Source organism: Zobellia galactanivorans (assembly GCF_000973105.1).
GTDB classification, from domain to species: domain Bacteria; phylum Bacteroidota; class Bacteroidia; order Flavobacteriales; family Flavobacteriaceae; genus Zobellia; species Zobellia galactanivorans.
Genome location: NC_015844.1, coordinates 5090235 through 5205577, shown reverse-complemented (window position 1 = coordinate 5205577; position 115343 = coordinate 5090235). Strand labels below are relative to the sequence as shown.

116 protein-coding genes (2 of these 116 cut by a window edge) are annotated in these 115343 nt (G+C 43.1%); 58 read left to right on the top strand and 58 right to left on the bottom strand.

The window, feature by feature from the left end:
- Both ZOBGAL_RS21170 and ZOBGAL_RS21165 read right to left on the bottom strand, forming a co-directional pair.
- Positions 1-582: the 5' portion of a glycosyltransferase family 2 protein gene (locus ZOBGAL_RS21170; protein ID WP_013995820.1), read on the bottom strand. The gene continues 420 nt to the left of window position 1, outside the view; 582 of the gene's 1002 nt are visible here — the first part of the coding sequence; the start codon lies at positions 580-582; its stop codon lies off the left edge, out of view.
- Between the two features lie 12 nt (positions 583-594).
- Positions 595-1041: a type I restriction enzyme HsdR N-terminal domain-containing protein gene (locus tag ZOBGAL_RS21165; protein ID WP_046287637.1), complete on the bottom strand. Its 447-nt coding sequence runs from the start codon at positions 1039-1041 to the stop codon at positions 595-597.
- Positions 1042-1067: 26 nt separating this feature from the next.
- Here ZOBGAL_RS21165 and holA point away from each other — a divergent pair, with 26 nt between their 5' ends.
- Positions 1068-2069 (top strand): DNA polymerase III subunit delta, encoded by a 1002-nt coding sequence (gene holA / locus ZOBGAL_RS21160; protein ID WP_013995817.1) that lies wholly within the window; start codon positions 1068-1070, stop codon positions 2067-2069.
- A 9-nt stretch (positions 2070-2078) separates the two neighbouring features.
- Here holA and ZOBGAL_RS21155 read toward each other — a convergent pair whose 3' ends face one another.
- From ZOBGAL_RS21155 to ZOBGAL_RS21120, 8 genes are all read right to left on the bottom strand, one after another.
- Positions 2079-2453 (bottom strand): DoxX family protein, encoded by a 375-nt coding sequence (locus ZOBGAL_RS21155; RefSeq protein WP_013995816.1) that lies wholly within the window; start codon positions 2451-2453, stop codon positions 2079-2081.
- A gap of 145 nt (positions 2454-2598) precedes the next feature.
- Positions 2599-5010, bottom strand: coding sequence for an alpha-ketoacid dehydrogenase subunit alpha/beta (locus tag ZOBGAL_RS21150; RefSeq protein WP_013995815.1), 2412 nt, complete (start codon positions 5008-5010; stop codon positions 2599-2601).
- A 162-nt stretch (positions 5011-5172) separates the two neighbouring features.
- A complete protein-coding gene (locus tag ZOBGAL_RS21145) occupies positions 5173-8037 on the bottom strand; it encodes a gluzincin family metallopeptidase (protein ID WP_013995814.1) in 2865 nt (954 codons plus the stop codon).
- Entirely contained in the window at positions 8037-8723 is a 687-nt protein-coding gene (locus ZOBGAL_RS21140; RefSeq protein WP_013995813.1) for an LOG family protein, read from the bottom strand. The genes ZOBGAL_RS21145 and ZOBGAL_RS21140 overlap by 1 nt, the downstream gene beginning before the upstream one ends.
- Before the next feature lie 185 nt (positions 8724-8908).
- On the bottom strand, positions 8909-9457 hold the full coding sequence (locus ZOBGAL_RS21135; RefSeq protein ID WP_013995812.1) for an HNH endonuclease: 549 nt from the start codon (positions 9455-9457) through the stop codon (positions 8909-8911).
- A gap of 42 nt (positions 9458-9499) precedes the next feature.
- Positions 9500-12340 (bottom strand): excinuclease ABC subunit UvrA, encoded by a 2841-nt coding sequence (gene uvrA, locus ZOBGAL_RS21130; RefSeq protein ID WP_013995811.1) that lies wholly within the window; start codon positions 12338-12340, stop codon positions 9500-9502.
- A gap of 191 nt (positions 12341-12531) precedes the next feature.
- Positions 12532-13305 carry a TIGR03915 family putative DNA repair protein gene (locus ZOBGAL_RS21125; RefSeq protein WP_013995810.1) on the bottom strand — a complete coding sequence of 258 codons (774 nt, stop codon included), beginning with the start codon at positions 13303-13305 and terminating at the stop codon, positions 12532-12534.
- 44 nt (positions 13306-13349) lie between these two features.
- Complete coding sequence (locus ZOBGAL_RS21120; RefSeq protein ID WP_046288131.1) at positions 13350-14609, bottom strand: putative DNA modification/repair radical SAM protein; 1260 nt, start codon at positions 14607-14609, stop codon at positions 13350-13352.
- A 173-nt stretch (positions 14610-14782) separates the two neighbouring features.
- Between ZOBGAL_RS21120 and ZOBGAL_RS21115 the strand changes: the two genes are divergently transcribed.
- Positions 14783-15547, top strand: coding sequence for an XRE family transcriptional regulator (locus ZOBGAL_RS21115; protein WP_013995808.1), 765 nt, complete (start codon positions 14783-14785; stop codon positions 15545-15547).
- A 7-nt stretch (positions 15548-15554) separates the two neighbouring features.
- Here the strand turns inward: ZOBGAL_RS21115 and ZOBGAL_RS21110 are convergent, their stop codons facing one another.
- From ZOBGAL_RS21110 to ZOBGAL_RS21060, 11 genes are all read right to left on the bottom strand, one after another.
- The gene (locus ZOBGAL_RS21110) at positions 15555-15989 is read right to left on the bottom strand and encodes a GNAT family N-acetyltransferase (protein ID WP_046288130.1); all 435 of its coding nucleotides are present in this window, start codon (positions 15987-15989) and stop codon (positions 15555-15557) included.
- 101 nt (positions 15990-16090) lie between these two features.
- Positions 16091-16468 carry a nuclear transport factor 2 family protein gene (locus ZOBGAL_RS21105; RefSeq protein WP_013995806.1) on the bottom strand — a complete coding sequence of 126 codons (378 nt, stop codon included), beginning with the start codon at positions 16466-16468 and terminating at the stop codon, positions 16091-16093.
- Positions 16469-16494: 26 nt separating this feature from the next.
- Positions 16495-17115 (bottom strand): MarC family protein, encoded by a 621-nt coding sequence (locus ZOBGAL_RS21100; protein ID WP_013995805.1) that lies wholly within the window; start codon positions 17113-17115, stop codon positions 16495-16497.
- A 189-nt stretch (positions 17116-17304) separates the two neighbouring features.
- The gene (locus ZOBGAL_RS21095) at positions 17305-18795 is read right to left on the bottom strand and encodes an aldehyde dehydrogenase family protein (protein ID WP_197541280.1); all 1491 of its coding nucleotides are present in this window, start codon (positions 18793-18795) and stop codon (positions 17305-17307) included.
- Positions 18796-18820: 25 nt separating this feature from the next.
- Positions 18821-19759, bottom strand: coding sequence for an NADP-dependent oxidoreductase (locus tag ZOBGAL_RS21090; RefSeq protein ID WP_013995802.1), 939 nt, complete (start codon positions 19757-19759; stop codon positions 18821-18823).
- Positions 19760-19778: 19 nt separating this feature from the next.
- Positions 19779-21341: a carboxymuconolactone decarboxylase family protein gene (locus ZOBGAL_RS22970; protein WP_013995801.1), complete on the bottom strand. Its 1563-nt coding sequence runs from the start codon at positions 21339-21341 to the stop codon at positions 19779-19781.
- 7 nt (positions 21342-21348) lie between these two features.
- Positions 21349-22206 carry an acetolactate decarboxylase gene (budA, locus tag ZOBGAL_RS21080; protein WP_013995800.1) on the bottom strand — a complete coding sequence of 286 codons (858 nt, stop codon included), beginning with the start codon at positions 22204-22206 and terminating at the stop codon, positions 21349-21351.
- A 33-nt stretch (positions 22207-22239) separates the two neighbouring features.
- Positions 22240-22863: a putative quinol monooxygenase gene (locus ZOBGAL_RS21075; protein ID WP_013995799.1), complete on the bottom strand. Its 624-nt coding sequence runs from the start codon at positions 22861-22863 to the stop codon at positions 22240-22242.
- Positions 22864-22894: 31 nt separating this feature from the next.
- On the bottom strand, positions 22895-23746 hold the full coding sequence (locus ZOBGAL_RS21070; RefSeq protein WP_013995798.1) for a hypothetical protein: 852 nt from the start codon (positions 23744-23746) through the stop codon (positions 22895-22897).
- A 2-nt stretch (positions 23747-23748) separates the two neighbouring features.
- Positions 23749-24669: an alpha/beta fold hydrolase gene (locus tag ZOBGAL_RS21065; RefSeq protein WP_013995797.1), complete on the bottom strand. Its 921-nt coding sequence runs from the start codon at positions 24667-24669 to the stop codon at positions 23749-23751.
- 23 nt (positions 24670-24692) lie between these two features.
- The gene (locus ZOBGAL_RS21060) at positions 24693-25346 is read right to left on the bottom strand and encodes an oxygen-insensitive NAD(P)H-dependent nitroreductase NfsB (RefSeq protein WP_013995796.1); all 654 of its coding nucleotides are present in this window, start codon (positions 25344-25346) and stop codon (positions 24693-24695) included.
- Between the two features lie 242 nt (positions 25347-25588).
- On the opposite strand from ZOBGAL_RS21060, the gene ZOBGAL_RS21055 reads away from it, so the two are divergent.
- Positions 25589-25972: a winged helix-turn-helix transcriptional regulator gene (locus ZOBGAL_RS21055; protein ID WP_013995795.1), complete on the top strand. Its 384-nt coding sequence runs from the start codon at positions 25589-25591 to the stop codon at positions 25970-25972.
- 47 nt (positions 25973-26019) lie between these two features.
- Here the strand turns inward: ZOBGAL_RS21055 and ZOBGAL_RS21050 are convergent, their stop codons facing one another.
- From ZOBGAL_RS21050 to ZOBGAL_RS21005, 10 genes are all read right to left on the bottom strand, one after another.
- Complete coding sequence (locus tag ZOBGAL_RS21050) at positions 26020-26916, bottom strand: DUF6999 family protein (protein WP_013995794.1); 897 nt, start codon at positions 26914-26916, stop codon at positions 26020-26022.
- A 9-nt stretch (positions 26917-26925) separates the two neighbouring features.
- A complete protein-coding gene (locus tag ZOBGAL_RS21045) occupies positions 26926-28776 on the bottom strand; it encodes a StlD/DarB family beta-ketosynthase (protein WP_013995793.1) in 1851 nt (616 codons plus the stop codon).
- Positions 28777-28779: 3 nt separating this feature from the next.
- A complete protein-coding gene (locus ZOBGAL_RS21040) occupies positions 28780-29499 on the bottom strand; it encodes a sterol desaturase family protein (RefSeq protein ID WP_084724410.1) in 720 nt (239 codons plus the stop codon).
- 325 nt (positions 29500-29824) lie between these two features.
- The gene (locus ZOBGAL_RS21035; protein WP_013995790.1) at positions 29825-30190 is read right to left on the bottom strand and encodes an antibiotic biosynthesis monooxygenase family protein; all 366 of its coding nucleotides are present in this window, start codon (positions 30188-30190) and stop codon (positions 29825-29827) included.
- Positions 30191-30196: 6 nt separating this feature from the next.
- Positions 30197-31060: a nuclear transport factor 2 family protein gene (locus ZOBGAL_RS21030; RefSeq protein ID WP_013995789.1), complete on the bottom strand. Its 864-nt coding sequence runs from the start codon at positions 31058-31060 to the stop codon at positions 30197-30199.
- A gap of 205 nt (positions 31061-31265) precedes the next feature.
- Entirely contained in the window at positions 31266-31763 is a 498-nt protein-coding gene (locus ZOBGAL_RS21025; RefSeq protein WP_013995788.1) for a VOC family protein, read from the bottom strand.
- 171 nt (positions 31764-31934) lie between these two features.
- The gene (locus ZOBGAL_RS21020) at positions 31935-32780 is read right to left on the bottom strand and encodes an SDR family oxidoreductase (RefSeq protein ID WP_013995787.1); all 846 of its coding nucleotides are present in this window, start codon (positions 32778-32780) and stop codon (positions 31935-31937) included.
- A 111-nt stretch (positions 32781-32891) separates the two neighbouring features.
- On the bottom strand, positions 32892-33764 hold the full coding sequence (locus ZOBGAL_RS21015) for an AraC family transcriptional regulator (RefSeq protein ID WP_013995786.1): 873 nt from the start codon (positions 33762-33764) through the stop codon (positions 32892-32894).
- 73 nt (positions 33765-33837) lie between these two features.
- Complete coding sequence (locus ZOBGAL_RS21010) at positions 33838-34245, bottom strand: VOC family protein (RefSeq protein WP_013995785.1); 408 nt, start codon at positions 34243-34245, stop codon at positions 33838-33840.
- A 47-nt stretch (positions 34246-34292) separates the two neighbouring features.
- Positions 34293-35498, bottom strand: coding sequence for a winged helix-turn-helix domain-containing protein (locus tag ZOBGAL_RS21005; protein ID WP_013995784.1), 1206 nt, complete (start codon positions 35496-35498; stop codon positions 34293-34295).
- A gap of 229 nt (positions 35499-35727) precedes the next feature.
- Here ZOBGAL_RS21005 and ZOBGAL_RS21000 point away from each other — a divergent pair, with 229 nt between their 5' ends.
- Positions 35728-37008 carry a serine hydrolase domain-containing protein gene (locus ZOBGAL_RS21000; protein WP_013995783.1) on the top strand — a complete coding sequence of 427 codons (1281 nt, stop codon included), beginning with the start codon at positions 35728-35730 and terminating at the stop codon, positions 37006-37008.
- A gap of 79 nt (positions 37009-37087) precedes the next feature.
- On the opposite strand, the gene ZOBGAL_RS20995 is transcribed toward ZOBGAL_RS21000, so the two are convergent.
- Positions 37088-38086, bottom strand: a complete 999-nt coding sequence (locus tag ZOBGAL_RS20995) for an alpha/beta fold hydrolase (RefSeq protein WP_013995782.1) — start codon at positions 38084-38086, stop codon at positions 37088-37090.
- 299 nt (positions 38087-38385) lie between these two features.
- A complete protein-coding gene (locus ZOBGAL_RS20990; RefSeq protein ID WP_013995781.1) occupies positions 38386-38835 on the bottom strand; it encodes an META domain-containing protein in 450 nt (149 codons plus the stop codon).
- A gap of 447 nt (positions 38836-39282) precedes the next feature.
- Between ZOBGAL_RS20990 and ZOBGAL_RS20985 the strand changes: the two genes are divergently transcribed.
- Both ZOBGAL_RS20985 and ZOBGAL_RS20980 read left to right on the top strand, forming a co-directional pair.
- Positions 39283-39900 carry a hypothetical protein gene (locus tag ZOBGAL_RS20985; RefSeq protein WP_013995780.1) on the top strand — a complete coding sequence of 206 codons (618 nt, stop codon included), beginning with the start codon at positions 39283-39285 and terminating at the stop codon, positions 39898-39900.
- A gap of 287 nt (positions 39901-40187) precedes the next feature.
- Positions 40188-40856 (top strand): hypothetical protein, encoded by a 669-nt coding sequence (locus tag ZOBGAL_RS20980; protein ID WP_013995778.1) that lies wholly within the window; start codon positions 40188-40190, stop codon positions 40854-40856.
- Positions 40857-40941: 85 nt separating this feature from the next.
- Here the strand turns inward: ZOBGAL_RS20980 and ZOBGAL_RS20975 are convergent, their stop codons facing one another.
- From ZOBGAL_RS20975 to ZOBGAL_RS20965, 3 genes are all read right to left on the bottom strand, one after another.
- Positions 40942-41532, bottom strand: coding sequence for a YceI family protein (locus tag ZOBGAL_RS20975; RefSeq protein WP_013995777.1), 591 nt, complete (start codon positions 41530-41532; stop codon positions 40942-40944).
- 106 nt (positions 41533-41638) lie between these two features.
- Positions 41639-42907 carry a hypothetical protein gene (locus tag ZOBGAL_RS20970; RefSeq protein ID WP_013995776.1) on the bottom strand — a complete coding sequence of 423 codons (1269 nt, stop codon included), beginning with the start codon at positions 42905-42907 and terminating at the stop codon, positions 41639-41641.
- Positions 42908-42942: 35 nt separating this feature from the next.
- Positions 42943-43527, bottom strand: a complete 585-nt coding sequence (locus ZOBGAL_RS20965; RefSeq protein ID WP_046287634.1) for a YceI family protein — start codon at positions 43525-43527, stop codon at positions 42943-42945.
- A gap of 650 nt (positions 43528-44177) precedes the next feature.
- Here ZOBGAL_RS20965 and ZOBGAL_RS20960 point away from each other — a divergent pair.
- The 13 genes from ZOBGAL_RS20960 (at position 44178) to ZOBGAL_RS20900 (ending at position 55917) form a co-directional block, all read left to right on the top strand.
- Positions 44178-45170: a bile acid:sodium symporter family protein gene (locus tag ZOBGAL_RS20960; protein ID WP_013995772.1), complete on the top strand. Its 993-nt coding sequence runs from the start codon at positions 44178-44180 to the stop codon at positions 45168-45170.
- 13 nt (positions 45171-45183) lie between these two features.
- Positions 45184-45393: a hypothetical protein gene (locus ZOBGAL_RS20955; protein ID WP_013995771.1), complete on the top strand. Its 210-nt coding sequence runs from the start codon at positions 45184-45186 to the stop codon at positions 45391-45393.
- 452 nt (positions 45394-45845) lie between these two features.
- Complete coding sequence (locus tag ZOBGAL_RS20950; RefSeq protein ID WP_013995769.1) at positions 45846-46082, top strand: thioredoxin family protein; 237 nt, start codon at positions 45846-45848, stop codon at positions 46080-46082.
- A 10-nt stretch (positions 46083-46092) separates the two neighbouring features.
- Complete coding sequence (locus ZOBGAL_RS20945; protein ID WP_013995768.1) at positions 46093-46500, top strand: OsmC family protein; 408 nt, start codon at positions 46093-46095, stop codon at positions 46498-46500.
- Positions 46493-47467 (top strand): permease, encoded by a 975-nt coding sequence (locus ZOBGAL_RS20940; protein WP_013995767.1) that lies wholly within the window; start codon positions 46493-46495, stop codon positions 47465-47467. The genes ZOBGAL_RS20945 and ZOBGAL_RS20940 overlap by 8 nt, the downstream gene beginning before the upstream one ends.
- Positions 47468-47479: 12 nt before the next feature.
- Positions 47480-48796 carry an FmdE family protein gene (locus ZOBGAL_RS22965; RefSeq protein ID WP_013995766.1) on the top strand — a complete coding sequence of 439 codons (1317 nt, stop codon included), beginning with the start codon at positions 47480-47482 and terminating at the stop codon, positions 48794-48796.
- 51 nt (positions 48797-48847) lie between these two features.
- Positions 48848-49885, top strand: coding sequence for a zinc-dependent alcohol dehydrogenase family protein (locus ZOBGAL_RS20930; RefSeq protein WP_013995765.1), 1038 nt, complete (start codon positions 48848-48850; stop codon positions 49883-49885).
- Positions 49886-50315: 430 nt separating this feature from the next.
- Positions 50316-51032, top strand: coding sequence for a peroxiredoxin (locus ZOBGAL_RS20925; RefSeq protein WP_013995764.1), 717 nt, complete (start codon positions 50316-50318; stop codon positions 51030-51032).
- A gap of 279 nt (positions 51033-51311) precedes the next feature.
- Entirely contained in the window at positions 51312-52229 is a 918-nt protein-coding gene (locus ZOBGAL_RS20920; RefSeq protein WP_013995763.1) for an NAD(P)-dependent alcohol dehydrogenase, read from the top strand.
- Between the two features lie 115 nt (positions 52230-52344).
- The gene (locus ZOBGAL_RS20915) at positions 52345-53121 is read left to right on the top strand and encodes a LuxR C-terminal-related transcriptional regulator (RefSeq protein WP_013995762.1); all 777 of its coding nucleotides are present in this window, start codon (positions 52345-52347) and stop codon (positions 53119-53121) included.
- 145 nt (positions 53122-53266) lie between these two features.
- Entirely contained in the window at positions 53267-53818 is a 552-nt protein-coding gene (locus tag ZOBGAL_RS22960) for a hypothetical protein (RefSeq protein WP_013995761.1), read from the top strand.
- 190 nt (positions 53819-54008) lie between these two features.
- On the top strand, positions 54009-54893 hold the full coding sequence (locus ZOBGAL_RS20905; protein WP_013995760.1) for a DUF4261 domain-containing protein: 885 nt from the start codon (positions 54009-54011) through the stop codon (positions 54891-54893).
- Between the two features lie 223 nt (positions 54894-55116).
- Positions 55117-55917, top strand: coding sequence for a DUF695 domain-containing protein (locus tag ZOBGAL_RS20900; RefSeq protein ID WP_013995759.1), 801 nt, complete (start codon positions 55117-55119; stop codon positions 55915-55917).
- A gap of 68 nt (positions 55918-55985) precedes the next feature.
- Here ZOBGAL_RS20900 and ZOBGAL_RS20895 read toward each other — a convergent pair whose 3' ends face one another.
- Positions 55986-56438 carry an Lrp/AsnC family transcriptional regulator gene (locus tag ZOBGAL_RS20895; protein ID WP_013995758.1) on the bottom strand — a complete coding sequence of 151 codons (453 nt, stop codon included), beginning with the start codon at positions 56436-56438 and terminating at the stop codon, positions 55986-55988.
- Positions 56439-56596: 158 nt separating this feature from the next.
- Between ZOBGAL_RS20895 and ZOBGAL_RS20890 the strand changes: the two genes are divergently transcribed.
- The 5 genes from ZOBGAL_RS20890 to ZOBGAL_RS20870 all read left to right on the top strand — a co-directional run bounded on the left by ZOBGAL_RS20890 (position 56597) and on the right by ZOBGAL_RS20870 (position 60647).
- Positions 56597-57715 (top strand): histidine decarboxylase, encoded by a 1119-nt coding sequence (locus ZOBGAL_RS20890; protein ID WP_013995757.1) that lies wholly within the window; start codon positions 56597-56599, stop codon positions 57713-57715.
- 152 nt (positions 57716-57867) lie between these two features.
- Positions 57868-58401 carry a dihydrofolate reductase family protein gene (locus ZOBGAL_RS20885; RefSeq protein ID WP_013995756.1) on the top strand — a complete coding sequence of 178 codons (534 nt, stop codon included), beginning with the start codon at positions 57868-57870 and terminating at the stop codon, positions 58399-58401.
- 54 nt (positions 58402-58455) lie between these two features.
- The gene (locus ZOBGAL_RS20880; RefSeq protein ID WP_013995755.1) at positions 58456-58905 is read left to right on the top strand and encodes a hypothetical protein; all 450 of its coding nucleotides are present in this window, start codon (positions 58456-58458) and stop codon (positions 58903-58905) included.
- Positions 58906-59524: 619 nt separating this feature from the next.
- Positions 59525-59989, top strand: coding sequence for a DinB family protein (locus ZOBGAL_RS20875; RefSeq protein ID WP_013995746.1), 465 nt, complete (start codon positions 59525-59527; stop codon positions 59987-59989).
- Positions 59990-60143: 154 nt separating this feature from the next.
- Complete coding sequence (locus ZOBGAL_RS20870; RefSeq protein WP_013995754.1) at positions 60144-60647, top strand: RipA family octameric membrane protein; 504 nt, start codon at positions 60144-60146, stop codon at positions 60645-60647.
- 325 nt (positions 60648-60972) lie between these two features.
- On the opposite strand, the gene ZOBGAL_RS23635 is transcribed toward ZOBGAL_RS20870, so the two are convergent.
- On the bottom strand, positions 60973-61248 hold the full coding sequence (locus ZOBGAL_RS23635; RefSeq protein ID WP_013995752.1) for a hypothetical protein: 276 nt from the start codon (positions 61246-61248) through the stop codon (positions 60973-60975).
- A gap of 91 nt (positions 61249-61339) precedes the next feature.
- Between ZOBGAL_RS23635 and ZOBGAL_RS20860 the strand changes: the two genes are divergently transcribed.
- The 9 genes from ZOBGAL_RS20860 (at position 61340) to ZOBGAL_RS20820 (ending at position 69736) form a co-directional block, all read left to right on the top strand.
- Positions 61340-62683 carry an MBL fold metallo-hydrolase gene (locus ZOBGAL_RS20860; protein ID WP_013995751.1) on the top strand — a complete coding sequence of 448 codons (1344 nt, stop codon included), beginning with the start codon at positions 61340-61342 and terminating at the stop codon, positions 62681-62683.
- A gap of 5 nt (positions 62684-62688) precedes the next feature.
- On the top strand, positions 62689-63168 hold the full coding sequence (locus ZOBGAL_RS20855; RefSeq protein ID WP_013995750.1) for a Dps family protein: 480 nt from the start codon (positions 62689-62691) through the stop codon (positions 63166-63168).
- 11 nt (positions 63169-63179) lie between these two features.
- Positions 63180-63518 carry a hypothetical protein gene (locus ZOBGAL_RS20850; RefSeq protein ID WP_013995749.1) on the top strand — a complete coding sequence of 113 codons (339 nt, stop codon included), beginning with the start codon at positions 63180-63182 and terminating at the stop codon, positions 63516-63518.
- 174 nt (positions 63519-63692) lie between these two features.
- Positions 63693-64442, top strand: a complete 750-nt coding sequence (locus tag ZOBGAL_RS20845; RefSeq protein WP_046287633.1) for an SDR family NAD(P)-dependent oxidoreductase — start codon at positions 63693-63695, stop codon at positions 64440-64442.
- A 259-nt stretch (positions 64443-64701) separates the two neighbouring features.
- A complete protein-coding gene (locus ZOBGAL_RS20840) occupies positions 64702-65325 on the top strand; it encodes a class I SAM-dependent methyltransferase (RefSeq protein WP_013995747.1) in 624 nt (207 codons plus the stop codon).
- A 635-nt stretch (positions 65326-65960) separates the two neighbouring features.
- Entirely contained in the window at positions 65961-66425 is a 465-nt protein-coding gene (locus ZOBGAL_RS20835) for a DinB family protein (RefSeq protein WP_013995746.1), read from the top strand.
- 505 nt (positions 66426-66930) lie between these two features.
- On the top strand, positions 66931-67575 hold the full coding sequence (locus tag ZOBGAL_RS20830) for a hypothetical protein (RefSeq protein WP_013995744.1): 645 nt from the start codon (positions 66931-66933) through the stop codon (positions 67573-67575).
- A 204-nt stretch (positions 67576-67779) separates the two neighbouring features.
- Positions 67780-68598: an oxidoreductase gene (locus tag ZOBGAL_RS20825; protein WP_013995743.1), complete on the top strand. Its 819-nt coding sequence runs from the start codon at positions 67780-67782 to the stop codon at positions 68596-68598.
- Positions 68599-68602: 4 nt separating this feature from the next.
- Positions 68603-69736 carry an MBL fold metallo-hydrolase gene (locus tag ZOBGAL_RS20820; RefSeq protein WP_013995742.1) on the top strand — a complete coding sequence of 378 codons (1134 nt, stop codon included), beginning with the start codon at positions 68603-68605 and terminating at the stop codon, positions 69734-69736.
- 118 nt (positions 69737-69854) lie between these two features.
- Here the strand turns inward: ZOBGAL_RS20820 and ZOBGAL_RS20815 are convergent, their stop codons facing one another.
- The 5 genes from ZOBGAL_RS20815 to ZOBGAL_RS20795 all read right to left on the bottom strand — a co-directional run bounded on the left by ZOBGAL_RS20815 (position 69855) and on the right by ZOBGAL_RS20795 (position 74694).
- Positions 69855-70415 (bottom strand): hypothetical protein, encoded by a 561-nt coding sequence (locus tag ZOBGAL_RS20815; RefSeq protein WP_046287632.1) that lies wholly within the window; start codon positions 70413-70415, stop codon positions 69855-69857.
- A 119-nt stretch (positions 70416-70534) separates the two neighbouring features.
- Positions 70535-71275: a DUF2185 domain-containing protein gene (locus ZOBGAL_RS22950; protein ID WP_013995740.1), complete on the bottom strand. Its 741-nt coding sequence runs from the start codon at positions 71273-71275 to the stop codon at positions 70535-70537.
- A 342-nt stretch (positions 71276-71617) separates the two neighbouring features.
- Positions 71618-72334, bottom strand: a complete 717-nt coding sequence (locus tag ZOBGAL_RS20805; protein ID WP_013995738.1) for a hypothetical protein — start codon at positions 72332-72334, stop codon at positions 71618-71620.
- A 10-nt stretch (positions 72335-72344) separates the two neighbouring features.
- Positions 72345-74048 (bottom strand): gamma-glutamyltransferase, encoded by a 1704-nt coding sequence (gene ggt, locus ZOBGAL_RS20800; protein ID WP_013995737.1) that lies wholly within the window; start codon positions 74046-74048, stop codon positions 72345-72347.
- A gap of 61 nt (positions 74049-74109) precedes the next feature.
- Positions 74110-74694, bottom strand: a complete 585-nt coding sequence (locus ZOBGAL_RS20795) for an acyl carrier protein phosphodiesterase (protein ID WP_013995736.1) — start codon at positions 74692-74694, stop codon at positions 74110-74112.
- A 75-nt stretch (positions 74695-74769) separates the two neighbouring features.
- On the opposite strand from ZOBGAL_RS20795, the gene glmM reads away from it, so the two are divergent.
- Positions 74770-76158 carry a phosphoglucosamine mutase gene (gene glmM / locus ZOBGAL_RS20790; RefSeq protein ID WP_013995735.1) on the top strand — a complete coding sequence of 463 codons (1389 nt, stop codon included), beginning with the start codon at positions 74770-74772 and terminating at the stop codon, positions 76156-76158.
- Between the two features lie 173 nt (positions 76159-76331).
- On the opposite strand, the gene ZOBGAL_RS20785 is transcribed toward glmM, so the two are convergent.
- Positions 76332-77219 carry a lysophospholipid acyltransferase family protein gene (locus ZOBGAL_RS20785; protein ID WP_013995734.1) on the bottom strand — a complete coding sequence of 296 codons (888 nt, stop codon included), beginning with the start codon at positions 77217-77219 and terminating at the stop codon, positions 76332-76334.
- 56 nt (positions 77220-77275) lie between these two features.
- Between ZOBGAL_RS20785 and ZOBGAL_RS20780 the strand changes: the two genes are divergently transcribed.
- Together ZOBGAL_RS20780 and ZOBGAL_RS20775 are read left to right on the top strand one after the other, a co-directional pair.
- Positions 77276-77926, top strand: a complete 651-nt coding sequence (locus ZOBGAL_RS20780) for a rhomboid family intramembrane serine protease (protein WP_013995733.1) — start codon at positions 77276-77278, stop codon at positions 77924-77926.
- A gap of 179 nt (positions 77927-78105) precedes the next feature.
- Positions 78106-79746: an LVIVD repeat-containing protein gene (locus ZOBGAL_RS20775; protein ID WP_013995732.1), complete on the top strand. Its 1641-nt coding sequence runs from the start codon at positions 78106-78108 to the stop codon at positions 79744-79746.
- A gap of 76 nt (positions 79747-79822) precedes the next feature.
- Here the strand turns inward: ZOBGAL_RS20775 and ZOBGAL_RS20770 are convergent, their stop codons facing one another.
- Positions 79823-80941 (bottom strand): TlpA disulfide reductase family protein, encoded by a 1119-nt coding sequence (locus ZOBGAL_RS20770; RefSeq protein ID WP_013995731.1) that lies wholly within the window; start codon positions 80939-80941, stop codon positions 79823-79825.
- A gap of 100 nt (positions 80942-81041) precedes the next feature.
- A complete protein-coding gene (locus ZOBGAL_RS20765) occupies positions 81042-81560 on the bottom strand; it encodes a hypothetical protein (protein ID WP_013995730.1) in 519 nt (172 codons plus the stop codon).
- Positions 81561-81647: 87 nt separating this feature from the next.
- Here ZOBGAL_RS20765 and ZOBGAL_RS20760 point away from each other — a divergent pair, with 87 nt between their 5' ends.
- Positions 81648-84557, top strand: a complete 2910-nt coding sequence (locus ZOBGAL_RS20760; RefSeq protein WP_013995729.1) for an FAD-binding and (Fe-S)-binding domain-containing protein — start codon at positions 81648-81650, stop codon at positions 84555-84557.
- Positions 84558-84562: 5 nt separating this feature from the next.
- Here the strand turns inward: ZOBGAL_RS20760 and ZOBGAL_RS20755 are convergent, their stop codons facing one another.
- Complete coding sequence (locus ZOBGAL_RS20755) at positions 84563-85423, bottom strand: UDP-2,3-diacylglucosamine diphosphatase (RefSeq protein WP_013995728.1); 861 nt, start codon at positions 85421-85423, stop codon at positions 84563-84565.
- Positions 85424-85777: 354 nt separating this feature from the next.
- On the opposite strand from ZOBGAL_RS20755, the gene aroC reads away from it, so the two are divergent.
- Positions 85778-86848, top strand: a complete 1071-nt coding sequence (gene aroC, locus ZOBGAL_RS20750) for a chorismate synthase (RefSeq protein ID WP_013995727.1) — start codon at positions 85778-85780, stop codon at positions 86846-86848.
- 98 nt (positions 86849-86946) lie between these two features.
- Positions 86947-88272 carry a dicarboxylate/amino acid:cation symporter gene (locus ZOBGAL_RS20745; RefSeq protein ID WP_046287630.1) on the top strand — a complete coding sequence of 442 codons (1326 nt, stop codon included), beginning with the start codon at positions 86947-86949 and terminating at the stop codon, positions 88270-88272.
- Between the two features lie 45 nt (positions 88273-88317).
- Here ZOBGAL_RS20745 and ZOBGAL_RS20740 read toward each other — a convergent pair whose 3' ends face one another.
- The 3 genes from ZOBGAL_RS20740 to ZOBGAL_RS20730 form a co-directional block, all read right to left on the bottom strand.
- Positions 88318-88725 (bottom strand): thiol-disulfide oxidoreductase DCC family protein, encoded by a 408-nt coding sequence (locus tag ZOBGAL_RS20740; RefSeq protein ID WP_013995725.1) that lies wholly within the window; start codon positions 88723-88725, stop codon positions 88318-88320.
- 107 nt (positions 88726-88832) lie between these two features.
- Complete coding sequence (locus ZOBGAL_RS20735; RefSeq protein WP_013995724.1) at positions 88833-91007, bottom strand: endonuclease MutS2; 2175 nt, start codon at positions 91005-91007, stop codon at positions 88833-88835.
- Positions 91008-91085: 78 nt separating this feature from the next.
- Positions 91086-91595, bottom strand: coding sequence for a DUF3124 domain-containing protein (locus tag ZOBGAL_RS20730; protein ID WP_013995723.1), 510 nt, complete (start codon positions 91593-91595; stop codon positions 91086-91088).
- A gap of 139 nt (positions 91596-91734) precedes the next feature.
- On the opposite strand from ZOBGAL_RS20730, the gene ZOBGAL_RS20725 reads away from it, so the two are divergent.
- Positions 91735-92400, top strand: a complete 666-nt coding sequence (locus tag ZOBGAL_RS20725) for a uracil-DNA glycosylase (RefSeq protein WP_013995722.1) — start codon at positions 91735-91737, stop codon at positions 92398-92400.
- On the opposite strand, the gene ZOBGAL_RS20720 is transcribed toward ZOBGAL_RS20725, so the two are convergent.
- The 6 genes from ZOBGAL_RS20720 to ZOBGAL_RS20695 all read right to left on the bottom strand — a co-directional run bounded on the left by ZOBGAL_RS20720 (position 92390) and on the right by ZOBGAL_RS20695 (position 97089).
- A complete protein-coding gene (locus ZOBGAL_RS20720; protein WP_013995721.1) occupies positions 92390-92821 on the bottom strand; it encodes a hypothetical protein in 432 nt (143 codons plus the stop codon). The genes ZOBGAL_RS20725 and ZOBGAL_RS20720 overlap by 11 nt on opposite strands.
- A 74-nt stretch (positions 92822-92895) precedes the next feature.
- Complete coding sequence (locus tag ZOBGAL_RS20715; RefSeq protein ID WP_013995720.1) at positions 92896-93753, bottom strand: substrate-binding domain-containing protein; 858 nt, start codon at positions 93751-93753, stop codon at positions 92896-92898.
- A 125-nt stretch (positions 93754-93878) separates the two neighbouring features.
- A complete protein-coding gene (locus tag ZOBGAL_RS20710; RefSeq protein ID WP_013995719.1) occupies positions 93879-94751 on the bottom strand; it encodes a nucleoside phosphorylase in 873 nt (290 codons plus the stop codon).
- A gap of 4 nt (positions 94752-94755) precedes the next feature.
- Complete coding sequence (locus ZOBGAL_RS20705) at positions 94756-95688, bottom strand: DUF1835 domain-containing protein (protein ID WP_013995718.1); 933 nt, start codon at positions 95686-95688, stop codon at positions 94756-94758.
- A gap of 118 nt (positions 95689-95806) precedes the next feature.
- Positions 95807-96136 carry a translation initiation factor gene (locus ZOBGAL_RS20700; protein ID WP_013995717.1) on the bottom strand — a complete coding sequence of 110 codons (330 nt, stop codon included), beginning with the start codon at positions 96134-96136 and terminating at the stop codon, positions 95807-95809.
- A gap of 2 nt (positions 96137-96138) precedes the next feature.
- Positions 96139-97089 (bottom strand): isopenicillin N synthase family dioxygenase, encoded by a 951-nt coding sequence (locus tag ZOBGAL_RS20695; RefSeq protein WP_013995716.1) that lies wholly within the window; start codon positions 97087-97089, stop codon positions 96139-96141.
- 129 nt (positions 97090-97218) lie between these two features.
- On the opposite strand from ZOBGAL_RS20695, the gene ZOBGAL_RS20690 reads away from it, so the two are divergent.
- From ZOBGAL_RS20690 to ZOBGAL_RS20640, 11 genes are all read left to right on the top strand, one after another.
- A complete protein-coding gene (locus ZOBGAL_RS20690) occupies positions 97219-99195 on the top strand; it encodes an alpha-ketoacid dehydrogenase subunit alpha/beta (protein ID WP_013995715.1) in 1977 nt (658 codons plus the stop codon).
- A gap of 140 nt (positions 99196-99335) precedes the next feature.
- Positions 99336-99818 (top strand): lipocalin-like domain-containing protein, encoded by a 483-nt coding sequence (locus ZOBGAL_RS20685; RefSeq protein WP_013995714.1) that lies wholly within the window; start codon positions 99336-99338, stop codon positions 99816-99818.
- A gap of 10 nt (positions 99819-99828) precedes the next feature.
- Complete coding sequence (locus tag ZOBGAL_RS20680; RefSeq protein WP_013995713.1) at positions 99829-100524, top strand: OmpA family protein; 696 nt, start codon at positions 99829-99831, stop codon at positions 100522-100524.
- Positions 100525-100614: 90 nt separating this feature from the next.
- Positions 100615-101736: an NAD(P)/FAD-dependent oxidoreductase gene (locus ZOBGAL_RS20675; protein ID WP_013995712.1), complete on the top strand. Its 1122-nt coding sequence runs from the start codon at positions 100615-100617 to the stop codon at positions 101734-101736.
- Positions 101737-102441, top strand: a complete 705-nt coding sequence (locus ZOBGAL_RS20670) for a methyltransferase domain-containing protein (protein ID WP_013995711.1) — start codon at positions 101737-101739, stop codon at positions 102439-102441.
- Positions 102442-102457: 16 nt separating this feature from the next.
- The gene (locus ZOBGAL_RS20665) at positions 102458-103513 is read left to right on the top strand and encodes a type III polyketide synthase (RefSeq protein WP_013995710.1); all 1056 of its coding nucleotides are present in this window, start codon (positions 102458-102460) and stop codon (positions 103511-103513) included.
- 33 nt (positions 103514-103546) lie between these two features.
- Positions 103547-104323, top strand: a complete 777-nt coding sequence (locus ZOBGAL_RS20660; protein WP_013995709.1) for an enoyl-ACP reductase FabI — start codon at positions 103547-103549, stop codon at positions 104321-104323.
- Positions 104324-104376: 53 nt separating this feature from the next.
- Complete coding sequence (locus ZOBGAL_RS20655) at positions 104377-104817, top strand: 3-hydroxyacyl-ACP dehydratase FabZ family protein (protein WP_013995708.1); 441 nt, start codon at positions 104377-104379, stop codon at positions 104815-104817.
- Positions 104810-106084: a beta-ketoacyl-[acyl-carrier-protein] synthase family protein gene (locus tag ZOBGAL_RS20650; RefSeq protein ID WP_013995707.1), complete on the top strand. Its 1275-nt coding sequence runs from the start codon at positions 104810-104812 to the stop codon at positions 106082-106084. The genes ZOBGAL_RS20655 and ZOBGAL_RS20650 overlap by 8 nt, the downstream gene beginning before the upstream one ends.
- Positions 106085-106120: 36 nt before the next feature.
- The gene (locus ZOBGAL_RS20645) at positions 106121-106375 is read left to right on the top strand and encodes a phosphopantetheine-binding protein (protein ID WP_013995706.1); all 255 of its coding nucleotides are present in this window, start codon (positions 106121-106123) and stop codon (positions 106373-106375) included.
- A 1-nt stretch (position 106376) separates the two neighbouring features.
- Entirely contained in the window at positions 106377-106805 is a 429-nt protein-coding gene (locus ZOBGAL_RS20640) for a hypothetical protein (protein ID WP_046287628.1), read from the top strand.
- A 42-nt stretch (positions 106806-106847) separates the two neighbouring features.
- Here ZOBGAL_RS20640 and ZOBGAL_RS20635 read toward each other — a convergent pair whose 3' ends face one another.
- Both ZOBGAL_RS20635 and ZOBGAL_RS22945 read right to left on the bottom strand, forming a co-directional pair.
- Positions 106848-107804, bottom strand: coding sequence for a TerC family protein (locus ZOBGAL_RS20635; protein ID WP_013995704.1), 957 nt, complete (start codon positions 107802-107804; stop codon positions 106848-106850).
- Between the two features lie 118 nt (positions 107805-107922).
- Positions 107923-108432 (bottom strand): YceI family protein, encoded by a 510-nt coding sequence (locus ZOBGAL_RS22945; protein ID WP_013995703.1) that lies wholly within the window; start codon positions 108430-108432, stop codon positions 107923-107925.
- A gap of 149 nt (positions 108433-108581) precedes the next feature.
- Between ZOBGAL_RS22945 and ZOBGAL_RS20625 the strand changes: the two genes are divergently transcribed.
- The 7 genes from ZOBGAL_RS20625 to ZOBGAL_RS20595 form a co-directional block, all read left to right on the top strand.
- Positions 108582-108899, top strand: a complete 318-nt coding sequence (locus ZOBGAL_RS20625) for a hypothetical protein (protein WP_013995702.1) — start codon at positions 108582-108584, stop codon at positions 108897-108899.
- 446 nt (positions 108900-109345) lie between these two features.
- Positions 109346-109684, top strand: coding sequence for a hypothetical protein (locus ZOBGAL_RS20620; RefSeq protein ID WP_013995701.1), 339 nt, complete (start codon positions 109346-109348; stop codon positions 109682-109684).
- 1274 nt (positions 109685-110958) lie between these two features.
- Positions 110959-111348, top strand: coding sequence for a hypothetical protein (locus tag ZOBGAL_RS20615; protein ID WP_013995700.1), 390 nt, complete (start codon positions 110959-110961; stop codon positions 111346-111348).
- Between the two features lie 223 nt (positions 111349-111571).
- Positions 111572-111880 (top strand): hypothetical protein, encoded by a 309-nt coding sequence (locus ZOBGAL_RS20610; protein WP_013995699.1) that lies wholly within the window; start codon positions 111572-111574, stop codon positions 111878-111880.
- A gap of 518 nt (positions 111881-112398) precedes the next feature.
- Positions 112399-113595, top strand: a complete 1197-nt coding sequence (locus tag ZOBGAL_RS20605; RefSeq protein ID WP_013995698.1) for a GTP-binding protein — start codon at positions 112399-112401, stop codon at positions 113593-113595.
- A 25-nt stretch (positions 113596-113620) separates the two neighbouring features.
- Positions 113621-114250, top strand: a complete 630-nt coding sequence (locus ZOBGAL_RS20600) for an ATP-binding cassette domain-containing protein (RefSeq protein ID WP_013995697.1) — start codon at positions 113621-113623, stop codon at positions 114248-114250.
- Positions 114247-115343, top strand: the 5' portion of a protein-coding gene (locus ZOBGAL_RS20595; RefSeq protein ID WP_013995696.1) for an ABC transporter permease. It continues 145 nt past the right edge of the window; 1097 of the gene's 1242 nt are visible here — the first part of the coding sequence; its start codon is at positions 114247-114249; its stop codon lies off the right edge, out of view. The genes ZOBGAL_RS20600 and ZOBGAL_RS20595 overlap by 4 nt, the downstream gene beginning before the upstream one ends.

Sequence of the window (115343 nt, the reverse complement as noted above, 5' to 3'; positions counted from 1 at the left end):
TTCTTCCTGATGGGCAAAGTAGCTCTCGTCAAAACCGTTTAGGTTCCAAAACACTTCTTTTTTGATGAACATACAGGCCCCTGTTGCCCAGAAAATTTCAATTGTATCGTCGTATTGGCCTTGGTCTTTTTCAAGTTCCTGAAAAATCCGTCCCCTACAAAAAGGGTAGCCCAACTGGTCGATAAAACCACCTGCGGCACCGGCATACTCAAAATGGTCTTGACGCATGAGGTCTAGAATCTTGGGTTGAATGATGGCTACTTCTTGATGGTCGTTAAAAGCTTTTTCTATTGGGGCCAACCAGCCTTCGGTGACCTCTACGTCTGAATTTAACAGGCAGTATACATCGGCATCGATAGTCTTGAGGCCGTCGTTGTATCCTTTGGCGAATCCGCCGTTTTCAGTGTTTTGAACCACTTTTATAGCGGGGTAGTTCTCGGCAATAAAGGTTACGGAAGCATCGGTAGAGGCGTTGTCCACTACGTAGATATCGGCACCTTCCGAATATTGTATAACAGAGGGTAGGTATCTTTCTAGAAGTACCTCTCCGTTCCAATTAAGTATGACTATGGCTATACGCAAAACGATGGCAAATTAACGGCTAAAATCAGGAATATCCCTTAGAAACGTATATTTTTCTGATTCAAAATCCATTCTACAATAAAAATGGTCCAGTCCATTGGTCACCATAAGGTAATCGGCCTTGAGTTCGAGGTTGTATCGGGCGATTTGGTCAAAGGTGGTCTGGTCAATGGTAATTTCGGGAGCCTTGCATTCTACAAGGATGCGGATACTTCCATCGGAGTTGAACACCACGACATCGTATCGCTTTTTTATATTGTTCACAACCAATTGCTTTTCAACGTTTACCAAGCTTAACGGATAGTTCTTTTCAAAGGTCAAAAAGTTCACTACGTGCTGCCTTACCCATTCCTCGGGTTGCAATACCACAAACTTTTTACGTATGCGGTCAAAAATGCGCACGTTATTTTCGCTATTTTTGAAGCGGAAATTATACTCTGGAAAATTAAGGGGTACCATTCCGCAAATTTGATGATTTTTTTTGGATGGATGAAGCAAAACGCATAGTTACCGATATTAAAAACGGCACCATTAAACCCATTTATTTTTTATTTGGGGAAGAGCCCTATTATATTGATGCCATTTCAAGCTATATTGAAAAAAACGTACTTGCCGACGAAGAAAAAGGCTTTAATCAGGTCGTACTCTATGGAAAGGACGTGACCATAGACGATATTGTAGCCAATGCCAAACGCTACCCCATGATGGCCGAACGTCAGGTCGTGGTGGTCAAAGAGGCGCAGCATTTGGTCCGGACCATTGAAAATTTGACCTCCTATGTAGAGAATCCGCAAATGACCACGGTCTTGGTCATGTGCTACAAATACAAAAAGCTAGATAAACGAAAGAAACTTTACAAGGCCGTTCAAAAGGCCGGGGTGTTGTTTGAGAGCAAAAAGCTCTATGAAAACCAAGTTTCGGATTGGATCAGGAAAAACCTTCACGGCAGGGGGTATAGTATTTCCCACAAAGCCGCTATTTTGCTTACCGAATATTTGGGTACCGATTTGAGTCGCATCAACAACGAGCTCCAGAAATTGGAATTGGTATTACCCAAGGAGAGTGAGATTACCCCGGCAGATATTGAAGAGCATATCGGAATCAGTAAAGACTACAATAACTTTGAGCTTAAAAAAGCCATTGGGGAAAGGAACATACTCAAGGCAACGCGCATTATCACCTATTTTGCCCAGAATCCGAAGGATAACCCTTTTGTGTTGACCGTAACCCTATTGAATACGTTTTTTACCCAATTACTGCAGTATCATGGTCTAAAGGATCATTCGCCCAAGAGCGTTGCGAGTGCCCTACGTATCAACCCTTATTTCGTAGGGGAGTTTCAGACGGCCGCACGTAATTATCCTATGAAGAAAGTCAGTGCCGTAATCTCCGCATTGCGCGAGATGGACATGAAGGGAAAGGGGGTTGGAGCCAACGTTCCGTCCCAAGCCGACTTGCTAAAGGAGCTATTGGTCAAAATTATATAGTGAGTGAGCTTACCTTTTGTCTACACTGTATTTGCCTGGGCCAACAAGCATTATGGTCACGAATATGGTCAAGTAGACCAAGGCCATCTCTTTCTTTTGGAAAGGGTCTGCACCATGTGCAATAAAGGCAGCTACGGCCATAGTAATCGCTGTAGGTATTGCCGCCCATCTTGTCTTAAATCCGAAAATGATCAAAACAGGGCAGACCAATTCTGCCAATACGGCTAAAAATAATGAGGGAGTGGAACCAATACCTATCGGGTCGGCAAAGTCAGCGCCATTGATCAACATTTGTAATTTTCCATACCCGTGAACGGCCATCATCGAAGATGCGGCGATACGTAAGAAGGCAAGGCCGATATCCTTTAAAAGTGTGTTAGACATAGTAGATTTCAATTTATAATAAAGATAAAAGTATTCTTTTTTACGAATTGGGCAAAATGCATCCCAACAAATGCCGTACAAATATTGGGCAGGCCAAGCCTAGCCCATAGGACATACCGTGTTCATTATATTGACAACTAAAGTGTTAGCGTAATCTTGGGTAATTTTGAGGGTCGGCCTCGCTCATAATGGCATATACCTTTTCAAAAACATCCTCGGCATTGGGTTTTGAAAAATAGTCGCCATCGGTACCGTACGCAGGTCTATGTGCTTTAGAACTCAAGGTTTGCGGAGCGGAATCCAAATAGGCGTATGCCCCTTGTTTTTCTATGATTTCGTTAAGTAAATAAGCCGAGCAGCCTCCGGGTACGTCTTCGTCTATGACCAATATTCGATTTGTTTTTTGAACGCTCTTTACCGTGTCTTCGTATACGTCAAAGGGCAATAAGGTCTGTGCGTCGATTACCTCTGCATCGATACCCACTTCTTTCAGTTCGTCTGCCGCTTGCATAACGATCCTAAGGGTAGAGCCATAAGATACCAATGTAATATCGCTACCCTCTTTTAAGGTCTCGACCTTTCCTATGGGCGTGCAAAATTCACCTAGGTTGGTAGGCTTGTCTTCCTTTAACCGGTAACCGTTCAGGCTTTCTATGACCAGGGCGGGTTCGTCGGTTTTTAGAAGGGTGTTGTAAAAACCTGCCGCTTGGGTCATGTTTCTAGGGGATAGGATGTACATACCTCGCAGGGCGTGTATCAAGGCCGCCATAGGCGAACCGGAGTGCCATATACCCTCAAGACGGTGTCCTCTTGTCCGTACGATAAGGGGTGCTTTTTGCTTCCCGAAGGTACGGTAACGCAGGCAGGCAACATCGTCGGTCAAGGTGGCCAAGGCGTAAAAGATATAATCGAGGTATTGGATTTCGGCAATGGGTCGGAGACCGCGTAAGGCCATACCTGTGCCTTGTCCGATAATAGTAGTTTCACGAATGCCCGTATCGGAAACGCGAAACTTGCCAAACTTGTCCTGTAGGCCTTCGAGCCCTTGGTTTACATCACCGATGGCCCCACTGTCTTCCCCGAAGACCAAGGCGTTCGGGTATTGTTCGAATATCTTGTCGAAATTGTCACGAAGTATGATACGGCCGTCTACTTTTTCGGTATTGGCGGGATAATGCGGTTTTACTTCTTTAACACTCAAGGCGCCCGTTGGTCCGTCGTTATATAAATCGGCACTGTATTTCGGTTGGGTTTCCTTTAAAAAGGTATTCGTCCATTTTAAGAGCGCATCCTTTTCGGGAAAGGACTCACCCAATACGTATCGTAAAGCTTTTCTGGAGCTAACGGCCAAATCTTTTTTGATCGGTTCCTCTATAGCTATCAGGTCGTTTTTGACCTTGGCAATGAAATTTTTATTTTGGCTTTTTGCGGCCACTTGGTCCAAGAGGAGGACCAATTCTTTTTTCAGGGTTTTGTGTTCGGACAGGTATTCTGACCAAGCTTCCCTTTTGGCGGAACGCACCTCTCGTATGATGCTTTTTTCCAGGGCTTTGAGTTCCTCGTCGGTAGTGATGCCGGTTTCGAGTATCCATTCGCGAAAACGCTTGTTGCAATCGTTTTCCTTTTCCCACTCCAATCGTTCCTTACTCTTGTATCGCTCGTGTGAACCCGATGAGGAATGTCCTTGGGGTTGGGTGAGTTCGGTAACATGTATGATTACGGGTACGTGTTCTTCGCGTGCAATGTCGGAAGCATTCTCGTAAGCGTGCATCAGGGCGGTATAGTCCCATCCTTTAACCTTGAACATTTCAAAGCCGGCTTTTTCGTCGGTGCGTTTAAAGCCGCTTAGCATTTCGGAAATATCTTCTTTGGTGGTATGGTATTCGGCAGGTACCGATATACCGTAATCGTCATCCCAGATACTGATGACCATGGGCACTTGAAGTACTCCCGCGGCATTGATGGTCTCTAGGAACATCCCTTCACTGGTACTGGCATTGCCAATAGTTCCCCAAGCTACTTCGTTACCGTTTTTGGAAAATTTAGAAGCATCGATATTGCTAAGGTTTCGATACATTTTAGAAGCCTGTGCAAGGCCTAGAAGGCGAGGCATTTGACCCGCGGTACACGAAATATCGCCACTGCTGTTCTTTTGTTCGGTAAGGTTTTTCCAGCTGCCATCTTCGTTTAGGCTATGGGTGACATAATGCCCTCCCATCTGTCGGCCTGCGCTCATGGGCTCCTTTTCTATATCGGTAGTGGCGTAAAGACCGTGAAATAAATCCTTCGGGGTCATTAGGCCCAAGGCCATCATAAAAGTCTGGTCACGATAATAACCACTTCTGAAGTCCCCGTTCTTGAAGGATCGGGCCATGGCCAATTGCGGTAGTTCTTTGCCGTCTCCGAAAATGCCGAATTTTGCCTTACCGGTCAAAACCTCTTTTCTTCCCAATAAACTGCAAGTCCTGCTAAGTACCGCAATTTTATAATCGTTTAAAATTTGGGTTTTAAAATCATCAAACGAAATGTCATTACTAGTTTTAGGCGAAATATCCATTAAGAAAATCGAGTTTCTACAAAAATAACAAACTGAAAGCATTTTTACAATGCCAATTTATCATAGTTGGTTAAAAAATAATTAATAATATACCTTTAGAAATGATATTTTGGTAATTTTGAATCCGTATTTCGAATTTTTTTTAGAGATTCTCTGATCGGGTCAGAACCACTTTCTGGTAAACAGGCCAATAAGGGTTTTTGGGCTTACCGTAACGATAAAGCGAATTTTTTCACCATATTGGGGTTGGGCGACTTCCCATCCATTATTGGAATACATCGGAAAGTAAAGTTCAAAATAGTCGGTCAGTAGATTGAGGCGGACACCCGAATCGTAAACGAACTTGCCACTGACCCCTTTGTTCTTCACATAACCTAGGTCACTGTATACCTCGATCCATCGCCAAAGGTTGACACTGGTGTTTATGGTCGTTAGGTAATCGTTGGCAAAGCGATACTCTTGGGGGAGAAAGGACTTAAAGCCACCTTCCGCTATTATGATTTGCTGACTGTAAATACCGGAGTCTTCAGACCGTCCGAGGTAACCGTAGTCGAACAAATAATCGGTAGGGCGGTCAAGGGCAAAGCTGAAGTAGTTCGGGTCTTTGTATTCCGTAGTCTTGTTTCTGATAAACTTACCGGCGTAAAAGCGGAAGTTGAATTGACGGTTGTTCTCAAAAAGTTTGCGGTACTCAAGTTCAAAGGCCACCTTACTGAAATCACTGGCGTGCTGTGCGTCGGCAAACCAAGAGATATAGTTGATGATTCCCGGGTTGCGATTGGTGTATCTTAGGTTCAGTACACTGTAATCGGGAGGGGTTTCAAAATCACCGAGATTTTCGGCCTTGTCCCTTAGTACGTTAACGTACCTTAAATTTAAAAACTCCCTTTTGTTCGAAATCAGATTGGAGGGCCTCCAACCGAAGGTGACAGAGGGGGTTATGGTAGAGTAGCGCGAATTGGCCTGAAAGTGATAGGTAGAGCCGGCCACACTGTAATTGGCCACGTAAAGTCCGCTCTTGCTCAGGTATTTTCTATAGGTCACCCTTCCCGAGCCCACGAAGGCTTTTTCACGAAAGGAATAGGAGGGCGCAAAATCGTAAACGAAGGGGCGCTCTAACAAGGTTTTGTTGTAGAGGCGCATACCGGGCGTCCATCCGTCGTAAATATTGAAATTTAAGATCGGTACGTAGAAGACCTGATTGTAATAGGGGTTTTCGGAATCGCGAAAGAACGTAAACTTCAACTTTTTGTTTCCGGAAAAGAAGCCGCCCAAAGATTTCCAGTTGTCCCTTTGGTTAAATTCGGGTATTTTTTGGTCGTAGTTCAATACCAGACGTTTTTCACCGTTTTTCGGAATGGTGACCGTCTTGATCGTATTGATATCCGAAAACCAATATTTAGAAACTACCGAATCGTTCTTGAGCCCGAATAGGGAAATGGGAACATTGGTTCCTTTCTTGTTCTTTATGGTCACCCGAAGTGAATCTTCGGTCTTTTCTACCTTTTTGATTTTAAAGTCGATTTTTCTATCGGTGGACACATATTCGTTAAAGAACCAGTCGATGTCAATATTGGTTTCCCTTTTTAAAATGGACTCAAAATCGAGGGTCTTGACTTGGCTTAGTTTGTAATGTTTGTAAAAGGTTTTTATGCTTTTGTCGACCTTTTCCTTACCGATATAGCTCGCCAGGTAGGAGAGACCAAGTCCGGCCTTGTATTTGTTGGCTATTTTTTGATTGAACTTGATGAGTGAATCGTTACTGGTGTTCAGCGGTTGGTCTAAATTGGTACGTGCCGTGAGCATATAGAGGAAGGGATACTGCTCGTTAAAGTCCATTTTAGCCAGATTGAAACTGCGAATACCCCAGATCCTGGATAGTTTCCCCAGTAGTTTTTGGTCGGGATAGTATTTTTCAACATAGGCGATCATCAGGTAATTGGCGATGGCATCGCTTAGCCATTGTTCTTTTCGGGGGTCGAGAAATAAGGTTTCTTCAAGAATGTTGATCAGTGCCGTCTTTAAAAACTTCATTTCAAATTGAAACTGTTCTTCGTAAGGCCTGATGAATGAGGGCAATTGGTTGATGCCGTACAAGGGGTTTTTCTCATAGTCCAATTGACTGACCAATAGCTGTGAGTGGGGAAATTTGCCTAGGTTATTCTCGATAAATTCCGTCACCCGATTGATGGAAATGCCCTTGCCGATCTCTCCATATTTAGAGGCTTCGATATCGGTTATGACCGTCATTTGCGGTGTTATGTGGGTTACGAAGCGCTTTTGGGGGCTCAGTAAGATTTCGCAATTTTTTTGTTGTGTAGCCGAAAGTTGGGCCATTTGACCGTTCGGGAAATTACTGTTGCCCAATATGGTAAAGTTGGAGGCCAAGTACAAATGGGGCGGGTAAACGAAATTGACCACCGTTTCTGTCACTCCGGTGTAAAGGTCTTCAAGGTTTTTGTTAGAGTACAGATGCCATGTACCGTCAAAGTAGGCCGGGGTCAGGTACCAATCCTTTAGATAGAAACTGTTCTTTTTCTTGTCGTAACCATAAGGCGTAAACTTGTTTTCAGGAAGCTTTATGGTATAGGTCAGGAAGAGCTTGGTCGATTCACCTGGTGGTAAGGGACTGTTCAATTCTATCTTTAGAATGTCGAGTTCCGTGGTGCGCCGCCAAAAAAGTCCCCTATACTCATCGTCAACGGCACTTATGATGGTGGTATATCCGCGTTCTTCCTTCTTTGCGAGGTGTAAACTCTTTTTGAATTCCTCTGAAAACCGCTTGGCCAATCCCGTGTTCTTACTGGCGTAGGCATGGGCCCAGTCATTGAAATAAAGGGTGCTAAGGGTGACGTTCGAATTGTTTTGATACGTGAATTCTTGTTGAATACGTATTTCCTTGCTTTCCCCGTCGAGGTTGGCCGTAAGTACGTTCTGGTGCTGCGCCGAAAGTACCCCGATACCGGATATCGATACAGCACCTAGAAAAAAACAATATATGAGGGATTTTAATTTCAAGGAAGGCATTAAAAATTAGGACTCAGATTGCGACCTTTGTAGAAAGCATCGATGATATCGACCACTTCATCTTCGGTGTCCGCAATCTTAATAAGGTCTAGGTCATTGGGACTAATATTCTTTACGCCGAGCATGGTATTCTTTATCCAATCGATCAATCCGGTCCAGAATTCACTGCCGACCAAGATGATGGGGAATTTTTCTATTTTATTGGTTTGGATAAGGGTAATGGCTTCAAAGAGTTCGTCAAGGGTGCCAAAACCGCCGGGCATCACTACAAAACCTTGGGAGTATTTTACGAACATGACCTTTCTGACGAAAAAGTAATCGAAGTCCAAACTCTTGTCCGCATCGATATAGGGGTTGTCGTGTTGTTCGAAGGGTAGGTCTATGTTCAGTCCCACCGATGTACCATCGGCAAGGTGGGCGCCTTTGTTACCGGCTTCCATGATGCCAGGCCCACCACCGGTAATGACACCGTATCCTGCTTCTGCAATACTTTTGGCAATACTAACGGCCAACTCGTAATATCTTTCACCCTCCTTGGTACGGGCCGAACCGAAAATGGAAACACAGGGGCCAATGGTGCCCATCTTTTCAAATCCCATTACGAACTCGCCCATTATTTTAAAAATGGCCCAAGAATCGTTTGTTTTTATTTCGTTCCAACCTTTGTGGTGTTGTTCTTTTCTCATGTATGCTAATTCTTTTGTTTTAGGGGGTTATTTACCCGACTAACGGTATTGACTATGGTTTGGATAAGGGCGGGATGCTCGCTCCCGTCACTTAAAATCAGCCAATGAATTTATTACTTTTATTTTACAGTGGCACAAAACTCGTTTAAATTTTAAACTATAATTAAAACTCCTTGTGCCCGTATTTAGTATTCTGTTACCGAACTCCAGTTTTCGCCTGTTTTAATACGGTGCAACTGCATTTCCGAAATACCGAATTGTTTTGCGATCATCTTTAAACGTGTCCTGCGGTTGGGGTCGTTCAGCTTTCGCTTGATTAATTTGACCTTGGTTTCCGTAAGCTTGGAGTAGGTAATTCGCCTTGGTTTGTTCTTCCATTTAGGGCCGCTGAACTGGTGTTCCTCTTTTTCTTTTTTTGTCGCCCATTTTAGGTTGTCCACATGGTTGTTCGTCTTGTCGTAATCGAGATGAATGACGAAAACGCCATTTTTTCGTTCTAAAAAATGCTCGGCTACCAGCTTGTGAACGTATCTACTGGTCGATTTTCCGTTTCGTTTTTGCTTTAAGGGCAAGTTTTGGTATCCATTTATGAAGGATTCGGTAACCAAGAATTCTTCAGGGCCTTTACAGTTAAGTATCCGGCCGTAATTTGATATTTTAAACTTTTCGTTTTCCGCTATCTTATCATCGAATTCAATTTCTTTCCATTCTTCGTTCCAATAGTTTCGCGTCATTTTCTATGTTCTTTTTCAAATACATATAATATTTCTTTCTTTTCAGTCCGGTATGTTCAGCTCCGGTCTCAAATATTTGGCCGTATAACTTTTTTTGTCTTGGGCCACTTCTTCGGGTGTTCCTTGGGCAACGACCTTTCCGCCGCCACGGCCACCCTCATAGCCGATATCGATAATATAATCGACCATTTTAATAACATCCATATTGTGCTCGATGACCAATATGGTGTTTCCTTTGTCTACCAATCGGGTCAAAACTTCCATTAAAACCCGAATATCTTCAAAGTGGAGTCCCGTTGTGGGTTCGTCCAAGATGTAAAAAGTATTGCCCGTGTCCCGTTTAGAAAGTTCCGTGGCCAGCTTAATGCGCTGGGCTTCACCTCCGGAAAGGGTAGTGGACTGCTGTCCTAGGGAAATATATCCCAATCCGACATCTTGTATGGTCTTTAACTTACGATAAATTTTGGGGATAAGCTCAAAAAAATCAACTGCTTCGTTGATCGTCATCTCCAAAACGTCGGCAATAGATTTACCTTTGTACCGTATTTCAAGGGTTTCACGGTTAAAACGCTTGCCATTACAAGTTTCGCATTCTACGTATACATCGGGTAAAAAATTCATTTCTATGACCCGGAGTCCCCCACCTTGACAAGTTTCACATCGACCGCCTTTGACGTTGAAGCTGAAACGGCCGGGTTTGTATCCCCTAATGGCGGCTTCCGGGGTTTTGGCGAAAAGCGAACGGATCTCACCAAAAACACCGGTATAGGTGGCCGGGTTGGAACGCGGGGTCCTTCCAATAGGCGACTGGTTGATGTCTATTACCTTGTCAATATGCTCCAAGCCCGTAATTTTCTTATAGGGCATAGGTTTTTTTACGCCATTGAAATAATGGGCGTTCATGATAGGGTAGAGGGTCTCGTTGATCAAAGTGGATTTCCCACTGCCTGAAACTCCCGTAACACCGATCATCTGTCCTAAGGGAAAAGAGACCGTAACGTTTTTCAAGTTGTTTCCGGTAGAGCCGGAAAGCGTTATTTTCTTGCCGTTCCCCTTTCGTCGTTTTTTGGGGACTGCAATTTCCCTTTTGCCGGTAATGTAATCGGCGGTAAGGGTATTTTCGTTCTTTAGCTCATCGGGATGTCCTTGGGAAATAATTTCACCGCCGTGTTTACCGGCCCTTGGGCCGATATCGATCACATGGTCGGCGCATTCGATCATATCGCGGTCGTGTTCCACTACGATAACGGAGTTCCCGATGTCGCGCAGGGCTTCCAAAGATTTGATCAAGCGGGTGTTGTCCCTTTGGTGAAGGCCAATGCTCGGCTCATCGAGAATGTACAGTACCCCGACCAATTGAGAGCCGATCTGGGTGGCCAGGCGAATACGCTGGGCTTCCCCGCCCGAGAGGGATTTAGAGCTTCGGTTCAAGGAGAGGTAATCAAGGCCAACATCCAAGAGAAATTGAATACGGGTCTTGATCTCTTTAATGATCTCTTCGGCAATCTTGAGCTGGTTGCCTTCCAGTTTTTTCTCAAGACCCTTGAAGAATTCGGCCAATTCGGCAATATCCAAATGGGCCAATTCGGCAATGTTCTTTTCGTCTATTTTGAAGTAGAGGGACTCTTTTCGTAGGCGGGCACCTTCGCATTCGGGACAAGTGATCTTGTCCATATATTCCTTGGCCCAGCGCTTTAATGCCGTTGTTCCGGCTTCCTCGTATTGGCTTTTGATAAAGTTGGCAATACCTTCGTAATCGATTTTATAGCTGCGCTTTACGCCTAGGGTCTTAGAATCTACCTCAAAGGTTTCGTGTCCGCCATTGAGCAATACATCGATGGCTTCTTCCGAAATGCTGGAGATAGGATCGGTGAGCTCAAAGTTGTAGCGTTGGCCAATGGTCTCTATCTGTTTGAACGCCCACGATTTTTTATACTCACCTAAGGGAGCGATTCCCCCGGATTTTACGGATAATTTTTTATTGGGAAATATCTTCTTTTCGTTTACTTCGTACACATGGCCCAACCCGTTACAATTGGGGCACATGCCCTTGGGCGAATTAAAGGAAAAGGTATTGGGTTCGGGTACAGGGTAGGAGATGCCCGTAGTGGGACACATCAGGTCTCGGCTAAAATACCGCGCCACGGTCTGCCCTTCCTCCAAGACCATAAGTACGTTTTCTCCACTGTACATGGCGGTATTTATGGTTTCGGAAAGACGTTTGTCCATGTCTTCCGTATCGGAAACCTTAAGGCGGTCGATAACGATTTCAATGTCGTGGGTCTTGTAGCGGTCTACTTTCATGCCCTTGACGATATCCTTCACTTCGCCATCGATCCGAACTTTTACGAAGCCTTGTTTGGCAATTTGCTCAAAAAGCTCGCGATAATGTCCTTTTCTTGATTTGATGACCGGGGCGAGTACGTTTATCTTTTTTCCGTTATAGTCTTTCTTGATAAGTTCCTTGATCTGGTCATCACTATAACTTACCATTTTTTCGCCCGTATTGTAACTATAGGCATCGCCGGCACGGGCAAAAAGCAAGCGGAGAAAATCGTATATTTCCGTAATGGTGCCCACGGTCGAACGCGGTGATTTGGAAGTGGTCTTCTGTTCTATGGCGATTACGGGTGATAGCCCATCGATCTTGTCTACATCGGGTCGCTCCAATCCCCCTAAAAACTGACGGGCATAGGCCGAGAAGGTTTCGATGTAACGACGTTGGCCTTCGGCATAGATCGTGTCGAAGGCAAGGGAAGATTTTCCACTTCCTGAAAGTCCGGTTATAACCACCAGCTTTTCCCGGGGTATGGTAACATCTATATTTTTAAGGTTATGGACACGGGCGCCCTGAACCTCGATATTTTCTTCGTAATTTATCATTTTCTATAGCAAAGTGGCAAAGGTACGTTTTTGACCCTTAAGAAAGAAGCGACCTTTACTTATATCTATGTTAAGGTAATTAGGGCCAACACCCTAAATAAAAGGTGTTTCGAACGATATGGGCGCACATTTAATGCGATAAAAGCCCTCTCTTGGCGAGGTATTCCCGAAGCGTCTGCTAAGCAATGGGCCTATACCGCCTTTTTTTCGCTTAAATATTTCCAATACCGCTTGGGTACATGTTGTTTGTGAAGCTTTAAATTGATGCGCGATTTTATATTGGTGCTTTTAAAGTAATTGTTCCAAAGGTCTTGATAGTTGTATTCCCCATCGGTGAAATGGGCCCTTTTATTTATGCTGTTGGTATGGATGTCTTCAAGGTCTAGGGATACGATTTCTACTTGGTTCAGATCGTAAAAAATTCCGTATTTTCGTTTGACATCGTAAATCAGCCATTGCTGGTCGGCATATCTTGAGCGAAAGTGTTTCGAAATGAGGGGAAGCACATTGAAATCGGGCTCTATGTTGGCGAAATAGATTTCGTCCTTGGTCAATTGAAATCTTACAAAGGCTTCCATACGATGCTTTTCACGACCCACGGAGCGAGCGAGTTGACTGATTTTTAGTACTAGGCCGTCCGAGTAATCGGAGGCAATGGAAGTATTGGAGGCGAACATTTTCCGAATAAAGCGGTAGAGCAACATCTCAATGCCTTTGTGCTCGCTCAAAAATGCAAAGTAGATATCCTTTATGGCGCTGTGGCTCTTCTTGTGAATTCCGTTCCAGACCCTTTTGGCCTTGTCCATTTGGGTAAGAATGGTTTCCGTTTCCGAGAATAGTCCGTTTTGGCAGACCGAGTGTTTCTGAATGTCGGACACCACTGCCTTTTCTTCAAAGGCCACAAAAATGGCCGTAAGAAATCCGTTGAAACTACCGTCGTAAATAAGGGTCTTAGTCGAATTCATAATACATGTTTTTTCGGTTACTACTTTAGGCTATGTGCATTCCATTAAAACAATTGCAATTGGTTACTGTATTCCTTTCTAAACTTTCCTGTCGAATTTTGAAGGATCAATCCCTTTATCTTGGGGCCTTCCATATCCCTATGTTCCCATTTGCTGGAATCACAGACAATGAAATACTTGGCCCGGTTCAAGGCCACGCCGATTTTTTTAAGGTGCTCCCAGTTGAGTTTTCTAAAGCGCCGGGCGCTAATGATTTTATGAACGCTTTTCATACCGAGGCCCGGTATACGCGCCAATACGCTTTTATCGGCTTTGTTGATGTCAACGGGGAAGTATTGCATGTTCCGAAGGGCCCAGCCTAATTTAGGGTCTACGTCCATATCCAAGTTGGGGTGGTCATTGTTCAAAAGTTCTTGAACCCCAAAGCCGTAGAAGCGCAAGAGCCAATCGGTCTGGTAGAGTCTATTTTCCCTGAGCATGGGTACTTGGGTTCCAATGGCAGGTAATCGGCTATCGTCTGCTACCGGTACATAGCCCGAATAATAGACCCGCTTCATGTGGTAGGTTTTATAATAGTGTGTGGCCGAGTACATAATATCTTTGTCCGATTCCCCGGTTGCGCCTACGATCATTTGGGTGCTTTGCCCGGCAGGGGCATATTTGGGGGTGCTTTTGATGATTTTTTTCTCCGATTTATATTGAATGATTTCGTTTTTCACCTTTAGCATAGGCTTGGTAAAATCTTCGTGTTTTTTATCGGGGGCCAAAAGTTTGAGCCCTGAAATTGTGGGTACCTCGATGTTGACCGACAATCGGTCGGCGTAGAGTCCCGCTTCGCGCATCAGCTCGTCACTTGCCCCGGGAATGGACTTTAGGTGGATGTAGCCGTTGAAATTCTCTTCCAATCGGAGCTTTTTGGCAACGGCCACTAGGCGCTCCATGGTGTAATCGGGACTTTTGAAAATACCCGAGCTGAGAAATAGGCCTTCGATATAGTTGCGACGATAAAAATTGATGGTCAGGTCTACTACCTCTTGGATCTTGAATGCCGCCCGTTGCACGTCGTTACTCTTGCGGGTTACACAATAGGCACAGTCAAAGATGCAGTGGTTGGTCAAGAGGATCTTGAGCAAGGAGACGCACCTGCCGTCTTCGGTATAGCTATGGCAGATGCCCATACCGCTACTGTCGCCCAGGCCATTGGTATCGTTCTTGCGAACACTTCCACTGCTTGAGCACGAAACGTCGTACTTGGCGGCGTCTGCCAAGATGTTCAGTTTTTCCTTTATTCTATCAAATGACAAGGACATAGGCGTATTTTGTATTTATTCCAAAATTATGGAAAAAATCCATATTATGGATATAATCCAAATATTATTTTGGATATATTCCAAAATGTGTATATTTGAAAATGAAAGGGTAGTGGAAACTTCAAGCCCTCGACAGTTTTGAACAAGAGACCCAATGCAAGAGTTCTATGGAAAATGAAATCACATTAAAACGATTTATCGAGGTACGCCGAGACTTAGGCTATACCCAAGCCGAATTTGCAAAATTATTAGGCCTGTCGAGTACTACGGCCGATATTGAAAGGGGGAGGACCAAACTTTCGGGAAAAGTGGTAATGGAGCTGCTGAAGCAGTTTAAGATCAATCCCTTGTGGCTTTTTGGAAGTAGCGACAATCAGTACTTGGAGACTTCGAAGACCAGCGTTATTCCAAAAGTCGTAACGGTCGATAACTCCGGAAACGAAAATATGGTCTTGGTGAATGCCAAGGCAGCGGCGGGCTATCCGCAAAACATTCAGGATACAAGCTGGTACGAACAGTTGCCGGCCTTCGACCTTCCCATACCGGAATTCAGGAATGCTACCTATCGCGGGTTTCAAGTAGAAGGGGATAGTATGCTCCCAAACCTAAAACCGGGCGAATGGGTCTTGGCCAGGGCCGTAGAGCATATCGACGATGTGAGTCCCAACAAAATGTACGTGGTGGTTCTAGAAGATGCGGTATTGGTCAAAAAAGTGGAAAAGCGCCCGAATTCGAACAACATTACCTTGGTTTCATTGAACGAGACCTATCCGCCCTATGAAATCAAACCGTATCAAATACAGGAAATTTGGCAGGTAAGTAGCAGGATCACCTTTGGGGAAGACGCCACTACGGAGAAAGGGCTTTTAAAACAACTGAAAGAGTCTATGGACGAACTCAAAAGTCAGTTACGCCATGTAAAGAAGGTCTAGGTCCGCTTTATGGCCTCGGTACTTTCAGATTGTAGACCCCGCTTTCACGCAGGGTAAACCCTAGGCTTTTGTACAGGGCAATCGCCTTGGTTCTATGGTGGCCCGAAAATAAAAGGATATCATCTATGTTCTTGTGTTGGGCCTCTTGCAAGAGTTTCTCCATTAGTTTTCTACCGATTCCCTTACCTCGATAGTCGGCATCGACGACGACATCTTCCACCAGTCCCCGATAACCTGAAATCACTTTATAGGTGGCCAATAAGGCCATACCGACGATTTGCCCTTCTTCTTTGCAAACCACAAAGATAACTTGGTTGTCATCTTGAAGTATTTGATGCAAAGGTCGCTGTTCGTTCTTGTCGTTCAGTTGTTTATATAGATTTTTTATCTGTAACTGAATGGCGTCGTTGAGATCGTATTTGTGTAGAAGTTCAATAGTCATAGCGAGTGATTTGTCAACTTTAAAGATGATAAAACTAAGCATATATTGGATGCGAACATCGTCGTTTTTCTTAAAGTGATCTTAAAATATAGAAGGGGCGATCAATACATGGTATTTGGGTTTGCCGATGTTTTTGGGATTTGTTGAATGGAATCCCAGTGTTCGCAGATTTTCCCCTTAGTGTCAAAGCGGAAAAAATCCATGGTGATATATTGGTCGTTATCCGGCCAGATTTGGTGCGTGTGCAGGGCTACTAAATCGCCCTCGGCAACGGCCCGCACGAATTTAATGGACTTTTCGGGGTATTCCCTTTGCATTCTTTCAAAATAATCGACAAAGCCTTTCGGGCCATTGGCCACATGGGGGTTGTGTTGAATATAGGTCCCACCACAATACTTTTCGATGGCCGCCTTGGGGTTGCCTTCGTAGGCCATTCGGTAAAAGGCAATGGCATTTTTCTTGTTTTCCTTGATATTCATATATCTAAATTTTTACTGGGCTTGGGTTAATTAGATAGGGTGAAGGATATTTTGATCCCCTGTATGATCATGTCGGTTCCTATGATGGCGATAATCAATCCCATGATTTTCCCGATTACCGATATTACGTTATGACCGATTTTTTTGATGAAGAGTTCACTTAGCATAAACGAGATATAGGTCATCCAGCACAAGAGGCCGAAAATCATTATGACCATCCCGATCTTAAGGTATCCGGCGTTAGAAACAAAGTTCATCCCCGTTACAATGGTTCCCGGTCCCGCCAAAATTGGAATGGCCAGGGGCGATATGGCAATGTCTTCATCGATATGGGTTTCCTTTAAGTGCTTTACGTTCGATTTTTTAGACTGGAGCATATCAAAACCTACTACGAAGATCAAAATGCCCCCTGTAATCTTAAAAGCAGGTATGGTAATACCGAAAAGCAGGAAAATGAATTTCCCGAGAACGAGGAAGAGCGTAACAATGACAAAGGCCGTAAGTGTCGCTTTTTTACTGATGTTCCGTTGGGTGGTTCTATCGGCCCCACCTGCCAAGGATAGAAAGACGGGTATGTTCGACAGCGGGTTCATTATGGCAAAAAAGCCGGTGAACACGGTAATGGAAAAGGTAATAAGGTTATCCATGTAAAAACAATTTTCCCTTAGTGAAAAACCAAAACTGAATTCTGTTTTTCGGGTGGGTTAGCATTTCTTTTTTCATCTTTCTTCCGTAGGGAAGGGATGTGATTTACAAGATAGCCAAAAAAACCGTATGCCAAGGTAGGAGGGAATACCTGCCCAGACATACGGGAATGTGATATATAGGGACGGTCATTATTGAAAATCCGCTGCCCTAAACGGATACTTTCTCGGTTCTTTTTGAATGCTGATCCAATGGGCAACGGTAAATGACTTGATGCCCCATTGTCCGTTAAACCTACCTAAACCGGAATTTTTAACGCCTCCAAAGGGTGCATAGGCACTGTCGTTGACAGGTTGGTCGTTAATATGTGTCATTCCAGCTTCGATACCTTGGGCAAATTGCATGCCTTTGGCTTCGTCTTTGGTAAACACTGAACTAGACAGTCCATAATCTGTAGCATTTGCCAATCGTAAAGCGTCATCCATATCCTTAGCACGGGCAATGGAAACTGCGGGGCCAAAAATTTCATGCTTGAACAAGGGACAGTTTTCATCTACATCCACAAAGATATGCGGGGGCATATGCAAGCCTTCCGACTCCCCGCCCAAGGCCATTTTGTAGCCTTGGGCCTTGGCCTCGTCGATTAGGTTCTTTACGGTATCGAACTGGGCCTGGTCAATGATCGGTCCGATAAAGGTGTCGGGATCGTTCATATCCAATCTTTTGAGGGTTTTTACCTTGGCGATAAATTTTTCGGTGAATTCATCATAGACCTTATCCTCTACGATAATCCTGTTGATGGCCATACAGATCTGACCTTGGTTCATGAACTTTCCCCAAGCCGCGGCCTCTACCGCTTGGTCAATATCGGCATCCTCAAGGACAACGAAGGGACTATTGCCTCCCAATTCCAATTCGATGTTTTTGATGAGGTCGGCGCTCAGGGCATTTTGACCGACCTGGCGACCTACCGGCGTCGAGCCGGTAAAGGAAATCAGTTTGGAAATGGGATGCTTGGTAATAGCCGTTCCTATGGAGCCGCCCCCACCGGGCAAAACACTCAACAACCCTTTGGGGAATCCTGCCTCCTCAAGAAAGGATGCAAAAATCAATCCACCGGTGACGATCGAATTCGACGAAGGTTTCAAGACAACGGCATTACCTACTGCCAAAGCAGGGCCCAAGGTGCGTGCCGTCAATTGTCCGGGGAAATTCCAAGGAGAGATTAAACCGATGACACCCAACGGTTTTCTCACGGCCAATGATTCTTTTCCGTCAATGTCCCGAGGTAAAATTTTACCTTCTACCTGTAGTGGCAAATGGACGCTACTTTCGAAAACACTGGCCACCAATTCTGCCTCGAACAACCCTTTTGCCAAGGTTGCTCCTACTTCTTTTCTTGCCCATTCTGCAAATTCTTTCTTTCGGTTTCTTACCACTTCGGCAAGTTTAAGCATCATTCTACTCTTTTCAGGAGGTAGTACTGCTGCCCATTTTTTCTGCGCAACTGCTGCTTGTTCAAAAGCTTCGTTTACATCATCTGTGGTAGCTCCATTTAAAGAGAATAACTCCTCTTGGTTCCAAGGGTTAATATCTTTGATTGCTGGTCCTTTTCCATCTTTCCATTCGCCACCAACAAAAATTTTCCTCGTATAATTCGGTAATTTATCTTGTGTTTTCATTTTCATTGTGTTTTAATAGTTAATACTAAAGTGTCACGATTACTTTACCCACTGTTCTTCCTTTTTCAACTTCAGTATGGGCAGCAGCCATATCTTCAAAAGCAAACGTTTTGTATATGTTTGGTTTAATGCTACCGTTTTCTAGCATTCCTTTTAAGGTGTTCATATCTTCAGCACTAGAGTGTACTAAAATGTCTGAAACGGTTTTGTTCTCCTTTTTGGCTGATGCTTTTACATCATCTATGTCCATACCTAACGTTGTATAAGCTGTACCGCCAGTTTTCAAGACTTTTACGGAATTTTCTAATACTTTACCCCCTTGCGTATCTAACACAAAGTCGATATCAGATAAAATTTCTTCAAACTTTTCAGTATGATAATCTATTGCGTTATCTGCTCCAATAGACTTAACAAATGCACTGTTTTTTGCCGAGGCAGTAGTATTCACAAAAGCTCCCATTGCTTTTGCAATTTGGATAGCAAAATGACCAACACCACCAGAACCTGCTTGTATTAGTACTTTATCACCTTTATTAATCCTTTCTTCTAAGATTTGTAATGCAGTTAAAGCAGCTAAGGTTGTAGCTGCAGCCTCTTCAAAAGAGACGTTGTCTGGCATTGTAGCTAAATGTGCTTCTGGCGCAGCAACAAATTCCGCGTAAGCGTTACCTACACCAGGAAAATTCACCATACCAAAAACCTTGTCGCCTATTTTAAAATTGGTAACATCAGTACCAACTTCAGTAACTGTTCCTGCTATGTCCCAGCCTAAAATAACAGGTCGTTTTTCACCGTACATCATATTCAGCATCTTATCTTGATACTTTGGTTTTACATCTGCCGGGTTTAATGAAATAGCCTTTACCGCTACCAATACTTCGTTATCTTTTATGCTTGGTTTTGCTACTTCTGCTAAATGAAGGTTTTCTGGTCCTCCTGCTTTTTCTAATATTATTGCTTTCATAGTGTGTCTATTTTTTAAATTATTTTTTATTGTAGACAACGGTCATTCCCTTGCCTTGCTTAAGTGTTAAGCGCATTTTGGTATTTGTAACTTCAATTACAAGTTCATCATACCCTAAATCAATATCTCCGATTTTGCTAGTTCTGGTGAAGAAATTATTTTTCCAATCCCAAGTACCTGTCAAAACTTTACCTCCAAAAACTCCAAATATTTGACCGTCGTGAGTAGCAACAGATTGCCCGTCTTTGTCTCCATAAAAATTATTGGCAGCCAACTTTAAATATTCTTCTTTTGTGTTTATTCGTTTCCAATTTTCTAAACTAATATTAGAATCGGTAGATAAATTATAGACTTGTATCTTGTTACTGAAAATTAAAGGTGTGTAAAGTAAATTGTCCAGTATGCTAATGTCTGCTAAACCTTTAGGGAAGTTTCCAATGAGCTTTTTTTCATTTGAATTAATAAAAAACAGCTCGCCAGTAGTATTGCTGCTTACCAAATACCCGTTATTAACAGAAGTAACACCATCTAAACCACCTAGTTTATACGCGCTTGTAATTATTTGGTAAGACTTATTGGTAATATTTACCGAATACATACTCCCGAAATTACTTGCAGTAATTGTCTGACTTAATTCTGCTCCATAATCGGCAATAACTAACTGATTATCTTGTATAAATAACCCGTTTGGATGCTTAATTTCAGATGTTTGAAACCAAACCTCTAATTTGTTATTTACTAATGTGAAAATTTTACCACTTGCTATATCAGAGATAAAAACCTGTCCGTTTTTAGAAACCACGACATCATTTAGTGACACAACATCTGGAGAAGTAATGCTATTTACGACTTTTCCATTTTTAACATTGATAATATGAAGCTCCTTACCATCGCCAACGTATAATTTGTCTTGATAAAATGCTAAACCTGCTGGCGAATTTAAACCAGTTACCCATTTATAATTATCAACTTTTCCATCCTTTGAAATTTTACTTATATACCCTTTGTTATTATGATTTACGTTAGAAACATATAACCAATTCTCTGTTGGTGATGCCACAATAGACTCAGGCATAGAAAAACCATCTAATTCCCAGTTTTTAACTAATTGTTGTGTTGTATTTATAGGATTAGATGCCGTAGACCTTGTTTCTTCTAAAACTTCCTTTAACGCAAAAATGCCATTATTTGCAGCTGGAAAGCCTGTATACAAGCTCAATAAAATCATAGTTTCTGAAATCTCATTTGGCGTAACACCTAAATTTAAGGCAGCCTTTATATGTGATTTTAACTGCGACTTTGCATTTGCTTGTGTAGTAAGACTAGCTATTATTAATAATTCTTTGGTTTTAAAATCTATGCCTTTTCTGTTATAAATTTCTCCAAAACCATAGCCAATAATATAATCTGCCATATCTGGAGAGACACTTTTAAAAGCTGCTTCTAATCCTTTTGAAGCTCCTTCGCCATTAACCTCGTTAACAATTTTTACGCCTCTTTTATAATTGTCTTCTTTAGTGTTTTGCGCATTACTTGCAAAAGAGAAAGACAATGCTAAAACCAAAATGATGTACTTTTTCATAATCTTCTTATTTACCGTTTTGCTTTGCGGTTGCTTTTGGTGAGGCACCTTGCTTCAACGTTTTGTTTCTGAATTTTTCGGTTTGAGGAAGCTGCAAATTGACTTGGTTTATTTCTTGAATTTCTACTTGAAGTTTATCAAACTTGATATCTTCTAAATGCCCTCCTAGTGTTATGTCTTCAGACAAAAAGTGAAAGTGCATTCCCGGTATCACTACGTTTCCAATATAATCTGGCGTAAATAAGCCTACTAAAGTTCCTTTAATATTTTCTCTAGTATACATTACTCTTGTATCTAAATAATCAAATAGAGAAACATCTTCATTTTCTACCTTATGTGCCGATGCCATTTTTAAATAGCCAAACTCCCCTTTAATCCGGTAGGCATAAAAGCTATTTATTGAAGTTGCATATTTTTGGAGTTCTTTACTTAAATCTTCGTAAGAGGTAATGTTTTCTATAGTCACCGTTTTCTTTGGTTGAAAATTTATCATCGTCATATTAGGCGACTCTAAATCTTCTGGAGCCTCTTTAATTCCGCCTTCGGCATCAATGGTGTATACCACTCCGTCTACGGCGACCAGTTCACCGGCCAAATGGTTTACGGTGCCAATACCAATATTGCCTTGTTGTACCATTTGTCGAGGAGTAATGTCGCCTTCGTAGATACTGTTCAATAAGGCAACGGTGGGTGCGTATTGATGAATGGTATTTTCGGTATGGGGTGCTAATCCGTTTTCATCTACATTGTGTGGATGCGGATGTTCGTGATTTTGCGTTTCTGTAGTTGAACCTGCTTCTTTTTTGTCCTGATTTCCGCAGCTTGCTAAAATTGCCAAGGAAAGTAATGTTATTGCTGTTTTCATGATAGTGGTTTTTAGTTGAACCTGACGTTTCGTTTAGATTTCCGTGACGAAATTCATATACTGCTTTAAATCACCAATGACAGCTTCTTCCATTAGTTTGCCTGTTTTTACTGCATAAGGTTGATTAAAGTGAATGTCCCAAACATCAGATTCTTTTCTCCAATGCTCATAAACGGCTAAAGTATCTTCCTGATCATCTACTGTATATAAATCAAAAATGATGTTTCCTGCTTCCTCTTTTCGAGTGTGGGTAATATGGTCTTCAAACTGTTTTAGAAGTGCGGGCCTAAATTCCGTTTTCAATTTAAAAATGAAGAAAATGACAAAGACTTCATCTTCTGGGTTAGCCGATTTAGAATGGTCGGGTAGGGGGGGTGTATCTCCTAAAAAATAAAAATCCGGAGCAGACTTTAAGGCGGTTTGCCCCACTTGCATTAGCTTTTTTGTGTGCGGCTCATTATCGTGGGAGGTAATGGCCGCTTTATTGGCCCAACGTTCATAAACAAAGAATACATTGGCATCTGCTTTAGAAACAAACACGCTGATTTCTTTGTTGCCCGCTTCTTTTCTCGTGGCGGCCTGTACTTCTTTTAAGGTAGTGGAAAACGCTTCCCTATATTCCGGTTTGGCCGTAAATTTTACAATAGTACTTTTCATAATAGTTGTTCTTATATATTGAATTAGAGTTTTATTTTAATGGCGCAAGAGGTACTTTTTGGGTTATGTTCGCCTCTTTTATTTTTGCAAACCTGTCATTGGGATTATCTTGTACGACCCAATGGTGTGTGGTGGTAGCAGTAAGTTTTTGGTTTTCTTTCGTTAGGCCTTCCCAAACAAAATCTACATCGACTTCGTATTCTTTTTCAGAAATTACCTTCACGGAAAAATTTTCGGGGAAGTGACTGCTTTCCTTTAATTGTTTAGGGGTTCCGTTCAACCACTTTTCAAGATCGTCTATATTGACAATGGGCGCGTTGTTGGTTGAAAAGTGAAGCTTGAAATTGTCCACTAACAATTCTTTAAAAGGACTTACATTTCCGTCTAGGCTTTCCATGTGGGCCAACCAAAAATGCATGAGTGACTTGGTTCGGTTCGTAGGGTAGGCATCTTCAAAATCTTCATCGGTAGGCCCTACGGGTACGATTTCCACTCGTGTGAATTTGGGTAGGTCGCCAACAAATTTTTCTAACCTAATATCATTGTAATGCAGGGCATAACTTTGCTTTTCTCCATTGGGCTTGATGTTTTGGTAGTGCAAATCGGCTTCCAACCCGATAGAATTGTCTTCCAATAGTGAAACCTCGATAGATTTAATATGGTGGGCATTTTGCCAGCCGTCATACACCTTAAGTCTTTTAGGATAGTCTTTGGTCCCTTTAAATTCTTCTGAGGCATTGATCATAGTAATGTTTTCGTCCAACATTTCTAGTTGGTTGTTAATACGCTGGTCATTCATGGGGCGTTCATACAATTGATACCATCGGTACAACTGAACCTTTGCCAAATGTTGGTCTCTTGTCGTTAGTTTTGATACTTCCATCTTTATTGAATAAATCGGTTGATACTTGTGGCTACGGTTTCGGGAACTTCCAATTGAGGGGAGTGTGAAGCGTTTGGAATAAGCTCCAATTTGGCGTTGGGAATATGGTCGCGGTAATATTCCGCTACGTTAAAACTCACCACCTTGTCGTGTTTTCCCCATAGCACCAAGGTGGGAGCCTTTATGGAAGCTACCTCATCTTTTAAGTTGAAATAGGTTCCGTTCTTTATAGCGGGAATCAGCGTGTCGTCGACAAAATCCTTGCTATTGTTGATCTGCTCGATCATATAATCCGCTATGGGTCCGGGAAGTTCAGGTACCTTATAAAAAACGCGTTGAAGCACGGCATTAAGTTCTTCTTTGTTTTCTATTTCCTTGCCAAATCCGCCATAGACCACATGGTCGTCTAAGGTAATGCCAGCGGCATTTAGAAGGATCAGTTTGGCTACGTCCTTAGGGTATTTTATGGCATAAGCGGCGGCGGTATGGCCTCCCATTGAGTTTCCAATGAGATAAAACCTGTGTACGCCGATTTGCTCTAAAAAGGACTTTACAAAAGTGGCTTGGCCGTCTATGGAATAATTTAGTCCCGCCTTTCTTTCGTTTTCACCGTGACCGGCCAGATCGGGAAGAATCAAATGGTAGTCTTCCGATAAAAATTGGGCAGTTTGCAAAAAACTGCTCTTGTCGTCTCCCATACCGTGAAGAAGTACAAAATAAGGCTTGTCTTCACCGGCCTTGCTTTCGTAAAAATTTACGATATAGCCATTTACAGCCACGGTTTTCTTTTCAAGTTTTGCCGCCCTGGCATAACTTGCGTTGGTTTGGTCGACAAGTACTTTTGGGAAAAAGAAAAATATAAGGACACCGACTGCCATCAACGCCAAGACGATTCCTGCTCCTATTTTTAAGAATTTTTTCATGATTTCTACCTTTTTTAAGAGGATTATAGCTGGGTGATTATAGTTTCTTCGGGAAATCTTGATTTGGGTAATTTCGAGTTAAAATCGGTATCTTTTCTGTAGCCCAAGGAAACCACGGCCAAGGCTGTGTATCCTTTTTCACGTAAACCAAACTCCTCGTCCAAAGCTTTTACATCTATACCTTCCATGGGTACGGCGTCTATACCCAAGACGGCAACCCCTAACAATAGAGACCCCATATTCAGGTACACTTGTTTTTCCATCCAATGCGGAAGGTCTTTGAGGTCGTACTTGTGTATGTCGGCAAATAACATACGTCCGCCATGCATTTGATCTTTAAATTCCTGGGCGGCAAATCGGCCATCTTTATCTTCTTGTTCCAAAATGCTGCTCATATAGGCTTTGTCTGCATCCGTTCTTGCGGCAACGACGATAACATGCGATGCGTCCAAAACCTTGGGGGTGTTGAACTGAAAAAAGCCTTGCGTGCCTTTTGCAATTCGTTCTTTGCCTTCTTGGGTGTCGGCAATCAGAAAATGCCAAGGCTGTAGGTTTACACTTGAAGGACTCAAACGCAATAAAGCCTTTACTTGTTCAAAGTCTGAATCTGAGATTTTTTTAGTGGCATCGAATTCTTTTACGGAGTAACGATTGTTCAAAATTTCTGTGATGTTCATTTTATTTTATTTTTTACACTATCAAAATTATAGTAGCAAAAGTATGTATAGTGACTTTTGTGTGCAATAACGGTCAAGATTGATAGTATGTAAAATATTTTTTAAAATACTTGTAATCAGTTGTTTGCAGTGTAAAATTTTCACTATCAAAATTATAGTTGTATACTAAAGTATAGTTGCATAAATTTGCATTGTTATATATGTAGTACTATCTAGGGATAGGTTTTTAAATAAATTGATATATGGATAGAAAAGAGTTATTTGAAAAAAAACCGAAGATTAAGATCAACGGAAAGATTTCTTCCTGTCCGACCAGTGCGGCAATGGAGTTGATCGGTGGAAAATGGAAGAGTGTTATACTGATCCATTTGGCGGACGACAAGAAGCGCTATAATGAATTACGAAAGGAAATAGAGGGAATTACGGAACGTACCCTAAGTCTGCAGTTAAAGCAGTTGGAAGCCGATGGTTTGGTGACGCGGAAGGTCTTCTCGAAGAAGCCACCGTTAAAAGTAGTATATGCCTTGACCGAATTCGGACAAAGTTTGGTGCCCATTCTCCACGGGATACGTGATTGGGGACTTTACGCCGCGGAAACCAAGGGCGAGTTCTTATTGGAAGATTAGGTTTTGTATAAAGGCTGCCTTGGACCCCTTGCCGTTAAAGGTCAAGTCTAGGCCATGGGGGTTACGATACCGTCACGGTTTTTATTGAGTTTCATTTTTACCAAGACTTCGTGCAGGGTTTCGGCCGCTAGGCCATGTAATACCAATCTATAGGCTACACTGTATGTGGTAGCGGGTACCATGGGGTGTTTGTTGTTCACTAGGCCCAAATGCCCCGGGGTGTTTATGATCTGCGAAGTGTAAATGGCTATGGTTTCGTCTAATTGCAATGAATTGGATGCCCGTATAAAGTCGTTGGAGGTTAAAAACAATTGGTAATAGGGGGTAAACAACTCTATGGCCGACCTAAGATCGAGAAAATTGGTCCATTTTTTCGGAAATTCGATATGGTCAAATTGATCTTCGGTAATCATGTCCAAATTTATCTTTTCAGGAGGTTGGATTTTGGTGCCCTTCTGTTTCAACTGATTGTTCAATTGGATCACAAAATTGTACAGGTTCAAGTCGTGCTGTAAAAACAGGTCATCCTTGACATCTTCAAAGTCCTTTGGTTTTAAAGGATTTCCCACGATTTCCGCTTCGGGAGTGTTCGCCGCTATAAATTGTAAGATCTCGGTTCCGATATGAAAATGCCGAAAAACGAGCAAATTGGCATCTGGGCTAACGAAGTTTTTGAGTCCCCATGCCAAAATTCGGTGCAATACTTTCGATGAATTTATAAGGTTGGGAAAGAAGAACTTGAAAATGTGGATAAAGAACATGGTCACCTTCGACCAGAGGTGTATAATGGGCAGTAGGTATCTTGCCGATTTGGAAGCATTGTCCCGCATTAAGGCCAACTTTGTAGTTTGGTTTATAGGGATACTTTCGTCTAAAAACAGAGCCAACCAAGGGTTGGGGTCCCTTTCGTCATGCTTTGATATATCTAAGTTTTCGTCTATCATATCCTCAATTTAATAATTACCTAATTCGTTTAACTGCATGGTGTACAATTTACCTGTAATCTTTGCGGTCTTTACTATTTTTTCGGCTACCTCCATATTCATTTCCGGATGGTTCAATGCTTCTTCCAAGTTGTGGAAATGGTTTTCGTCGGCCACTCCGTGATAGGTGAAAAAGGAGACCTGATTGTCTTTCAAATTTAATTGATCTTTAATCATTTCGCCCCAATATCCCGCTAAACGCTTGCCAATACCCTCAATGATAAACATAGATCCCAGTAAATCGACCGGGTTGGGCTTACTGGCCTGTTGAAACATAAAGGAGGTTAGGGCCACGGTACCGATATTCTTTTCCGCTTTCTGGATTGCTTCCAGGTCTTCTCCCAAGGCCACATAGTTTCGCTCCAGCATTTGATAATCTTTATGTTCGGTAGCGGTGTGTTTTATAAAGGCCGACCGTAGGTCAAAAAGATGGATGTCGATATTTGATGCCGCCCTTGATATCCATTGGGAGCCATCGATTACCTGTTGTCTGAGATCGGTCAATAAAAGTTTGTAATCCGACATGCTAAGGGTGCCATCGTGTATTTTCTCGACGATGGGCACTTTAAGTAAGGCCGTCTCGAAATCTATCCATACTTGCGTAAGGTTCCTGATCAACCATTCGGAAGTCTCACTCTTGTTAATAACCAATTCAGGGGATTCAATTTTTCGCAAGGGATACCGTTTAGTGGCGGTATTGTTGTCGCCTACTACGGTGAGTTGCATAAATGAGGTGATAAATCGGCCGCTTTCAGGTACCATACACAGGATTTTGTTTCCGGGTACCAACTTTCCGGAGTGCATCAATTCGTCCAACATGATAAAAATGGAGGCCGAGCCTGTATTTCCCTTAGACGTAAGGTTGCTGAACCATTTCTTATCGGCGATTTCGCCCCCTCCCTTGAGCATGAGCTCTTTAATGGGGGCTTTGAACATTTCCGAAGAATAGTGGCAGCATAGCCAATCGATTTCCTTCCGGTTTATTTTTCCTTGGTCGATAAGTTCAAAGTAGTGGGCAACTCCGGTTTTTATTACTTTGTCCAATAACCTGGTGTCTTGTTTTAAGTTAATGGCACCGGCCTTTGAAGCTTCTTCGTAACTCGGGTAGTCCAACCATGTTTTTTCCGTTTCATTTTTGTTGTCCGTCTTCCCGGTATACATACAAACGGGAAATTCGTTGGCATGTGATTTTAAGTCGATCCAATCTATTTTTAAGGAAATTCCGTTTTTGTTTTTCTTGTTTTGAAGCACAAAGGCACCTGCACCGTCAGAAAGCATCCACCTTAAGAACTCGGCGTCAAAGGGCAGGTCATCTACGCCTTGGGCTTCAAATCGTGAGGCTTTGAACAATCTACTGGCCAATTCGCTTCCCACACAGACGGCATTCTCTTTTTCATCGCTTTTTATTTGCGCATAGGCATTTTTTAAGGCCATTATACCGCTAGCGCATACACTTTGAAAATTGGCCACCTCACATCTGTTAAAGTCCAATCCCGCATGTACCATACTGGCAAAACCGGGTATGGGGAGGTCACCTTGGGTCGTTCCCGTACATAGCAATTCAACATCACTGCTCCTTAGACCGCTTTTTTGTATGGCATCGTTAATGGCGCTAACCGCCAATTGCGCATTGGAGTGGGTGCTCTCTTGGTTTTTATCGATTGCATAATGCCTGGTCTTGATTCCGTTTTGTTTCAGTACACGGCTTTTTGCGCGGCTATCCCTGCCGTTTATCCGGCCTAGGTAATCTTCTATTTCCTCATTGGAAACAGCCTTGTTGGGTAAAAAGGAACCTGTACTTGTTATATATACCTCACTCATATATTATTTGTTATGTCTTGAAAATATTTTATCTAAAAGGTGTAACGCAAATCCGTAGTTTTGTCGGCCCCTGCTATGGTGTTCGTTGTGATGGGTGCCAAAAAGTTTCCAGCCTTTCCCTTTTCCGCTTCCAAAGCGATAGTTGCAATGTCCCGCAAAATTCAACAAGATGCTTATCAGCGGATAAATAAATATGGCTATTATCGAAAAAGGAACGAAGGGGGCAATGGTTACGGGAACCGTGCTAAGTAGAAGGGCCTCTACCCAATGAAAACTAAAAACGGAATATACCGTCGGAATCCTAGATTTGTGGTGTATGAAATGCACATGCCTCATCATAAATTTTTGATGCATTAACCGGTGTACCAAATAAAAGTGGACTTCGTTCCACAGGGAAAGGATTACGATCCCGATCAATATATTGGACCACGTATTGGGCAAGAGCTCAATCACTCCTTTCCGAATAAGAAAAACGATGGGGATGATGGAAAACCCAAAAATTACAATCGATTTTACGGAGTGCTTGATTTCAAAGGCGATTTGGTCTTTTGGAACGGCTATGGATTTTATCTTGTTGAGGATGCCTTTGCGCTCCAACACCTTGCAAACGAATAAAAACAGGGAGCCTACGCCAAAGTACAAGCCTATAAAGTAGCCGAAGGTAAGGCCGTATAGCACTGTATAACTATAATTTAAAATAATGTCTTCAATCAGAGACTCCAAGGGCAATGGTCTAGTTTATATGTGGGACGAATGTCAACTCCTAAAATACAGTAAAGATTTATATCTAACAGAATTAATCTTGATAACGTATGTCTTTAGGTGTTTTATTGCCTTTGAAAGAGCATGTGTGCTTTCTTACGGAAAATTCATTGGCCTACAAAGCGATTCACTAAGGAGCCATTGTTGAATATGGAACGTGCTTTAGACGAATTGGGTCAAGCTGCCGGAAGCAAAAAGGGGAGTTCGTACTTGAAGACTAGGGTAAAAAATAGGAAAAGGCCGCCCCCAAGGCAGCCTTTTCCAAATCGGAATGCAAACTTATGCATCACTTTACATTGTACCTCATCATCTTCATGGTACTTCCTTCGATCATTTTCGCATAAGGGGCTACCGATGTATCGTTCATAAACTTGTTCATAGAAGCTTCGGCGTCTGTTTCTGACTTCCATCGTACGACCACTAAAACCTCATTTCCTTCCTCGTTATAGGCGCTTTCCCTGCTGATAAAGCCGGGTTGCTTGCTGGTATACGTCTCCTGTATCTTGGCGTCTTCCTTCCAAAAATCATCGGGGTTGACCGTGTCTTTGTATTGAAAACTGGTGATTTCCAAAATGTAGGGATCCGTTGGTTCTTCTCTTTGGTTCCAACTTGCCAAGCTGAAACAGGTGATGATTATAATTAGATATTTCATGATGGATTAATTAGGAAAGTTAAACTTACCGTTAGTGTTCTTTCTATCGGCTTCGGGGGCAATCGTTTCGATAACATCCCAGTGTTCGGCTATTTTTCCGTTCTCTACCCGAAACAGATCGTAGTAAGAGGTATGTGCCCCTCCAAAATGACCTTCGCTAATGCTCAGGACGAAATTACCTTGCCCCAATACTTTGTGTATTACGGAGAACTCCATGGTAACCCCTTGTTCGGCCATGGCGGCCAAGGCGCTTCCTAGACCCGATAGGCCGTCCGCAATGTTCGGATTGTGCTGGATGTATTGGTCGCCTTCAAAATAATTTCCAATTTTATCCATATTGCCGTTTATCAAAATATCGGTAATAAAGTTTCTTACCAAGGTCTTGTTCGCTTCGGTTTTATCGAGATCGGTGATTTCGATGGCGCCATCGATCCTGGTATGGCCGCTTGGGTTGGGCTGTTCGGGCGTTACTTGTAGGTTGTCCCAGTGTTCTACGATCAAACCGTTTTCGAACCTAAACACATCGAAGCCGATCTTTGGGCCAAAAAAGTTGTAGTCTGTATGCGTAAATATATAGTCGCCATCTTCAAAGGCCCTTATTGTATTTACCTTAGCGGAATTTGAGGGCAAGGCCTGTAAAATTTCACCAAAACCGGCCAGACCGTCGGCCACCCCTAAATTGTGTTGTGTATATGATTCGGGATTGATGTAGGAGGCGGGTTCTTGTGCGCCTGTCTCTATCGATTTGAGTACTTCAATTACTTTTTCCTTGTTCGATACTTTCGGTGTGGCCACGTCATCATCCTGCCCGTTGCAAGAAGAAAGGCTCAAGGCCGAAATAAAAATTGCTGTTAAGAATGTGCTTTTCATTTTTCTAAGTTTATAGGTATTAAATTCGGGGCAAAAATACGTTGGGCATCCACCCTGTTCGGGATAAAAAAATGCCTTTCAACTGTAAAAAAGGGAAAGTTTGAAGTTGGGAACGAAAAAACACAAGGCTGTAATGCGCGTGTTTCTACTGGTCCCTAAAAATTAGTAGGTTAAAGAGGAATAGGGGCTGGCTAGAAGGGGGTATTTAAGATGCTAATTCGGACAGAAGCCCTTGAACGTCGAGGGGTCTGGTGTATATTTCGAGGCTACCGTCCGCTTGCTTCGGCCATTGCTCCCTTGGCCTGTCCCAATACAATTCCACCCCGTTTCCATCCGGGTCGTCTAGATAGATGGCCTCCGAGACACCGTGGTCGGCCGCCCCGGTCAACGGATAGCCTGCATCTCTCAAGCGGGCCAGTATTTGCGCGAGATCTTTTCTCGTGGGGTAGAGAATGGCCGTATGAAACAAACCGGTACTGTTTTTTGGAGGTCGAGGTCCATTTTTACTTTGCCATGTATTTAGGCCGATATGGTGATGGTATCCGCCAGCGGAAATAAATGCCGCTTCTTTTCCGTATAAGGTGGTAATCTCAAAGCCGAGCAGGCCGTGGTAAAAATCAAGGGCGCGTTGGAGGTCGGCTACTTTTAAATGTATGTGTCCGATACTTGTGTTTTGCGGAAGCTTGTATTCTGAATCGCTCATGACTTGAACTGTTAAGGGGTGAAAAGATGAAATGTTCTGTGTTACTTACAAAGATGTGACAAAAATTTGGGACACCACTTTTGTAAACGATGTACACAATATGAATTGAAAAAGGGGGTGCCGTTTGGTATATAAACAAACGGCACCCCCTTTTACGAACAACCAATGGGTTTACCCTATGCTGGCCGCTATGGAGCTGGATAATGGGGTAGTAAGCCTGCCCAATAACAGGGATAGTTGAAGGCCCTCGTCAAAGAGGTCGCCTTTTTCGGTAGATACATCGGAACTGGCCAAGAACTCCGCAATAGGGGCGGGCACTCCCGCTTCTTGTAAGGCTTTGGCGTATTCGGCTTCCGGAAGGTTTACGTAGGGAATTGCCTTTCCGGCCTGTTTGGAAAGCTCTAGGGCATAATCGGTCATGGTAAACGATTTGTCACCGGCCAATTCATAGGTTTTTCCTTCGTGGCCTTCGGTGGTCAATACGATGGCGGCCGCCTCGGCATAGTCTTCGCGACTGGCCGAAGAGATTTCTCCTTCGCCCGCGCTACCGTATACGGCGCCCTTGGCGATAACGTCTTTCAGGGTATCGGTATAGTTTTCGGTATACCATCCGTTTCTCAAAAGGGTGTACGGAATTCCCGATTCGGCCAAGGCCTTTTCGGTGCCCAGGTGTTCGGGAACCAAGGGGGAACTAGATGTATCGACATGTAAAAGACTGGTATAGGCCATGGCTTTTACCCCTGCGTTTTTTGCCGCGTTTATCACATTGGCATGCTGGGCCAAACGTTGCCCCAACTCGCTTCCTGAAATCAACAAAAGCGTATCGATCCCTGCCAGGGATTCCGTCATTTGTGCAAGGTTTCCATAGTCGAATGCGCGTACTTCAACCCCTAGGTCCTGTCCTTTTTGTGGGGTTCTGGCCAATGCGACAATGTTGGCTTCAGCGGTTCTTTCCTTTAGTTTTTCAACCACAAGTCTGCCTAATTTTCCGGTGGCACCGGTTACTGCTATTTTCATCTCCTATAGGTTTTAATGGATGTATTAAAATTTATAGGACAAAAGTAGTTTGGCGCTTTGTGGGAGGGACTATATAAAAATGAAGTTATACTGTAAAAAACGGAAAGCAGGCTAGGAGTGGAGTTGGCGGAAAACTTCGGGGGTGGTCTCGGTATTTTTTTTAAAATACTTATACATATTGGTAGGTTCGTCAAAACCGGAAGTATAGGCAATTTCGGTAATGGACATGGAGGTGTTGATCAACAAACGTTTGATTTGGGTGACAAGAATGTCATCTATGATCGCCTTGGCCGATTTACCTACGATCGTCTTGCATATATTGTTTAGGGTTTTTGGGGTACAGCCCATTAAACTGGCATAGTCCAAGGTTTTTTTGGTTTCAAAACAGCGTTTTTCCACCAACTGTTGAAAGGCGATAAAATCGCTCACGTATTTATGCTGGGTAAAACTGACGCCTTGCTTCAGCTTGACGCGGAAGAGTTTAAAGATCAAGATATGGAGTAGGTTCCTGATAATACCGCTAGAAAACTCGTCGTAATTCTCGTTGTATTCCACCTCTATTTCCTTAACGAGGTCATGGATACCCGCAAAATCGGTATCGCTGGTATTGATGCAGGGCGTAGTCAAAAACTCGTTGAAGAGTTCGTGTGAGCGGGCAACTTCTTTTTGACTTAAGAGGCTGGCCAAAAAGTCTTCGGTAAAAATTAATATAAATCCTTTGGTCCCCGGGCTTTTAAAGAAGCGGTGTATTTGGTCTTTGCGTATGGTAAAAATGGTGTTTTTACCATAGGGATAATCGGTGAAATCAATGGTATGCTTTGAATCTCCTTCGGTAATGATCATAATTTGGTAAAATTCCACCTTATGGGGCGAAGTAATATCTTGCTCTATATTTCGTGCAAAAAGTACTTCCAACTTAAGCAGCTCAAAACCCGAATCGGGCCTGGTCTCGTTGTTGAATTTTACGTTCTGTATTTCGATCATCTACCTTCTTTGTTTGGACAATTAAAAGGCGGCAAAACTATGCTTTTTCGGCCGTATACCAGGTATGGGGGCGTTAATCTTCGGGACCGATCCAGGCGAAGGGATTGTGGGCCACTTCCCATAGATATCCGTCAAGGTCTTTGAAATAGCCGTGAAAACCGCCCCAATCGGCCTTTTGCGGTGGCTTCACCAAAATGGCCCCGGCATGTATGGCTTCGTTCAATACCGAAATCACCTCTTCTTCGCTAGAGACGTTATGGGCGAGGGTCATACCTGAAAAACCACTTCCTTCGGGAGCAATACCCACATCTTTTGCCAAGTGTTCCTTCTCGGTGAGCCCGAGCCAGGTTCCGTTCAAATCGAAAAAGGCCACACCCGGAGGGGATTCGAATAGGGGGAGGCCCATACCTTCTTTGTAAAAGCGGATCGAAGCTTCTAAATTTTTCACTCCTAAAGAAATCATACTTATTCTTGGCTTCATGGCACTAAGCGTTTATGTTGTATCAGACTAAATGTCGCATGTTTTATTTAAACGACCAAATCGGGGTTGATATTGAAGAACTGTGGTTTGTAATTTGCGGGAACGGTGGTGTGCAGGTAGAGCCCCTTACAGCCATTGAACCGAACAAAGGCCTTGAGTTCCTTCCCAAGGGCGGCCGAAAATGCGTCCAATTTCGTTAAGCTTGGTTCTAGGCTCAATCGATGGATGTGCAAAATTCCCGTTTTTCTGTCCGCCTTACTGTCCATACGGGCCACAAGTTTTCCGTCCCATAAAATAGGCAGGGTAAAATAACCGTGTTGGCGCTTGTGTTGCGGAACATAACATTCCAAAAGATAATCGAAACCAAAGAGTTCCTGTGTTCGTTTTCGTTGTATGAGGAGATTGTCAAAAGGCGATAAAATCTTGGCTTTCTTTCGCAAGGGCCGGTTTAATAGTTCAAGGGATTCGGGTAAAAGGTAATAGGGATTTCCGGAAACTTTGATAGGCAATACTTCACCCTCGGCCAGCATATGGTCAAGCGCCTTTAAGACTAGGGGTTTTACGTTTTTGAGCAGGTAGGTCATTTCTGAAAGTTTGCCCGGCCCATTGGCACGCAAGTATTTTTTCACCAAAAACTTTCCGTATTCCGCTTGGGTCGGGGCCGTGGTGTTCACGGAGTCGGGAAGCACCCTTTCGGTAAGGTCGTATACCTTATGGAAATTAATACGGTTACAGATCATCAGGTCGCCCTGTATAAACAAATTTTCAAGGGCCTGTTTGGTGGGTGCGGTTTTCCATTCGCCCAGTTTACTTCCCTTTTTATCAAAATCCCTGGCCATTAACGGGCCTTCGTCCTTTATGCGTTCCTTGACGGCATTCATAAGCTTGAGGTCGCGTTTAAACCAATGTTTCATTTGGCCCGTGGCAATAGCGTGTTTGCGCGGAAGGCTGAAGCGATAATCGGACATGGGCAAATACGAGGCGGCGTGCGACCAGTATTCAAAAACTTTCTTGTCGGCTATCAACTGATGTATATGGGAAGCTTTATAGTTCGGGTTTCGGTTGTACAGGGTGTGGTGATGTGCCCTTTCGATTACGGAAATGGTATCGATTTGAATATAGCCCAAACGTTCAATGGCGGAAAGCGTGGTAGCCTGGGCGGGACCCGTACGGGCGGTAGGCGGTAAACCTTGCGATAACAAGGCCAGTTTTTGGGCTTCACGGAGCGAAAGGCTTTCTAGTTTTGAACTCATAGGATGAAATTAAGGAAGAACTGTGCAAAGGGAACAAAAGTAAGAAGATCGGCACTGATTATATGGTGAAAATGTACGAGACGGTATCGAATAAGGGGTATAATTGTTCAAAATGTTAAAAACAATATAAAAACGGGAAAAATTTATAAGAAAAACTGCATTTTATCCGTTATTTAAGCAATTCATCCTATTTTCGTGCATCTCAACCTACCAAAAGAATAGCTTATCAATGCAGAGATATAAAATTTTGATCGCATCTGCGTTCGTCGTCTTCACTTTATCCGTATTTATTTCACGTGCATTCAATGCAGAATCGACCAAAGCCCCCAAGAAGGCGGTAACGGCCTCGACAATTGAAAAAGACCCTAAAATCGATAAGGAAGTCCTTCTTTACGCTTCCCGACAAAAGAAATTACAGGCCGCCCTGAATGCCTATTTCAAGAAGGCCATTGCCAATGGCGATGTCGTCGGGGCAGGGGTGAGCATCGTTACGGGCGATTCCATAGTGATATCCGACGGTTTTGGAACAAAGAAAAGTACGGATAACAGTCCCGTAAACGGGGAGACGGTTTTTAGGTTGGGTTCATTATCAAAAGGTTTTGCCGGCATGTTGGCCGCCAACATAAAGCACGAGGGAAAATTGAATTGGACGGATCGGGTAAGCGACTACCTTCCCGAATTTCAATTGGGTGATGGCTCCAATACCAAAAGCATCACCTTGGCCAATATTCTATCGCACACTTCGGGCACGCCCTATCACAGTTATACGAATCTAGTGGAAGCCGGTCTTCCCCTAAAGGATATAGCCAAGCGTTTTAAGGAGGTAATGCCCATTAGCAAGCCGGGAATCATGTACAGCTATCAAAACGCCATGTTCGCCCTTTGTGGGGAAATGATGAAGAAGGCTACGGGCAAAAAGATAAACACCCTTTTAGACGATCGCTTTTTTAAGCCCTTGGAAATGTGTACCACGACTACCGATTTCGAGACCCTGACGCATGAGGCCAATATTGCCATGCCGCACGTAAAAGCGCGGAACGGTTGGAGGGCTGCCCACTTAAGGGACAATTACTACAATGCCGTAGCTGCAGGGGGAATCAGTTCCAATGCCCACGATATGGGAAGGTGGATGCGTTTTTTATTGGGACACAACCCTGATGTTATGGATAGTTCGGCCATAAGGGAAGCCTTTAATCCCTTTATCGAGATTTCAGGACATAGAAAATATTATCAGCGATGGCCGGGCCACACCCGTTCTTATTACGGCTTTGGATGGAGAATCCATAAGTTTAGCGAAGGGCAGGCCAATGTAGAAAAAACGATCTGGCACCATGGCGGAAGCGTCAATAACTACAGAAACGAGATTGCCGTGTATCCGGAATCGGATTTGGGCATCTGTGTACTCTTGAACAATAACTCGCCCATAGCCAAGACCGTAATTCCGGACCTGTACGAAATCGTAAAAAAGGTCTATAAAGAAGAAGAGGCCACCACCAGCAAAAGGATGTAGCCTCTATTTCCGTATCAGGGGGTATGCCCCCCGTCTTAGTTCTTTTCTTTAAACAAGCCTTCGATTTTGGCACTCGGCCTTACTCCTTTAGAAAGGAGGTCAGGGGCGCGATAAAGCGGTCAAAACTCTCAATATGGGGCAGGTGGCCGATATTCGCCAACTCTACCAACTCCGCATCCGGTATGCGCTCTTGGGTCTTTTTGCCCAATTGGTTATAGAGTCCCATAGTCTTTCTCACCTTCTCCGTAACCAAAGGTTTTCCTAAGGCCGTACGGTCTCGGGTACCGATGATCAGTAAGGTCTTGGCCTTGATGTTTTCAAACTCATAGACCACGGGCTGGGTAAAGATCATATCGTAGGTAAGGGCCGCGTTCCAAGCGATGCGTTCGTAATCGGAATTTAACGTCCATCCCGCCAAAAGGTTTACCCATTGATCGTACTCGGGCTTCCATTGCTTGTCGTAATAGCTTTCAAGTTGATACTTACGTATGCCCTCATAACTCTTTTTCAATTCGTTTTGATACCACCATTCCACAGGTTTGTAAGGTACCTTAAGTTTCCAGTCCTCTAAACCGATAGGGTTTTCCAAAATCAATTTTTCGGTGGTTTCCGGATACATCAAGGCGAAGCGGACGGCGATCATGCCTCCCATGGAATGTCCCAAAACGGCCGTTTGGGAGACTCCCAATGTATCTAAAAGGCTTTTGGTGTTTTGGGCCAGTTGCTGAAAGGTATAGTGAAAATGGGCCGGTTTAGATGATTTTCCGAAACCGATCTGGTCGGGGGCAATGACCCTAAAACCTTTTTTGGTCAAGGCCTCGATGGTGGTCTTCCAATAGGCGCCGTTAAAGTTTTTACCGTGGAGCAATACAATGTTCTTACCGTTGTAGTTCTCAGGCTTTACGTCCATATAGGCCATTTTCAGTTGTTGCTCCTGATTGTTGATGCTCAGGGAGGACACGGGAAAGGGATACTCGTAATTGGCCAGTTCGATATCGAGCCATTCTAGTTTTTCCGCTTGCGCATGGGCCACGTGAACGGTGATCAGGGCAAGGAGGACGGGAATGATTTTTTTCATGATTTTGACTTTGTGTTTTTTCGTTCTTGTTAGGGCTATGGTTAGTCCCCAGTAACATAAGGGGCAACAATGACCGAACAGCCTTTCTCTAAGCTAGGGATTAGGGGAGCTGATTGACATAAGGTCGTTTTATAAGCCGTAAGGGGTTACAAAGGGCAAAAGTAAATCTTCCTGTTAGAAGGTCGCAATAATGTTTTGTTAAGATCAAATCGAACGTGCGAAAGTGGAAGTTTGGGGTGCGATAAGGGGAACGGCGTACCGCTAGGGCCCGTTTTCGTACGTCGTGGTGGGTAGGAGGATTAACGTTGGTCGGTGGCCGAGGCGTCTTCCTTGGGCTTAAAACGCATCATGGGCACCTCGTCCATCAACAGTTCCAATTTGCCATCGGCATCGATGTGGTAGGCGTTGATTTTCTTCATGGTATTGACAAAGAAGCCTTCCCCTTGGCCGCAGAACATCATGGTGGTAGGGCCGGGCTCGCCAAAGGAAATTTGCTTGCCGTCAAGGGTAAAATCGGCCGAATATCCATTGCAGCTGTTGTTGCCTACCACATGGGACTTCTCTTGGTCAAATCGGATGAAGGGCTTGCGATTTGGGTAGAGTCCCGAAAAAGCAATGCGCGGGCCTGATAGGTATTCCAGTTCCCAAACGGAGCCAAAGAGCGGATTGTCCGCTGTTTTTTTTGTCGAGGAACAAGAACCGAGTACTAGGGAAAGAAGTAAGAGACAGAGGGAAGTAGAGCTTTTCATAGCGATTTTTTTAAGGGTAGGGTCACCGCAAGCACTAGCTTGGGCGAAGCTTTTTAGGGCGAAAAATAACTTATTTTATAGAAAGCACAGGAAGGTAGGGTGTAAAGACTTTGTTAATTTTTCGCCCCCTTTCTACGGAAGCCCTGTTGAAAAATTTCTTAAAAACCTTACGTAAATCTGTAAGGTATGGATGTTAAATCACTGTAAATTAGCGGGGTAAATTAAAAGATGGGCGGAGGATGTCCTCTCGAAGCCGAAGAGGGGCACTCCGACGGGATGTGGAACCCATACCCCTGCCGGACAAAGTACAATATATCGACACAGGCAACGCCTGGGCTAGTCGGGCTAGGTATTTGCGAAATTCTTACTTTTATGGGTATAAACAAGGTAGCGTCAATGGCTATATCTAGGTTTAGTTGTTGGGAGCCATTGAAAAAAGTACGATCCATGGAAATCACAAAAAAACAAAACAAGGCCGTTGACGACATCGTTGAGATGGTGGTCTCGGTAATCGGAAAGGGATCAAGGGAAATGGATGCTACGGAAGCTATTTCGAGCACTGCGAGACTGGCCGGCAGTTTTTTGTTCCGGTCCTTTGGTTTTAATGTAGCGGATGCAAAACCGGGTTCTGCCATGTTATCCGAAGAGGCCAATACCAAAGGTCCCCAGCTTGTTCAAATTACCCACGCCGTACTGCAAAAATATGGAGTACAGATCGACAATAACAAGATGTCGGGCAGCAACCGAAAACGGGCCGAAAGCAATTTTGTGGATGCCATTGCCAAGGTTCAGGACCCGGCCTTGGAAATCATGAAAAATAATGATTTAAGCTACGAACAAATGGCCCAATCGGCTGCCATTGCCACGGCCTTCATTATCCAACAAAGTGCGAACATCGCCCCTGAAGAGGGTTTTGGAACGGCCATTTACCATTATATTGAAGGCACAAAAACCTTTCCTCCCGAATTTTCCGATACATCGGAAAAACCGACCAACACCAAGGCCCCTGCAAAGGAAAACACGGAGTCCAAAGGCAGTTCAAAACCTTGGTGGAAGTTTTGGTAATCGATTTTTCGTTCCAATAATGCTATATCGGCAGAAGGGTGACGCTTGCGGCAGCTAGAGGGAGAATCCAAGAAATTTTTAAAACTACTCGGTAGTAGTAAAGTTAAATACGAATCAAATTTAATGTAGACAAAACAATCGTTTGAAATAATCCCTCTTCCCTCTCGACAAGTCCATTTCATTTTCCCTTATAAGGCAAAAAGCCAACCGTGCAACCATTTTTCTGCTGGCACCTTATCAATTTTATTTACCTTGGCAAAAAACACTAATAAACCATTCCGTACTTTATGAAACACCTCTTCTTATTTGTTGTCGTATTATTCAGTGCTACCTCTTTTGGGCAAACGTCCCAAAAAATCAACCTTACCGATTATATCAGGGAGATCCAAATATGGCACAAGGAAAACAACCATATGTCCCTCGCCTTTTGGATCCCCACAGGTTATTGGAAAATCGCTACGGAGGGCAATCCCCAAATATCCGGTGAAACGGTAGACCAAATCGTTTCGGCCTTCGACGATTACGTCTTGGTATGTGGTCTCGATGTAGATATCCATACCAATGGCACGGCATCGTTCACCGACGAGGCCACTTTGCGCCAATCGATTTCCCTTATAGACGAACAAGGGGAGGTCTACTTGCCCTTAGATGACGATGAGGTAAGTCCCGAGGCTTCGGGCTTTTTGGAACCCATGAAGCCCATGTTCCGCCAAATGCTGGGCCAAATGGGGGAGGGCATGCATTTTTTCTTCTTTAAGGTGCAGGACGAAAACGGGAAGACGGCCATAGATGAATACAAAGAGGGTAGTTTTACCATAAAACACTCCGATAAGGAGTTTAATTACACCTTGCCATTGGTCGCCCTAATGCCGGGTAAAAAATGCCCGGTAGACCATGCCGAAATGAAAGGAAACTGGAAGTACTGTCCTTTTCATGGGGACTTACTTAAGGAATAACGAACAGAAAGAAGTCTGTGACGTTAGGTGGCGTGTAGACCAAATTACCATTGTACTTGTTGTACCGTCGGTGCGGGTACATTTTCTAATTACGAATCTCTTTAACCCCCAATTTAAAAGAGATTTCAACATTTTCGTGTATGTTAATGAGTCCGAACAACTTGCTCGGTGCCGCTATATTGTGATCGGGCAAACTTATATTCAAGTCCCCTTTTATTAAGAGCTTATTATCTTTTTCTACCTCCACTGGAACTTCGTAGGTATTGGTCTCCCCTGCAATTTCTATATCCAACACCGCCTTATAGGCAGCTGTGCTCTCTATAGGCTTGATCTCTTTTAAAAACAAAAATATATGGGGTTGCTCTTCTGATTTTAAAATGTCACGCAAATCCCTGTTAATTCCTCTTCCGCCACAATCAAAACAATCGACGTTCAAAACCAGGGCGGTTTCGTCGAACTTTATCCTATTGCCTTCCTTATAATAGTCCACATGCACCGGGTTATTAATATTCTCCACGTCGAACCGGCAAGAAAAGGTGTTTACATTGGTAGTTCCCTTAATGTACAAGGAGCTATCGGGAGTAATGGCTACAAAGGTACGTCGGATGGTCGCACCTGTAGTAAAGGCCATTATGGCCATAACGGAAAAAAACAGCCTTACCTTTTTTAATATCATAATACTAAATCATCTGAGGTTATAATAAACATAGCAAGTCTCAAAGCAGGTTCTTAACTATAAAGAAAATGGTACACAATGAGACCTGCTATTTTTACCTTTTTAATTAGAAACTAATGACGGCTTCAAGTATAGGTCCGTCGAACTGACCGTCTTCAAGAAGGTCTCCTACCGGGTAATCCTTGTATTTTTGGTTTACATATTCGGCTTTTAAAAGAACGTTCTTGGTCATAAACCAACCCGCACCTAGTTGAAATCTATTGATGTTTATATCGTCGCCGCTGGCCAATTCTGCGCTGACCGTATTATAGCGGCCACCTATAAAGAGGTTCTCGCTTTTGCCGAACCTGTAGATAAGTTCACCAGCGTATTGTTCGGCATTTCTTCTATCGGCTTCGCTCAATCCTTTTCCAGAAGTGACCTCTACCGTTCCAAAAAATTCCAGACCTCCATATTTTACAAATGGGTTGATCATAACGGCAGTAATCTGGTTGGTAAAACCGGGGTCGAACCGTCCGGATCTAAAGTTGTCGCCAGTGGCCGTAGCATCTTGCATAATGTCGTAATATCGAGATCCGGCCCTATCGGCAGAATAGAGGTATACGTTGGGGGCGTACCCGGTGTTGTACAAGGATCCGGTTAACCGAAACCTTAGGTCGTCGGAAATTTGTTTGTCGTAACCCAACTTGGCCAATAGGGCGGCACCGCCGGTAGACCCGTTCGATTTGGTGACGCTTTGGTTCAATTTACCGTTGGTGAACCCGATCATTCCCAAGAATCCGCTATCGGTCCTATAGTACAGTTCAGCACCAACTTCGGTAGTGAACGAATCCATGATCAAGTTTCCGACAAAGGGGTTGTAAATCGCCTGGGCGTTGTCGCTTCTTCTAAAATGGGCATCGCCATAATTGTTCTCCATATGCCCGATCTTAATCGTTGCATGGTCCATAAAATCCCCTAAGAAGCCTTCGCTGATAAAATCGAGCTTGTCTATTTGAAAATAGCCTCCTTTTACATAAGGTTCGTGGTGGTGTCTAGAAGACAAATAGGTTCTTAGGTGCATGTTTACCCCATCGTAAAGGGCTACGTCCAAGTCTAGGTTAGCGGTTGCGAGGTTAAAATTGCTACCAACCTCCGCCAAGGGCAGAACACCCGAGTTTTCATTGTCCAAGGCCTGGTATTGAAGGGCAAAAGATCCGCCGATCTTTACTTTTACGTTCTCAAAGGTGGTTATGGTGTCCTTTGGGCTTTCAAACACATTTACACCTCTTTTGTCCGGTTGCCGATAGTTGTCGATTTGCCTGTTCTGGGCCGATAGACCGACCCCGACCAAAGCGGTTCCAAACAATATTGCGTTTTTAAAAATTGCTCTCATAGTCTACTCTTTTTAATAATTGTTTTTATTTGTTGTTATTGAAATACGGTGGTAAATTTTATGGTTACTTCATCACCTGTGGTAATGGTTCCCAACAAGGCGGTTGGCGGCTCTACCTTAAAATCGGTCATCTTGAGCGACTTTTCTCCGGTAAGCGTTATTTTATCGCCGTCGATTTGCAGGGAAAACTGTAAGGGTATCCTTTTTTTGACCCCTGAAATGGTCAAGTCGCCCATTGCGCTAACGGCATAGCTTCCATCGCCTTTTCGGGTGCTTTCCTTTACCTCGGCCAATTCGAAATAAATACGCTTGTACTTTTTGGTATTTAAAGCCTTATAGGTGTTTTTGTCCATAGAAGACTTGCCGCTTTTTAAACTTTCGGCTACTACCTGTACTTGGCATTGCCCTAACTCGGCGGCCTCCAAATCATTGAATACGATTTTTCCGCTTTGCTCTTCGGCATCTATTTCCCAATCGTGTAAACTGGAAGTTCCCAGAACGGTCATAGTGGACGATTTGTTTACTAAATTGAACTCTTGGGCGCGAACGGTATTCGACAGTATCAATAAGAAGAACGTCATACCATAGACGGCCCTGTACATGGTTTTAATCATTGTCATATTGCTGTTTTTATTAAATTATTCGATAAAACTATAGTCCAAAACCCATCTCGTTTATGACTTTTGTCATTGGATAAATGGGGTAGATGTAAGTATTTGTATATAAGTAATATGCGATACGTATTTTTGCCGATTTTTCTTACCGATGAAGATGCGACCGTGCATCGGCCCTTGGGGAACGTTGAGGTATGTCCCGATGCTTCCTGTTTTTGAAACCCATGAAGCCCATGTTCCGCCAAATGCTGGGCCAGATGGGGCATGCATTTTTACTTCTTTAAGGTGCAGGACGCAGATGGGAACAATGCGATAGACGCATAAGAGAGGGGTACTATTCCGACTGGGAGTTTACCTATACGCGTACTTGGTGGCCCTTATGCCGTACAAAATGGCTGTGGACCATGCCGAAATGAAAGGGAACTGGAAGTACTGTCCTTTTTATATTGACCTACTGAAGTAACCACAGGCGGAAAAAGGCCTGTGACCACATTGTTTTCGCACGTTCAAACAAACACAAGGGAGTTGTATTTCTGATTTTAAATTCTCCCTAAAATCGATATTTGCCCCTTCTAACCTAGGTCAAAAAAGTATCTTTGTCCCTTTTATAAACATCATGAAGGTTTTTGGACCTTTTATACGCATTTCCAAAAAATATGAAACTAAAGATAGATCGGTTTGTACTATCGGTAATAGTGGTTATTGGCTTGGCCTATCTATTTCCCCAGTGGGGAATATCGGAAAGTAAGATTCCTATCGATACCATAAGTGCGATAGGAATTTCGCTTATATTCTTTTTCTACGGACTCAAATTGAGTCCCTCTAAATTAAAGGACAGGCTTAAAAATTGGAGATTGCACCTTTTGGTACAGGCCTCCACCTTTCTGATTTCCCCCCTATTGGTCTTGCTATTTCGCCCCCTCATCCAGAACGGGGAGCAGGAAATCATCTGGTTGGCCTTTTTTTTCTTGGCCGCGCTTCCCTCTACCGTATCCTCATCGGTAGTTATGGTTTCCATAGCCAAGGGCAACATCCCCGCCGCTATTTTCAACGCCAGTATTTCGGGTATTATCGGGGTGCTACTTACGCCTTTATGGATGGGACTCTTTGTCAAGAACGCCCAAACGGAGTTTGACTTTGCCGATATCTACCTACAACTGATCGTACAGATCATTTTACCGGTATTGCTCGGGGTGGTGCTACAGCGTTTGTGGGGGGAATATGCACAGAAATACGGAAAGCAATTGACCCTGTTCGACAAATCGGTCATTCTGCTCATCATTTACAAGAGTTTTGCAAGGTCTTTTGACGAGAATATTTTCAACGCCATTTCCTTTTTAGACCTGCTCATAGTTTTTATAGCGGTTTTGGCTTTGTTCGTCATCCTATACGTTTTAACGGGATTCTTGGCCAAGAAGCTGAAGTTCAATACCGAAGATCAAATTACCGCCCAATTTTGCGGAACGAAAAAATCATTGGTACACGGTACGGTGTTCGCTAAAATTATCTTTGGCAATGCCGCTACGATCGGTATTATTCTTTTGCCCCTTATGCTGTTCCACGCCCTGCAGTTATTGGTCATAAGTGTACTCGCCTCAAAAATGGGGGATAAAAACCAGGCCATTAAAGACGGGTCGCCCAGTTCTTGACGCCAAAAAATAGGTGAACGGCATAGCGTCTTTCGGAACCATTGACGATAATGCCCGATCGGCCGAAGTCGTAAAGGTAAAGTATGTGGAAAATGCCATACGCGCCGTGGAGAACCGTATAAAACTTGAAATGGATTTAATCAAGGCCATTGGTTGTCCTATGTCCCAATCTATGCACCAGAATCATCCTGTCTCTTTCCCAAAAAACATCTCTGTTGTATAAAAAAAATGCCCGAAGGTGACGAAAGTCACAGTACAGCTCAATCCTCTATCGTAATTTTACGATTGTAAAAAGAAAACAGGGCATTATCGAAGCACGGAAGCCACTTAAAAACGGCGTGTGACCTCTAAAAATAAACTTGGGATAATTAGCACAGGTTTGAGGTATGGTGGCCTTGACAAAATTGTAAAGGCCTAGGAACATCTTATGTGCATGGCCATCCTAAGGGTGTAAAGAACGAAGCTTTTGTTTTAACGGTAATTGGGGTAGAAGGTGTTTGCTTTGGTGCAATCTACCTTTTTATAGCACCTAAGGAACTAGATACGGGACTTGTTTAACGAGAGGTAAGTCCGCCAAAATAAAATACTGCATCAATCAAGAAAACAGGAATAGGGCGAAGACCTTGCCCCGAAAATTTTTTAGAATAAGGATTTTACCAATAAATACGGAATATCATGAGCAAAACAATTAAAATTTTAGGAACCGGTTGTCCAAAATGTCAATCCTTGACAGGAGTTGTCAAGGATGTGGTTTCCGAAAACAACATAGACGCCACGATCGAAAAAGTAGAGGATATCATGGAAATCATGAAATACAACGTAATGACGACCCCGGCATTGGTCATCGACGACGTGATTACTATTAAAGGAAGGGTACCCTCAAAAGACGAAGTACTGGCATTGTTGAACTAATAAGGGTATTATGGACTACCAAATCAAAGCTTCCTCGATGGCCCATGACGATGCAACGATCCATATAAAGGAATCGAACATCGATTTTGGCACAACGCCTAAAACTGCCGACAGTCTGCCCAATCCCGCCGAGTTGTTTTTGGGGTCGTTCGCTGCCTGTATGCTAAAGAATGTGGAGCGTTTTTCTACCATGATGCGATTCTCCTATACCAAAACCACCCTCGAGGTAAAGGCTACGCGCCTAGAGAATCCCCCAAGAATGGATAACATCGAATACAGCTTAACGATTTACAGCGATGATGACAAATTGAATACGGCCCTATTGAAAAAGAATATCGAAAAATTCGGTACCATTTACAATACCGTAAAACTGTCATGTTCCATTTCGGGAACCATAAAAACCGTTCCTAATGTTTGATTGGCTTCAGCATTTTGCCGATTGGTTGATCTATTCGGTGTTTGGAATAGGAGCGGATACCCATTTGGGCACGGCCTTGAATTTCTTTGTGTTCGACACCCTGAAAATTCTAATCCTCCTGTTCTTTATCGTTTTTATCATGGGGGTCGTAAACGCCTACTTCCCCATTGAACGCCTAAAGGACTATCTGAACAGGAAAAAGCTCTATGGCCTGGAATACTTTTTCGCCTCCATCTTTGGGGCCATCACCCCTTTTTGCTCTTGTTCGTCCGTACCCCTTTTTATCGGTTTTGTACAAGGGGGCATTCCCTTGGGCGTCACCTTTGCCTTTTTGATCACCTCACCCTTGGTCAACGAAGTGGCCGTTGCCATGTTTTTGGGGATGTTCGGCATAAAGGCCACCTTGATCTATGCCTTGTCGGGCATTTTATTAGGCTCGGTCGGGGGATGGCTTTTGGGTAAAATGAATTTGGAGCCCTTACTCTCCGATTGGGTAAAGGAAATTCTTGAAAACAAGAGGCAGCAGGCCGAGTACCAAGAAGAGAAGCGAAGTTTTCGCGATCGCCTGCCCGAGATAACCCGTGGCGCCTGGGATATTGTCAAGGGAGTGCTGTTATATGTAATTATAGGCATCGCCATTGGCGCCGCCATGCACGGTTACGTGCCCGAGAACTTCTTTGACCGCTATTTGGGCGGTGGCCAATGGTGGACGGTTCCCCTGGCCGTTCTGGTGGCCGTACCCATGTATGCGAATGCCGCCGGTATTGTTCCCATCATCCAGGTCTTTGTGGCCAAAGGGGTGCCCTTGGGTACGGCCATTGCCTTTATGATGGCCACGGTAGGCCTCTCCATTCCCGAGGCCACCTTGCTCAAAAAAGTGATGTCCTTAAAACTGATCGCTATTTTCTTTGGGGTCGTGACGCTATGCATCATTCTATCGGGATATCTATTCAACCTCATCTTGTAATTCGTGTCATCTATGAAAAAATTAATCTCCATCCTTTCCATCATCGTTTTTACATCGCAGTTCCTCAGAGGACAGACCGTGCCAGAAGTGTACGCTGTTGGGGCGATGAAGGATATGGGCAACACTTACGATCTTAAGGTCTGGTTGGATACCCTTCCCCAGAAATCGCACCTGTACGGCATGGGGCCCTATGACCGCATGAAAGGCGAAATAACCGTTGTTGACGGCAAGCCCTTTCATGCCTCGGCTTTTGAAACCGGGAAGGCCCTTGTGGGACAAAGTTGGGACATCCGTTCCCCATTTTTCGTGTATAGCCATGTGCCCGAGTGGGAAGCCTTTGATCTAGACGGTCCGCTGAACAGCGTTCAGGAAATCCAAGAAAAGGTCACGGCCCTTGCCGAAACAAAGGGCTATAATCTCAAAGAACCTTTTGCGTTTCGTATTACAGGGCAGTTCGATGAAATGACGATACATATCGTTACTCCCAGAAACCCTGAGGTAGAAGGTTACAAACCCGATGTAAAGTCCCAAAAATTCACGTCACAAAACGAGAAAGGGCAATTGGTAGGCTTTTATTCGGAACAACACCAGGGAATATTTACAGGTTCGAAAAGCTTTGTCCACGTCCATTTTTTAAAGGACGACCAAAGCTTTATGGGCCATTTGGACAAAATTAACTCGGGAGCCCGATCCTTTACACTTTACCTGCCCAAAAGGGAAAACCATATCAAGACGGGAATGCGGGTCAATGACACCGATTTCTCCAAAGGGCGACTGGGAAATGTACAAGATATAGACCTTAACGACCTCGTCAAATTTCACGGTCACCTTTGCGACGGTTTGGTAGTGGGCCATCTGGCCCTGCAAGAGGCCTTAGGCGAACTGTATCAAGACGGCCCCATAGACCGTACCAATACCCGCATTGTGAGCCAACCCTCGCCCTGCCTTACCGATGCGGCCATATACGATACAGGGGCACGGTATCAATTCAACACCTTTTATGTTTCCAAGGATATCGACGGCCTGTTTACCGTGCAACGTATCGATACCCAAAAAGCCGTAACCGTACGCATGAACCAAGGAGTAAAACCAGGGGAAATAGATAAACTGGGCGCCCTTGCCGTAAAAGGGGAATTGCCCCCGTGCGAACTGGACAAGCTTAGAAAAATGGAGGACGATTTCACCGAAACCCTATTGTCGACCGACCCTAAGAATAATTTTACCGTAACGGAAACCGTCGATTTCAAGTGGAAACCGGTGTTAAGAAACGATTTTATAAAAACGGATATCCTTAACAAGGACACATCAGAATGCCAGCAAAAAGATTAGTGCAGGGAAGAACACATACATAGTAATTCATAACATAAAAAAGTAAGACTTATGAAAGCGTTAGTTTATCATGGCGATCATAACATCGCCCTCGAGGAAAAAGCCAAACCTGTTATTGAAAAAACGACCGATGCCATTGTAAAGGTCGTAAAGACCACCATCTGTGGAACCGACTCCGGTATTTACAAAGGGAAGAACCCCTATATGAGGGACGGTATTACCTTGGGCCACGAAGGTGTGGGAATCATAGAGGAGGTAGGCGACAGCGTTTCCCAGTTCAAAGTGGGGGACAAGGTCATTATTTCCTGTATTACCTCATGCGGCTCGTGTGAATATTGTAAAAAACAACTCTATTCGCATTGTAAGGATGGCGGTTGGATCCTAGGTCATATGATCGATGGGGTACAGGCCGAATATGTGCGAATTCCCCATGCCGACAATAGCCTGTACAAAATACCCGACTCTATCGATGACGAGGTGGCGGTAATGATCAGCGATATTTTACCTACGGGGCACGAAATCGGGGTGCAATACGGTGAGGTAAAACCGGGTGATGCCATTGCCATTGTGGGTGCTGGGCCTATAGGGATCTCCGTTCTCTTGACCGCCCAGTTCTATTCGCCCGCGATAATCGTGGTAATCGACCTCGACGAGAACCGGTTGGAGATGGCCAAGCAATTGGGGGCCACCCACACCTTAAAACCTTCCGACAACCTACAGGAAGAGCTGGCGGAAATTGTTGGCGAGGAAGGGGTAGATGTGGCCATAGAGGCCGTTGGTATCCCTCAAACCTGGGATGTATGCCAAAAAATAGTAAAACCGGGCGGAAATATCGCCAATGTTGGGGTGCACGGTAAAAAAGTGGATTTTGAGATCCAAGACCTGTGGATCAAAAACTTGACCATTACAACCGGACTGGTAAATACCAACACCATCCCTATGTTGATGAAGGCCGTGTCTACCAACAAGTTGCCGGTAAACAAATTGATTACGCACCACTTTAAACTAAGTGAAATGGAAAAGGCCTACGAAGTGTTCTTGAACGCCTCAAAAGAAAAGGCCATGAAGCTTATTATTGATGTTGATTAAACTAGCATCAAGAAAGACTAGGTCGACCGGTGCCATTTTACGGTCGGTTTAGAAGCAGGTTCTCATATGTAGACCGATACACTTTTTTTGTAGACCATCATAAAAGTGTATAAATTAGCGAAGAAAGGGTCCGGTTTTTAACCGGGCCCTTTTGGTTTTTTGAAAAGATCGGTACGGTACATTTTTAGGGCCTGTATGCGAATAGCCACTATAGCGATTTAGGCCAAATTTAGTTGGGTGCGACAAAGCGTAGTTGCAACATGTACTTGATTAAATGTAAAATGTCCTGAGTGCTACGGGCAGGCGGTAGCCAAGGCAGAACTCACCTTTGTAATAGGCCGAAGAAAAAGGGTTTTTGTAACATAGGTAACTGTGGATGCTGCGTATATCGAATACCTTGCTGCTATTATGAATCCTAAATAATAGAGTAATGGAACAAGATAAAGAATATGAAGTAACCAGCATGCCAAGAATAGGCGATGCTGCCCCCGAATTTAAAGCGGTAACCACTCAAGGAGATATTAATTTTCCGGCGGACTATAAGGGAAGTTGGGTCATTCTTTTTAGTCACCCGGCCGATTTTACCCCCGTTTGTACCTCGGAGTTTATGACCTTCGCCTCTATGGAAGAGAAGTTTGCCGAGGCCAACTGTAAGCTTGTAGGCCTTTCGATTGACGGGCTCTACAGCCATATTGCCTGGTTGCGTACCATCAAGGAAAAGATCGAGTACAAGGGAATGAAAAACATTGAGGTCAACTTTCCCCTGATCGAGGACATTACCATGGATGTAGCCAAAAAATACGGCATGATACAGCCTAACGAAGATACTACCAAAGCGGTCAGGGCCGTCTTTTTTATCGACCCTAAGGGAATTATCAGGACCATTATCTACTACCCTTTGAGCTTGGGCAGGAACTTTGACGAATTGTACCGGGTGATCATCGCCTTGCAGGCCGCCGATGAATTCGATGTGGCCACCCCAGCCGATTGGAGGCCCGGAGACGACGTCATCGTAGGCCCCGCAGGCTCCTGCGGTACGGCCAAGGACCGAATGGAAGATGGCGATATCGATTGTAAGGATTGGTTTTTCTGTACCAAGAAACTCGATAAGGATATGGTACTGGACCGTGTGCTGAGAAAGAAATAAGGAACAGTGATGGATATATTGAGGGCGGATGCTGGTTTTAGAACCGGCATCCGCTTTTTTTGTTGAAGGTGGTTGTCCCGAGCTGACACGAGTGTAGCTAGCCCTTTTTTAAGGGAATTCCTTTCCGCTCCCTCAAAATCAGGGCTGGGCCTGCAATCTATGTATACAGTATGATAGGGGGAAAGAGGATTATTTATATATTAGGGGAAGTAAAAGAAATATGCGGGATATAGGACCTATAGGACTGTTGTTCGTAATTTCCAGAAAACCAAAGGCAATATGAAAGCAGTTATTTACGAAGCGTATGGTCCCCCAAATGTCCTTACCCTAAAACAGGTAGAAAAACCGATACCAAAAGACGATGAGATTTTGGTAAAAATATGTGCGGCCACGGTTACTTCAGGAGATGCGCGGCTTCGAAGTTCCGACTTCCCTCCTTTGTTTTGGCTTCCTGCCCGATTGATATTCGGACTTTTTAAACCGAAAAAGAAAATTTTAGGCCATGAATTGGCCGGGGTTGTAGAAGAAATAGGAAAGGGAGTCACGCGATTTAAGGTGGGGGACAGCGTATTCGGTACGACAACTATGCTGAGTACAGGCTCGTATGCCGAATATATATGCTTACCGCAAAAATGGAAAAGCGGCGTTGTTGCCCTAAAACCTAAAAACCTGGGGTATCAAGAGGCAGCGGCCCTACCGATCGGGGCAATGACGGCCATCTACCTTTTAGGGAAAACCCAATTAAAAAAAGGACAAAACGTATTGGTCTATGGGGCTTCCGGCAGTGTAGGAAGCTATGCCGTTCAAATCGCAAGTCAAAAAGGCGCCACGGTAAAAGGGGTGTGTTCCACTTCCAATTTTGAAATGCTAAGATCCTTGGGGGTGCAAAGCGTGATCGATTATAAAAAAGAGGACTATTCCGCTGGCGATGAAAAATTCGATATCGTTTTTGATGCCGTTGGAAAGACCTCCAAATCAAAGGCCAAAAAGGTACTAAACCCCGGGGGTACTTTCGTTTCGGTAAAAATGATGACCAAAGAAAAAGACGAAACCCTTGAGCTCATCAGGGAAATGGCGGAAAGAGAAGAACTAAAAGCTTTTATCGACCAACGTTTTCAACTAGAAGAAATCGTAAAGGCCCACGAATATGTGGATAAGGGGCGAAAAAGAGGGAACGTAGTCATTGAAATTTCCTAAAAGACCCAAGTCTTTTGTCCTTGCCGATAGTTTCGGTCGCAGGAGGAAGGGCATGATGGGATATAAGCCTTAACGAACCTAAAACTATTTTTTTAAAGCTAAGAATGATGTACGAATGACCAAAACAAGCATTGATTTATTTAAAGAAATATTCAATACCAATAAAGAGTATCAAAATACCATAATAGAAAATCATCTCAATAAATTAAGGGAGCTAGATGAGTACTTGCCCCACAATGAGTCCTTTTTTATTGTAACCAATACCACGACACAGAAGTATGCCTTTGTCAGTAAAAACTTTGAATATGCCTTGGGCTTGGATAGAATTAAAATGTGTGACATAGGCGCCAAATATTGGCTGTCTTATTTTCATCCCGATGACCTAGCTGTTTGGATGGGTGCCTTGGAAGATCTAATGCATTTTACGATGACAAAAGTGAAACAAGAGGATCGTAATAAGTTAAACTATACCTGGAATTTTAGGGTAAAAAATAGTAAAGGAAAGTATTGCAACATTTTAGAACATCAAACACCTACCTATTTTGATGAAAACGGTAAGCCTATTATTGGTATTGCCCATTGTACGGTTACCGGCAAGGGTGAATATAGGCCCATCGTATGTTTGATAAAAAAACTAAACGAAAACAATGAGTATGAAATATTGTACCATAAAAACTACTCCCAAAAGCTCATAAACACGAATTCATTGACCAATAGGGAGCACGATGTAATTCGTTTATTGGCCCTGAACAAGACCAGTAGGGAAATAGGCGAAAAGCTTTTTATTAGCTCACATACGGTAGACGGCCATAGAAGGAATATACTTAAAAAGCTGAATTTCGATTCCACACAAAAGCTGGTGCAATACTGTTTGTTAAATCAATTATTTTAAAAACACTCAACATTGAGTGTTGCCGTATCAAAAATATTTAATGTTTTTTGTTTTGGATAAGGCGGATTTTTCATTGGCCCAATTGTCGATGCCTTAGGTTTATAGCCTGCCAAACAGCAAATGCCCGATATGTAACGAAAAGCCTATGTATTATACTTTGAATATTTTGCCTTCACAAGATCTTGGTGTAACTGAATGGGGAAGCCTTAGTGACAATGCGGACCGTTTTACGGCCGGGGCATACAACAAGACGCTAATCCATGAAAAATTCACCCTAGAAGTTAATTTTACGGAAAAGAACCCTCCCGGTGACCTGATATCATTGTATATACCCCTGATGTCTGAACGGTTTATCCTCGCCCTTAAAAATGCAGGTGTAGATAATCTGCAAACCTATCCGGTCACCTTAAAAAACCCAGACCTAGGTCTCGTATGGGAAGGTTTTTCTGTTGTAAATATATTTGGGCTATTACAATGTGTTGACCTGGACCGAAGTGAGGGGAATAAACTCCTAGGAGGTTATAATTTTAAAAAACTCGTCATTGATGTCCAAAAAGCGGAAGGCACATTACTTTTTCGTCTTTATGAGTCGCCTAGTACGATCATGGTGCATTATGACGTGGCCATTAAAATGTTTACGGAGCAATGTGAACCAAGGTTTATCGGTATTGATTTTGAACCCATAAAATCAGCGTAGAATCGCGGGGGAAGCGGACTATCTACACGCTTAATGGGGGGCGTAAGCCGAGGGATGTGGCCCTTGGCCGGCCCAAGCTTCACCCTCTTTTCTCTAAGAAGGGCATAAGGATTTATTATTTTAGGCGTTCTACTTCCATCGGGGGCAATAACCAATTGTTAACTTCCATTATAAAAACCCATAGAAGCCAATGCGTCTGTTCAAAAAAATATTCGGAAATGAGCCAAAGCTTGAAAACGAAGCAGATATTCCTGAAAATGAATCCTTAGAAAATCCACCTGAATTGTTAATGGTGAAATTGTTCTTTGAGGATAAGCCCGTACTTAATGATGAACTTATCGAAAAAGAGCTGAAAAATAGATTTAAAACAATAGAGTTTCCAGATGCTAGCGGTAAAACTAAAAATCTCAGGCAGTATTTCTTCAAAGATTATGAAGTGGAATTTGCCGAGGGCAACATTCCCGCCCAAGCAACGATATTAATACCTGACGAAAATAAAATTGAATATGCCGAATTAGAGAATTCTTTCCGGCAATCTTGGAATTGGCAAGAGGCCGAAGAAACGGTCAAAAAATGTTCCTATGAAATCTTGTTGACGGACTTGATGTCACGAAATTTAGGGTATAAGGAAAGAATCGAATTTTTTCAAAAGTTCGTAGCAAGTATAGTTTCCGCAATAAAGCCGAGTGCGGTATGGATAAGAAACAGTGAAGTTATCTTGGAACCCGAGGATTTTCTCGAAAGAAGTAGCCAGAATAACTATCAAAATATAAATGCCTTTATGAATGTTCGCTTGTTCAATATTCAAGAAACACAAAACGAAATGAAGATGGATACCCTTGGTTTAAGCTCACTAGGGCTTCCTGACTTTGAATTTCGATTTGCCGATTATAGCCCGCAAGAAATAGCGGGACTTTTATTCAATTATGGGGCTTATATTTTTGAAAACGGAGTTGTAATTGAGCACGGAAATACGATTGAGGGAGTTGAAGCCAATGAAAAATTGAAGTGTTATTTTAACCATTCACAACTTGAACCAAAAAGAGTCGTAATCGAAATAAATAAAGGTGATTGATGCAACTTATTGAACCATACGGGGTTGTGTTGGTTTCCTTTCAAAGGAGCAGGACGCAGGGCTGGGAATGTGGCCCTTGGCCGGAGCAGGTATCACGTTCATTTTTCCAATAGGGTATAAGGATTTGTTGTTTTAGGCGTTATAATAACGTCAATACTACAACCTAATGTGTTGTCGCAATTAACAAAACCAACGCAAGCAAGTACTAACCTTTATTTTTATTATGGGATCTTTAGGTAACACCTTCGGGCAATCTGCGCCAAAAAATGAATATCAACCTGATTGGACATTTTACTTCTCCAATGTAAATGATAAATTGAGTTCGATTGCAACCGATTTGAACTTAAAGAGCGTTGCCCCAATTAAGGGACAAGAAAATGTAGTCTATGTGTCCATCGAAATGCCCAATCCGAGAGACAATGGTCTGTCGAGTAATGAAGATGCCGACGAGTTATGGAAAATTGAGGACGAAATAATAGACCGGTTTGACAAAAATAACCTGAATTATACTTTTGTGGGCCGACTGACTTCAGACGGGTATAGGGATTTATACTTTTTTGGTGAGAATACTATTTTAATGGAAAAGGAAGTTTCCGCGGCAATGATCGCATTCCCGAATCATAAATTTGATTATGGACATAAGTTGGATAAGGAATGGAGTGGCTATTTTGACTTTTTATACCCTTTGCCCCAACAAATGCAATCCATTCAAAACAGAAAAGTACTTGCGCAACTAGAAAAAGCGGGTGATCAACTGACGAAGGAAAGGGAAGTCTTTCATTGGATCTATTTTAAAACCCAAAATGAATTGGACCAGTTTGAAGATTATACAAATAGTCTGGGGTTTAAGACCTTGACGAAGGAAAATACAGAACAGCCGAGCGAATACAAATTCGTTATTTCAATAGCGCGAATCGATAAAGTGGGGTATAATGACATAGACGACTACACTCTTAAGTTGAGTCAAAAGGCCGCTGAGCTAAATGGTGATTACGATGGTTGGGAAACCTCGGTAGAGTTATAATCCCCCCTTTGTAGGGCGGAATGTCCTTTCGCGGACGAAGGAATGCAAGCGTGGGAAGCACCCTTCCATCACAGATTATAAGCCGTGCTGTCTTTTACTGAATCTAAGACAAAAGAAGTATGTATGGTAGCGATGCCATTGATGATCGACAACTGCTCGTTGATGAATTCATGAAATCCCGCAATGTCATCTACGGCAATCTTCAATAGGTAGTCAAAATTTCCGCTGACCTGATGGCACTCCATAATATCCGGAAGCAAAAGTACTTCCCGTTTAAAATTGTCCGCCAATTTCTTTTGTTGCTTGGTCAAGGTAACCTGACAATAGGCAATTAGCTTTTTGCCGATTTTGGCCCGGTCCAATAAGGCCACATAGGCACTTATCACTTCCCCTTGTTCTAGTTTTTTTATTCTTTCGTAAGTAGGGGTTACACTTAGTCCCACTTTACCGGCAATTTCCTTGGTGTTCTGTTTTGCATTTTCTTGAAGTTGCATCAGTATTTTACGATCGATTCCATCCATGGCAGATTATTTTTCGGTTATTCCATCCTATAAAAAGGAGAATCAGTTATTTTAAACTGAAATAGTAAATATAGTGGTTTTATATTCTGTAATTTATGTCGTTGCAGAAATAAATCATTAGTAATCGTAAATTTGTAGAATAAAAATAATTGTTAGATATGGATAATGAGCGACAAATAGAGGAGTTACGGGCGAAACTTATCCAAGAAAAGGATAGGGTTATCGGCTACCCCGTGGCCAAAGACTTTGATTACTCCAGCTTATATAAATTTTTAGCGTATCCTATCAATAATGTCGGGGATCCTTATGAAGCCAATACCTATAAGGTGCAAACCCATGAAATGGAAAGGGAAGTGGTCGATTTCTTTGCCCAACTGTTTCGGGCAGCGCCAAAAGATTATTGGGGCTATGTAACCAATGGGGGCTCTGAGAGCAATCTGTACGGACTATATCTGGCGAGGGAACTCTATCCAAAGGCCATGGTCTATTTTTCTGAATCTACCCATTACAGTGTTAGAAAAAACATCCATTTGCTCAACCTTTCGAGCATTACCATCAGGTCGCAGGAAAATGGGGAACTCGACTATGAAGACCTTGAGAATACCCTGCAACTGAACCGCGACAAACCGGCTATTGTGCTTACTACCTTCGGCACCACAATGACCGAGGCCAAAGACGATGTTTCCAAAGTAAAAGGGATTTTAAAGAAATTGGCCATTCAAAACCACTATATACATTGCGATGCCGCCTTGGCAGGGGCCTATGGTGCCTTTATCGAACCCCGTATCCCTTTTGACTTTGAAGATGGGGCGGACAGTATTTCCATTAGCGGCCATAAATTCATCGGATCGCCCTTTCCTTCGGGGGTGATCTTGGCCAAGCGTTCCTTAAGGGATAGAATAGCCCGGAGTATTTCTTATATCGGTTCTTTAGATACGACCATCACAGGGTCTAGAAACGGGCACAGTGCGCTCTTTTTGTGGTACGCCATAAAGAAAATGGGAATCAAAGGGCTTGAGGCGCGTTATCGCCATAGTCTTGAAACCGCCGAATATTGTAAAAAGGAATTGAATAACATAGGCATACCGGCATGGACGAATAAAGGGGCCATTACCGTTGTGTTTCCCAAGGTGTCCCCTTGCATTAAAGAGAAATGGCAATTGGCTACCGATGAGGCTACCCATATCATTTGTATGCCCAATGTCACGAAAAGGCAGATAGACGAGTTTATTGTAGATATGGTAAGCGAGAAGGAACCGGTGGCCAGCATGGCCTAAAAAGGGTGACCGACGAGCCGCTTTTACCAAAGCTGTCGTACATCTTACAAAACTATGTAGGGCAGGTTTTGTTAATATTCGTTATCTTGCTATAAGTAAGTCTTCTAGAAGGGGGGCTTTTACAGCATGTTCAACCACGGTAAAAGCGAGTGATGCAAAAGATAATTTATTACGTAGCAAGTTCTTTGGACGGATATATCGCGGGAAAAAATGGCGATATAAGCGAGTTTATTATGGAAGGGGAGGGCGTTGAAAAATACCAAGCTGACCTGGCGAAGTTTGAAACCGTGATTATGGGCCGTAAAACCTATGAATTCGGATATCAATACGGACTCGAACCAGGACAACCGGCCTACCTGAACATGGATCACCATATCTTTTCCGAAACGCTTAAAATTGATGAGCTTGCCGATAAGGTTCGAATTGAAAACAGGTCGGTAGAACGGGTCAAGGAAATCGCCAAGGCATCCCCAACCGACGTATATCTCTGCGGCGGTGGCGAATTTGCGGGATGGCTTCTTGACCATGGGCTGATCGATCAATTGAAACTCAAGTTGAACCCGATAATACTAGGGGAGGGGATTCCACTTTTTGGAAGCTCAAAAACCGTATCGGTCGGAAAGCTGATTGAAAAGGAAGCCTTTGATGACGGCTTACAAATACTTACTTACGACTTAAAATCGTAGGCCCTAGGAAACCTTGTGTTTTAGGGCGAAACCCATTTAAACCATTGCCCGATCATGAAAAAAAAAGCTGCTCTCTTGTATCTCGTTTTTGCCAGCGCTCTCCTTTGTGTCTGCTGTAATTCCCTTCCCGACGACAAAAGCGCCAAAACAGGCCATCCCATTGATGGGGTATGGGAGTTGAGCCATTTCTACCATCTTGCAAACGGCGATACCCTAAGTGTGGATACGAGCAAGGTACAGCACAAAATCTATCTAGAGGGGCATGTTATCTGGAACACCGACCCGGCACCCGATGCTTCCGAGTGGCACGGTTATGGTACCTACACTTTTAAAAACGATACCATTACGGAAACCCTGACCTCCATGTCCAAATCGATGCAGAGCGATGTGAATACCTATGTGATACCCATTGAACGTAGCAAAAATACCTACAAGCAAGTAAATACCTATGAGCGAAACGATACGGTCTTTAAGAATATCGAAATTTATAAAAAGTTGAATTGAGGGTAAGGCAAAAAGGGTATTAGTACGTATAGATTTACGTTGTGAGTCAGCTGAAAAACAACTCGCAAGAATAAACCCTTTGAAATGGTATCTGACAGGCCAACAGAATTAAAAAGTATTGTAAGTCTAATGTTTTATGTCAACAATAAAAATGGATGTTTTTTCCTAAATTTTTTTTGTAGCCTTACAACTACAGCCCACAATAGTAAGCGTTGCACAAACCATTGATTCCCCCCCCCAAAAAAAACGGATCCGAATAAGCCTCTTTTAGGGGCTTTTTTTAGGCCCGACCAGAAGAGCAAAAGGTTTTTTGCAAAAAAATAGCCGGTTTACAGCAAGTACAAGAAGTCCTGGAACACAGACCATGCCCACCCTTAGGTAGCACCTGTTAAAAACTTTCTTAAAAGCCTTACGTAAACCTGTAAGGTAGGTCTTCGTAAAGGTGTACATTAGAGGTGTTAAAAAGAAGGATATAGCATTTCGGATGTTATAAGCACGATAGCATCACTAACTATATCCCGTTATTGGCAACAAGCTGAAAAAGAAAAACTAAATGACCAAGTATATTGAATTTCCATCACAAAATGAGTACCCTATTTATGCCGAGATGAATGTGTAATTGGTAAAAAAAGATGGAAGCCTTATCGAACAGTTGAAAACTAGTTTAGAGAGAACAAAAAACTTGATTAATAGCTTATCGAGTGAACAATTAGACTATAGATACGAAAAGAATAAATGGTCAATTAAAGAAGTTTTGGTCCATATAATCGATGATGAAAGAATCGACGGATATAGAGCGCTTTCCTTTGCTAGAAACGACAAAACAAATTTTCCGGGATTTGAACAAGATGATTATAATCTTAACTCTGACACCTCAGAGAGAACGATTGAGAGTATTATGGAAGAATATGAAGCTTTAAGATTATCAACCATTGCACTTTTTAATGGACTTTCCGAAAAATCATTAAAACGTATCGGAATTGCAAATGGAAATAAAGCGAGTGCAAGAGCTTTGGGATATCATATTCTCGGACACGATTTGCATCATATTAAAATAATAGAAGATTTATATTTAAAACGTTGAGAGAATAAAGCAATTGCCGTATAAAATTAATTGCTAGTTTTAACGTATTTACGAAAGCCCTAGCGGACTTTCTATTTGTGATTTATTTACTGGCATCAGTGCTTAAACCACGCAACAAACCATATACAACAATTAGCAAAAAATTAAACCAACTATGGCAAATCAAAGTGGTATTGATGACAGAAATAAACTAGAATCAAATTTAAAAAGTGATTATAGTAATGAGGTTTACCATACTTCAATTATGGAACAATACAAACTTTATGCAGAGATATTAGATCAGCATCACAACAGGTTTATGAATACCATTAAATTTTTTATATCAATTCAATTTATATTCCTTTCTGGCTTTCTAATTATTATAAAAAAAGAAGTTGTAATGGGAATATTTGGAATTATAATGCTCTTGTTGTCAGGAATATTTATTTGTGCAATTTGGTTAATGATTTCAAAATCTCATTATAAGCTAACAACAGCAAAACATGAAACATTGGAAGAAATGGAAACTTATTTGCCTTTAAAACCTTTTTTCCATGAATGGCATGAAAAATTAAAATCAGGAAATAATTATATAAATATGAGGACCGTACTTTTTGCGTTACCAGTAGTCATGTCAATTATATATATATCATTAGCTATGGTAGCTATTTATGGCTAAAAAATAGTATTCAGAGGTTTCGTATAAACTTTTGCCAACAAAAGCACCCCCTGCACAAGCCCCTGATGGACAACAAAATGAATTATTATAAGCCGCTTTCAGGGCTTTTTTATTTTCCCATCAATATCGGATACTGAATCTTAGGTCTTTTTCAAGAACTCCAAGGAGGAAGATAAGTGCGTTTTGAGCATAGCGGACAAAGCAAGTTGCCCACCCCACTTTTTGAACGTTTTTCCGTGAATTTCAGGTACTTTTTCAGGTTATAGGCAATCGCCGAGAGGCGCAGCACCTTGGTGGCCTGTGCCAATCCTATGGTGTTATCTTCCTAAGCCCCATAAACTGCGTCAGCGTTCCGAAAACGAGGTCCACCGTACCCTGGCGCCTGCCCTTCATATACCTGCCCCCGACCGCTGTTCACCCTTTTGATGTTACGCTCGTACTCGGCCCGGTAATAGGTGACACTGAATTTCTTTTCTTGGGCGCTTTTGCCCAAACAGGTCCGTCGCAAGTAACACTCGATACAAACATGTTTTTGTGCCCTATATTCCTTCATTTTGGTGCCCGTACGGTGATTGTCGAACACCTTGGTGAAGGGTATCACCTTGCCCTGCGGACATACGGCTATGACATGTAACTTTGGTTACTGTTGTCTCCACTGATATTGATTAAATTTATACATATAAAATTACGTTATGACTATTAAACAATTTCAAGATAAGCCATTGGCACATTACTCATATGCAATTATTAGTGAGGGGAAAATGGCATTGATAGACCCAGCACGAAACCCAATGCCATATTATAGGTTCGCAGAACAAAACAAAGCAAAGATTGTAGCTGTAATTGAAACACATCCACACGCAGATTTTGTAAGCAGCCATTTGCAAATCCATAATGAAACGGGAGCAACTATTTACGTTTCTAAATTAGTTGGTGCAAACTACCCCCATCGATCATTTGATGATAGCAACAGTATTAAACTAGGGGAAATAAGCCTTACGGCTATTAACACTCCTGGACATTCCCCTGATGGTATAACCATTATAGCAAAGAATGAAAAAGGAAAACACGCGATGTTCTCAGGTGATACTTTATTTATTGGAGATGTTGGAAGACCCGACTTACGTGAGAAAGCAGGAAACATGAAAGCGAAAAGAGAAGAGCTGGCTAAAATGATGTACAATACGATTCTAACTAAATTCAATCATTTACCTGATGACACTCTTATTTATCCAGCGCACGGCGCTGGGTCATTATGTGGTAAAAATATGAGTTCTGATTCTTCTAGCACACTTGGCAATGAAAGAATGGGAAATTGGGCATTTAAGAAACAAACCGAAGAAGAATTTGTAAACTACATTCTAAGTGACCAACCATTTATTCCCAACTATTTTGGATTTGATGTAAACCTAAATAAAAATGGTGTGGACAGCTACACCAAAAATGTGGCGGATGTTCCTTTAAGAATTGGAGTTAAAAGCCTTCCCAAAGGGAGCTTGATTGTTGACGTTAGAGATCAAGAAGACTACAAAAAAAACCACCTCACAGGTAGTATAAATATTATGGCCCGGGATGAAGATGACAAATTGGAAACATGGTTGGGCACACTTATAAAACCAGAGGAAAAGTTTTATGTTATCATAGGCTCTGTACAAGACAGGGATAAAATAGTTGATCGCATAGCCAAAATAGGTTATGAAACTCAAATTGTTGAGCTATGTACCTTGTCAAATGAACCAGCAAAGAGTTCAGATGTTCTTGATTTTGAAAAATTCAAAAACCGTAAAGAGCAATACACTATTTTAGATATTAGAAATGAAAGTGAGGTTTCAGAAGAAAAATGGTTTGAAAATGCCATTCACATTCCTTTAAATGATCTGCGGTATTCAAAAAGTGATATTCCTACGGATAAACCAATTGTAGTTCATTGTGCCGGTGGGTATAGAAGTGCTATTGGTAGTAGCATTGTAGAGAATATGATCGACAAAACAAGTGTCTTCGACTTAAGTGAAAATATAAACTACTTTAAAAAATAGAAATAATGAAAAATTCAGAACTAAACAACATTGGCTTAAAAATAACCGACTCAAAGCAAATTGCAGAAAAGTTGAACGACCTTTTAGCAAACTACCAACAATTCTATATGAATTTAAGAGGGTTTCACTGGAATATTAAAGGAAAGAAATTCTTTGAACTACATTTAAAATTCGAAGAATTGTATAATGATGCGTTAGAAAAAGTAGATGAAATTGCAGAACGTATACTTACCCTAAGCCAATCACCATACCATACTTTCACTAAATATTTAAAACATTCGGAAATAAATGAAGCCGAAAATGTTTCAGACGGGGAATCGGCCGTTGAGAATATTTTAAAAGCGTTGGAAATTTTACTTTCAAAAGAGCGAAGTATTTTAAAAGCGGCGGCCGGTGCAGATGATGAGGGAACTGTAGCCCTTATGAGCGAATATATTGTGGAACAAGAAAAATTGGTTTGGATGTTCTCTGCCTACAAAAATTAATCTACAATAGTATGGATGAAAGTAATTTTGAAACCCTATCGGAAGCAGTAGATGCGCTTACTAAAGCAGGCTATGTTGAAGACTTTGAGGCTCGAAATGATAAAATCATTGGAAATATTTCGCAAAGGAAATTCTCTTCAGATGAATTAATCATTATGGAATCGTACCGCTTTGAAGGTGATACCAATCCAGAGGATGAAGCTATCGTATTTGCAATAGAAGCCAAGGACAAAACAAAGGGGACCCTAGTAATGTCTTACAGTGCTAATCACAGTCAAAATGTGGAATTGATTAAAAGTATTCCTTATCAAAAGGAACAAATAAAACTACCGCCAACGAGGGGGATATAGCATGGTTAGTAAATACTTGATCAAAAGGTTTTTGCCCATTTAAAAAAATCGCCGAATCTTTAAATTTAGCTTTTAGAATATAAAAATTCGGCTTTGGGTTTACCCGAAAAGTTAGTGTTTCTACACAGACCCTTGGTTTCAATATGAAAAACAATGAATTTAAAAATTAATAACATGAAACTATTAGAAAGCAAAGTCGCAATAGTAACAGGTGCTGGATCTGGAATAGGCAAGGCAATCGCAAAGTTATATGCTAAGGAAGGAGCCAAAGTAATTGTAAATGATATTAGTAAAGAAAATGGACAAGCTGTGGTTCATCAAATTCAATCTGAAAATGGAGAGGCTTTTTTTATTGAGGGAGATGTCTCAAAAGCAGACGACATTAAGAATTTGGTAGAAAAAACAGTAGACAAATATGGCAGGTTGGATATCGCCTGCAATAATGCCGGTATTGGCGGAGAACAGAATAATACTGGGGATTTTTCCATAGAAGGATGGCGTAAAGTAATCGATATTAATTTAAATGGCGTTTTCTATGCTTGTAAATATGAAATAGAACAAATGGAAAAAAATGGTGGAGGTACAATTGTAAATATGGCCTCTATTCATGGAACGGTTGCTGCAATGCTCTCACCTGCATACACCGCCTCTAAACATGCGGTCGTTGGTTTGACCAAAAATATTGGTGTAGAATATGCGCAAAAGAATATTAGATGCAATGCTGTTGGCCCTGGATACATTGAAACTCCTTTATTGGAAGGATTACCTCCGGAAATCTTAGAAGAACTTAAAGCCAAGCATCCTATGAATAGATTAGGTAAGCCAGAAGAAATAGCTGAATTGGTACTATTCTTAAGTTCTGAAAAATCATCTTTTATCACTGGTGGATATTATTTAATTGACGGTGGATATACCGCTATTTAATGACAATAAAAACAGTGACCCAATTGTAGCCGTTGCACAACCCGACATGGATTCGAACACCCTTGTTTTTTTGATATTTAAAATATCATAACACACTGATTTTTTTGTAAGATATTGTGTTTATAAAGTATCGGGATTAAGGTGTCTAATTAAGATTTTGAGTTGTGCAACGGGCACAATGGTTATAAGTAATTGCAAGTATGCGCAGCTACTTATAGTATAGCCTAGACCGTCATTAATTAAAACAAACGTATATAAAATGTCAGATACCTGGTTAAAAAGATGGAATGTTAGATACCGAGAAAAGGAATATGCCTATGGAATCAAACCAAATGAATTCCTAAAAGAACAAATTCAGAAACTTAAAATAGGTAAAATCCTTTTGGGAGCGGAAGGAGAAGGAAGAAATGCTGTTTATTCCGCAAAACTGGGTTGGAATGTTTATGCGTTTGACATAAGCGTTGAGGGAAAAAACAAGGCATTAAGGCTTGCTAAAGAAAATAAGGTCTCAATTGACTATAAGGTTGGTCAATTACCTGAACTGAATTATGGAAATGAACAATTTGATGCTATTGCTTTAATATACGCTCACTTCCCAGCAAATATAAAAGCCGAGTACCTTAAAACGCTAAGTAAAAAACTAAAAAAAGGCGGAATAGTGATATTTGAAGCATTCTCAAAAAATCACATCGACTACAAAAAGAAAAACCCTAAAGTAGGTGGGCCATCGGATTTGGCCACTTTATATTCTATAGAAGAAGTATCTTCTTGTTTTCACAATTATGAAATTATAGAATTAGAAGAAAAAGAAATTGAATTGAGCGAAGGTTTATATCACAATGGAAAAGGGTCTGTAATTCGATTTGTAGGACGGAAAAAATAACTACCGGGATCAGCCGAGGTAAAAAACAACAGTTTCCTCGGTTAATGGTACGACATAATTATTCTTGGACAAAAGGAAGCGTTGCACAACTCGGCATGGAGTCCTAAACCCTTATTCTTTGAAATTAATAAATCATAACTTACTGATTTTAAAAGGCTGTTGTTTTTGTCAAATATCAATATTGACGTATTTATTTAAAATTTTGAGTTGTGTATCAGGAACAAAAGTAAGCCCTTGCACAAACCATTGATTCCCCCAAAAAACGGATCCGAATAAGCCTCTTTCAGGGGCTTTTTTTAGGCCCGACCAGAAGAGCAAAAGGTTTTTTGCAAAAAAATAGCCGGTTTACAGCAAGTACAAGAAGTCCTGGAACACAGACCATGCCCACCCTTAGGTAGCACCTGTTAAAAACTTTCTTAAAAGCCTTACGTAAACCTGTAAGGTAGGTCTTCGTAAAGGTGTACATTAGAGGTGTTAAAAAGAAGGATATAGCATTTCGGATGTTATAAGCACGATAGCATCACTAACTATATCCCGTTATTGGCAACAAGCTGAAAAAGAAAAACTAAATGACCAAGTATATTGAATTTCCATCACAAAATGAGTACCCTATTTATGCCGAGATGAATGTGTAATTGGTAAAAAAAGATGGAAGCCTTATCGAACAGTTGAAAACTAGTTTAGAGAGAACAAAAAACTTGATTAATAGCTTATCGAGTGAACAATTAGACTATAGATACGAAAAGAATAAATGGTCAATTAAAGAAGTTTTGGTCCATATAATCGATGATGAAAGAATCGACGGATATAGAGCGCTTTCCTTTGCTAGAAACGACAAAACAAATTTTCCGGGATTTGAACAAGATGATTATAATCTTAACTCTGACACCTCAGAGAGAACGATTGAGAGTATTATGGAAGAATATGAAGCTTTAAGATTATCAACCATTGCACTTTTTAATGGACTTTCCGAAAAATCATTAAAACGTATCGGAATTGCAAATGGAAATAAAGCGAGTGCAAGAGCTTTGGGATATCATATTCTCGGACACGATTTGCATCATATTAAAATAATAGAAGATTTATATTTAAAACGTTGAGAAAATAAAGCAATTGCCGTATAAAATTAATTGCTAGTCTAATACTCGGAATAGTTTGGACTGGACTTGGGATTTTCAATGTTTTAGAAGACGAAAATTTACGATGGTCAGAGTATGGTTATTTAGTTATTGGACTTTTATATATAGGACATTATTTATACGATTTAACAAATCAATATCTGAGAATTGAAAACGGGACTATTCGTAAAAACGGACTTAACGGTTACGGAAAAAAAATAAATTTGAATGAAATAAATTGGATTAAAAAGTTCGCTGGAGATTATACTCTGAAAACAGAAACGAAGGAATTAAAAATCAACACGGAATTAATTGACAAAACTTCACTTACCGAATTGAATAGTATTCTGAAAGAACTGAATTTACCAGCGGATAAAACGCCATTTGCCAACACCGGTAAGCGTTGCACAAGTCCATAATTCCTAAAATATAGGGGTTTTTTAAGACAGACAGACGTTGGTAAACATTTCCGCTAAAGTTTAAAATCATGAAAAAAAGTATAATTATTGTTTCATTTTTATTGGCAACATCACAACTTTTGAGTCAAAAAAAGATTGACTTAACAAGCGATAAAGCCCTAACAAAAGTTTTTAACGAAACTGAAATTCAAGGCTTGGAATCAATGATAAAATACGTTGATGACATGGTTTTAAATAGAGAGAATACGACCGAGGCGAATAAAGCCTACCATCTTTATTTTAAAGATATCGCACAAACTCAAGAATATATCGTCCCTTTTGAAGAAAACCCAAAATACGAATTCTTAGAAAGTTTGGACTCCATACAATTCTCTTCCATCTGGACTTTCGATTATCATTACAACACAATAAATAAGGGCGATACGGTCTACCGTAATCTTGAGGATATAAAATTGTTATCTGTAAGTACTACTAGCAAATACATGGACTATTTGGAAGAAATTGGGAAAGAAGATCCCTTTTTCAACAACTTGCACAGAGATTTCGTGAATATTGGAAATGTGTCAGCAGGTACATATAATATGTTTTTTATAAAAAGACTCACGAATTTTGATTTTAATATTCCTAAAAATAGATTATGGGCAGCAATCTGTCTTTTAGGAATGGAGGAACCTATCGAGAAGAAACTTGATAGGAGCTTAAAAAACAAATAAAAACGATTTGTCAACAACACCTATAAGCAATACGGGCTTCGCGTAAGGTTAAAGTTTTATCTACAATAGAAAAAAACGAAGGGCCATAACAGTGGTCGCCCCTGCCAAAACTTCCGTAAAAAATATTCAACTTACATCAATTAAATACAAGCAGACTCCCACATTAGCTTAATTTTGCGCAATAATCAATCGTAAAACAAAGAAATGGGCAAAGTGGTCTTGATTACAGGAGCGTCTTCGGGAATGGGGAAGTCTACGGCGCAAATCTTACATAAACAAGGGTACAGCGTGTACGGGGCGGCAAGACGCTTGGAAGAAATGCAGGACCTGAAGGAGGGAGGGATGTCCGTCGTCTCCTTGGACCTGACCCAAGAGGCTTCCATTATAACGTGCGTAAATACGATTTTAGATAAGGAAGGTAGAATAGATATACTGATCAACAATGCCGGGTATGGTTCCTACGGTGCCGTCGAGGATGTATCCATGGCGGAAGCCAAAAGACAGTTTGAAGTAAACCTGTTCGGATTGGCACGTATTACCCAATTGGTCCTGCCCCAAATGAGGGCCCATAGATCGGGGAGAATAGTAAACATTTCTTCCATGGGCGGAAAAATATATATGCCCCTTGGGGCTTGGTATTTTGCCAGCAAACACGCCCTTGAAGCTTGGAGCGATTGCCTACGCTTGGAAGTAAAGGAATTTGGAGTAGACGTAGTAGTGGTCGAACCCGGTGGCATACAGACCCCTTGGGGAAGCATTGCGGCCGAAAACTTAATAAGAACTTCAGCAACCGGTGCCTATTCTACATTTGCCCATAAGGTGGCGGAAGGGATGAAAAACTTATATACAAAGCCTGGTTTGACCCCGGCAGGGGTATTGGGGAAGACCATTGCCAAAGCGGCTACGGTGGCCAAGCCAAAAACACGATACGCCAAAGGGTATATGGCCAAACCTGCCATGGCCCTTCGGAAATGGTTCGGCGATAAGGTCTTTGATAAAATAATAATGGCACAATTTAAATAAAGGCATGCTAAAACGAATTTTAAGGAAGGTGCTAGGGGCCTTTGTTATACTGATCGGGCTACTGATCGTTGCCTACCTCTTGTTCAACAATTTCTATCCAAGCCTTGGTGGTGATGTCTCTAAAGAACGCCGGCAGGTTTATGAAGTTTCGCCACAGTTCAAAGACGGGAAATTCAATAACAGCAAAGCTGTTCCAAAAGATTTAAGTTTTGGGGAAACCTTGGATCTTGCCTATAAATTTTTTACGACCGAAGTCAAAAATGGAAGGCCTAAAGAAGACTTGGAAGTCCTTAAATTGGACTCGGACCGTGTAGCGGCCTATAAAAGCCAAACCAAAATGGTATGGTTCGGACATTCATCGTTTTTGTTGCAAATGGAGGGTAAAAATATTCTTTTAGACCCCATGTTCGGTATGGTTCCGGCGCCTCACCCTTGGTTGGGAGATGAACGGTTCAATAAGGAAATGCCCTTGGATATTGAAAAGCTGCCCCAAATTGATGCGGTCATTTTTTCCCATGACCATTACGACCATTTAGATTACGAAACTATTCTAGGTATTAAGGATAAAGTAGAGCATTATTTTGTGCCGCTTGGTTTAGGAGTGCATTTGGAAGCTTGGGGGATTTCTTCCGACAAGATAACGGAACTGGACTGGTGGCAAGAGGAAGAATTAGGTGATATAACCTTGGTGTGTACACCTGCCCAACATTTTTCCGGTAGGAAATTGAACAATGGCCAAAGTACCTTGTGGGGTTCGTGGGTGGTGAAATCGGTTTCTGAAAGCATTTATTTTAGCGGGGATAGCGGATACGCCCCACATTTCAAGGAGATAGGAGAGAAATACGGTCCTTTTGACCTGGCCTTAATGGAATGTGGTCAATACGATAAGATGTGGCCCGATATACATATGATGCCCGAAGAAACCGCACAGGCGGGCTTGGATGTCAGGGCGAAAAAAATCATGCCCATACATTGGGCCGGTTTCAAATTGGCCCTCCATGATTGGAAAGACCCTATTATACGGGTACGGAAAAAGGCTATTGAACTGAACGTAAAGGTAATTGCACCAAGAATAGGGCAAGAAATCATGGTTGCCGATTCCCTTGGCACCTATCCGAACTGGTGGAAAGACCTTTAGTGTAACTTCCCTCCCTTATTTTTAACTTACACACTTTATGGGATAGTCCTTCAAAAAGAGGTTTAGCCGTGTTCTCGGCTATCCCAAAAAACAAAAGCGGTTATGAAACGTTGATTTTTTACTTATTGGGAACATCACAGTTTTTCTCAAGTTCCGATCTCAGATCATCTTCAAATCGTTTAAAGTCTAAACTATCATTAAGATTATACTGCGCATAAATACTGACTAAGTATTTTTCGAAACTTTTTTTTCTGATTCTGTTAACGACTTGCCCTGATAATTCGGGCTCATTTCTCGCCTGAGCACAAATCTCATCGGCCACGGTTACTATAATATTTTCAGAATTATTTCGTCGTGTTCTAAAAAAAGAATCAATTCTTGCGAATTCAGGACATTTTTCACTTAGCTTTTCGGTTAATATTACAGAAACATTGTTTTCTGTGAATTCAATACTTGTTTTAGGATGGTCGTTCACGTAGTCTTGGAAAATCTTTTTGACTTTTTCAGGATGATTGGTAGTCGATTGCTTTAAACAATCTTTGGTTTTATAGGCTAATTCACTTTCATTGGATTTATCCTTGATTAAATTAATACAATCACATGTAGATTCGTAAAAGTTATTTTGGGCGTAGGTTGTATGAACTGTGAATAATATTGTTACAATTAAAATGTTTTTCATCCTTGTATTTTTTTGGAACGGAATTATTTGTAAAAAGCGTTGCATTATTAGACGAGCGTTGTAGTAATTCTAAGTTTCAACCCTTGTGGAGGTATAAAGGATTATTTATGCTGTGCTAGTTAGTTGTACTCAATCATTTTCCAAGTATTTAAAGCCCATTCCACATCATTCTCATTGTCAAAATAAAAGAAAGCATTTAACACTTCGTAATCAACAATACAAAAGCCGCAAATTAAATTATACTCTATATCCTTTTGTTGGCTATATTCTTTTATGTGATAGCCAATTTTAATTTGATTTCCTTGGTCGAACTGATATTTCTTTATGATCTCATTATCAGCATTTCTTTCGCTTATTGCCTCTTTCTTTTCCATTACGATTTCTTCTTTGGTTTTTCCAATATAAGTCCAAATATCTAAACGTAATGTTTTGTCGTTAGTGGTAAACATCACACCATCTTGATCTTTGTTCTTAATAAAGAGATTGTTAATTGACAGTTTCCAATTGTCGGTTAATTGGTTTTCAACTGTGAAATCATCTTGTAATGGATAATCGAAGACTTCCTTCCATTCGTTATCAGGTTCTCTTTCCCATACGGTTCCGATTCCCTTATATAGCAGTAGCGTTGAAATTGAATTGTCGATTTTCAAAATAGTTTTTGGGTCATAAATACCGAAGTTATCGGAATTGTCAGAGTATTCATCACTTTCAAACCCAGAAAATAGACGCCAACCACTATCATTTTCATTAAATGGTTTTTCTCTGAAAATGAACAAAGGTTTGTAATGCTCTTCAACTATCATTTTTGAACATATAACACCGCCTATACTAGGGAAATTATCTATTTCAAACTCTCTCATTTCATTTTTTTAAAGGGAACAAAGTATTTTTACAGTGTAAACTCCACAACTATGTATGTAACGCGAGATTATCAGCGTTATTTTCTTTCGCCTTGTGCTCTCTTCATCGGAACCCCATCATAACTTGAAGATAAAGTACATGGTGGAAATCGGTTTTCCGTACGCTGCGAACAGCTTAGTTCAAGAAGATTTTGAAGCGATTCGTTTTGGAGTAAATAAACCTTATTCTGGTCACGCTAGAGTAGAAGGTTTAGCCGAAGCTCAAACGCACATTTTGACATGGGATTGGATCACTACAATGTTGGAAGATGCATAGAGGGTTTAAAACAGATTTTTTTGCGCTTAATCATACCCTCTAACTTCCCCCATATCCAAGGTGATTGGCCCTAGTTTGTGGGAGGTGGGCAAGAAGGCGCCACTTTCCATGATTTGCCAATCGTCCCAAGTCGCTTTGAGTCCCCCAATGGGGATGATACTGACCCACATTTGGAAGCTTTCCGGCAATCCGTTGGGCCCTATATGCCAGAGGTAGGAATCTCCAGGGGTACTGCCCCCCGTGGAATAGGTGATCAATAAAGCTTGCGAACCGTCTTCCAGGCTCACTACACTGCGTTCCGTACCGGCATCGAATACTTTAAAGGGGGCGACCAGCCAAAAAGAATCGTTGTTAAAAAAATCTATGGCCTGGTCAATGCGCTTTTTTCGGTCTTCGCCCAGCACTTCGGTCTCCTTTTCGAATACCTTACTTTTTAACGGGGCGTTTAAATGTAGGAGTACACGGTAATTGTCCCATTCCACATCTACTTCGCCATTGGCTTTGTCCCATTTGTAGCGATGCGAACCCTTGGCAAAAGTCCATTCCAGGTATTGGGTTTGGGTATAGGCGTCGCTATTGATGGCCTTTAGCATTTTAAGCGCAAGGGCATCGGCCTTTTCTCCGGGAACGCCTTGGGGCAAGGCTTCATCGTATATCATATACAGAACGCCGAAACCCACAAGAAGGAGGGCGGCAAGGAATAGTATGCCCTTTCCTAAAATTTTCAACAGTTTCCTTATCATTTCAAATACATTAAAAGCCTACGGCCGTATCATCGCCACGGGGGTCGGCACCTCCTTCGAGACTGCCGTCGGGCAATACACGAATGGCATCTACCTTCCCAATAATGGGCGTGCGGTCTTCATTGATATTATATCCTTTTGATTTGAGTCCGGCCTTGAGCTCTTCTGAAAAGCCCTTGGGTTCAAAGACCACCATATCGGGCAACCACTGGTGGTGGAAACGCGGCGCGCTTACGGCGTCTTGCATGCTCATATTGAACTCATAGCCATTTAGAATGGTCTGGGCCACGGCGGTGATTATGGTAGAGCCTCCGGGCGTCCCTACTACCATCCAAAGTTGGCCTTCCCTTTCTACAATGGTCGGGGTCATACTGCTCAGCATACGTTTTCCGGGCGCGATGCTGTTGGCCTCGGCACCTACCAGACCGAACATATTTGGAACACCGGCCTTGGCGCTAAAATCATCCATTTCGTTGTTCAGGAAAAAACCGAGCTTATCACAATAGAGTTTTGAACCGTAGGCCCCGTTTAAGGTCGTCGTTACCGAAACGGCATTGCCTTCGGCATCGACAATGGAGTAGTGGGTGGTTTCCATACTTTCGGCCATTTGTATGTTTCCTTCACGGACGTCTTCCGACTTGGTCGCCTTGTCAAATGAAAAATCCTCCATACGTTCCTTTAAATAGGCATCGCTTAAAAGCTCGTCTAAGGGGATGCTCACAAAATCGGGGTCGCCCAACCAATAGTTCCGGTCGGCATAGGCACGGCGTGCGGCCTCGGTAAACAACTGTATGGTCTTTTCTGAATTATGTCCGAATTTGGCAACATCGTAAGGTTCCATCATCTTTAAGATTTGGTTCATGGTAACCCCACCGCTACTAGGCGGACTCATAGATATGATGTTCAGGTCTTTGTAGTCGAAAACGATGGGCTGACGCCATTGGGCCTCGTATTGTGCGAGGTCTTCTTCGGTAACGAAGCCTCCCTTTTCTTGAATGAATGAAGCCAGTATTTTTGCAGTTTTACCTTTGTAGAACCCGTCACGCCCTTCTTTCGCAATACGGCGTAGCGTGTTGGCCAAAGCGGGGAACTTTACGAGGTCCCCGGCTTCACAACCAATGGGAAAGGTGGTGACGCTATCGTTCACTTCCAAGATGATATCCTTATAATTTTTAAACCGTTCGGCCTGTTTTTTGGTAATGATAACCCCTTCGTCGGCCAAGGCAATGACCGGTTCAAGAATGGTCTCTAAGGGCATGGAGCCGAATTTTTTATGTACTTCGATAATTCCTGCTACCGTACCGGGAACCCCGACTGCCGTGGCCCCTTTGGTACTCATACCCGGAATAACGTTTCCCAGGGAGTCTAAATACATGTCTTTGGTAGCCGATAAAGGCGCTTTTTCACGATAATCCAAGGCCCCGACGGAGCCGTCCGCCTTGCGGTAGACCATAAAACCGCCACCGCCTATGTTTCCGGCAAACGGATAGGAAACGACCAAGGCCAGCTCCGTGGCCACCATGGCGTCAAAGGCATTCCCGCCCTGCTTTAAAATGGTTGCGCCAATGGTCGAGGCTTCCTCGCGCGCAGAGACTACCATGGCCTTTTCGACAACGACGCCGGTAGGTTTTGCAGGTTTAAGAGGTTCGCTTTTACAACTTAGGAAAAAGAGAAGGATAAGGGTCTTAAGAAAAACAAATCGTACGGGTCTCATAAGTGGTCGGATTACTAAGGTTTAAAAACGGTTTTAAAGTAGGTCGTATACGCTATGTCGATTAGAGTGATATAAATTTTTGCTTTGAAAATACCAAAAGTTCGTCAAAGAAGGCCGTAAACTCTTCTTCGAATTTTTCGTAATGCTCCTCAAGGTCTAAAATGGCAAAGTTCATTTTAGAGATATTGTTGGTCCTACGGTTCATTCCCTTTAAGACCTTGGCGATACCCTCCATCTTGGAGTAGTTGTAGATCCAGTTGTCGGAAATCATATAGGGCATCATACGTTGTACGCCTACGGGTAAAATGCTGTAGTTTTCTTCCAATAGGTCATAAAAATTATCCACATAAATATCCAAAGGGGTTTCACTATAGGTATCCCAATTTTTGGCCAGGTAGTGGTCGTAAAAAATATCTACGATTACCCTGCTGTAATGGCTGTAGTTCTTGTGTAGGCGCTTGCTGCTGATTTTGGGAATCTCGTGCGTATCGGTAAAGGTGTCGATATCACGGTGCAACATGATCCCTTTTTGAACCCGTTCGGGTAGATGCTTGAATTTATTGCCCCTAATGCTGTCCGCAATAAAATTTCCCAAGGTAATTTCGGGGTCATCGAAGGAAAGATAAATATGCGCTAGAAAATTCATAGGTCCGAATTTACAAATTGCAAACATAGTATTGGCCCTAGACCTGTATATTTGCAGAAACTATTTTACATAAACATGACATTAATAAAATCGATTTCAGGTATACGAGGCACTATCGGAGGTAGCCCAGGAGATAACTTAACCCCCATAGATGCGGTTAAATTTGCCGCGGCATATGGTATTTGGTTAAAGGAATATTCTAAAAAGGAAAAACTAAAAGTGGTTATCGGAAGAGATGCCCGCCTATCCGGTGAAATGATCCAAAACCTGGTCGTATCCACATTGGTAGGTCTTGGTATAGATGTTATCGATTTGGATCTGTCGACCACACCTACGGTTGAAATAGCGGTTCCCTTGGAAAAAGCGGACGGGGGAATTATTTTGACCGCCAGCCACAACCCGAAACAATGGAACGCCCTTAAACTTTTGAATGAAAAAGGGGAGTTTTTGGATGCGGCGCAAGGGGCTAAGATTTTAGATATCGCCGAAAAGGAAGAGTTTGATTTTTCTGAAGTCGATGACTTGGGAAGCATTACCCGAAACGATTCATATATAGATATTCATATCGATGAAGTATTGGACCTACCCTTGGTAGATGCCGATACCATCCGTAAGGCCAAATTTAAGGTGGTGGTCGATGGTGTAAACTCTACCGGAGGGATTGCCATCCCTAAACTACTCGAAGAGCTTGGTGTGGAAGTGGTGAAATTGTACTGTGACCCCACAGGACATTTTCCGCATAACCCAGAGCCCTTAAAAGAGCACTTGGGCGATATCTGTGCCTTGGTGGTAGAAGAAAAGGCCGATTTTGGAATTGTGGTCGATCCCGATGTAGACCGTTTGGCATTTATCGACAATACCGGGGAGATGTTCGGGGAAGAATACACCTTGGTGGCCTGTGCCGATTACGTTTTGGGCAAGACCAAAGGAAATACCGTTTCTAACTTGTCTTCTTCACGTGCCTTACGCGACATTACCGAAAAGCATGGGGGTACGTATGAAGCTTCAGCTGTTGGCGAAGTGAACGTAGTGACCAAAATGAAGGCGAACAAGGCGATTATTGGTGGTGAGGGAAATGGGGGTATCATTTACCCTGAAAGCCACTATGGTCGTGATTCGCTCGTCGGTACCGCTTTGTTCTTAATGTTGATGGCCGAAAAGGGAGGAAGCGTTGCGGAACTTCGCGCAAGCTATCCTTCGTACTTTATGAGCAAGAAGAAAATACAGTTGACCCCGGGTCTTGATGTCGACGGCATTCTTAAGGCAATGGCCGAAAAGTATAAGAATGAGGAAATTTCTACCATTGACGGGGTGAAAATCGATTTTCCCGAAAATTGGGTCCACCTGAGAAAATCCAACACCGAACCCATCATCAGAATATACACCGAAGCGAAAAGCCAATCGGAAGCCGATGCCTTGGCCGACCGTATTATCGATGAGATTAAAGCGGTAGCCGGTTTATAACATAAGCTACCCCCTAAGCGCGGTCGAAGGGAGGTATTAAAAACACAGCGCTCGGAATGATCGAGATACTTCTCGTTTTCATTCCGGGCGTTTTTATGTTTAAATTGAAAATGCGTTTCCCTAAATCGTATCAAATTTCAGGGAACTTCATGAGCGTAGTCGAAGGGAGGGGGCTACTGAACCTCTGCGGGAACATTGTTCCTGTGCTTCCAACGCCTATGTGTCCATAGGTAGTATTCGGGTTTTTCGCGGATCTGCTGTTCCGCCAAACGTAAGAAGGTATCGGTAATCTCGTTTTTCTCGGTCGATTTTCCGGAAGTGGTAATGGGGATGAATTCTGCGGAGTAATAGCCTCTTTTTACCTTGGAAACCTTTAGGAAGACCACGGCCAAGTCCATTTTCCGCGCAAAACTTTCCGCCCCGTTGATGACGGGAACCTTAACTCCCATAAATTCCGTCCAATACTGCGCCCTGCTCCGTTGTGGCGATTGGTCGCTTACCATGCCGAAAATCCCGATCTTATTGTTCAAGTGGTTTTTGAGTACCACTTTGGCCGTTTCTTCCTTGGTAATGAGAATGGTGTTCCATCGGGCACGTACCTTTTTGACCCATCGGTCAAAATAGGGGTTGCTTATCTTTTGGTAGACCGCATAGCCCTGTGATGTTACGTGGTTGTTGATGCTTACGTTCCACTCCCAGTTGGCATAATGGGAGCAGACCACCAAAATGGTCTTTTCCTTTTCTATTTCCTGTATGACCTCAATATTTTGAATGGCATAGCGTTTGGCAACTTCCGCTTTGGATAGGTTCATGGTCTTGACCATCTCTAGGAAGGCATCGCACATATGATGGTAGAATTTTTTTCTTATGGTTAAGATTTCTTCTTCCGTTTTGTTAGGAAAGGCCAGTTCCAGATTGGTCTTGACCACATCTTTCCGATAGCCTACCACATGGTAGACCAAGAAGAATACAAAGTCTGAAAAACCGTAAAAAAGGCGATAGGGCAAAATGGAAATGAGCCATAATAAGGGATACGCCAAAATAAAAACAAGCAGTTGCATTGAAACCTTTTAATCCACAAATATAGCTATATTTGAAGCTAAATTAACTGTGCTGTATGAACAACCTTGATATTGCTACGATCGTAGTAATCGCTGCCAACGTTTTGGTTTCCTTAAAAGGATTCAACGATACCGTATTTTTTGAGCGCTATAAGTTTGGGATTGGGCAGATACAAGCCGGTCAGAAAGAACGTATGCTGACGTCCGGTTTTTTACATGTTGACGTGGCCCACCTTTTTTTCAATATGTTCACCTTGTACTTTTTTGCACCGGTGGTGGTCAATTGGTTCAGTTCAGGAAAGTTCTTGGCCATATACTTTCTCAGTTTATTGGCAGGAAGCCTTTTAGCTGTGTATTTTCACAAAAAAGAACCTTATTATAGTGCCGTAGGGGCCAGTGGTGCGGTAACAGGGGTGCTCTATGCCGCCATTCTCCTGCAGCCCAATATGCAATTGGGCATTATGTTCATCCCCCTTCCCGTACCCGCTTATGTATTTGGTATAGGCTACTTGTTGTATTCCATCTATGGCATGAAAAGCCGTATGGGCAATATTGGGCATACCGCCCATTTTGGAGGGGCTATAGGGGGCTATGTCGGAACCCTGCTTTTTATGCCTCAACTATTGGTACAAGAGCCGCTTATGGTGGGCTTGTTGGCCATACCGATCATCATACTGTTCATTATGGCAAAAATGGGCAAAATTTAGCCCCGACCTTTGTCTATTGCTTCCCTTAATTTTCGCGTTATTCTTCTTGAACAGGGGCTAAATTGCCGTATTTATCGTAATTGAGTGCGATTTGTCGAAAAAAAACGAATCGTTTATACACTTCAACGGTCTTTAGGCGTTAGGTTAACACCCAAAGCTAATAGGGCTTAAACCTACTTATGATGAAAAAGCTATCCCTCGTCGCATTGGCGGCCAGTACAATTATACTATCGTGTAGTGACGAAACCACGGTCTTCAAAGATACCGAAGATGATATTTCCATTGAAGCCGAGGCATCGGTTTTAGAGAATAGTATTCTCTTTGACGACGCCGGTGTTCTTGAAATTAAAAAAACGGACGGTTCCACCGGAAAGACTTCCAAAACCATTGAGGAGATGGCTGGCGATTACCCCTTGACTTTAGTGGCCCGGGTTGATCCGCCGTCGTATACGGGCGGAGACAACCTTACGGCCTCACATATAGATGTAGACGGTAACTATGCCTACGTATCGTATAATACGGTAGAGGACGGTTATGCGGGGGGTATCGATATCATTGATGTAAGCGATCCGAACAATCCTAAAGTTACTTCGCGACTCTATTATAGCAATGCCGATATCAATGCGGTAGAGTACGATAACGGCTATGTTTACGCTGTGGGCGGGGTAGATTCGGAAAAGTCCGTTAGGGCCACTTCCAATTCCTTTATAGTTAAAATACCTGCTTCAGGTGGTATATTGGATGTCAGTAGGGAGTTGATCTATGGCTTTCAAGAAGGGTTTACCGCCAATGATGTAGAGGTAACCACAAATGGTATATTGGTCACAAGCGGAAAAGATGGCCTGTTGACCTATTATAAAAAAACCGATCTATCGACCAAAAACGACGTTTCATTTTCCGACTTGCGTTCGGTAGCCTATGATAACGGGGTTATTGCCGTTTTGGATGCGAGCCAAGGCGTAAGCATCATGGACGAAAATTTTGTAGAACGTAAAATCATTGCTATCGATTCCGATTTTGGGCAGAGTAGCAAAAGGACCTTGGATTTTTCAGGGGAAAAAATAATCGTATCGGAAGGTGCCAAAGGCGCTGGGGTCTATAATATGGACAGTGGTAGCTTGATCGAGTATATCCCCATCCTCTTAAACCCTGTAGGCACCGAAACCGAGAATATCGTTACCAATGCCGTGGCGATGAACGAAGATATTTTGTTAATGGCCAATGGGGGTGCGGGACTCTGTCTTTCCGAAGATGTAGACGGGCAAACCAATATAGTGGGGGTGGTAGACCTTGATGGGTCGATCAACTATGTGGCCTCAAAAGGGGATTATATTTTTGCGGCTTCGGGTAAAGCGGGACTCCAAATCGTAAAACTAAACCGACCGGATCAAAGTTTGGAAAACCGTTGTTCGGATCTTGATCCTTACTACGGTAGCGCCAACCTCTATGTGAGTGAAGGCGATGTAAAGGAATATAACGGGTCTAAGCGCTTCAATAAGCTTGAAGTAGACGGTTCGTTACTGCTTTGTGGTACGTGGACGGTGAACAGCACCAGTTATGTAAACAGCAATGGACGCTTCGAGATGAACGGTACCTTGGTTGTGGGAAGAAACAATAAGAGAAAAAATATAGTCGTAAACAAGGATGCCGTACTTAGGATAGAGGGCAACCTGTATATCTATGGTGATCTGATCTTGAATGAGGGCGCCACTGTAGAATTCATAGGTGACGATTCCGTTGCTAATATTTTCGGAAGTGTAAAGCTCCTTGAAAACGCCAAAGTAAAAGGTACGTTTAAAGACTTACAGGGAAAGTTCTAAGGAATTAACCCATGGCTTGTAAAACAAAAGCCCCGACCTTAACTGGTCGGGGCTTTTTTTATAGGTATAGGTAATTTTACTTTAGAAGCTCCGCTACTTTTTGTTCCAAGGCCGGACCTCTTAGGTTCTTGGCGATGATTACTCCGTTTTCATCCAAAAGGAATGCAGCGGGAATGGCATCGACATTGTATAATTTGGCAATGGGATCGTTGAAATAGGCTAGGTTCGATACTTGGTGCCAAGCCAATCCGTCATCGGCGATAGCCTTTTTCCAGGCATCTTCGGTCTTGTCCAATGAAACACCGACAATGTTGAGTCCTTTGTCATGGTATTTTTCGTAGACTTTTACAACATTGGGGTTTTCGGCCCTACAAGGTTTGCACCATGCGGCCCAAAAGTCGATAAGGGTCACTTTGCCAAGAACCTCGTTTAGGGCAACTGTTTTGCCTTCGGGGTTAGGAGCCGAAAACTCAGGGGCCTTTGCGCCAATGGCCGTGCTCTTTTCATTTTCCTCGGCCTGTTTTTGGTCTTCCAATTTCTTTACGATGGTAGCCGCAACCTTGGTCTTTTTGATCTCGGGAGAAAGTGCATCGTACATTTCCTGTGCCTCCGCAGCCGTAATCGCCCTTGCACTGGTGGCACGGTCAATAAGCAAGGCCGCTATAAGGGCGTCCGGATGCTCTTTGATATAAGTGATCTCAAAGTTCTTGTACTCTTCCTGAAGTTCCATCATTTCATCCCTAAGGGCCAAAGCCGTAGCCTCGTCCGCTTTTTGCATGTCTTGTTGGATCGACTGGGCGCGGGCGGTAATCTCTTTTGATTTGTCCATATAATCCATGAACACATCGTTTTGTGCCGTACCCTTTACATCGGCAAAGCCCAAGCTATCTTTCTGTGCATTGAGTTCAATCTCGCCGTTTTCTAGGATCACAGCAGTATAGCCCATTAGTTTGTCTACAAACACGTAGTGCATTTCTGGGGTGTCGGCCTGACCGGTAAAAACAAATTTTCCGTTTTCCACGGTGGTGGTATCTATATCAACAGGTTGACCGTTGTCGCCCATGGCCTTAAGAAACACTTTGGTGCCGTTTTCGACTTCACCTCTAAGGTTTCCTGTAAAACTATAGCCTTCCGGTTTTTGGTTACAGGCGAAAAGACCCACTAAAATACAAACTGACAATACTACTTTTTTCATTCCTTTTATTTAAGATTGAACAAATGTAGGTATATATCGGTACAAAAAAAAGCCCTTGACGGTATGTGTCAAGAGCTTAGGTGTATTTGCGGTACGATTTCTAAAACTGGTATCGAATACCTAGTGCGATATCAAAGTTAAAGCGATTGTCAAAATTGGAAAATCCGATTAGTCCGATTTCGGGTCTAAAGTCCAAAGACACTACTATCGGAAGGTCAAAATTGTATTCGACACCGACATCACCGGCCAAGAAAACGAAAAGTCCCCCATCGGGATCTTCGGCAATGGTCGGGTTGTTTCTGTTGGGAACGGGGGCGAAATCTACACTGCCCAATCCGGCACCGGCACCGTAAAACCAGTTGAATCCCCTGTCGATATTGTAGAGCCATTGATAGACTCCGGTAAGTTTGATCGCATCGAACTCGCGGCTATCGCGATAACCCAGGTCAAATTCGGCACGGGTATACCGGCCTATTAATCTTTGATAGGAGATTTCCGCCCCGAAACCATCGCTATCGCCAAGCCTTAAACCTAATGCGTTGTCGGATATTTCTTGGGCCTGTAGGGAAAGTGCCATAGAGCAAAAGCAAATAAAAAATAAAAATTTCCAATTTTTCATATTCTTGTGATTTTTGGTTCTAAAAAGGCGTTTTACGTTCGTCTTTCAAGCATAAAAACTTAATTTAGCGTTCTAAATTGTCTACCGTTGAATAAAAATTTACTTCAAGAATTAGCTGACTCGCTACAAGGTCGTGTTTTATCGGATAGTTTAACAAAAACCCTATATGCCACCGATGCTTCGGTCTATAGAAAAATTCCTACGGCCGTTACTTTCCCGGAAACCGTAGAAGACCTAAAAACCTTGGTCCGGTTTGCCAACAAGCATAAAATAGGCCTAATTCCTAGAACCGCAGGTACCTCCTTGGCAGGGCAAGTAGTGGGGGAGGGAATCGTTGTCGATACCTCCAAGCACTTTACAAAAATCGTTAGTGTCGATGAGAAAAACAAACAGGTTACGGTTCAGCCCGGCGTCATTCGCGATGAGCTAAACCAATTCCTGGAACCTTACGGCCTGTTCTTCGGCCCCAATACCTCTACGGCCAACCGATGTATGATCGGGGGAATGGTAGGAAACAACTCTTCGGGTACGACCTCCATCAAGTACGGTATTACACGCGAAAAGGTGGTTTCCTTAAAAACCATATTGTCTGATGGCAGTGAAGTGGAATTCAAGGCCCTTACCGCCTCGGAATTCGAAGAGAAAAAGAGCCTGAATACCATGGAGGGGACCATCTATAGGGAGATTTATAGGGAATTGTCACCCAAAGAGGTGCAAGAACGTATTCTTGAAGAGTTTCCTAAGCCTGAGATACACAGAAGGAACACGGGCTATGCGGTAGATGAATTGTTGAATACCAACGTATTTGGCGATACCGAGGAAAAAATAAATGTCTGTAAATTGTTGAGCGGTAGTGAGGGCACCTTGGCCTTTACTACGGAAATCACCTTAAGCCTTGATGAGATACCGCCCAAGTTGCAGGCTATGGTGGTCACCCATTACAGGACCTTGGAGGATTGTTTAACGGATGTGGCCCCCGTTATGAAACACGACCTGCACCTGTGTGAAATGATGGACAGGGTGATCTTGGACTGTACAAAGAACAACAGGGAGCAGCTGAAGAACCGGTTTTTTGTGGAAGGCGATCCGGCGGCATTGTTAATGTTGGAAGTAAAGGCGCATACCGAAGAAGATTTGGAGCGACAGTTGAAAGAACTGCACGCTACTATCGAGGTCTCAGGCTTGAGTTATGCCAGTCCCGTACTCTATGGGGCCGATGTAAACAAGGCCGTAGCACTGCGGAAAGCGGGACTAGGACTTTTAGGAAACATGGTCGGTGACCGTAAGGCGGTCGCTTGTATCGAGGATACTGCGGTAGCCCTAGATGACCTAAAGCCCTTTATCTCGGAGTTTACGAAAATCATGGACGGCTATAAACAATCGGCCGTTTACTACGCCCATGCCGGAGCGGGGGAATTGCACTTGCGGCCGATCTTGAACCTGAAAAAATCAGATGATGTGGCCATGTTCAGGGGAATCACCACCGATGTGGCCCGATTGACCAAAAAATACAAAGGCTCCTTTAGTGGGGAACACGGGGACGGAATCGTACGTGCCGAATTTATACCGATCATGGTCGGGGAGGAAAACTATCAGTTGCTGAGACGGATAAAATCCTTTTTTGATCCTGAGGGCATTTTTAATCCCGGCAAAATTGTCGATGCCTACCCCATGGATGAGTCCCTTCGCTATGAAGTGGACCGCAAGGAACCTGAAATCAAGACCTTATTGGATTTTTCCGATTCGGAAGGTATCCTTAAAGCTACCGAAAAATGTAACGGGGGCGGAGACTGCAGGAAAACCGAAAATGCGGCCGGGGCCATGTGTCCAAGCTTTCACGCAACAAGGGACGAAAAGAATACGACAAGGGGAAGGGCCAATGCCCTTCGGGAATATTTGACGGTCGGGGAGAAGAAAAACAACTTTGACCAAAAGGAACTCAAAGAGGTTTTTGACCTCTGCCTGAGCTGTAAGGCCTGCGCTACGGAATGTCCGAGTAATGTGGATGTGGCAACCTTAAAGGCCGAGTTTTTGTATCAGTACCAAGAAGCGAACGGCTACCCCTTGAGGAGCAAATTGTTTGCCTATAATACCCGGTTGAACAAATTGGGAAGTAAGGTGCCGGGCTTGACCAATGCCGTTTACGAATCGAAATTTTTAGGGGGGCTATTAAAGAAATCTTCGGGGGTCGCTCCCGAACGAAACCTGCCCAAGGTTTATAGCTTTAATTTCGATGACTACCTGCAATCGATTAAAGGACAGTATAGTGTAAGTAAGAAAAAAATAGTTTTATATATTGATGAGTTCAGTCAATACCTCGATGTTGAGCTTGGAAAAGATGCCATCGTTTTGTTGGTGACATTGGGCTATGACGTTCAATTGTTCTATGGGGAAAGTGGACGTACCTACTTGTCAAAGGGCTTTTTAAAACAGGCCAAAAAATTGGCGTTGGCGAATATCCCCAAGCTGAAGGCATTTGCCGATGCGGGACTTCCCGTTGTCGGTTTGGAGCCTTCTGCCATTTTGACCTTTCGCGATGAGTACAAGCGTTTCTCGCAAGACCCTGCGGTAACCAATGCCATAGCGAGCAATACTTATTTGGTAGAGGAGTTTTTGGCAAAGGAAATAGAGAACAAGGAACTTTCCTCCGAACTGTTCACCAAAGAGGCCAAGACCGTTAAGATTCACTCACATTGCCATCAAAAGGCCTTGAGTAACCAAAAAGTGACTTTTGATGTGCTTAATCTTCCCGAGAACTATAAGGTTTCCATTATCAGTTCAGGCTGTTGTGGTATGGCCGGCTCCTTCGGTTATGAAAAGGAGCACTACGAGGTAAGTATGAAGGTGGGCGAGCTCAAGCTTTTTCCTTCCGTAAGAAAATCACCCGAAGATACGATCATATCCGCTAACGGTACGAGTTGTCGGCATCAGATCTACGACGGTACCAAACGTGAGGCCCAGCACCCGGTAACCATATTGAAGAACGCTTTGGCATAGGGAATCTACGATAGGGGAGGTTCGCCTTCCCTTTCGCGTTGCTCGGCCTTATCGGCAATGGAGTCGATCAAGTCTTGAATGTTCATGTTTTTCAGTTCTTCATCCATAAAAAACGGGGAAAGTTTATCGTGATTGTACCGGTAGACCTTCCAGCGTTTTAAGGAGTACTCCAAGGCGGTCAAATTTTCGACCCAATCACCCGAATTGAGGTAAGTACAGGCTCCTTTCTTGGTTTCGTATACGATTTTTTTAGGCTGGTGTATGTGTCCGCATACCACATAATCATAGTCGTTTTCAATGGCGACCTCCGCTACCGAGCGTTCAAAGTTGGCGGTATACTGAAGGCTTTTATGGGTGTTGTCCCTGATTTTTTTTGATAGGGAATATTTTTCCCTCCCTATCTTTTTTAGCGACCAATTGAAGGTTTTATTGGCGGCAAAGAGCAAGACGTATCCGTATCCGCCCAATTTGGTGAGCCATTTGGTGTTTTTTATCGAAATATCAAAAATATCACCGTGAAAGAACCATGTCTTTTTACCGTTCAGGTTCAGCACCAATTTGTCTACAATTTTTAGGTTGCCCAGGGCCACGCCCGAAAAACGACGCATCGTATCATCGTGGTTGCCCGTAATGTAATACACCTCCGTGCCCTTCATGGAGAGGGTGATGATCTTACGCAGTACTTTGGAATGGATAGGGGGGAAGAAGGTTTCTTTGTGGCGTTGAACCTCAAGAATATCCCCGTTGAGTACCAACATTTTGGGCTGTACGCTGCTCAAATAGGTCAATAGCTCATCGGCATGGCACGCTTGTGTGCCCAAGTGAACATCGGAAATTACTACGATATCTAATTTTCGTTTTTTCATGTGCTCTGGTGGTTTGATGTAGAAAAAAAGTCCTTTACCTTTGAAGTCATGGCAATCGATTTGATGATCAATTTGTTTGTTGTGAGGACTTTATACAAATAAAACCCATGGATGTAAAGGGAATGTCAAATAGATGATAATAATATATTTTGAAACCATTAAATAAACATTAAGTAAGCTTTGTTTGGGATAGGGGTAAATAGGGAAAACTGAATTTTGGTGGACAGTAATTTAAGATTTACCTTTGGTCGGCAAGAAAAACAAGGAGAAAATAGCTTGAACATCCATACGGATACATGAAAGCTTTATTTTTAGGAATGTTTTTTACGATTTAATAACTCTTAATTTTTAGGAATGGCAGGAAACACTTTCGGTAACATATTTAAGGTCGCAACTTTTGGAGAATCCCATGGCGCGGCCATAGGAGGTGTTTTAGATGGATGTCCGTCGGGAATAGAAATCGATTTTGAAGCCATTCAAAAAGAGTTGGACCGAAGAAAACCGGGGCAATCGGCCATTGTGACCCAGAGAAAGGAGCCTGATACCGTTGAATTCTATTCGGGGATCTTTGAGGGAAAGACTACGGGTACCCCCATTGGTTTTGCCATTCACAATACCAACCAGAAATCACATGATTATTCCCATATCAAGGATTCTTATCGTCCTTCCCATGCCGATTACGTCTACGACAAGAAATATGGTTTTAGGGACTACCGCGGCGGGGGGCGCAGTTCGGCCCGGGAAACGGCAAGTAGGGTAGTGGCGGGAGCCATAGCCAAGCAGTTTTTGTCCGACATGAAAATCAACGCCTATGTATCGCAGGTAGGTGCTATGAAAATGGAAACCCCGTACCAAGAACTCGACTTTTCGCTGATCGAATCGAATCCCGTTCGTTGTCCCGACCCGAACATGGCGGCAAAGATGGAAGAATATATCAAAGAGGTGAGAAAGGAAGGCGATACCATAGGCGGTATTATCACCTGTGTAATCCAAAATGTGCCTATAGGCCTGGGTGAGCCCGCTTTCGATAAACTACATGCCGAATTGGGCAAGGCCATGCTTTCGATCAATGCCGTAAAAGGTTTTGAATATGGTAGCGGGTTTGCCGGGGTAGCCATGAAAGGGAGTGCACATAACGATCAGTTCAATCAAGATGGCACTACAAAGACCAACCATAGCGGCGGCATACAAGGGGGTATCAGCAACGGAATGGATATTTACTTCAACGTGGCCTTTAAGCCCGTAGCGACCGTTATTCAGCCGTATCAGACCATAGATAAGGACGGGAATTTCGTGCAGACCAAGGGCAAGGGGCGTCACGACCCCTGTGTGGTGCCGCGTGCCGTGCCTATTGTTGAGGCGATGGCCGCATTGGTAATGGCGGATTTTAGCTTGCTAAATCGCACCATTAAGGCAAATTCATAATGAGATTATTGGCAATTCTTTAAATCCGGAGGCGATTTGTAGGTTGCTTTTCAGCTTTCGGGTCAAAAACAGTATATTACTTGCTTAAACTTTGATGCATGCGAAAATTGGAATTACATTGGAGGATCCTGATAGGAATGATATTGGGTATTCTCTTTGGCTTTGGAATGACTAATGTGGATTGGGGGAAGGATTTTGTATTAGATTGGATAAATCCTCTCGGAACCATTTTTGTAAAACTCTTGAAGCTTATTGCAATTCCACTGATTTTGGCTTCGCTCATAAAAGGGATATCCGACCTAAAGGATATATCTAAATTCCGAAATATCGGTTTGCGCACCATTGCCATTTATATCGGTACTACGGTGGTCGCTATTTCCATCGGACTCATTTTGGTCAATCTTTTAAAGCCGGGTATCGGGATATCGGAAGATACCATTACCCAGCTCACGGAAACCTATTCGAACGACAGCGGGGTTACCTCGAAGCTGGAGGAGGCCTCTAAGCAAAAGGATAGTGGTCCGCTTCAGTTTTTGGAAGATATGGTGCCCGATAACGCCTTTAAGGCCTTGGGAGATAATAGCTTAATGCTTCAGGTCATCTTCTTTACGATATTTATGGGTATCTCTATGCTTCTTATAGGGGAAGAAAAGGCCCGGCCCTTAAAGAACTTCTTCGATGCCATGAACGATGTGGTACTGAAAATGGTCGATTTGATCATGCTTACCGCACCTGTTGCCGTTTTTGCCTTATTGGCCAACGTAGTGGTTTCCTCTGGCGATTCCAACTTGCTGTTTGCGCTATTGAAGTATGCCGGGGTCGTCACCTTGGGCTTGGTTTTGATGATCGTGTTCTACAGCGTTGTCGTGGCTACATTTACCCGTTATAATCCTTGGACTTTTTTGAAAGAAATGAGTCCCGCCCAGCTTTTGGCCTTTTCGACCAGTTCCAGTGCTGCAACCTTGCCGGTTACTATGGAAAGGGTAGAGGAGCATATTGGGGTGGATAAGGAAGTATCGAGTTTTGTGCTGCCCGTTGGGGCTACGATTAATATGGACGGAACGAGCCTTTACCAAGGGGTGGCCGCTGTATTCATTGCCCAGGCCCTGAGTTTTGATCTGCCGTTTTCCGCCCAGTTGACCATTGTGCTTACGGCCCTGTTGGCTTCTATCGGCTCGGCCGCCGTACCCGGAGCGGGTATGGTTATGTTGGTCATTGTTTTAGAGGCCATCGGTTTTCCCGAGGATAAACTGGCCATTGGTCTGGCCTTGATTTTTGCCGTAGACCGACCTTTGGATATGTTGCGTACGGTAGTAAACGTTACCGGTGACGCCTGTGTGGCCATGATGGTCGCCAAATCGGTCGGAAAGCTCGGAAAGCCCAAAGTTCAGAATTGGGACGATCATTACGACGAGGTGAAATAATTCCCTAAGCCTTTCTTGCGGACCATCTTTTTTAAAGGAGGTGTATTACTCTAAGAACTTGGCCCTTAATTCGGGGGTAGGCACCATGCAATGCTCTTTTTTGCCGTACCATTTGTAGCGGTTCCGCGCGATAAAATCGTATACGATATCACGTAAGCCCCTTGGAATCCATAGTAAGATGGACGAAAGGGTTTTGTATCCCCTCAATTGTTTCCCGATTTCCAGGGCGGCATCGGATTTGATGTAGTAGGCGACACCTGGGTCGATTAGAATAATGGAATCTATGCTGTCGGAGTCGATATTTCGTTCCGCAATCAATTTCTTTCCAAGTTCGCTTTGTAGCGGGGCATAGCGGAATACATCCAAGGTGTCCCTCTTTATGACAAATTGAACGGCGCCGTTGCACAGGTTGCAAACGCCGTCAAAAAGAATGATTTGTTTTGAATTTTCCACGTTGTAAAGGTAATGTGCTATTTGGTCAAGACCTAAATTTACAAGAGATTTAAGAAGTTGTCAAGCATGGGGCCTTGGGCGTAAGTTTTTTTAGGAAGGTACTGGCATCACTTCTTCGTTCGTTCGACCAATTCCAGTTGGTCAACGCTTACGTTTGTCGTGAATATACCGTAGTTTACAATGGCCTTGTTCTTTTCGAGGCTGTCTATGGTACCAACGGATTTCCCGTCTTGCATGCGTACCCGGTCGCCTATTGTAAAAACGGGGCGCGGCTTGTTCTTCTCCTTGATGATCGCCTTTTTCTTTTCGACGATCTTTTTCTCGCGAATGACCTTGACCTCTTTTTGTACTTCCTGTACTACTTTGGCCTTCTTGGCGCGTTCGGCCTTGGCCTGTGTGGCGGTCTTTTTCTTGCGCTTGCTGTTTTCCGTTTCTACTATGCGTAGCAGTTCGGAAACCAGCACGCGTTTCTTTTTGTCGATAAAGTAGCGGTCGGCGGCCTTGTCGACCTTGTTGCCCAGTTGTACCATGCGCTGGTCGTGGTCGTAGAGCTCTTGGTAATTCTCCAACTTGCTCTTTATCTTGGCGTTCAGCTTTTCGAGTCGGGCGGCTTCTTCCCTGGCCTTTGATTCTTCCTCTTGCAGTCTAGAGCCTGTTTTAGCCATTTTGCTGCGTTCTTTTTGTAGCTTGGCTATGGTGGCATCAAAACGGACCTTACCGCGCTCTATCTTCTTCTTTGCCTTGTTTATGAGGCTGTAGGGGATGCCGTTCTTCTGTGCGACCTCAAAAGTAAAGGAGCTACCTGCTTCCCCCAAGACCAATTGAAAGGTGGGCTCCAGGGTTTTGCTGTTGAATACCATATTGGCATTGGTGGTATGTGGCAGTTCGTCGGCCAGGGCTTTAAGGTTGGCATAGTGGGTGGTGATGACCCCATAGGCTTCCCTTTCGTAAAAAACTTCCAAGAAGGCCTCGGCCAGGGCCCCGCCTAATTCAGGGTCACTTCCGGTACCGAACTCATCGATAAGGAATAGGGTTTCCTTGTCGCAAATCCGCAGGAAGTTTTTCATGTTCTTTAGGCGGTAGCTATAAGTACTGAGGTGGTTTTCTATGGATTGATTATCCCCAATATCCGTCAAAATAGTATCGAATAAACAAACGGAACTCCTTTCGTGTACGGGAATTAGGAGTCCTGATTGAAGCATTACTTGAAGCAATCCAATTGTCTTTAAGGTGATACTTTTTCCCCCGGCATTGGGACCGCTAATGACGATAATCCGGTTTTCGGGATGCAGTTCAATGGTCTGTGGATAGGTTTCCGTATGCTGTAATTTGTTGCTCAAATACAACAAGGGGTGGAAGGCATCCCGCAAATACAGCCTTTTGTCGTTGTTGATTTCGGGCAGTAATGCGTTGGTATCCGTGGCGTAAGAAGCCTTGGCGGCCGTGATGTCCATGTGGGCGAGAAAGTCCTGGTACTCCGCCAATAACCAGCCAAAGGGCCGTATTTGGTCTGTCAATTCGTTTAAGATGCGTTGAATTTCCTCTTTTTCGTCGTATTCCAGGTTGTTGAGCTCGCGGCTGTACTTTAGGGTGGCCTCGGGTTCGATGTATACGATGCTTCCGGTCTTGGAGGTGCCCATTACGGTGCCTTTTACCTTTCTACGGTACATGGCCTTTACGGCCAAGACCCTTCGGTTTTCGACTACCGATTCCCTGATGTCGTCGAGATAATCGGAGCCGTGATAGGTGTTGAGGGCCGAGGCAAAGCTCTGTCCGATCTTGCCCTTTACCTGGTTCATCTGGCGGCGGATATCGAAAAGTTTGTTCGATGCCCTGTCCTTGACTTCCCCGAAACGGTCGATCACTAGGTCGATTTGCTTGGGGATATCGGTGTTCAATTCAATTTTATCGGAAACTTCAAAAAGCAAGGGGTAGTACTCCTTGAACTTTTTAAGGAATTTTTTCTGGGTGGCTACCGTGGTGCAAATGGTGGCGATCTTTTTAAAGCTGCCCACCTCGAGGGTAGTGTTTTCGATACGGAGGAGTTGAAGCTCTTTGTTTATGGCGTCAAAACCATGGGGCGGGATGCGGTTTTCGCTGATAAAGGAGGATAGATACTCCGCCGTTTGCCCTAGAATGGTTACAATGGATGCCTTGTCGTCAATCGGGCCGATTTCCAATGCGCGTTCTTTTCCCAATTCCGTAGAGCAGCGGGCCGAAACCTGCTTTAAAACAGTCGGAAATTCTAGGTCTTGTACGGTTTTAGCGTGAATATTTGCCATTCTTAATTTATTGCGACGGCAAAGGTAGGCATTGGCGACGAGATGTGAAATCCTTGGGCTTGGGCGATAAAGGGGTTTTTATTCAATCCGTCTTCCCTGTGTGGTGAACGATAGCCCTTGTTGTGACATGGTCGAATTCATTATACCTTCGAACAAGGGTTCGGGGCAGCCCTTGGGTATTTTCCATTCAATGAGGAAATTAGAGCCGGTCCCGCCTTCGATATCGACTTCGTCAATGATGATTTCGGTGGTTTCCATAGGGGCAAGGTAAATGGGGTGGTCGAAATACGTGCGTACGGCCTTTCCGTGGGTATCAAAATACTCGGCCTTTGTCAGGTAGACCGTGTCCTTGTCGCTGGTGTTTCGCAAACTGGCCATCGCGGTCAGGTTGTGGGTTTTATGTTCCGAGATGCTATAGATCTGGGAATAGATGGAAAGGTAGGTTTTGCCGAACTCCAAAGAATCCTTCATTGAGATGTCGACCTTTCGCTTAGACCAGTTAACGGGGTCTATCGAGCTTATTTCCTTTTCCTCGATACAGCTGAACAGCAGGCTTAGGGTTGATAGGGTCAAAAGATATTTTTTCATTGTTCTCGGTATTTAAAGGAACGCTTCTTGGGAGGGCGCACTGTATTTTTTAAGTATTTTTGAAGCCGATGATAAAAGATTTCGAGGCTTGGTCCGGTTTTCGGCTGTCATCACCGTAATACAAAAATGATAATAATAAATGACAGTACAAATACATAAAAGCTGGTTAGGACCGCTTTCCGAAGAATTTGAGCAAGCTTATTTTAAAGAGTTGACGGCCTTCGTTAAGGAAGAATATACGCGACATGCCTGTTATCCCAAGGGAAAGGACATCTTTGCCGCCTTTGATCATAGTCCTTTTGATGCGACCAAGGTGGTCATTATCGGTCAAGACCCCTACCATGGCCCCGGCCAGGCGAACGGCCTTTGTTTTTCGGTAAAGGACGGGGTGCCCCATCCGCCATCCTTGATCAATATTTTTAAGGAAATCGAAACCGATTTAGGGAAACCCTATCCCCAAAGTGGAAACCTTGAACGTTGGGCCGATCAAGGGGTGCTTCTTTTGAATGCGACGCTTACCGTACGGGCCCATGAGGCGGGAAGCCATCAGAAAAAAGGATGGGAAAGGTTTACCGATGCGGTCATCAGAACGCTATCCAAAGAAAAAGAAGACCTTGTTTTTCTACTTTGGGGAGGGTTCGCAAAGAAAAAAGCGGGATTGATCGATAAGAACAAACACCATATCTTGACTTCGGGACATCCATCGCCCTTAAGTGCCAATCGTGGCTATTGGTTCGGAAACCGACATTTTAGCCAGACCAATGAAATTCTTGAAAAGAAAGGGCTAAAGCCTATTAATTGGTAGTTTGGTTATCGGCAATGGCGTCTTCAAATCCTATGCTTTTTGGTGGGAGGGGCTGTATCTCCGGCTTTACGCGTAAATATTCCTGATATTGATAGGGGTAGAGTACGTCTGCCATTTCAAAGCTTTCGTGCTTCGATATGGTTTTTAGGTGATGGCGTTTTTCCCCTTCTGACATGTTGGCGTTGTCTTCAATGGACTTTCGCTTCACCAGGTATTTGGCTACCGTACTTTGGAAATCCAATGCCTGTTCGGCGCCCATAACAAGGCTTGGTTGATATTCGGCCGTAATGTCCTTGGCTTTTTCGCGAATGTTACGGTCGATTTGAAGCGCGTAAAAGGTTTGTGCTTGTGCAAAAAGAATACCACAGAAAAATACAAGCACAACTAAAAACTGTGATGTTCTTGCTGGTTTGGTTTTCATTTTGAATAAGAATAAATTGAACTTTGGTTTAATCTAGTATAAAATTAAAATACAGTCCAATTCAAATCAAGGGGTCAATTGCTAAAAGTTTGTAAAATTTCGTCCGGTTTCAACTTTTTGTCGATTAACTTTAGGTCAAATAGGGTATCTACCACCTTTTCAATGGTTTGTGGGTTTGTTTGAATCTGTCCCCAGCGGGTTATTTTTAACCATTCCTTAATATCTTCAAGTTGTTGGCCGTACCTATTGGCCAGGGTGCGGTCGATACTCGGTATCTCCTTGAACTCCAAAGTGTAGTTGTTGATAACCTCCAAAATATGGTTTAGGGTAGCTGCCTCTTCGTCTATAAATTTCTGTGTAACGGCTACCACGAAACAGGGCCATGGGGTAGGGCAGTCGCCCAGGCGTCTAAAAAGCCCTTGGTCTACTATAGGTTTGGTCGTAAAGTGTTCCCACATAAAATAGTCCGCCCGGCCTTCTGTCAGGGCGGTAACGGCCCCGTCAAGGTTGTTTATGATTTCAAAGGAGAGGGAGTCGGTCGCCCATCCTTCGTTTTTGGCATTTACAAAGGCCATTAAGTGACTTCCGCTACCCAGTCGGCTAATGGCGGCCTTGGTGTCCTTGAGGTCGGCTATGGACTTATATGGACTTTTGGCGCCTACGTGAATGCCCCATTGTAGGGGGGAGGAAATGTATTCTTGAACAATTTTAGTGGGATTCCCTTCGGTAATACTTTTTACAAGGCCTTCGGTCAAGATAATGGCCAGTTCGGTTTCCTGGTTTTGGAGCATTTGGCACATTTTACCCGTTCCTTCGGGCACATCGGTCCATTCAAGGTCTATACCTCTTTCTTCAAAAGCCCCTTCTTCCATGGCCATATGCCAGGGAAGGTTGAAATGTTCGGGAACGCCTATGATTCTCACTTTCTTCATAATTGCTATAATTCTGCTTGTAGCGGTAAAATTAAAAAAAAGTACGCCTTGGCAATACGATAAAACGAATGGATGTTACAGCGTGGTCTTTTTGGGATATGGGAAAAGTCGAACTGGATGTCCGATTAACCGGTGGTCAATTTTTCCAAGGTGTACTGGATTAGGTTTTCAACGGACTTGGTAGGCTCCGTGCTAAACGCGCCGGTTGCCCGATTGGCCAGAATGCAATTCATGGAAACGGCACGGTGTCCGAGTAATTTGGAAAGTCCGTAAATGCCCGAAGTCTCCATTTCAAGGTTGGTAATATGTATGCCCTTGTGTTCGAAAGAGTCGAGTTTGGCCTGAAGTTCCGGATCGCTCAGTTGGAGTCTTAAAACACGACTTTGTGGTCCGTAAAAGCCTATATTCGTTACGGTAGCGCCTAATCGTATACGATTTGATATAAGCTGGTCGCCAAGGTTTTTATCGTATTTTACCACATAGGGCACCGATTTGTTCGGCGACCAATCGGCATGTGTGACGAAGGCTTTTGATATATCGGTTTCCTGTATGTGTTCGCTATCGTAAAAGTGCAATAGGCCATCAAAACCTATGGCGTATTCGCTCATTAAAAAGGAATCTATGGGAATGTCGGGTCGGATAGATCCCGATGTGCCGATTCTTACGATATCCAATACCGTTTTTTCTTCTTTTGGACTTCGGGTGTCGAAATCGATATTGACAAGGGCATCGAGTTCGTTGAAGACGATGTCGATGTTATCGGTGCCTATACCTGTGGAGACTACCGAAAGGCGTTTGCCGTTCAGGGTTCCGGTATGGGTGTGGAATTCCCGTTTGCCTTTTTTTAGTTCTACGGTATCAAAAAATTTGGAAACCGCCCCTACGCGATCGGGGTCACCTACGGTAATGATGGTGTGTCCGATATCCTCGGGGCGTAAATTTAAATGATAGATGCTTTTATCCGCATTTAAGACAAGCTCAGAGGGTCTTAATTGCATGCGGTTAGAGTTTTAAGATCCTATTGGCCTCGGTATTGTATAGAAAGTTGTACTTGAGGGCCCCGCCTAAATACACGTCGTTATCTTGGATGCACGAGTAGTAGCTGGTCTTGTTTTCGAGGATTTCCTTTCCTTTTTTCGATAATCGCACCGGGTTAAAGCTAGTGAACAAGGGTTTTAAGCGCCCCAAGGCCCTATCGAACTGGTTATCGGTGAAACCTAGGAATTTTTGGTTTTCCATGATTTCGGTAACAAAGGCGCCTTTTGATTTCGGTTTCTTTTCCACTGCCAGTTGTAAAATGCTGTTTTCCATTTCGTTCAGGCCGTTTTTGATACTTGGGAAACGGTGCAGGTGCGAATGTATGGCGTCGGAAAGGTAGTTGAACTGAAACTCACCGTAATCGGTAAGGTTTTCAAGGCGGATGGGGTTGTCGCTACAATACAGTTGCCATACGTAATCGGCATACTCTATATCGTCTTGACTTAATTCTATTTTGTTTTCGTATAGTTTCAACAGCTGCTCGTCGTTCAGCTCGTTGAGGGTGTACATTTTGTTGGAGTTGTCTTCCTTTCCGCTGCAGACCAGTGAAATCTGGGCATACTTGCGGTTGATCTTTAGCCAGCTTAGTACGGCGATCATATTGATCTGACAAAAAAGGTCATACTCAAACCAAAGAACAATTTCATCTTGTTGCTTGTGATTACAGAGGGAACGATATTCCTTTAAGGTTTTCTCTATAAACCAAGATTTTGAAACTTTATAGTTCTTGTTCAAAAACTCAAAACGGGCTTTCCAGAAAGGTTCGCTTCCCACATTGGTCAGCGTTTTTCCTTCGCAGAGCATCTCACGCCATGTGATGATGTCCCCCTTAAGTTTTAATGATTTAAGTCTTTCCGTAAAGCTATCTCCGTTGGTGATGTGCAAAAGGGAACTCATTTAAGGTATAATTAGGTTCTAGTCAATAAAAGTACTATTTATTGAAAAAAAAGCAAAAATAATTAACACAATTACGGACTTGCCATATATGCCATGGCAAGGCCCGTGTTTACGGGGTTTATCCGCCAACGCGTTTGACCGAAAAACCTTTTTCTTTCAACAAAGTCATAATACGGTCCCTATAATCGCCCTGAATTATGATTTGTCCGTTTTTAAAAGAGCCCCCAACGCTGAGTTTGGTCTTAAGCTCTTTTGCCAATTTCTTAAAATCGCTTTCGGCGCCGTTATAGCCTTCTAGAATCGTGATAGGTTTCCCTTTTCGCTTTTCGTATTTGCAGATGATCGGGTCGTCTTGAAGCCAGATGTCGCTTTTTTCCGCAGCCGTCGGTTCCGGGGTTTCGGGCTCGTGGTCCGGAAATAAGTTCTTGAGTTGGTCCTGTAAATCCATGCTTAACCTTTTATAAGTCCGAGTTCGATCAAACGTTCGTGCAGGAACTCCCCGGCGGTGATATCCTCAAATTGTTTCGGGTGCGATTCGTCAATGCAGTTTTCCAAACAGTTCAAGGGCATGCCGCTTATCGGGTGCATAAAGAAAGGAATGGAATAGCGTGAAGAGCCCCAAAGTTCTTTTGGCGGGTTGATCACTTGGTGTATGGTGGACTTCAATTTGTTGTTCGTGAGGCGCGATAGCATATCGCCTACGTTGATCATGAGCTGGTCGGGCCGTGCAATGGCATCTACCCACTCGCCCTTGTGGTTCTTCACCTGGAGTCCCCTTCCCTGGGCACCCATTAATAAGGTGATAAGGTTGATGTCGCCGTGGGCGGCGGCACGTACCGCATTTTTAGGTTCGGAAGTTATGGGAGGGTAGTGGATCGGGCGGAGTATGGAATTCCCGTTTTTGATAAATTCGTCAAAGTAGTTTTCCTCCAGACCGAGGTGGAGGGCCAAGGCCCGTAGTACGTATTTAGCGGTTTTTTCCAACATCTTATAGGTTTCCTTGCCTACCTCATTGAACTTGGGCAGTTCGGCAACCTCAACATTGTCGGGGTATTCCGCTTCGAGCTTGGGGTCGTTTTCAACGTATTGGCCAAAGTGCCAAAACTCCTTAAGGTCGCCTTCTTTGCGTCCCTTGGCGTGTTCCTTGCCAAAGGAGGTGTATCCGCGTTGCCCGCCGATGCCCTCTATTTCGTACTTGTCCTTCACCTCCTGCGGAAGGTCGAAGAATTTCTTTATTTCGTCATATAGGTTCTTTACCAGGTCTTCCGATAGAAAATGACCGCTAAGGGCCACAAAGCCGATGTTCTCGAAAGCGGCGCCTATTTCTTTTATGAACTTCTCTTTTCTTTCGCTGCTATCCGAAACAAAATCCCTTAAATCTACGCTAGGTATTGCACTCATGTGATTGCTTTATAATTTTTATCAAAGTTAGTAAAATATGGCCAACTATTATATATAACAAATCGAGCGCCAGATGTGGTATTTTTGCTACATTTAGCTGCTGAAATCCAAAAAGACATCCCCTCCATTATGCATTATGCCAAGCATCAACTTACTGAAGAGACCTTGTTTAAGCTGTACAAAGACCTGTTGCGGCCGCGAATGATCGAAGAGAAAATGTTGGTCCTGTTACGACAGGGCAAGATTTCCAAATGGTTCAGCGGTATCGGTCAAGAAGCCATTTCCGTAGGGGTGGTGAACGCCTTGAACCGAGACGAGTATGTGTTGCCCATGCATAGAAACCTCGGGGTGTTTACCACTCGCGATATTCCCTTGCACCGCTTGTTTGCGCAATGGCAGGGTAAAATGAGCGGCTTTACCAAGGGGCGTGACCGGAGTTTTCACTTCGGGACCCAAGCGTACAAGATTATAGGGATGATCAGCCATCTTGGTCCGCAATTGGGCGTGGCCGATGGGATAGCCTTAGCGGCTAAGCTGCAACAAAAGAAAACCGTTACCGCGGTCTTTACCGGTGAGGGCGGTACGAGCGAGGGCGATTTTCACGAGGCCCTGAACATTGCCTCGGTATGGGACCTGCCCGTAATCTTCTGTATAGAGAACAATGGATACGGACTTTCCACCCCGACCCGTGAGCAATACAACTGCAAAAACCTAGTGGATAGGGGTGTGGGCTACGGAATGGAATCGTATACGATTAATGGCAACCACATTATAGAGGTGTATACCAAGCTAAAGGCCATCGCCGAAGATATTCGGGAAAACCCGCGCCCCGTATTGATCGAGTTCAAGACCTTTCGCATGCGTGGACACGAGGAGGCCAGTGGCACCAAATACGTGCCGGAGGAATTGATGGCGGAATGGGCAAAGAAGGATCCCATTTCAAATTACGAAGCCTTTCTTTTGGATGAGGGTATATTGACCCCCGAAAAAATTGAAGACCTACGTACCGAAATCGAAAATCAAATCAACGACCATTTAAAACTCGCCTTTGCGGAAACCGAGGTGGAATCGGAAGAAGCACAGGAACTTTCCGATGTCTATGCGCCTTTTAGGGAGAAAGCCGTCGAGTCGGGGAAGGTCGTTGAGCGGATTCGCTTGGTAGACGCCATTTCAAACGGGTTGCGACAGTCTATGGAAAAACACTCCAATCTGGTCATTATGGGGCAAGACGTAGCCGATTACGGAGGGGTCTTTAAGATTACCGAAGGGTTTGTGGAGGCTTTTGGGAAAGAACGCGTTCGGAATACCCCCATTTGTGAATCGGGGATTGTTTCAACGGCTATGGGACTTTCCATTAACGGCATGAAGGCCGTGGTCGAGATGCAGTTTGCCGATTTTGTAAGCAGTGGTTTTAATCCCGTGGTCAACTACTTGGCCAAATCGCATTACCGCTGGGGCGAAAAGGCCGACGTGGTCATTCGTATGCCCTGTGGGGGCGATGTGGGGGCGGGACCCTTCCATTCGCAGACGAACGAGGCCTGGTTTACCAAGACTCCGGGACTCAAAGTGGCGTATCCGGCTTTTCCCTATGACGCAAAAGGCTTGTTGGCCACCGCTGTAAACGACCCCAATCCCGTACTCTTCTTCGAACACAAGGCCTTATACCGCAGTGTATACCAAAATGTGCCGACGGATTATTATACGCTTCCCTTTGGAAAGGCGAGTGTCTTAAAGGAAGGTACGGACGTAAGCATCGTTACTTATGGTGCGGGTGTGCATTGGGCCTTGGCCACTCTGGAAAAGCAAGCCCACATCAGTGCCGATCTGATCGATCTAAGAACCTTGGCGCCCTTGGATATGGAATCGGTATACACCTCGGTAGAGAAAACCGGAAAACTTATCATTCTTCAAGAAGACAGCCTGTTCGGGGGTATAGCCAGCGATATTTCGGCCATGGTCACCGAAAACCGCTTCACCTGTTTAGATGCGCCGATCAGGCGCGTGGCGAGCTTGGAAACGCCGATTCCCTTCGCTAAAAACCTAGAGGACAATTATTTGCCGAAATCCCGGTTTGAAAAGGCGCTACAAGAACTTCTGGCGTATTGATACAAGATAAAAATCTTAGGTTTTACGGCTGTAGGAAAGCCCTTGGAACATTATTTTTGCAGTATTAATAATTGTTTAACGCTTTTAAGGCAACAAATCGATAGTCTTAAACGTATATAGGCAAACCTTAAATCAAAATTATGATCAAAAATAGTGTATTGATGCTCGCACTGGCTCTGGTAGTGGCATCATGTTCCCTATCAAAAGAAGTGCGTGAACAACGTAAGACCATCAATGGTACATGGCTTTTAGAGGATGTTGGCTATGAAGGTGATGGAGGCTCTTTTAAATCTATGCTTTTTAACGATGCCAACGGGTTTTGTTTTGAAGGCAGTAAATGGTCTTTTTTAGAAAACAATAGTACGGGGAGTTATACCATACCCACAAGCAACAGTGTCTGTCCCGGAGGTGCCCGAAACATCAGGTGGTCGGTGCTTGAAAACGAAAACGGCAACGATAAGTTGCAATTCAAGTTTATCGATGAAAAGAAAAAGGACTTATATGGGAGAACGGGGTATCGTCTAGAGATCCTATCCCTCTCGGATTCGCAAATGAGGTTGAAGTCCGACGTAAATGTCGATGGGAGTCCGGTTTCGGTTATCTATAATTTCGTAAAACAATAAGATCAGCAATATGAAAAAGCTCGTAATAAAATCAGCGTACATTATCATGGCCATGACTATGGTCGTAGGGTGTAAGACTATACAGAATGCCAATAACAAGCAAAAGGGAGCCGTAATAGGCGCCGGTAGTGGTGCCGCCATCGGTGGAATTATCGGAAACAACGTCGGGGACGGAAACAACACCGTATTGGGCGCAATTCTTGGTGCTGCCATAGGTGGGGTTGCCGGCGGTTATATCGGTGATCGAATGGACCGTCAGGCGGAACGTATCGAGGAAGAGATTCCCGGGGCGGAAGTAAGCCGTGTCGGTGAAGGGATCAACGTAACCTTTAACGAAGATGCCGGGGTTTATTTCGAAACCAATAAATCTGCCGTACAAGGTACTTCAAGAACGACTTTGAACAGTATGGCCAAAATCTTGAAGGAATATCCTAAATCAAATGTATTGATCGAAGGGCATACCGATAGTGCGGGACCCGAAGATTACAATATGAACCTATCGAAACAAAGGGCTACCTCGGTAACCAATTACTTGATTTCACAAGGTATCGATAGGAGTCGCCTCGAAACCAAATGGTATGGTGAGACCCAACCGGTAGCGGATAACGATACCAAGGAGGGAAAGGCCAAAAACCGAAGGGTAGAATTGGCTATCGTGGCCAGTGAGGCGCTGAAGCAAGAAGCAAAACAAAAGGTAAAAGGGTAACAGACTCTCTTTTAACCCATTCCATTTATAGAAAAAATACCGGCAGCTCCTGTCGGTATTTTTTTTGTTTAAAATGACTATCTTCCATTAGTGAAGCATTTTGACGTCATCATTGTTGGGGGAGGTCTGGCCGGATTAACGGCCGCCATTCATTTGGCAAAGGCGGGTCATCAGGTGGCTGTCTTTGAAAAGAAGCCCTATCCCCATCACAAGGTGTGTGGCGAATATGTCTCCAATGAAGTGCTTCCCTACCTCAGGCGCCTAGGAGTGGATCTCAACGATTTTGGTGCGGTCGCTATTGATCAACTGAAGTTTTCCACCGCCAATGGGGCGGTGTTAGAGGTCCGCTTGCCCCTGGGCGGCACCGGTATTAGTCGCTATGCCCTGGATCATTTGCTCTACCAAAGGGCGGTGGCCTGTGGTGTGTTTTTTGCTTTTGAGGCCGTGGTTTCTATTGAGTTTGAAAAATCTATATTTAAGTTAGTTACGGAAAAAGGTTCAAGTTATACATCAAATATTGTGATAGGGGCCTACGGCAAGCGGAACGTATTGGATAAGCAGCTGGACCGAAAGTTCATTCGGCAAAAATCCTCTTGGCTGGCCGTCAAGGCACATTATCAAGTTGAAGGCTTTCCGGGGAACCAAGTGGGGCTCCATAATTTTAAGGGGGGTTATGGGGGGCTCTCAAAGACGGAGTCGGGAGCGGTGAATTTTTGCTACCTCACGTCTTATGATAGTTTCCGGAAGGAAAAGGATATTGGGCAGTTCAATGCCAATGTGGTAAGTGGCAATCCGTTTTTACGCGATTTTCTCGCCGATGCCCTTCCCTTGTTCGAGCAGCCTTTGACCATTGCCCAGATTTCCTTCCATCCGAAGCAACCCGTAGAAAACCATATTTTGATGTGTGGCGATACGGCGGGCTTGATCCATCCCCTTTGTGGTAACGGCATGGCGATGGCCGTTCATAGCGCCAAAATAGCTTCGGAGCTCATCGATGCCTTTTTAAGGCAAGGCTTGCGTCGTAAAGCTATGGAGCGGGCCTATAGAACGACCTGGAACCGTACCTTTAGGAAAAGATTGTGGGCCGGTAGGCAGTTGCAGGGATTGCTCTTGCATCCTACGTTGTCGGAAAGGGCGATTGCATATATTGTAAAATGGCCTTGGCTCTTGAAACGGATGATTCGATTTACACATGGGAAACCGATACACTAGATGGCTGATTTTTTAAAAAGGAATAGGGAAACCGAGTTAATGGACGATCTGTCCCTAGACGAAACACGTCTTAATGCGGTGTTATTGGATATTGATCGGGCCAATCGCCTGTTGAACGGGAATAACTTGACCATAAAAGCCGTAGAAGCTTTAATATCGGAACATCCAAAGGAATCATATACGATTTTAGATATGGGTTGCGGCAACGGAAGTATGCTTCGTTCCGTGGTTTTATGGGCGCGAAAGCGAAAAATTTCCATAGCATGTATGGGGGTGGATTTGAACGGGAAGAGCCTAGCCCTCGCTCGGGAACAATCGCGTGATTTTCCTGAAATCATATATTTACAACAAGATATTTTGGCCTTACGACCCGATGAATTGCCTTGCGATATTTTGCTTTGTACGCTCACCATGCACCATTTTAAGGACGAAGAGATTCCCCGGTTTTTGGATCAATTTTCCAAACTGGGCCGAATCGGTTTTATTATTAACGATTTACAGCGTAGCGTTTGGGCGTATTACCTTTTTAAACTCTTTAGTACTATTTTTATACGCACGGATATTGCCAAGCAAGACGGACTCACCTCGATTAAGAGTGGGTTTGTCAAGGGGGAACTGGAGGCCTTTGCCGAAAAATTGCCCCAAATGAGGCATAGTATTGAACAAAAATGGGCTTTTAGGTACCTATGGCTGGCCCAACATTAATGACCGACTTAGATATATGAATGAAGTTCGAATAGTAAAAGCGGCCAAGCAATTGCCCGATTATAGCAAGCCTACGGAAGAAATATTGCCCCTTGTCAACCTGTGGCTTTCGGGACAAGAAGACCGTTTTAGACGTAAGGTGATAAAGATTTTTGAAGGGGCGGCCGTAGACCGACGCTACAGCATTATGGCACCCGAGGAGGTCTTTACGGCCACTTCCTTTGAGGATAAGAACACCATTTACGTACGTGAGGTAAAAAAACTGGGAAAGAAGGTTCTGGAAAAGGCTTTAAAGGCCAGCGATTGGCAGGCCGATAGTGTGGATTATATCATCACCGTGAGCTGCACGGGTATTATGATCCCTTCCTTGGACGCCTATTTGATCAACGACCTGGGCCTGCGGCAAGATGTCGTTCGGCTTCCGGTAACGGAAATGGGCTGTGCCGCCGGGGTATCGGGCCTGATCTATGCCTATAACTTTTTGAAGTCCCTTCCCGGAAAACGGGCCGCGGTCGTTGCCGTTGAGAGTCCTACCGCCACCTTTCAGTTGAACGATTTTTCCATGGCCAATATGGTAAGTGCGGCCATCTTTGGCGACGGGGCCTCTTGTGTGCTCTTGTCTTCCGAGGCCAAGGCCGAGGGGCCAAAGATCAAAGGGGGCGAAATGTACCATTTTAAGGATGCTACCCATCTCATGGGCTTCGACCTGACGAATCACGGACTCAAAATGATCCTCGATATTGCGGTGCCGGAAACCATAGCGGAGCATTTTCCTCAAATCGTCCACCCCTTTTTGGAAAAGCATGGCACCTCCATAGCTGCCGTAGACCATCTGATTTTCCATCCCGGGGGAAAGAAAATCGTTCAAACGGTGGAAGCCCTTTTTGGGTCCATGGGAAAAAATATAGACGATACCCGAGAGGTACTGCGGCTATACGGGAATATGAGCAGCGCGACCGTACTTTACGTATTGGAGCGCTTTATGGACAAGGGACTGAAACCGGGAGAACAAGGCCTTATCCTTAGTTTTGGGCCGGGATTCTCGGCACAGCGGGTCTTGTTGGAATGGTAGGGAATCACGAACATAAACGAAATAAAATTGATCATGGAACAGTGGGTGCTTATTCTTGGGGGAAGTAGTGGATTGGGATTGGCCACGGCAAAAAAAATGGCCGCCCATGGCTATTCTATCTGTATCGTACACAGGGACAGGAAGATTGATTTAGAGGAAGTTAACTCCCATTTTCAAAAAATTACTTCAACGGGGGTGAAACTCTTAAGTTTTAATGTGGACGTCGCAAATGCGGAAAGAAGAAAGGAGACGGTCGAGGAAATGAAACGGGTATTGTCCACTTCCGGAAAGATTAAGGTGATGGTGCACAGTATTGCCAAGGGAAGCTTGAAACCCATGCTTTCCGATGAAGGTCCCGGTTTGAACCGTCAGGATATCGAGATTACCTTAAACGCCATGGCCTTAAGCCTCTACGATTGGACCAAGGAGGTGTACGGTGCGGGGCTATTCGACGAAGACGCCCGTATCTTGGCCTTTACCAGTGAAGGTAGCAGCAGGGCCTGGGAGGGCTATGCAGCCGTTTCAGCGGCCAAGGCTAGCTTGGAGGCCTTGGTAAGGAACATCGCCTTGGAATACGCCCCCAAAGGCATCAAAGCGAATTGCATACAGGCCGGTACTACCGATACCAAGGCCTTTCGTATGATTCCCCATAGTGAGGTGTTGAAGGAAAATGCCGTGAAGCGCAATCCGAACGGGCGTTTGACCCTGCCGGAAGACGTCGCCAAGGTGGTCTATCTTTTAAGTACCGATGAGGCCCAATGGATTACCGGTACCGTCATCAAGGTAGATGGCGGGGAGAGTTTAAGGTAGTTTAGGGCGAAGCGTAAATAGTAAAGATCAAAACATAATAGAACCATCAAATAATGGATCATAGCCATATCATAGACCAATTGCCCTATGCGGAACCCTTTCTGTTCGTTGACGAGCTGATCGCGGTCGATGAAAACGGAGCTATGGGCAGTTATACCTTTTATGGGGATTCGTATTTCTATAAGGGGCACTTTAAGGACCTTCCCGTAACCCCGGGTGTTATCTTGACCGAATGCTGTGCGCAGATCGGCTTGGTGTGCCTGGGTGTCTTTTTATTGGGGGAGGCTTCCAAGGGAGTGGAAATCGGACTCAGCAGTAGCCAAATGGAATTTTTGCTTCCTGTCTTTCCGAATGAAAAGGTAAGCGTAAGCTCCCAAAAACTATATTTTCGGTTCAATAAACTGAAGTGTAGCGTAAAAATGTATAATTCCGAAGGGAAGCTGGTCTGTAAAGGTGAAATATCAGGAATGCTCAAAACCCATACCCATGCGTAGAAGAGTAGTGATTACGGGAATGGGCGTATGTGCACCCAACGGAATAGGCCTAGGGGATTTTGCCGAGGCCATGGCCGTCGGAAAAAGTGGTATCCGCTTTCAGCCCGGGTTGAAAGAGCTGGAATTCGGCTGTCAGATCGCGGCCCAACCGGAACTTACCGAGGAATTGCTCGCCCGATACTTTACGCCTTTACAATTACGGGGCCTGAATGCTACGGGCATTATGTACGGGGTAATCGCCGGAAGCGATGCCTGGAAAGATGCCGGCTTGGCGATAGCCGAAAAGGAAGCGCCGGATTGGGACAGTGGGGTCCTTTTCGGGTCGGGGACCTTGGGCGTGGCCAAGTTTCGGGAAGCCATTCATCAAATCGATGCAAAGAACGTACGCCGATTGGGCAGTACCAGTGTTATACAGACCATGGCCAGTGGGGTAAGCGCCTATTTGGGCGGTATTTTGGGATGCGGGAATCAGGTCACCACCAATTCCTCGGCTTGTACCACGGGAACCGAAGGCGTTCTTATGGGCTATGAACGTATCGCGCAGGGGCAGGCCGAACGTATGTTGGTCGGAAGCTGCAGTGATAGCGGTCCCTATGTCTGGGCCGGTTTTGATGCCATGCGCATCCTTCCCCGGCAGTACAATGACCGTCCGGAAGCGGCCAGTAGGCCCATGAGTGCCACCGCAGCGGGATTCGTACCGGGCAGTGGGGCAGGGGCCTTGCTCTTGGAATCCTTGGAAAGTGCCCGGGCCCGCGGTGCCCATATCTATGCCGAAATCCTGGGCGGTGCGGTAAACAGCGGTGGCCAAAGGGGAGATGGCAGTATGACCGCCCCCAATAGCGAAGCCGTACAACGCTGCATCTTACAGGCGATCGGCAATTCGGGTATCGATAGCGCCGATATCGATGCGATCAACGGACATTTGACGGCCACGGGCAAGGATGCCCTGGAAATCGCCAATTGGAGTGCCGCATTAGGGCGTTCGGGAACGGATTTCCCTTATGTCAATTCTTTCAAGGGCTATTTCGGACATTGTCTGTCGGCCGCGGGCAGTATCGAATGTGTGGCGGCCGTGCTTCAGTTTGAAAAGGAAGTGCTTTTCGGAAACCTGAATTGCGAAGACGTGCATCCTGAAATATCCAAGATTATAGACCAGAGGGCCATCCCCCAAAAAAGTAGGGCTTATAAGCCTTCAATTTTGGCAAAAGCCAGTTTTGGTTTTGGCGATGTCAATGCTTGTGTTATTTTTAAACGGTATACGGATTAAAACGAAACGTAAAGAAATAGAATCGACTTGAAAATTATGGAGGAAGAGACAAAGTACAATAAGCTAAAAGACATTATAAAGGTGTATTTGCCCGAAGATGTTTCTGTCGATGCCATTGGCTTGGAAAGTAATTTTATCAGTGAGCTCAATATCAATTCGGCCAATTTGGTAGATATTGTACTCGATGTGGAAGACGAGTTCGATATTATGTTGGAGAATGCCGACATGGACAAAATGCAAACCGTAAAGGATGCGCTCGGTATTATCGACGCCAAACTTGAAGCCAAATAACATGATAGCTGAGTTTTTGGCCTGGGCAAAACCCAAGCTTTTGGTAGATAGGCGTTTATGGGCGCTCTATTGTATCGTTTATTTCAGTTGGGGCATGGGGATGAACTGCTTTGGTACTGCGATGGAAATCGCCAAGTTTACCTATTGGTGGCAGGTAATCAGCTGTTACCTTCTATATATGGTGCCCATATCCTTGTTGCTTAGAAAGCTTCCCTTCCATACCCAGTATGCCTACGGACTGGTAGCGATGGGCTTTTTGGAATTCGGGGGCTATTGTTTTGGGACCTCCTATGCCTATCCCGATAATTTAATGGACCGATTTTTTGGTATTCGGAACTTCAGTTTGGCGATGGCCTTGTTCTTTGCGCTTTACTTTCCCTTGGGAAATTGGGGCGTAGGCAAGTTGTACGGGGCCTTGTTCAAAAACTGATGGGCCAAGCTCCCGATTTTTCCTTTATCCCGACCAATAAATCTATTCCTCATTCGCTTCTTCCTCCTTGACAGGAATAAGGAGGGAGGCCGCTATACCCGCTAACAAGGAGACGGATATCACTGCGAGGGATAACCATTCCGGAAGTTCGATTTGATGGGAGAACAGCATTTTTAGGCCTACAAAGGCCAGAATGATCACAAGGCTGTAGTTGATAAACCTGAATTTCGCCAGCATCCTAGAGATCAAGAAGTACATGGAACGCAAACCTAAGATGGCCAATATGTTGGAACTGAATACGATAAAAGGGTCTGCCGTGATGGCCAAAATGGCGGGAATACTATCCAGCGCAAATAATACATCGGTCAGTTCTATGACAACCAAGGCCACAAAAAGCGGTGTTGCCGCTTTGAGTCCCCGTTTTTTGATAAAGAAATCATGGCCGTGCATGGTAGAGGTAATGGGGTAGACCCTTCTGATCTGTTTGAATACCCAGGAATCTTTGGGATTGAAGTCCTCATCGTCCCCTTTGAGCATCTTATAGGCCGTCCACAACAAGAAGAGGCCGAAGACGTAGATGATCCATTCGAATTTGGTGATCAGGGCCACACCGAAGAAAATCATCAGGCCCCTAAAAACGATGGCCCCCAAGATTCCCCAAAAGAGGACCCGGTGCTGGTAGAGGGCCGGTATCTTAAAGGACGAAAAGATGACCGCGATCACAAAAACGTTGTCGATACTGAGCGATAGCTCTATAAGGTAGCCGGTAATATATTTTAGAACGGCCTTGTTGGGCGTGAGATTTGTGGGGTTTTCGACTATGCCACTGGAAAACAGCCAATAGATGACGCCGCTGAAGGCTAGGGCTACAGAGACCCAAATGGCCGTCCATATAGCCGCTTCCTTGCTTTTTATAACGTGTTCGTGTTTGTTGAACACACCGAGGTCAAGTGCCAGAAAAAAGATGATCAGAGCAATAAAAAGGATCCAAACCCACATAATACATAATTTTTACGGCTGCGAAGATAATTCATTTTTACGGTTGTTGAAATGCGCAAAAGCGAAAGGATTTGATCCATTTCAAGGCGAGTGCCGAAATTGTGATGGACGTGTGGATTTATGGGGCCAGGTTAAGGTTGATTTGAACAAGGACCTTGTTGTCGGCCCTTTCCTTTTTTATGGCAATACCGAAATCGGAGGAAAATAGGGTAGTGCTACCCACCCATTGTGCCTCCTTTTTTATAAAGTCGATCTGGATGGTTTTGGGGACTCCCTTTAAGGTAAGCTTTCCGGTGACCGTAATGCCCTTTTCGGTTTCGCGGATCGTCTCGCTTTCAAAAGTAATTTCCGGAAATTCGTCCGCATTGAAATATTTACTTCCCTTTAGAGACCAGTCCCTTAAAAAATTACCCGTTTTTAGGGTGGCCACGCTTACCGAACCCTGGAGTTTTGATTGGGCGATATGGTCGAGATCTATGTGCGAAGTGGACTTAAAGCCTGAAATGCTGCCTTCGACATCTTTGGAAACGAAGGTAAAGCCGATATCGGCCGATACGATCTCGGTGGTCTGTGCGCTAAGGCAAAGGAGATTGGTGCAGAGAACGAAGGAGATAACAAGTGCTTTCATAAGGAAGAAAATAGCGGTATATAAAGATAAACTATTTCAATATATCGGTAAAAGGGCGGGAAATACCGCCCAATATGAATGTAAGGGGAGAAATAGGAACCCTGTCAAACAATTTACTATCTTCGTAAAAGAACCTATATGAAGCAGTTATGAAAAATCATCTTTTGCTGATTACTGCCTGTGTCTGTATGTACGCAGGGGGAGTATCGGCCCAAGAGAAGCCAGCGGAAGTTACCAAGTACACGGTAATGGAGCGCTTTGAGCCCGAATTGATACTGAGTGCCAAGGAGCGGGAGCAATTAAAGGAAGAGCGTATTGCCGAAGTAAAACGCCGCCGGGAAATTTTAGATACCCTTAGCATTTCGGAAAGAAAGAGGGAGCGATTGTTACAAGACTTGATCAAGGACCCGTTTTCGAACCGTTTGTCACGTACCATGGCAGAAATCGAGTTCGAGGACGAAGAATAAACATAACCACCTAAACAGGAGATGCCCTTAAGGAGCCCAGTGCTTTTTAGGGGTATTTTTTTTGAAATTTTCAGGAAGCACTGGAGGAAATTCTGATATTTTAGTATTGAGAAACACAGGTGTTTTTATCGATTCAGGATGATTTATGGTGCTGATTAGTAGAATTCTAGGAAAATATGCGAAAAAATCAGGGGAGCTACTGACGGTGATGTAGGTAGATTTACTGTAAGTAAATTCTTAACATAAGAGCTTATTTTTCAGTTGATTATCGGTTGATAACTTCTGTATAAAAAATGAATATTTGGCTTGGGACATAGTATAGCAAAGAATATAAATTTCATGTTAAATGTTGATTATGTGGGTGTTAAGCGTGTTTTTTTGAGGGATTTTTCTTAACTTAGTAAGGAACACGAAAGCATCTCATCAACCCTAAAAATCTTTGTACTATGACAACACTCGAGCGAAGCAGACCCAGATTAGAAGAAAATGAAAAAAATGCAATTGTTGTTAGGTTAGAACGCAATCAAAAGGATTTGATACAGTTACGTACGAAATTGAATTCCTACCGATGCGAGCCTAAAACCTACAGTTTGTACGAAAGTATAGAGAACCTACGCTCTAAAATGGATTCTTTAAGCCATACCAACCGTGAAATTATTTCCTCGTTAAAAGATACCCGTAAAGCCGTAAACGCGCACCTAGAGCGCGCTAAAAAGCAATTGGCGGAGTTTCGAAGACTTAACGAAGGTGTCGATGAATATTTGAACATTTGTTCAAGCCATTAACTATTTGCCTATTTTGCTTAAGCGTTTACGCTAGTTTGTAATGTTTGGTTGGATCTTTGGGGAAACCTGGATTTAACCAAACATTATTGTTTTATTCATATACATCTGACCGGCTTAGTCATCACAAGAAGAAGAGAGGGCTTTTTTAGCACACATCTTTTAAATTTTATGAAACATACCCGAGGTTTGAATTCTCCTGACGGTAGGGCCTCTCAAATATTCTATTTTACATAATATAAATTATAGAACAAAACTATCACATTGTAACTTATAGGGGAAATCTCGTTTGTTAGCTATAATGATATTATGTAAAATATCCCTGACGCTCAGAGAATTGATTAAAATCTACAACAGGGTCATCAACTTCTTTTAAGCGGTGTCTGCGACGCATATTTTCATTTGTTCCATAATTTGTCGTTATGTAAAATTGCCGCACAGCCAAACGCTCGATTGCTTTTTTAAAATAAACGCTAAATGGCGTTCATTTTAAAACACAATTTGCCAACGCTTGGCCAGCGCCAAAAAAAAGCTAACCTTTTAAATTCTCTTAAAATTTACGATTTATGAGAAACTCTTAGTCAATAAATTTTTCACAGCATTCTCGTCAGCTTACCGCAACAGCTAAAAATTTTGAAATCCACTTTTTAGGAGATTATGAAGCTTATCCTCAGTATAAAAAATATCCTTTACTTGAAGATGAATTCAGCTGGATCTGGTATTATGGAATGCAGCACATGGGTGATATGGCAGCAAAGGAAACGAATGGGACAATTATGAGGCTAAGTTTTATACTGTAAAACGAGATTTTAATTGGTTTTATGTAATGTTGCCAACAGTATTCATAACTTTAATAATTGGAGTATTTGTAATATTGAACCTTCGGAAATTATAACTTAAATAAGGGCTAGGTTATAATTCTAGCCCTATTTTAATTTTGTTTACAGCGCAAATTTATAGCATAATTTCTAAGCCATATACCTTACTCTCTCCTCGTATTGTCGGCTCACATAACAAGTGTTCCACTTGTAATGCATGAACAGCATCAGACTATGCAAGCTAGAGTTAAAAAAAGAAATGAGTGAAATGATAGGAACTTAACGTTATCAATCCATACTGTATACAAAATCGTCTATAAAAACCTATAGGCGATTTTTTTTGATATAAAATCTAGTTTTTGAACACCCCTGAAAACAGGGTATGTCATTTCACCTAATTACGTGTGTTTACAAAGAGACGCAATCCTCAAATTTGTAGTGTTAAAAAACATTACAATTATGAAATATCAAATTCTATTCATTGGCCTTACCTCACTTTTCATTTCTTGTAGCAATAATAAAAAAGCTGCAGAAAGACTAACACACGTTTCTAACATAAAATCAGATATTTTATTAGAAAGTACCACGAACAACACTTTAAATTTGAAGCATGAGGAGGAATTCAAAACACTTACCATTTCAGGGAAAAATCTTTTAAAGGGTACGGCAACCTTAAAAGTAACAAACAAAAACGGGGAAGAATTAAAATGCGAGACTTTCCCAGCCGTTAAACTTATACACCAAGAATATAAAACTGCCAATTCTACCTTAAAGGAAAAACATTTAAGAGATGTTGTAAAAGGGTATTTCATAGAAGAAAATTCTACAGATATGGCTAACCTCTACTAAAAAACTGTGCATTAAAAAGATACCCCCATCTAAAATTAAAATGATGGTCATATTTGAAGCGAGAACGGGCTTTACAGGCGTTAGAAAATTCATTGCGAACACCAAACAATCAATTTTAATCTATTGACAAGATTTAAAAACATGCAAAAACCTAGTAACGGGCTAAGTTTAATTTGGTTTATATTAACATGAAGTTTTGTTTATTTGATTAAGTTTGTGTTTGATGAAAAATGGTAGTTTAAAAAATAGCATCACCTTTCTCTTCCTTGCCTTGTTCATTACAGCAAAAATGGCAGGGCTTCATGTCTTTTCTCATACTGATGATGAAAATCATGGAGTAGATTGTGCTATTTGTGTCCACATCAACACAAATAATTTAACTCCGTCCATTACTCCTGACTCACAGGATTTAGTTATTGAAAATATTGAATATTTTCAGCCGGAAAAGATTACTGAAGCCTATGATTTTGTTGTTTCCTCAGTAATTTCCGCAGACCAACTCCTCTCCCGCCCTCCTCCTTCTTTATTCTAAGTATTCCTATACATTTTATTATTGAAAAAGGTTACTAAACATAACGTAGTCAACTAGTTGATCATATAGTGTTGGACAATTGAACATCCAATATTTCTTCTAGTCCTTTATGTTGAAAATTGTACGCCCCTATAAGTAAAGGTGCGAATGCTTTTATCAATTACATCTTCTCCTTGTATAGGTTTGCTCAACTCATTTGTGGGGGAAATTATCCATTGTTTATAGTTCGTGAAATAATACAGACATGACTACGTCTCAGACTATGCTACGAAAAAATTCACGACTACAAATTTGTTGATTGGGTTCATGCTCCAACCTATGGTGATGCGCTTATAAATCGAAAATCCGTTAATGATAATTAAAATTAGGACTAGAAATCCAACTGCCTATATCCCTGAATATTTGAAGTTGTATTTAATCATACAGCTTTGTAAAACTCTATTTCGATATATGGTAGCTCTAGTTTAACTGTACCTTTTAAATAAAAAACGAAACTTATTTTCTGTTTCACAAATCATATGAAAAAACTCCCAGTAACAGTATTAAGTGGTTTTCTTGGCGCGGGAAAAACCACATTGCTCAACCATATATTACACAACAAAGAAGGACTGAAAGTAGCTGTTATCGTAAATGATATGAGCGAAGTTAATATTGACGCACAGTTCATTGAAAATGAAAATACACTCTCAAGAACCGAAGAAAAATTAGTAGAAATGTCCAATGGGTGTATTTGCTGCACACTTAGAGAAGACCTTATGGTGGAAGTTGAAAAACTAGCTAGTCAAAATAGGTTTGATTACCTGCTTATAGAAAGCACAGGCATCAGTGAACCTATACCTGTTGCACAAACTTTCACTTTTGAAAGTGAAGATGGTACTATTGATTTAAGTCGATTCAGTTATATAGACGCTATGGTAACCGTTGTTGATGCTTTTAACTTTTTAAAAGACTTCTCTAGCCCAGACTATCTTACCACGAGATCTCTAACCGACATTGAGGGCGACCATAGAACTATTGTTAATTTACTCACCGATCAAATTGAATTTGCCAACGTTATTATCATCAATAAAATTGATTTGGTTACTACTGATCAGCTAGAAGAACTCACGGCCATTATTCATAAATTAAATCCTGAAGCTCGTATTATAGAAGCAACTAAATCTAAAGTTGAACTAAAAAATGTGATAAACACAAGCTTGTTCGATTATGAAAAAGCCGAAGCTGCAGCGGGATGGATACAAGAATTAGAAAATGAGCATGTACCTGAAACTGAAGAATACGGAATAAGTTCTTTTGTTTTCAGAAGTAAAAAGCCATTTCACCCAGAACGTTTTTTGAATTACCTGAACCAAAGCTTTCCTCAAAACATCATCAGAAGTAAAGGATTATTTTGGTTGGCTTCTAGATCAGACCAAGCATTATTATGGAGCTCTGCAGGAGGTTCTTACAAAGCCGATTCTGCTGGTGTTTGGTGGACATCCATGCCCTTTTCAGAACGGATAAACTATGCTTCTTTTTCTGAAAATCAAGGTCAAATTGAATCAGACTGGGATGTTCTTTATGGTGATAGAAAAATAGAACTAGTTTTTATTGGGCAGCACATAAATAAAGAAAAAATGATTTCCGAATTGGAAGACTGTATTCTCACAGAGCCAGAAATACAGGTCTGGAAAGGACAATTATTTCCACAAGAAGATCAATGGCCCATAGCGTAGTACTATTTAAGCGAAAACATTTAATATGGTTCAAACAGACAATCTCACATTCCATTACAAAAAAGCGGAACATACGTTCCGCTTTCCAAACATCGCTTTAAAAGAGCAAGAGCATTTGCTGATTTTAGGAAAATCCGGAATAGGTAAAACAACACTACTCCATCTTTTGGCAGGCCTTTTAAAACCCGCCAGTGGTGCACTAGTAATTGATGAAGTAGCTATCAACTCACTATCTCATTCGGAATTGGATAAATTCAGGGGACAAAATATTGGGCTTGTATTTCAAAAAAGTCATGCTGTCAGGTCTTTAAATGTTCTTGATAATCTAAAGGCACGCCTTTTTTTTAGCAAAAAATCCATCAACCATACTATAATCGATTCATTATTGGAGCAATTGGATTTAACCGAAACTAAAAAGAAACAGATCAATGAACTCAGCGAAGGTCAACTACAGCGTCTAGGAATTGCTATGGCCGTAGTACATAACCCTCAAGTTATTTTGGCCGATGAGCCTACCTCTAACCTAGATGATGAAAACTGTATGGCCGTATTACAATTGTTACAACAACAGGCCGGAAAAAATCGAGCAAATTTGATAGTCATTACCCATGATATCAGAATTAAGTCTGCGTTCAAAAATGTAATTACGCTATGAATAATTGGATAATAAGTCTCAAAAACATCAGTCATAAGCCGCTCTATGCCTTCCTTAGTGTATTCTCTCTATCCATTAGTATTGGTTTATTGCTAGGTATACAACAGTTGGACACTTCCATACAAAACCAGTTTGAAAACGGTATTGGCAATGTAGAAATGGTAGTAGGTGCCAAGGGCAGTCCTTTACAATTGGTACTTTCCTCGGTTCTACACATAGATAACCCAACGGGTAATATTCCATATTATGAAGTTGAAAAAATGGCTAAGAATCCATTAGTGAAGGACGCAGTGCCTATATCGTATGGAGATAATTATAAGAGCTACCGTATTGTTGGGTCTACCTTAGGTTTTGCAAAAATGTATGGTGCTGAACTTTTTGAAGGAAGAGAAGTCAAAAATTCTATGGAGACTGTTTTAGGCCATGAAGTAGCACAACAATTAGGCTTAAAACTGGGCGATACGTTTGTAAGTTCTCACGGCTTAACAGAGAATTCAATTGAACAACACGATGAATCCTTTATAGTTGTTGGTATTTATAAGCCTACGTACAAAGTTATTGACAGACTCATCATAACTGAACTAGCAAGTATTTGGCATGTACACCATCATAGCGAAGAACATGATAAAAATGAAGAAGTTCATAAGGAACATGACCACGATGAAGAACATGATTTACATGAAGCAGATGAAAGGGAAGTAACTTCTATGCTTGTTACCTTCAGAAACCCTATGGGTTATATGACCATGCCAAGAAACATCAATGCAAATACGGATATGCAAGCGGCCATGCCCAAATATGAGTTGGAGAGACTATTCCGTTATACGGCAATTGGGGTTAAAGCAATTTCTTGGATTGCTTATATAATTCTACTCATTTCGTCAATATCTATTTTTATTGGCCTTTACAAAATGGTCAGAGAGCGTTCTTTTGACCTTGCCTTAATGCGCACCTACGGTGCCAGTAATTTTCAATTGTTCCGTATTGTAGGCTTTGAAGGCATATTAATGATACTGGCTTCCTTATTTTTTGGTTTTCTGCTTTCTCAGATTGGGTTACATTTTATGGTCAATGTATTTAAATCCCAATTTCA

Bases quoted from the DNA above. Each gene is read 5' to 3' on its own strand.
- ZOBGAL_RS20805 (WP_013995738.1), bottom strand. From the start codon at position 72,334: ATGATAAGGAAACTGTTGAAAATTTTAGGAAAGGGCATACTATTCCTT.
- ZOBGAL_RS20850 (WP_013995749.1), top strand. From the start codon at position 63,180: ATGGATGAAAGTAATTTTGAAACCCTATCGGAAGCAGTAGATGCGCTT.
- ZOBGAL_RS22960 (WP_013995761.1), top strand. From the start codon at position 53,267: ATGTATTATACTTTGAATATTTTGCCTTCACAAGATCTTGGTGTAACT.
- holA (WP_013995817.1), top strand. From the start codon at position 1,068: ATGGATGAAGCAAAACGCATAGTTACCGATATTAAAAACGGCACCATT.
- ZOBGAL_RS20670 (WP_013995711.1), top strand. From the start codon at position 101,737: ATGGCTGATTTTTTAAAAAGGAATAGGGAAACCGAGTTAATGGACGAT.
- ZOBGAL_RS20710 (WP_013995719.1), bottom strand. From the start codon at position 94,751: ATGCAATTAAGACCCTCTGAGCTTGTCTTAAATGCGGATAAAAGCATC.
- ZOBGAL_RS20870 (WP_013995754.1), top strand. From the start codon at position 60,144: ATGGCAAATCAAAGTGGTATTGATGACAGAAATAAACTAGAATCAAAT.
- ZOBGAL_RS20660 (WP_013995709.1), top strand. From the start codon at position 103,547: ATGGAACAGTGGGTGCTTATTCTTGGGGGAAGTAGTGGATTGGGATTG.
- ZOBGAL_RS21105 (WP_013995806.1), bottom strand. From the start codon at position 16,468: ATGAATATCAAGGAAAACAAGAAAAATGCCATTGCCTTTTACCGAATG.
- ZOBGAL_RS22950 (WP_013995740.1), bottom strand. From the start codon at position 71,275: ATGAGAGAGTTTGAAATAGATAATTTCCCTAGTATAGGCGGTGTTATA.
- ZOBGAL_RS20695 (WP_013995716.1), bottom strand. From the start codon at position 97,089: ATGAGTGCAATACCTAGCGTAGATTTAAGGGATTTTGTTTCGGATAGC.
- ZOBGAL_RS20635 (WP_013995704.1), bottom strand. From the start codon at position 107,804: ATGTGGGTTTGGATCCTTTTTATTGCTCTGATCATCTTTTTTCTGGCA.
- ZOBGAL_RS21000 (WP_013995783.1), top strand. From the start codon at position 35,728: ATGCAGAGATATAAAATTTTGATCGCATCTGCGTTCGTCGTCTTCACT.
- ZOBGAL_RS20950 (WP_013995769.1), top strand. From the start codon at position 45,846: ATGAGCAAAACAATTAAAATTTTAGGAACCGGTTGTCCAAAATGTCAA.
- ZOBGAL_RS21010 (WP_013995785.1), bottom strand. From the start codon at position 34,245: ATGAAGCCAAGAATAAGTATGATTTCTTTAGGAGTGAAAAATTTAGAA.
- ZOBGAL_RS20625 (WP_013995702.1), top strand. From the start codon at position 108,582: ATGAAAAATCATCTTTTGCTGATTACTGCCTGTGTCTGTATGTACGCA.
- ZOBGAL_RS20860 (WP_013995751.1), top strand. From the start codon at position 61,340: ATGACTATTAAACAATTTCAAGATAAGCCATTGGCACATTACTCATAT.
- ZOBGAL_RS20785 (WP_013995734.1), bottom strand. From the start codon at position 77,219: ATGCAACTGCTTGTTTTTATTTTGGCGTATCCCTTATTATGGCTCATT.
- ZOBGAL_RS20665 (WP_013995710.1), top strand. From the start codon at position 102,458: ATGAATGAAGTTCGAATAGTAAAAGCGGCCAAGCAATTGCCCGATTAT.
- ZOBGAL_RS20960 (WP_013995772.1), top strand. From the start codon at position 44,178: ATGAAACTAAAGATAGATCGGTTTGTACTATCGGTAATAGTGGTTATT.
- ZOBGAL_RS21065 (WP_013995797.1), bottom strand. From the start codon at position 24,669: ATGAAAAAATTCTTAAAAATAGGAGCAGGAATCGTCTTGGCGTTGATG.
- ZOBGAL_RS20795 (WP_013995736.1), bottom strand. From the start codon at position 74,694: ATGAATTTTCTAGCGCATATTTATCTTTCCTTCGATGACCCCGAAATT.
- ZOBGAL_RS20890 (WP_013995757.1), top strand. From the start codon at position 56,597: ATGGATAATGAGCGACAAATAGAGGAGTTACGGGCGAAACTTATCCAA.
- ZOBGAL_RS20640 (WP_046287628.1), top strand. From the start codon at position 106,377: ATGATAGCTGAGTTTTTGGCCTGGGCAAAACCCAAGCTTTTGGTAGAT.
- ZOBGAL_RS20855 (WP_013995750.1), top strand. From the start codon at position 62,689: ATGAAAAATTCAGAACTAAACAACATTGGCTTAAAAATAACCGACTCA.
- ZOBGAL_RS20905 (WP_013995760.1), top strand. From the start codon at position 54,009: ATGCGTCTGTTCAAAAAAATATTCGGAAATGAGCCAAAGCTTGAAAAC.
- uvrA (WP_013995811.1), bottom strand. From the start codon at position 12,340: ATGATAAATTACGAAGAAAATATCGAGGTTCAGGGCGCCCGTGTCCAT.
- ZOBGAL_RS20900 (WP_013995759.1), top strand. From the start codon at position 55,117: ATGGGATCTTTAGGTAACACCTTCGGGCAATCTGCGCCAAAAAATGAA.
- ZOBGAL_RS21150 (WP_013995815.1), bottom strand. From the start codon at position 5,010: ATGGATATTTCGCCTAAAACTAGTAATGACATTTCGTTTGATGATTTT.
- ggt (WP_013995737.1), bottom strand. From the start codon at position 74,048: ATGAGACCCGTACGATTTGTTTTTCTTAAGACCCTTATCCTTCTCTTT.
- ZOBGAL_RS21035 (WP_013995790.1), bottom strand. From the start codon at position 30,190: ATGAAATATCTAATTATAATCATCACCTGTTTCAGCTTGGCAAGTTGG.
- ZOBGAL_RS20880 (WP_013995755.1), top strand. From the start codon at position 58,456: ATGAAAAAAAAAGCTGCTCTCTTGTATCTCGTTTTTGCCAGCGCTCTC.
- ZOBGAL_RS20975 (WP_013995777.1), bottom strand. From the start codon at position 41,532: ATGATATTAAAAAAGGTAAGGCTGTTTTTTTCCGTTATGGCCATAATG.
- ZOBGAL_RS20735 (WP_013995724.1), bottom strand. From the start codon at position 91,007: ATGGCAAATATTCACGCTAAAACCGTACAAGACCTAGAATTTCCGACT.
- ZOBGAL_RS21095 (WP_197541280.1), bottom strand. From the start codon at position 18,795: ATGAAAACACAAGATAAATTACCGAATTATACGAGGAAAATTTTTGTT.
- ZOBGAL_RS21155 (WP_013995816.1), bottom strand. From the start codon at position 2,453: ATGTCTAACACACTTTTAAAGGATATCGGCCTTGCCTTCTTACGTATC.
- ZOBGAL_RS21025 (WP_013995788.1), bottom strand. From the start codon at position 31,763: ATGAGCGATTCAGAATACAAGCTTCCGCAAAACACAAGTATCGGACAC.
- ZOBGAL_RS20925 (WP_013995764.1), top strand. From the start codon at position 50,316: ATGGAACAAGATAAAGAATATGAAGTAACCAGCATGCCAAGAATAGGC.
- ZOBGAL_RS20645 (WP_013995706.1), top strand. From the start codon at position 106,121: ATGGAGGAAGAGACAAAGTACAATAAGCTAAAAGACATTATAAAGGTG.
- ZOBGAL_RS20685 (WP_013995714.1), top strand. From the start codon at position 99,336: ATGATCAAAAATAGTGTATTGATGCTCGCACTGGCTCTGGTAGTGGCA.
- ZOBGAL_RS20980 (WP_013995778.1), top strand. From the start codon at position 40,188: ATGAAACACCTCTTCTTATTTGTTGTCGTATTATTCAGTGCTACCTCT.
- ZOBGAL_RS20780 (WP_013995733.1), top strand. From the start codon at position 77,276: ATGAACAACCTTGATATTGCTACGATCGTAGTAATCGCTGCCAACGTT.
- ZOBGAL_RS21135 (WP_013995812.1), bottom strand. From the start codon at position 9,457: ATGACGCGAAACTATTGGAACGAAGAATGGAAAGAAATTGAATTCGAT.
- ZOBGAL_RS20885 (WP_013995756.1), top strand. From the start codon at position 57,868: ATGCAAAAGATAATTTATTACGTAGCAAGTTCTTTGGACGGATATATC.
- ZOBGAL_RS20690 (WP_013995715.1), top strand. From the start codon at position 97,219: ATGCATTATGCCAAGCATCAACTTACTGAAGAGACCTTGTTTAAGCTG.
- ZOBGAL_RS21075 (WP_013995799.1), bottom strand. From the start codon at position 22,863: ATGAAAAGTACTATTGTAAAATTTACGGCCAAACCGGAATATAGGGAA.
- ZOBGAL_RS21140 (WP_013995813.1), bottom strand. From the start codon at position 8,723: ATGAGAAAAGAACAACACCACAAAGGTTGGAACGAAATAAAAACAAAC.
- ZOBGAL_RS20965 (WP_046287634.1), bottom strand. From the start codon at position 43,527: ATGACAATGATTAAAACCATGTACAGGGCCGTCTATGGTATGACGTTC.
- ZOBGAL_RS20755 (WP_013995728.1), bottom strand. From the start codon at position 85,423: ATGAAAAAACGAAAATTAGATATCGTAGTAATTTCCGATGTTCACTTG.
- ZOBGAL_RS20825 (WP_013995743.1), top strand. From the start codon at position 67,780: ATGGGCAAAGTGGTCTTGATTACAGGAGCGTCTTCGGGAATGGGGAAG.
- ZOBGAL_RS21115 (WP_013995808.1), top strand. From the start codon at position 14,783: ATGGAAAATGAAATCACATTAAAACGATTTATCGAGGTACGCCGAGAC.
- ZOBGAL_RS22945 (WP_013995703.1), bottom strand. From the start codon at position 108,432: ATGAAAGCACTTGTTATCTCCTTCGTTCTCTGCACCAATCTCCTTTGC.
- ZOBGAL_RS21145 (WP_013995814.1), bottom strand. From the start codon at position 8,037: ATGCCTTCCTTGAAATTAAAATCCCTCATATATTGTTTTTTTCTAGGT.
- budA (WP_013995800.1), bottom strand. From the start codon at position 22,206: ATGAAAACAGCAATAACATTACTTTCCTTGGCAATTTTAGCAAGCTGC.
- ZOBGAL_RS21050 (WP_013995794.1), bottom strand. From the start codon at position 26,916: ATGATAGACGAAAACTTAGATATATCAAAGCATGACGAAAGGGACCCC.
- ZOBGAL_RS20915 (WP_013995762.1), top strand. From the start codon at position 52,345: ATGACCAAAACAAGCATTGATTTATTTAAAGAAATATTCAATACCAAT.
- ZOBGAL_RS20730 (WP_013995723.1), bottom strand. From the start codon at position 91,595: ATGAAAAAATATCTTTTGACCCTATCAACCCTAAGCCTGCTGTTCAGC.
- ZOBGAL_RS20615 (WP_013995700.1), top strand. From the start codon at position 110,959: ATGAAATATCAAATTCTATTCATTGGCCTTACCTCACTTTTCATTTCT.
- ZOBGAL_RS20990 (WP_013995781.1), bottom strand. From the start codon at position 38,835: ATGAAAAGCTCTACTTCCCTCTGTCTCTTACTTCTTTCCCTAGTACTC.
- ZOBGAL_RS20895 (WP_013995758.1), bottom strand. From the start codon at position 56,438: ATGGATGGAATCGATCGTAAAATACTGATGCAACTTCAAGAAAATGCA.
- ZOBGAL_RS20705 (WP_013995718.1), bottom strand. From the start codon at position 95,688: ATGAGTTCCCTTTTGCACATCACCAACGGAGATAGCTTTACGGAAAGA.
- ZOBGAL_RS21030 (WP_013995789.1), bottom strand. From the start codon at position 31,060: ATGAAAAGCACATTCTTAACAGCAATTTTTATTTCGGCCTTGAGCCTT.
- ZOBGAL_RS21125 (WP_013995810.1), bottom strand. From the start codon at position 13,305: ATGAATTCGACTAAGACCCTTATTTACGACGGTAGTTTCAACGGATTT.
- ZOBGAL_RS21055 (WP_013995795.1), top strand. From the start codon at position 25,589: ATGGATAGAAAAGAGTTATTTGAAAAAAAACCGAAGATTAAGATCAAC.
- glmM (WP_013995735.1), top strand. From the start codon at position 74,770: ATGACATTAATAAAATCGATTTCAGGTATACGAGGCACTATCGGAGGT.
- ZOBGAL_RS20845 (WP_046287633.1), top strand. From the start codon at position 63,693: ATGAAACTATTAGAAAGCAAAGTCGCAATAGTAACAGGTGCTGGATCT.
- ZOBGAL_RS21020 (WP_013995787.1), bottom strand. From the start codon at position 32,780: ATGAAAATAGCAGTAACCGGTGCCACCGGAAAATTAGGCAGACTTGTG.
- ZOBGAL_RS20605 (WP_013995698.1), top strand. From the start codon at position 112,399: ATGAAAAAACTCCCAGTAACAGTATTAAGTGGTTTTCTTGGCGCGGGA.
- ZOBGAL_RS20815 (WP_046287632.1), bottom strand. From the start codon at position 70,415: ATGAAAAACATTTTAATTGTAACAATATTATTCACAGTTCATACAACC.
- ZOBGAL_RS20745 (WP_046287630.1), top strand. From the start codon at position 86,947: ATGCGAAAATTGGAATTACATTGGAGGATCCTGATAGGAATGATATTG.
- ZOBGAL_RS20700 (WP_013995717.1), bottom strand. From the start codon at position 96,136: ATGGATTTACAGGACCAACTCAAGAACTTATTTCCGGACCACGAGCCC.
- ZOBGAL_RS20920 (WP_013995763.1), top strand. From the start codon at position 51,312: ATGAAAGCAGTTATTTACGAAGCGTATGGTCCCCCAAATGTCCTTACC.
- ZOBGAL_RS20820 (WP_013995742.1), top strand. From the start codon at position 68,603: ATGCTAAAACGAATTTTAAGGAAGGTGCTAGGGGCCTTTGTTATACTG.
- ZOBGAL_RS21110 (WP_046288130.1), bottom strand. From the start codon at position 15,989: ATGACTATTGAACTTCTACACAAATACGATCTCAACGACGCCATTCAG.
- ZOBGAL_RS20930 (WP_013995765.1), top strand. From the start codon at position 48,848: ATGAAAGCGTTAGTTTATCATGGCGATCATAACATCGCCCTCGAGGAA.
- ZOBGAL_RS21090 (WP_013995802.1), bottom strand. From the start codon at position 19,759: ATGAAAGCAATAATATTAGAAAAAGCAGGAGGACCAGAAAACCTTCAT.
- ZOBGAL_RS20830 (WP_013995744.1), top strand. From the start codon at position 66,931: ATGAAAAAAAGTATAATTATTGTTTCATTTTTATTGGCAACATCACAA.
- aroC (WP_013995727.1), top strand. From the start codon at position 85,778: ATGGCAGGAAACACTTTCGGTAACATATTTAAGGTCGCAACTTTTGGA.
- ZOBGAL_RS20655 (WP_013995708.1), top strand. From the start codon at position 104,377: ATGGATCATAGCCATATCATAGACCAATTGCCCTATGCGGAACCCTTT.
- ZOBGAL_RS20620 (WP_013995701.1), top strand. From the start codon at position 109,346: ATGACAACACTCGAGCGAAGCAGACCCAGATTAGAAGAAAATGAAAAA.
- ZOBGAL_RS20715 (WP_013995720.1), bottom strand. From the start codon at position 93,753: ATGAAGAAAGTGAGAATCATAGGCGTTCCCGAACATTTCAACCTTCCC.
- ZOBGAL_RS21100 (WP_013995805.1), bottom strand. From the start codon at position 17,115: ATGGATAACCTTATTACCTTTTCCATTACCGTGTTCACCGGCTTTTTT.
- ZOBGAL_RS20770 (WP_013995731.1), bottom strand. From the start codon at position 80,941: ATGAAAAAAGTAGTATTGTCAGTTTGTATTTTAGTGGGTCTTTTCGCC.
- ZOBGAL_RS21070 (WP_013995798.1), bottom strand. From the start codon at position 23,746: ATGGAAGTATCAAAACTAACGACAAGAGACCAACATTTGGCAAAGGTT.
- ZOBGAL_RS21005 (WP_013995784.1), bottom strand. From the start codon at position 35,498: ATGAGTTCAAAACTAGAAAGCCTTTCGCTCCGTGAAGCCCAAAAACTG.
- ZOBGAL_RS20725 (WP_013995722.1), top strand. From the start codon at position 91,735: ATGACAGTACAAATACATAAAAGCTGGTTAGGACCGCTTTCCGAAGAA.
- ZOBGAL_RS20680 (WP_013995713.1), top strand. From the start codon at position 99,829: ATGAAAAAGCTCGTAATAAAATCAGCGTACATTATCATGGCCATGACT.
- ZOBGAL_RS22965 (WP_013995766.1), top strand. From the start codon at position 47,480: ATGAAAAAATTAATCTCCATCCTTTCCATCATCGTTTTTACATCGCAG.
- ZOBGAL_RS20775 (WP_013995732.1), top strand. From the start codon at position 78,106: ATGATGAAAAAGCTATCCCTCGTCGCATTGGCGGCCAGTACAATTATA.
- ZOBGAL_RS20995 (WP_013995782.1), bottom strand. From the start codon at position 38,086: ATGAAAAAAATCATTCCCGTCCTCCTTGCCCTGATCACCGTTCACGTG.
- ZOBGAL_RS20610 (WP_013995699.1), top strand. From the start codon at position 111,572: ATGAAAAATGGTAGTTTAAAAAATAGCATCACCTTTCTCTTCCTTGCC.
- ZOBGAL_RS20840 (WP_013995747.1), top strand. From the start codon at position 64,702: ATGTCAGATACCTGGTTAAAAAGATGGAATGTTAGATACCGAGAAAAG.
- ZOBGAL_RS20650 (WP_013995707.1), top strand. From the start codon at position 104,810: ATGCGTAGAAGAGTAGTGATTACGGGAATGGGCGTATGTGCACCCAAC.
- ZOBGAL_RS20765 (WP_013995730.1), bottom strand. From the start codon at position 81,560: ATGAAAAATTGGAAATTTTTATTTTTTATTTGCTTTTGCTCTATGGCA.
- ZOBGAL_RS21060 (WP_013995796.1), bottom strand. From the start codon at position 25,346: ATGAACATCACAGAAATTTTGAACAATCGTTACTCCGTAAAAGAATTC.
- ZOBGAL_RS21015 (WP_013995786.1), bottom strand. From the start codon at position 33,764: ATGATCGAAATACAGAACGTAAAATTCAACAACGAGACCAGGCCCGAT.
- ZOBGAL_RS20970 (WP_013995776.1), bottom strand. From the start codon at position 42,907: ATGAGAGCAATTTTTAAAAACGCAATATTGTTTGGAACCGCTTTGGTC.
- ZOBGAL_RS20600 (WP_013995697.1), top strand. From the start codon at position 113,621: ATGGTTCAAACAGACAATCTCACATTCCATTACAAAAAAGCGGAACAT.
- ZOBGAL_RS20720 (WP_013995721.1), bottom strand. From the start codon at position 92,821: ATGAAAACCAAACCAGCAAGAACATCACAGTTTTTAGTTGTGCTTGTA.
- ZOBGAL_RS20945 (WP_013995768.1), top strand. From the start codon at position 46,093: ATGGACTACCAAATCAAAGCTTCCTCGATGGCCCATGACGATGCAACG.
- ZOBGAL_RS20940 (WP_013995767.1), top strand. From the start codon at position 46,493: ATGTTTGATTGGCTTCAGCATTTTGCCGATTGGTTGATCTATTCGGTG.
- ZOBGAL_RS21165 (WP_046287637.1), bottom strand. From the start codon at position 1,041: ATGGTACCCCTTAATTTTCCAGAGTATAATTTCCGCTTCAAAAATAGC.
- ZOBGAL_RS22970 (WP_013995801.1), bottom strand. From the start codon at position 21,341: ATGAAAAAGTACATCATTTTGGTTTTAGCATTGTCTTTCTCTTTTGCA.
- ZOBGAL_RS21045 (WP_013995793.1), bottom strand. From the start codon at position 28,776: ATGAGTGAGGTATATATAACAAGTACAGGTTCCTTTTTACCCAACAAG.
- ZOBGAL_RS20985 (WP_013995780.1), top strand. From the start codon at position 39,283: ATGGAAATCACAAAAAAACAAAACAAGGCCGTTGACGACATCGTTGAG.